The sequence below is a fragment of the Sinomonas gamaensis genome (genome assembly GCF_005876955.1).
Taxonomy (GTDB): Bacteria; Actinomycetota; Actinomycetes; order Actinomycetales; family Micrococcaceae; genus Sinomonas; species Sinomonas gamaensis.
This window is the reverse complement of the sequence record NZ_SSCL01000008.1, coordinates 57,672-173,014: the sequence shown is the minus strand read 5'-3', so window position 1 is coordinate 173,014 and position 115,343 is coordinate 57,672. Positions and strand designations below refer to the sequence as shown.

Sequence of the window (115,343 nt, the reverse complement as noted above, 5' to 3'; positions counted from 1 at the left end):
CCTCGGGCGCGGACTCGCTGCGGCGGGCTTCGTGGTCGCCACGGGCGGAGGTCCGGGGACGATGGAGGCGGCCAATCTTGGCGCATACCATTCGGCCGCGCCGGAGGATGCCCTCGACGAGGCCCTCCGTCGCCTCGCCGTCGTCCCCGGCTTCCGCCCCTCGGTCAGCGCGTGGGCTCGGGCGGCGCTCGCCGTCGTCGGCCTGCACCCCGAGGGGACGCCCAGCCTCGGCATCCCCACGTGGTTCTACGGGCACGAGCCGCCGAATCTGTTCGCGACCCACATCGCGAAGTATTTCGCGAACGCCGTCCGGGAGGCGATTCTGCTGGAGAAGGCCAACGGGGGCGTGGTCTTCCTGCCCGGCGCCGCCGGGACCGTGCAGGAGGTGTTCCAGGACGCGTGCGAGAACTATTACGCGACGCCCGAGGCCATCAATCCGATGGTCCTCGTCGGGAAACGGCACTGGACGGAGGACCTTCCCGCGTGGCCGCTGCTCGAGGGCCTGGCCGCGGGCCGGGGCATGGCCGACCGGGTCCACCTCGTGGACTCGGTCGAGGAGGCGGTGGCCGTCCTCGCCCCCTAGCTTGCGCCGTCACGTTTGCAGGGTGTGCACCCTGCAAAACGTGACGGCGCAACGGGAAGTCGGGGGAGCGGGGACGGGAAGGTCGGGGGAAGGGGAAGCTCAGTCGAGCTCGCGGCCCTTGCCCTCGGGCGTGACCCGGACGGCCACGGCGGCTGCGGCCAGGATCGCGATCCAGAAGGCCCCGATGAGCCCCACACTCCCGCCCGCGGCGAGGCTCAGCCCGGCCACGATCATGGGCGTGAACCCCGCGCCGAGCATCGACGCGCCCTGATAGGCCAGCGAGGCGCCGGTGTACCGGTTCCGCGTGGGGAACTGCTCGGCCACGTACGCCGCGATCGGGCCGTAAAGGAAGCCCTGCACGAGCCCGTTGCCGAGGACGATCGCGATGCCGAAGCCCCACAGCGTCCCATTCGTCATGAGCCAGAGCATGGGGAACGCGAGCACGGCCCCCAGGATCGAGGCGCCGATGAGCACACGGTTGCGTCCGATCCGGTCACTCAGACGGGCGGAGTAGAAGCAGACTACCAGCGTCAGGACAGCCGCGGCAGCTTTGATGTTGAGCACGCCGTTCTTGTCGGCGCCGCTTTCCACTGCCACGGACACGCCCCACACGGTCGTCATCGCCTGGCACACGTAGAAGGCGGTTGTGGCGGCGAGGCCGAGCAGCACGGACTTCTTGTTGTGGCGGAGGACGTCGAGGAGCGGTACCTTCCGCTGCGCCCCGGCTGCTTCGAGGCGCTGGAACGCCGGGGTTTCCGAGACCTTCAGCCGGATCACCAGGCCGACGGCAATGAGCAGCGCGCTGAGGAGGAACGGCACGCGCCAGCCCCACACGAGGAAGTCCTTGCCCGAGAGGGCGGCGAAGAGTGAGAGGGCGAGCGTGCCGAGCACCGCGCCCGCGGGCCCGCCGGCGTTGGCGAACGCCGCGGCGAAGCCGCGCCGCGCGGCGGGGGCGTGCTCGACCGCCATGAGCGCGGCGCCGCCCCATTCGCCGCCCACAGCGACGCCTTGGATGAGCCGCAGGACCACCAACGTGAGGGGCGCGACGATCCCGGCCTGCGCCGTCGTCGGCAGGAACCCGATCGCCACGGTCCCGAAACCCATGATGAGCATTGAGAGGACGAGCATCTTCTTGCGGCCCACGATGTCGCCGAAGTGGCCGAAGACCACGCCGCCGAGGGGCCGCGCGATGTACCCGACCGCGAGTGTCGCGAAGGAAGCGAACAGCGCGAAGCCGGGGCCGAGGTTCGCGAAGAACACCTTGTCGAACACGAGCGACGCGGCAGTCGCGTACAGCATGAAGTCGTAGTACTCGATCGCGCTGCCGATGAAGGACGAGCCGAGGATGCGGCGCATGTCCTTCGTGTTGAGCGAGCCGGTCGCTGCGGCCGCGGTGAGCTGCGTGGGGGCGGTCATGGGTTTCTCCTGTCCTATTCTCTCAGCGCTGAGAGTCGATTAGTGCTCGCGGCCGAACGGGATGGTGTCGAGGTCCCGGGGGAGGATGAAGCGCCCGGAGAAGTGCTCGGCGGCCTCCTCCCACACGCGATCCGGCGCGTGGCCGGGAACGAGGTGGTGGAGCGCGAGCTGCCGGGCACCGGCGGCTTCCGCGGCCTTCGCGGCGTCGCGCACGCTCGTGTGCGACTTGTAGTGGTGGTCCCGCGCGGCGCGGGACGCGTCGTCGGTCTTGTCGCCGTAGAGCTGCTCGACCCACTCGAAGTCGATGGCCTCATGGAGCAGGAGGCCGGTGCCCTGGGCGAGCGTCACGAGGTTCTGCGTGAAGCAGGTGTCCCCAGAGATCGTGACGGAGCCCTCGGCCGTGTCGAAGCGGAACGCGAACGCCGGCGCGACCGGCGGGTGCTCCACGAGGATCGCCGTGACCTTCACGAGCTCGTCGCGGTACACCTCGAAGGGCGCCATCTCAGGGGTTGGGTTGTCGTTCGGGTGGTAGCCGATTCCCTCGGGGAGCGCGATGTCCTCGGCTTGGAATACCTCGAGCGGGCTCGGCTTGAGGCTGTCGAGGATGCGGTCATTGAGGTCGGTGGCGTGCGCGGCCATGAGCGTCTCGAACATTTCTCGGGTGCCCGGCGTCGGGTTCGCGGGCGCGAGCGGCGAAGGGGCGACGACGGCGCGCGACGACACCGGTGGCAGCGCGCCGCGGTTGCCCGGACCCAGGATGCGCACCGGGTTCTCGACCCGGTGTTGGAGCGCGTAGAGGCCGAAGATGCCCAGCCCGGCGAGGTCGTAGACGTGGTCGGAATGGAGGTGGGTGATGAACAGCGCGCGGAGGTCCTTGAGGTCGAGACCCGCTTGGGCGATCCGTCGCCCCGCGCCCTGCCCGCAGTCCACGAGGTAGAACGCGTCGCCGACGACGACGGCTGTGGTGATCCCGGTGCGCTCGCCCGAGTCGGCGGCGGCCCACCAGCGGGGACCGCCCGCCGTGCCGAGGGTGACGATGCGGGGGGCGAGGCTGGAAGCCAAGGGAAACTCCTTCGTTCGGGGCTTGGTTTCCAGTGTGCTGTGGCCCACTCCATTTGTATAATCAATCAATTCAACAACGCTTATCTATTTTGCTGATTAGGAGGCAGGGTGGCGGAATTCACCCTCCGGCAGCTCGAGTACTTCGTCGCAGTGCTCGACGCCGGCTCGGTGACCGACGCCGCCAAGCGCAGCAGCATCTCCCAGGCGGCAGCGTCGATGGCGATTGCCCAGCTCGAGCGGGCGCTCGGCGTAGAACTCCTCTTGCGCACGCGTTCCAAACGCGTCGTGCCGACGGCGGCGGGGCAGGCGCTCGGGACGAGGGCACGTCGCATTCTCGCGGAGGCGGCCGAGGTGCCGGGGGCCGTCCGGTCGGGCTGGGAGGAGATGCGGGGACGCGTTCGCGTCGGCTGCATGATCGCGATCAGCCCGCGCCTCATGCCCCGTCTCCTGGCCGAGGTCGGGCGCCGGTGGCCCGAGGTCGATGTCGACGTTCTCGAGGGGGCCGCCGAGGATCTGCAGCGGGCTGTCGCGGCCGGCGAGCTCGATGCCGCGCTCGTCTACTCGCTCCAGGCAGTGCCCGGCGTGGACCTCCTCCCGATTGCCGAGTCTCGGCCGCACTTCATGCTCCCTGTCGGCCACTCGTTGGCTGGCCGAGCCTCGCTCCGGTTCGCGCACCTCGCGGAGGAGGACGCAGTGTTGTTCGACGTACCGCCCAGCGCTGAGCGGGTGCTGGCCATGGCGCGGTCGGCCGGCGTCGAGCCGCGAGTCCGGTGGAGGAGCGTCGTCGCGGAGACGATCCGAGGGCTCGTCTCAAGCGGCCTCGCGTACAGCGTCACAAATGTGTGGCGGGGGATGGAGCACTTGTTCGCGGCGTCCGGCGTGGTGCTCGTCCCGGTGGCCGATGACGTGCCCGCCAACGGCGTCGTGGCTGCCGTCGCCCCCGGTGCCCGGCGCCCGCCGCGCGTCGACGCCGTTATCGAGACTGCGCGCCGCCTTGCCTCAGGAGAGAATCCCTAGCCGACCACGGTCCCGAAGAGCCAGCCGAGCACGTACGTCACGCCGGCGGCGCCGAAGCCGATAAGGAGCTGCCGCATGGCGCGCCACAACGGCGAGGCGCCGGCGAGGAGCCCGACGACGGCACCCGTCCCGAGCAGCACGAGGCCCACGAGCACGGCGGCCAGAAGCAGCGCGGGCAGCCCGACCATCCCGAAGAGGAACGGCAGGATCGGCACAATCGCCCCCGAGGCGAAGAAGCAGAAGCTGCTGATGGCGGCCTGCCAGGCGGAACCGATCGCCTCGTGCTCGTCCTCCTCGTCGGCCCGCTCTGGATGGAGCGAAAGACTCGGATCGCAGTCGCATGAGAACTGGCCCAGGCGCTCCGCGGCCCGGTGCTCGGCTGCAGCCTGGCTCATGCCGCGCGCCTTGTAGACGAGGACGAGTTCGTTCTGATCCAAGTCGAGCGCCGGCGCGGCCGTGAGCGTGACCTGCGTGGGGCGCGAGGCCGAAAGCAGCTCGCGCTGCGACCGCACGGAGATGTACTCGCCCGCGCCCATCGACAGCGCGCCGGCCAAGAGCCCGGCGACACCAGAGAGCAGCACCACATGGCTCGACACGCCGGAGGCCGCCATGCCCGTGACGAGCGAGAGGTTGCTGACGAGGCCGTCATTGGCCCCGAAGACGGCCGCCCGGAACGAGCCGGAAAGGCGCGTCCGGCCGCGGATCGCGAGACCGCGCACGACCTCCTCGTGGATCCGCTCGTCGGCGGCCATGGCCGGGGTCGCGTACGGGTCGGTCGAGTAGGGGGAGCGGCTCTCGGCGCGCTGCGCCATCGCCAAGACGAACACGGACCCGAAGTGGCGCGCGAAGAACCCGAGGATCTGGCTGCGTAGCGAAGGGCTCCGGGGCCTTCCGAGCTGGTCGCCGAGGAGGGCCGTCCAGTGGGCTTCGTGCCGGCCTTCCGCGTCCGCGAGCCCCAGGAGGATCTGGCGCTCCTCGCCTTCGCGCCGCTCCGCCAGCGACCGGTAGAGCGCCGCCTCGGCTTTCTCGTCGGCGAGGTACTGCCGCCATCGGCGGTAGTCGGCGGGGGTGGGCTGCGGGCGGGGATCGGTGGACGGTGACATGGTGCTCCTGGGCGTGGGCGGCTTCTCGCGGGCCCCATTGCCCACAGCACTCTAGCCCGGATTCCCGCGGTTTTTCGGCCGGTGCGCCCCACCTTCAGACTTCGGCTCGCCGTAATTTCCTCGGCGAACGGCGACGGCGGGGAGCCGCCCGCTAGGGCCGCTCGCCGCCGTCGTCTGTTGCCTTCGCGCGTCAGGCGGCGGTGACTGCCTCCCGCTCTTCCGCCTTTCCGGCGACCCGGCGCTCCCAGGCGAGCATGACGCCGTCGTCCGTCCGCGGAGTCAGGAGGGACACCGCGATGTAGGAGACCGCCGAAGCGATGAGGCCGTAGTAGATCGGCTCGTTCGCGTAGATACCGTCGAGCGGAACCGCGGCATGGATCTCGAGCCAGGTCATGGTGCCCAGAGTGACCACCGTGCCCACGCCCATCGAGACCGCCGCGCCGAGACCGGTGCCCCGCTTCCAGACGAGGCCGCCGAGGATGGCGACGAGGAGGCCGCCGACCAGGATGTCGTACGCGATGGTCAGGGCCGCGACCACGTCCTTGACCAAGATCGCGATGATGATGGCCGCGACGCCGAGGCCGAGGACCCACCAGCGGTTCTCGCGCACGTCTTCTTCCGGGTTGCGGTCGTGCTCGACTGTGACCTTGCGGCCGAACCAGCTTGCGACAAACGGGACGACGTCAGTGCGCGCCACGGTCGCGGCGGCGATCAGGGCGCCCGAGGCGGTGGACATCATGGCCGCGACGGCTGCGGCGAGGACGAGGCCGCCGATGACGAGCGGCAGGACGTGCGTGGCGACCTCCGCGTAGACGACGTCCTTGCCGAGGGTCTTGACGTCGATGTTCGGCAGCGCGACGCGGGCCGCCATGCCGATCACGGCGCCGGCGAGGCCGTAGAGCACGCAGTAGATGCCCGCCGTCGTGCCGCCCCAGCGGGCAACGCCCGGCGTCTTCGCCGTGAACACGCGCTGCCAGATGTCCTGGCCGATGAGGAGGCCAAGGGTGTAGACCACGAAGTACGTGATGATCGTCTGGACGCCGATGCCGTCCCACTGGAAGAACGAGGCGTCCACGCGCTGGCGGATCCCGTCGAAGCCGCCCGCTGCGTTGAGGACGAACGGGAGCATGAGCAGGAACACGCCGACGGTCTTGATGACGAACTGGACCTGGTCGGCGAGGGTGATGGACCACATGCCGCCGATCGTCGAGTAGACGAGCACGATGGCGCCGCCCACGGCGATCGCGACCCAGCGCTCCCAGCCGAACAGGACCACGAAGATCGTCGCGTAGGCGCTCGTGGACGTCGCGCACAGCATGAGGGTGTAGGCCAGCATGACGATGCCCGACGTCTGCGTCGAGCGCGTGCCATACCGGAGCGTCAGCATCTGCGCGACCGTGTAGATCTTGAGGCGCTGGATCATCCCAGCGAAGAGGAGGCTCAGGAGGAGCACTCCGGAGCCGATCGCGACCACGAGCCACATGCCCGAGATGCCGAACTTGTAGCCGAGGCCCACGCCGCCGACGGTGGAGGCACCGCCGAGGACGACGGCGGCCATGGTGCCCGTGTAGAGGAGGGGGCCGAGGCGGCGGCCCGCGACGAGGTAGTCGCTGTTGTTCTTGGTGCGGCTCTTGCCCCACCAGCCGAAGGCCAGCATCGCGGCGAGATAGGCGATGACGATGGCCGAGTTGATCGCGCTAGCGTCCATGGGGGTAGGTCTCTCGGTCAGGGGGATTCCTGTGGTGCAACAGGTGTTGCCTTGTAGAGTAGATGTGATGGACGCGACAGGTCAATCCGTGACGATGGCTGCGTGGGAGACGGTCGGGGCAGGAGGCTCCGGCCGGATACGGCGTGTCGAGCGCCCGATTCCCCAGCCGGGGCCGGGGGAGGTGCTCGTCGAGGTCGAGGCCTGCGGAGTCTGCCGCACGGACCTGCACATCATCGACGGGGACCTGCCCGAGCACCTGCCGCACGTCATCCCCGGCCACGAGGTGGTCGGACGGGTTTCCGCGCTCGGCGAGGGGGCGTCGCGTTTCGCTCTGGGGGACCGCGTGGGGATCGCCTGGCTCCGGTCGACCTGCGGCTTGTGCCGCTGGTGCCGCTCCGGCCGCGAGAACCTCTGCCCGAACGCCCTCTTCACGGGGTGGGATGCGGATGGCGGGTATGCGCGCTGTGCTGTTGTGCCGTCGTCGTACGCCTACCGGATTCCCGAAGAGGTGCCCAGCGAGCAGGCGGCGCCGCTGCTCTGCGCCGGGATCATCGGCTACCGCGCTCTCCGGCGCGCCGAACTGCCTCCCGGCGGCCGGCTCGGGATCTACGGGTTCGGCGCGAGCGCCCACCTGACGGCACAGATCGCCATCGCGCAGGGCGCGGAAGTGCATGTGCTCACGCGCGGCGAGGAGGCTCAGCGGCTCGCGCTCGAGCTGGGTGCCGCCTCCGCTGGTCCCGCCGACGGAATGCCCCCGGTTCCGCTTGATGCGTCGATCCTGTTCGCGCCCGCGGGCGATCTGGTTCCGATCGCGCTGGCCGGGCTCGATCAGGGTGGGACACTCGCTGTCGCGGGAATCCACCTCAGCGACATCCCGCCGCTGAACTATCAGGACCATCTGTTCCGCGAGCGGCGACTGACCTCGGTGACGGCCAACACCCGGCAGGACGGAGAGGATCTGTTCCGGCTCGCCGCTCGCCTCCGACTGCGGGCGAGTGTGACCCGCTATCCCTTCGCCGAGGCGGACCGTGCCCTCGACGACCTTGCGCAGGGGGCGTTCAGCGGTGTGGCGGTTCTCGTCGATTGATTCATGCGGCTTGGGATTTCCTTATAGGCATCGATCGTTGTCGTAAACTCGACGCATGAAAGCCCTCCCCGTCGAGCCCAGCAATGTCGCCGTCGCCATCGGCTCGAGGATCCGCGCGGCGCGTGAAGCGCAACGCATGACGATCGAGCAGGTCGCCGAGGCTGCCGGGCTCTCGAAGGGCTTTCTGAGCCGAGTCGAGCGTGACGAATCCTCGCCCAGCGTGGCCTCGCTTGTGACACTCTGCCAAGTTCTCTCGCTCCCGATCGGCGACCTGTTCGCGACCCCGGAGACCCACCTGACCCGGTCCACCGAGGCGCCGCGCATCTCGCTCGGAGGGGAGGGGATCGTCGAGCGGCTCCTGACGGCACGCTCCGAGCGGCGGCTGCAGATCATCCAGGCCGAGATCGAGCCGCGGGGAACCGGCGAGTCCGAGCTGTATGCCGTGGACTGCGACGTGGACGTGCTTCACGTGGTCCGCGGACGAGTCGAGCTGATCATGACGAACGACCGCTACGAGCTCTCCGCCGGGGATACCCTCACGTTCCCGGGGCGCGAGCCGCACACCTGGGTCAATCCCACGGACGATCCGGCCACCGTGCTGTGGGTCCTGGTGCCCGCCGCGAGCCGATAACGCCCTCATCGACTGCTCCACAAGTGTCGTTCTGGGAGCTCAAAACGACACTTGTGGAGCACTCGATCAAGGGCGGAGGGGTCACCCCACGTGCACCCACGGCCGCTCGGTCACCCGCGGCTCGGCCTCGCGGAGCACCTCGCGCGTCACCGGGGCGATCTCGCCGACCCCGAAGAACAGGAACTTCGTGAGGTTCACGATCGGGTTTCCCTCTGTCCAGCGGAAGTAGATGTGCGGCATGAGGCCCGTGACGTTCCGGAGGTGCAGGAGGATGGCTGCGAGGGTGTTCGGCACGTTGTTGGAATGCACTTCGAGCACCTTGAAGCCGTGCCGCTTGATGCCGTGGACCTCGAGCTCCTGTTCGAACTCGGAGCTGTCGTCCACGACCACCTCGATGAACAGGATGTCCTCGCACTCGGGCAGATGGTTCGCGGCGCGCGCGTGCTCGAGCTTGGCGCGGTAGCGCTCGGAGTCAAGCCGCTTGGGCTCATGGGCGATGAGGCGGATCGGTCCTTGGTCCATCCCGGTGAGGAATTCGAGCGCCTGCTCGTCGAGCCGCACGAGGGTGGCTCGGAGCTCGAACGAGCGCCGGACGCGGGAGGCGAAGCTCACCACAATGATGCCCACGATGAAGAGGGCCGCGATCCGGATGCCATCGGGCCGTTCGAGGACGTTCGCGATCGTCGTGTAGATGAACACGGCGCTGACAACGCCGAAGAACCACGTGCGTCCCATCTGCCTCTTCCGCCGTGCCGAGAGTGTGACGGCGATGGCGGCTGAGGTCATGAGCACCAGCACGCCGGTGGCGTAGGCGCCGCCCTGGGCGTCGACGTCGGCGTTGAAGATCCAGGTGATGATGAAGCCGATCGCGGTGAAGACCAGCGTGAGCGGCCGGACGGCCCGGGTCCATGCCGGCGCCATGCCGTATCGGGGGAGGTAGCGTGGCACGAGGTTGAGGAGTCCGGCCATTGCGGAGGCACCGGCGAACCAGAGGATCGCGATCGTCGAGACGTCGTACACCGTGCCGAAGCCGTCGCCGAGGAACTGGTGGGCGAGGTACGCGAGCGCGCGGCCGTTGGCCTTCCCATCCGGCTCGAATTCGGCCGCTGGGATGAGCACGGTTGTGACGAAGCTGGACGTGATGAGGAACGCGGACATGATCACGGCCGCGGTGGTGAGCAGCTGGTGCGTGCCCTTGATGCGTCCCGCGGGGTTCTCCGCGGTGTCGCTCGGATGGCCCTTGATCTGGGGCATGACGGCCACGCCGGTCTCGAAGCCGGAGAGGCCGAGGGCGAGCTTCGGGAAGACGATGAGCGCGATCCCGATCATCAGCAGCGGATCGCTGTGCTGCGTGGTGAGCGCGCTCCACCAGTCACTGACGGCGGCGCCCTGCGTGAGCATGTGCCCGATGCCGACGACGACGACCACTGCGTTGAGCGCGAGGTACACCCCGACCAGCACGACGGCCACATTGATGGCCTCTTGGAAGCCGCGCAGGAACACGACGCCGAGGGCCGCGATGAGGACGAGCGTGATGGTCACCTGCTGCCCGTGCAGCGCCTCGGGCGCGAAGGGGTTCTCGATGAGGTGGGCGCTCGCGTCCGCGGCCGAGAGGGTCATGGTGATCATGAAGTCGGTGGCGGCGAAGCCGAGCAGCGCGAGCACGAAGAGCTTCCCGCCCCAGCGCGGCATGAGGCGTTCGAGCATCGCGATGGAGCCCTCGCCCTTGTGGCTCTCCCGTGCCACGCGGCGGTACACCGGCAAAGCGCCCGCGAGCGTCACGACGACGAGGATGATGGTCGCCATCGGTGCGAGGAGCCCGGCAGCGAGCGCGGCGATGGCGGGCTGGTAGCCGAGGGTGGAGAAGTAGTCGACGCCGGTGAGGCACATGACCTTCCACCACGCGGACGGCTTGTGCTCCTCTTTTGGAACGCCGTGGGGGCCGGGGTGGTGGCCGGAAGCCTCCGGCATTCCCTCGAGGAGCCACGTGCGGAAGCTGTGGCTGCGGCGGCGGTTGCCTCGATTCGAGGGTTCGGCCGGAGGCCTGGTCAGTGTGGTCATAGCTCCCTGCTTGTGCTGGCTCTGCAGGGGAGCGTAGGCCGTCGCATGGTGGAAGCGGCCCCTTTTTATAGATCCCTTATGCCGATGTGGCGCAGATGACGAGCTACGGGGAAGCCCGTCGGATTAGGACCAGAAGGAAACAACGGGTGCATAAAGGGAAACTTTGCTGTAGTCTGAGTCACAACAGCAACAACTCTGGAGGAACCTTGGAAGAGCTGCGCATCGAGGACAACAACCATCTCGGCCCGATCGACTCATCCCGCATTCCGCGTTTCGCCGGCGCGGCGACGTTCGCCCGCCTCCCGCGACTGGACCAGGTCGCGCACGCCGATGTCGCCGTCGTCGGTGTTCCTTTCGACACCGGCGTCTCCTACCGCCCAGGCGCCCGTTTCGGCGCCAACCACGTGCGCGAGGCGAGCCGCCTGCTCCGCCCCTACAACCCCGCGCTCGACCTCTCGCCGTTCGCAGAGGCCCAAGTCGCGGACGCGGGGGACATGGCCGTCAACCCGTTCAACATCAACGAGGCCATCGAGACGATCCAGCAGAACGCTCTTGACCTCACGGCCGAGGGCACGCGCCTCCTGACGATCGGCGGCGACCACACCATCGCCCTCCCGCTGCTCCGCGCCGCCTCCGAGCGCGCCGGCGGACCGGTCGCGCTCCTGCACTTCGACGCCCATCTCGACACGTGGGACACCTATTTCGGCGCCGAGTACACCCACGGCACGCCGTTCCGCCGGGCGGTCGAGGAAGGCATCCTCGACACGGACGCGTTGAGCCACGTCGGCACGCGCGGGCCGCTCTACGGCAAGCGCGACCTCGAGGACGACCGCCGCTTCGGCTTCGGCATCGTCACCTCGTCCGACGTCTACTACCAGGGCGTGCGGGAGACCGTGGCGAAGCTCCGCGACCGCATTGGCGACCGGCCGCTCTACGTCTCCGTGGACATCGACGTCCTCGACCCCGCCCATGCGCCGGGCACCGGGACGCCCGAGGCGGGCGGCATCACGAGCCGCGAGCTCCTCGAGATCCTGCGCGGGCTCCGCGGCCTCAACCTCGTGGGCGCCGACGTCGTCGAGGTCTCCCCGGCCTACGACCACGCTGAGATCACCGGCGTGGCTGCGAGCCACGTCGCCTACGACCTCGTCTCCCTGATGAGCGAGCTCCCGAAGGCGGGGGTCGGCGCAGAGCGCGAGGGCGCCGCGGGAGAGCGGACGACGGCGGGCGCCAAATGAGCGCCCAGTCGGCGGCTGAGCAGAGGGATCAGTACCGAAACGGCGGCGACCTGGTCGTCGAGACGCTCGAGGCGCTCGGCGCGAAGACCGTCTTCGGCATTCCGGGCCAGCATGCGCTCGGCCTGTTCGACGCAATGGGCCGCGGCAACCTCAAGTTCGTCTCGAGCCGTGTCGAGAACAACTCGGCCTTCGCCGCCGATGGCTACTCGCGGGCCACGGGGGAGGTCGGCGTCCTCTTCCTCTCGACCGGCCCCGGCGCGCTGACCTCCCTCGCCGGCCTCCAGGAGGCGTATGCGACGGGCGTGCCCATGGTCGTGATCGCGAGCCAGATCCCGCTCGAGGGGCTCGGCGCGCGGCGCAAGGGCATGCTGCATCAGCTCGACGACCAGAAGGCCTCGGCGGCCAACGTCACGAAGAGCCAGCGCCTCATCCAGCACGCCTCGGGCATCCCGTCGGCGATCCAGGATGCGTGGACCGACGCGATCTCGTCGCCGCAGGGACCGGTCTGGGTGGAGATCCCGCAGAATGTCCTCCTCGACCCGATCATGGTTCCTCCCGTCGAGGATGCCCTCGCTGTCGCGGCCGACAACCCCCCGCGCGTCGAGCTGGTCCGCGAGGCCGTCAAGTGGCTCGCTTCCGCGAAGCGCCCGGCGATCATCGCGGGCGGGGGGACGCGGCGGGGCCACGCCGAGAAGTCCCTGCTGGCGATCGCGGAGCGTCTCCGCGCCCCCGTGATCTGCACGCCGGGCGGGAACGGCGCGTTCCCCTGGACGCATCCGCTCTCGCTCCAGTCGTGGGTCGAGGACCGGTACATGACGGACGTCCTCGAGGACGCGGACGTGCTCGTTGTCGTGGGCTCGTCGCTGGGCGAGGTGACGTCCAACTACTTCACGTTCGAGCCGCGGGGCCGGATCATCCAGATCGATGCGGAGCCGCGGGTCCTTGAGTCCAACCGCCCCGGCCTCGGCATCCGCGCGGACGCTGGGCAGGCATTGGCGGCCCTCGACGCCGCGCTCGGCGCCGCGCTGGATCGGGAGCGCGGCGGCCGGGCGCTCGAGCCCGACTGGCATGGGCGCACGCCGGAGCAGCTCGTCGCGGATTCGCTCGCCAAGGTGCGGGCGCGCCTCGAGTCCCAGGATCTCGGCAAGGAGCTCCGCTTCATGGCGGACATCCGGGCCGCGGTTCCCGACGACATGCAGACGTTCTGGGACATGACCATCGCCGCCTATTGGGGCTGGAGCTGCTGGGACGCCAGGCAGGGGCAGTTCCATTCCGCGCAGGGCGCCGGCGGCCTCGGGTACGGCTTCCCCGCCGCGATTGGCGGAGCCGTCGGCCTCGCGACCATCGGCAAGCCCTCGCGCGTCCTCGCGGTCTCCGGCGACGGCTCGTCGATGTACTCCATCAGCGAGCTCGCGACCGCGAGGCAGCACAATGTCCCGGTCACGTGGCTCATCGTCGACGACGGCGGGTACGGCATCCTCCGCGAGTACATGGTCGGGGCCTTCGGCAAGGCGACCGCGACCGAGCTCGCGCGGCCCGACTTCGTGAAGCTCGCCGAGTCGTTCGGCGTCCCGGCGCGGAAGGTCGCTCCCGAGGAGGTGCGGCAGGCGCTCGAGGAGGGCTTCGCCGCGGACGGGCCGAACGTCGTCGTGGTGGAGACGCAGCTGAAGATGTTCGCGCCCACCCATCTCGAGGTGCGGTAGCCCCTCGCCCCTTTCGTTGCGCCGTCACGTCCGCAGGGTCACACCCCGCGGACGTGACGGCGCAATGTGGTTTAAGCGGCCTTGCGTTTAAGCGGCCTTCCTCACATTAGTTTGCCTAAGCAACCATCTGGATATATAGTTGCTGTAAGCAATCAATCGAGGGAAGTGACCATGCCCGTCGAACCGCAGACAGCCCGAGCGCTGATTCACACTGTCTTCGACCTCCAGCGGACCCTCCGGTGCCTCGCGCATGAGCACAAGGCACTCGAGGTCGGCGCCGCCGAGGCCGGTGTGCTCCGCATGATCAGCGAGTTCGGCGGCCGTGCTGTCGACATCGCCGAGAAGCTCAATGTGAGCGCTCCCGTGCTGAGCCGGCACATCGCCGAACTCCAGGAGCGGGGGCTCTTAGCACGACGTCCGGATCCGGAAGACCGGCGCGCCCAGCTGCTCGAGCTCACGGAGGCCGGCACGGCGAAGCTCGCCGAGGTCGAGGAGGCTCGGACAGCGCGGCTGCTCGAGTTCCTCTCCGGGTGGGAGGAATCGGAAGCGATGTCGTGCACGGATTCGATGCAGCGCCTCAACGACACCCTGCGGAAGGCCAGCCAGCCGGCGGCCCGGACCGCCTCCCTTGAGAACGACGACCAGAAGGAGGAAGCCCTTGCAGCACGCTGATGTTGCGGCTCCGCAGATGAGCCACCGTCAGATCCTTGAGGCCCTCACCGGCCTCCTCGCCGCATTCTTCACGGCGATCCTCTCGAGCACCATCGTCTCGAACGCGCTCCCGACCATCATGGCCGACCTCAAGGGCACCCAGACCGACTTCGCGTGGGTGATCACGGCCGCGCTTCTGGCGAACGCCGTCACCGTGCCGATCTGGGGCAAGCTCGCGGACCTCTTCAACAAGAAGCTCCTGACGCAGCTGAACATCGTGATCTTCGTGGTCGGCTCGGTCGTCGCGGGCTTCTCGCAGGACATTCCGTCGATGATCGGCGCCCGCGTGGTCCAGGGCATCGGCATGGGCGGCCTCACGGCTCTGGCCCAGGCCATCATCGGCACCATGATCCCACCGCGCGAGCGCGGCAAGTACTCCGGCTACATGGGCGCAGTCCTCGCCGTCGGCACCGCGGGCGGCCCGCTTCTGGGCGGGTTCATCGTGGACTCGCCGCTCGGCTGGCGCTGGACGTTCTTCGTCTGCGTGCCGCTCGCGGTGATCTCGCTGTTCCTCATCCAGGCCACGCTCAAGATCAAGCACGTCCGCCGTCCCGCCAAGATCGACTGGCTCGGCACCGTGCTCCTCACCGCTTCCGTCAGCACGCTCCTCATCTGGGTCTCGTTCGCCGGCAAGGCTGACTACTTCGACTGGTGGTCCTGGCAGACCCTCGCCATGGTGGGGGGCGCCGTCGTCGGCCTCATCCTCTTGCTCGTTGTCGAGGCAAAGGTCGCCCAGCCGATCATCCCGCTCAAGATCGTCGCCGAGCGCACCACGGCCCTCAGCATCGTCGCTTCCGCCGCTATCGGCGTGGCGATGTTCGCGTCCTCGTCCTTCATCGGCCAGTACTTCCAGGTCGCTCGCGGCGCCACGCCGACTGAGGCCGGTCTCCTGACCCTCCCGATGATCGCGGGCAACTTCATAGGCTCCGTGGCTTCGGGCCAGCTCATCACGCGCTTCGGCAAGTGGAAGCGGTTCCTCATCCTCGGGTCGGCTCTCACGGTCGTGGGCATGGTGCTCCTGGGCACGATCGACCACACGACCGAGCTCTGGCTCACCGGCATCTACATGGCCGTCCTGGGCCTGGGCCTCGGCATGACGATGCAGAACCTGGTCCTGGGCGTCCAGAACACGGTCCGCGCGGCGGACATCGGCTCTGCGAGCTCGACCGTCGCCTTCTTCCGCTCCGTCTTCGGCGCGGTTGGCGTGTCCGTCCTCGGTGCGGTCCTCAACAACCGCTCCACGGACCTCATCTCGAGCGGCCTCGCCTCGCACGGCATCAAGGTCCCGGCCGGATCAAGCACCGGAGCGAGCATGGACATCAAGGACATGCCCGGCCCCATCGCGGAGATCGTTCGCGGCGCGTTCGGCGACGCCTCCGCGCAGGCGTTCCTCATTGCCGGCATCATCGCGATCGTCTCGCTCATCGCGGTCCTCTTCATCAAGGAGGTCCCGCTGCGCCGCACCGTGGACATCAGCAAGCCGACCGAGCAGGCAGCGGAGTCGGTGGCGCAGTCGATGGTCGACGTCGGCTCCGAGCCCGCCGCCGTGCCCGCACCCGCCGTTGTTGCGGACGGACTCAAGGCAGCTGACGACGACGGCGACCTCGCCGAGCCTGCTGGCCCGCCGTCGTCGGACTCGCCCCGCATGACCCCCGCGCGCCGGGCAGCGGTGCGCGCGGCCCTCGCCCGCTCCTCTGAGGGCAGTCAGCTGGAGGAAGGCACTCAGATGGACAGCGAGCTCCAGCTCCTGCTCGCCGACGCCGAAGGGCGGCTGTCGGAGGCGGAGGCACCGCAGACTACGGCCGAGACGCTGGCCGCGCTGCAGGAGACTCAGCGTCTCCTCGCAGTGCAGCAGGCCAAGCTCGCCACCCTCATGTCGCGGATCTCCGACCAGCTCGTGGCCCAGCAGGACCTCGCCGCACAGCAGCGGGCGACGGCGGAGCGCCAGGACAACGCGGCGGGAACGCTCGCGGAGATCCAGCGTGAGCTGGACGCGGAGCGGCAGCTTCAGAAGGAAGCAGCGCTGTACATCGCGACGCGAGGACGGCATAGCGCGAGCTGATCTGGCTTGGGTTGAGGCCCGAAAATAGGCATCCGAGAGGCTGCGGACACGAGGTGTCCGCAGCCTCTCGGATTACTCCCTAGGGAGGATCCCGCGCGGCTACTGGCGGGTCTACTCTGGAGCTGCTCATGGAGTCTGCTCCACCCCGCAGCCTCCGTGTGCGTGCTGCCCGGAATCGGGCCTGACGCGAAGGAAATCGATGCTCGTCACCCTGCTCAGGCGCCATGGCGCGCGCTATTGGCCGTGGATCCTGGCCGTAGCGGTCTTCCAGCTCGCGACTACCATCGCGACCCTCTACCTCCCGAGCCTCAACGCGCAGATCATCGACCAAGGCGTGACCAAGGGGGACACGGACTACATCTGGCGACAGGGGGCCGTCATGCTGGGCGTGGCTCTCGCCCAGGTCGCCGCCGCCATCCTCGCCGTCTACTTCGGCTCCAAGACCTCGATGGCGGTAGGCCGGGACCTGCGCCGCGCAGTCTTCCGCAAGGTGTCCTCGTTCTCGTCCCAGGACGTCCAGCGCTTCGGCGCGCCGACCCTCATCACGCGGGGGACCAACGACGTCCAGCAGGTCCAGATGGTCCTCCTCATGGGGCTGAACTTCATGGTGTCCACCCCCATCATGTGCGTGGGCGGCATCATCATGGCCCTGCGCGAGGACGTCGGCCTCTCCTGGCTCGTGTGGGTCTCGGTGCCGCTGCTCTTCGTCGTGGTGGGGTACCTCGTGTACTTGCTCATGCCGCTGTTCCGCGGGATGCAGACGCGCATCGATGGCATCAACGGAGTGCTGCGCGAGCAGATCATCGGCATCCGCGTGGTGCGCGCCTTCGTGCGCGAACCGTACGAGGAGGAGCGCTTCGCCGGGGCGAACAAGGCCCTGACGGACATCTCGGTGAAGGTCGGATCGATCTTCGTGCTCATGTTCCCCGTGATCATGATGCTCCTGCACCTCGCGACCGCTGCCGTCCTCTACTTCGGCGGCCAGCGCGTGGACTCGGGGGAGATGCAGGTCGGTTCGCTCACGGCGTTCATGCAGTATCTCCTGCAGATCCTCATGGCCGTCATGATGGGCACGTTCATGGCCATGATGATCCCGCGCGCGACCGTCTGCGCCGACCGCATCGGCGAGGTGCTCGACGTCGAGCCTTCGATGAAGGAACCCGCGAACCCGGTGACGCCCGCGCGCAATGAGGGCGTCGTCGAGTTCCGGAACGTCTCCTTCGCCTACCCCGGAGCCGAGAAGCCCGTGCTGAGCGGCATCTCGTTCACGGCGCGCCCCGGCGAGACGCTCGCGATCATCGGCTCGACCGGCTCGGGCAAGACGACGCTCCTCAACCTCGTGCCGCGGCTCTACGACGCAGCTGCCGGCGAGGTCCTCATCGACGGGGTTCAGGTGAAGGACATGGACCGGCACGAGATCACCTCGCGCGTGGCCATGGTCCCGCAGCGTCCATACCTGTTCTCCGGCACGGTGGAGCACAACCTGCGCTTCGCCCGGCGGGACGCGAGCGAGGCGGAGCTCTGGGATGCGCTTGACGTCGCTCAGGCCGCGGACTTCGTTCGTGCGAAGCCGAAGGGCCTGCTTTCCGGGATCTCGCAGGGCGGCACGAACGTCTCGGGTGGCCAGCGGCAGCGCCTATGCATCGCCCGTGCGCTCGTCGCCGAGCCCAAGGTGTACCTGTTCGACGACTCGTTCTCGGCCCTCGACGTCACCACCGACGCGAGGCTGAGGCGCGCGCTGCGGGAGCGCACGAGCGACGCGACCGTCATCATCGTGGCCCAGCGAGTCTCCACGATCGTTGACGCCGACCAGATCCTGGTCCTCGACAACGGCAGGATCGTCGACCGTGGGACCCATGAGGAACTCCTCGAGACCTCGCCCACCTACCAGGAAATCGTCCAGTCCCAGATCTCGGCCGAGGAAGCCGAGAGCGCGGCCGAAACCGCTGGCGCCACGAAGGGGGAGCTCGCATGAGCGCCGAGAAGAGCAGCCCGGCCCCTGAGGGCATCCAGCCCGACGACCTCGAAGAGGAGGAGTACCGCCCCAGCGAGGCCGACGGCGGAGCTTTCGGCGCCATGCCCGCCAAGAAGGCCAAGAATTTCGGCCCGAGCGCGAAGCGGCTCATCGGCCTGCTGAAGCCGGAAGCCGGGAAGATGGCCGTCGTCGTGGCCTTCATCATCGTCTCGGTGGTCCTGACCGTCATCGCGCCGAAGATCCTCGGCAAGGCCATGGACGTGATCTTCGCCGGCGTGATCGGGAAGCAGATGCCCGCGGGCGCGTCGAAGGACCAGATCGTCGAAGGCCTGCGCGCGCAGGGGCAGAACAACTTCGCCGACATGCTCGCTGGCATGAACCTCGTGCCGGGCAAGGGCATCGACTTCAACCAGCTGACGTTCCTGATCGCCGTCATCCTGCTCATGTACTTCGTGGCAGGCCTCTTCATGTGGGCTCAGGGGTACATCCTCAACCGGCTCGTCATGCGCGTGGTCTCCGGGCTCCGCCGTGACGTCGAAGCGAAGCTCAACCGACTGCCCCTCGGGTATTTCGACACCCGCCAGCGCGGCGACGTGCTCTCCCGGGTGACGAACGACGTCGACAACATCCAGCAGGCGCTCCAGCAGGCCTTCTCGCAGCTGCTCTCGTCGCTGCTGCAGGTGCTCGGCATCGTGGTCATGATGTTCATCGTGTCGTGGCAGCTCGCGCTCATCGCCCTCATTGCACTGCCGCTCTCTGGCGTCGTCGCGGGTGTCATCGGCAGCCGGAGCCAGAAGCTGTTCCAGGCGCAGTGGAAGAACACCGGCGCGCTCAACGGCCAGATCGAGGAGTCGTTCTCGGGCCACGAGCTGGCGACCGTGTTCGGCCGGCAAGAGGACATGGTCGAGCGCTTCGACGGCAAGAACGAGGAGCTTTTCAAGGCCTCGTTCGGAGCGCAGTTCGTCTCGGGCATGATCTTCCCGATCATGAACTGGGTCAGCTATCTCGCGTACGTGGGCATCGCCGTGGTCGGCGGCCTGCGGGTGGCAGCGGGGCAGATGAGCCTCGGCGACGCCACCGCGTTCATCCAGTACTCGCGCGAGTTCACCCAGCCGCTCGGGCAGATCGCCGGCATGGCGAACATGCTCCAGTCCGGCGTCGCCTCGGCGGAGAGGACGTTCGAGCTGCTCGACGCCGACGAGCAGGAGCCGGAGACCGCGACCCAGCACCTCCCGGAGGTCACCGACGGGCACGTGACGTTCGAGCACGTCTACTTCTCGTACTCCGAGGACAAGCCGCTCATCGAGGATCTGTCCCTCACCGCAGAGCCGGGGAACACCGTGGCGATCGTCGGGCCCACGGGCGCAGGGAAGACCACGCTCGTGAACCTGATCATGAGGTTCTACGAGATCCAGTCCGGACGCATCACGCTCGACGGCGTGGACATCCGCGACCTCTCCCGCGCCGAGCTCCGCTCCAAAGTCGGCATGGTGCTCCAGGACGCGTGGCTCTTCGGCGGGACGATCTACGACAACATCCGGTACGGGAACCTCGACGCGACCGAAGACCAGATCATGGCCGCGGCCAAGGCGACGTACGTTGACCGCTTCGTCCGGGCCCTTCCCGACGGCTACAGCACGGTGATCGACGAGGAGGGCACAAACGTCTCGGCGGGCGAGAAGCAGCTCATCACGATCGCGCGGGCATTCGTCTCGAACCCGTCGCTGCTCATCCTCGACGAGGCCACCTCGTCCGTGGACACCCGCACCGAGCTGCTCGTCCAGAAGGCAATGCGCGCCCTCCGGAGCGACCGGACGTCGTTCGTCATCGCGCACCGGCTCTCCACGATCCGGGACGCGGACACCATCCTCGTCATGGAGAACGGCAAGATCGTGGAGCAGGGCAACCATGAGGATCTGCTCGACCGTGGCGGTGCGTACTACCGGCTGTACATGAGCCAGTTCGCCGGCGGCCTTGACGTGGACGCCGAGATCGCCGCGGCAACCGCGGGCCGGGAGACCACAACCTGACGTCGGGCCCGGTGGCGCCGACGTCGGGCCCGGTGGCGCCGAGGTCGGGTGGTGGGGCGCCGAGGTCGGGTGGTGTGGCGCCGAGGTCGGGGTTACAGTTCCTCAGGTTCTGGTCCGAGCTCGAAGTGGCGCCCCTCGACATGCTCGGGAGTGATCTCGACGTAGACGTCCTTGTGCGTCGGAAGCCAAGACTCGATCTTGGCCGCCTCGGCCGCCTCGATCTCCCCGCTGTGTTCAAGCACCCTGGCGCTCCCCTTGACGACGACGCTCCACGCCTCGCCTGAGAGGATCGCGTCAGCCTCGAACGCCACTTTGCCCCCAATAACCACCTCGATGAGCTTCGTCCCCGGGGTTGTCCGGATGAGCAGCCGACGCTTTACCGCTTTGACGTTGATCGGGACGACGTCCAGCTCGCCCGCCGCATACGTGACGAGCCGGCCGTAGCGAGTGTCCTCCAGCAGAAACCAGCTCTCGTCCTCGGTGAGGATCCGGACTGGGCTGTCATCGTCGTGTTCGAAGAGCATGGCTCTCTGCCTTCCTCTCGATGGCCCCTCTGATGTCGGCCGAAACAGCCGGGTAACATGAGCCGCCTAGCATCCCAGATTAGGTGCCGTCGGCCGTTTTGAGCAGGCGCGCATGCAGGCTGGCAGACAAGGAGGCGCCATGAGGCTGAGCCCGCGCGAACAGGAGAAGCTCATGATCGTCGTCGCGGCGGACCTCGCGCGGCGACGGCAGGCGCGGGGCCTCAAGCTCAACTATCCGGAGGCGGTAGCGATCCTCAGCTATGAGCTCATCGAGGGCGCGCGCGACGGTAGGTCGGTGACGGATCTCATGAGCTGGGGCACCACGATCCTGGGCCGGGACGACGTGATGGAGGGCGTGCCCGACATGATCCACGACGTGCAGATAGAGGCCACGTTCCCCGATGGAACGAAACTCGTCACCGTTCACGAGCCGATCCGCTAGGAGGCGTTGTGGAAGAACAGTTAGTCCCGGGACAGACCGTCACCGCGCAGGGTGACATTGTCCTCAACGCTGGCCGCCCGGTGACGGAGCTCGATGTTACGAATACCGGGGACCGGCCGATCCAGGTCGGTTCTCACTACCACTTTGCCGAGACGAACCGCGCCCTTGACTTCGATCGCGTCGCCGCCCGCGGCCGTCGCCTCGACATCCCCGCCGGGACGGCTGTGCGTTTCGAACCAGGTGACCGCAAGACGGTGCGGCTCGTGCCGCTCGCCGGCTCGCGGGAGGTCTACGGTCTGCGGAACCTCACCGACGGCCCGCTCGACTCGCGCGCCCCGCAAGGCGGGAATAACGACGACGGCGGGCAGCCGCCGTCGTCCGTTCCCCCGCCAGACGGGGTCCGCCAAGGGATCCCCAACCGTGCTATCCCGCGGGCCCACTATGCCCAGCTCTACGGCGCGACTACCGGTGACCGCATCCGCCTCGGTGACACCGGTCTGTTCGCGGAGGTCGAGGACGATCGGACCGTCTACGGCGACGAGGTGGTATTCGGCGGCGGCAAGGTGCTGCGCGACGGCATGGGCCAGAATGGGCGGCTGACTCGCTCCCAGGACATCCCCGATACCGTCATCACAAACGCCCTCATTGTGGACTACACCGGCATCTACAAGGCTGACGTCGCGCTCCGCGACGGGCACATCCAAGCCATCGGCAAGGCCGGGAACCCCGATCTGCAGGACGGTGTGGACATCGTGGTGGGTGCGTCGACGGAGATCATCGCGGGGGAGCGGAAGATCCTCACTGCGGGCGGGATTGACACCCATATTCATTTCATCTCCCCGGATCAGGTCCCGACGGCGCTCGCGTCGGGGATCACCACCATGATCGGCGGCGGCACAGGGCCAGCGGAGGGCACAAAGGCAACAACCGTGACGCCCGGTGCGTGGCATATTGCCCGCATGCTCGAGGCTGCGGAGGGCCTGCCGATGAACTTCGGCTTCCTCGGGAAGGGACACGCGAGCCGAACCGAGCCGCTCGAGGAGCAGATCGAGGCCGGTGCGATCGGGCTGAAGATTCACGAGGACTGGGGAGCCACGCATTCGTCCATTGACACCTCGCTCCGTGTGGCCGATGAGTACGACGTGCAAGTCGCTATCCACACCGACACCCTCAATGAGTGCGGCTTCCTCGAGGACACGATCGCCGCGATCGGGGATCGCGTCATCCACACCTTCCACACCGAGGGCGCCGGTGGCGGCCATGCACCGGACATCATTGCCATCGCCGGGCAGCCAAATGTCCTGCCTGCCTCGACGAATCCCACCATCCCCTACACGCGCAACACCGCCGAAGAGCACCTTGACATGCTCATGGTGTGCCACCACCTCAGCCCGCAGATCCCTGAGGACGTGGCTTTCGCAGACTCCCGGATCCGCCCCGAGACCATCGCCGCCGAGGATGTCCTTCACGATCTCGGCGTCTTCTCGATCATGTCGAGCGATTCCCAGGCCATGGGCCGGGTGGGTGAGGTCATTACACGTACGTGGCAACTCGCGGACAAGATGAAGGCTCAGCGGGGCAACCTCTCAGCTGACGCGGCCGCCGACAATTTCAGAATCAAGCGCTATATCGCGAAATACACCATCAATCCCGCCTTGGCACAGGGCATCGCCGACTACGTGGGTTCCGTGGAAGTTGGTAAATTCGCCGATCTCGTGCTGTGGGACCCGGCATTCTTCGGAGTGAAACCGGATCTGGTGATCAAGGGCGGAACGATCGCGAATTCGGTGATGGGCGATCCGAATGCCTCCATTCCCACACCCCAGCCCCAGACGCTGCGGATGGCCTTCGGCGCGTATGGGAGATCTGTTCAGAGTTCGTCGATCACGTTCCTTTCGCGGGCCGCGATTGACCTCGGTGTTCCCGAAAGACTGGGGCTGCGAAAGCATATCCGTGCCGTCGGTGGAATTCGCTCGCTTCGAAAGGCGGATCTCCCATTCAACGGCGAAACGCCGGAGATCGACGTGGACCCCCAGACGTACGAGGTAAGGGTCGATGGAGAACTCGCAACTTGCGATCCCGTGGAGATTCTGCCGCTCGCCCAACGCTATTTCCTCTTCTAAGGGCACCACGTGATCGTCACCGAAATTCTGGGCAATCTGTACGACGACGGCGCTGACCTTGCGTACGACGGGTTCCATCGCGAGCGGGTCGTCCTTCCGAGCGCCGACCTTGCGAAGCGGATTCAACGCGTGCGCACGGACCACGGGACCGAGCTGGGGATCCGGCTGCCTGCGGGAGCGCCCGACCTGCGCGACGGGGACATTCTCGCGGCAGACGCGAGGAGCCTCATCGTTGTCTCCGTCCAGGCCACGGATGTCCTCGTCATCGCACCCCGGACTATTGGGGAAGCGCTGTTCACCGCGCATTCGCTCGGCAACCGACACCTACAGGCGCAGTTCTTCGAGGATGTGATGGTGTGCCAGTTCGACCACACCGTCCGGGACTTCCTCGATCGGCACGGCGTTCCGTATTCCCGGGAGGAACGGGTCATGGCTGTTCCCTTCCGGCACGCGGAGCACACGCACTGATGTCGCGGCTGACGGCGTTGATGCAGCTCACCGACTCCGCGCTGCCGACCGGCGCGTTCAGCCACTCGTTCGGCCTCGAGGCGTATCTCGAGTCCGGTCAGGTGCACGACGAGCGCACCCTCCTAGTCTGGCTCGACGGCTTCCTTTCGACGCAGCTGACCTATACCGACGCCGTCGCCGTCCGCCGCGCGTGCCGCTCGGTCTGTCCTCACCCCGCCGAGGTCGGGCCTGGTGGCGCCGAGGTCGGGCTTGGTGGCGCCGAGGTCGGCGGTGGGGCACCCGATCTCGGCGGTGGGGGACCCGATCTCGGGCACACATCACGCGACGTCGGCGGGTTGGAGGCCCTCGACGCCGAGCTCACTGCCCTCCTCATCCCCGCCCAGATCAGGTCAGCAAGCCTCAAGATGGGCCGCCGGATGCTTGAGATCGCCCGTGACTCCTTCCCGTCGGACGGCGTCGACGCGTACGCCGAAGCTGTCGCGGACAACCGGTGCACCGGCCACTACACAATTGCGTTCGCAGTGGCAGGCGCGGGCCAAGGCCTCGACGAGGAGACCCTGGTCGAGGCCTACCTGTACTCGACCCTTACCGCCCTGACATACAACGCAGTCCGCGCCATCCCGCTCGGCCAGCTCGCTGGCCAGCGGATCTTGGCGACCCTCCGGACGAAGGTGCCCTCCGCCGTCGTCCGTTCCCGCATCGCCGACCCGCGGCACTTCGGCGCCGCGGCACCCGCCCTCGAAATCCATCAGATGCGGCACGAGCACCAACGCGCGCGCATGTTCATGAGCTAGGAGACCTGACATGAGTGATCCCGTGATCATCGGCATCGGCGGCCCGGTCGGAGCGGGCAAGACCCAGCTCGTCGAACGCGTCACAAGAGCGCTCATCAGTGAGCTTTCGATGGCCGCCATCACGAACGACATCTACACCATCGAGGACGCGAAGATCCTCGCGCGAAACGGCGTGCTTCCGGAGAACCGGATCGTGGGCGTCGAGACGGGTGGCTGCCCGCACACCGCGATCCGCGAGGACACCTCGATGAACACCGCCGCGATCGAAGACCTCAAGGAACGGCACCCTGACCTCGAGCTCATCTTCGTCGAGTCCGGCGGCGACAACCTTTCGGCGACTTTCAGCCCGGAGCTTGTCGACTTCTCGGTGTACATCATCGACGTCGCACAGGGCGAGAAGATTCCTCGCAAGGCCGGCCAGGGCATGATCAAGTCGGATCTACTCGTCATCAACAAGACCGACCTCGCGCCGTTCGTAGGGGCGGACCTCGCCGTCATGGAGCGCGATTCGAGGTCCTTCCGCGGCGACAAGCCGTTCTGTTTCACGAATCTCAAGACGGACGAGGGCCTCGATTACGTCCTCCACTGGATCCGGCGCGATGTTCTCATGATGGACCTCGCGTGACGACGGCGGCCGGGCTCTCGCTCAGGGAGCGGACGACGTCGGACGCTCGCCTCACGGGGGAACTCCGCCTTCGCGTCGGCCTCCGCGGGCGGCGGAGCGTGGTGGTCGATCAGTTCCACGCGGGCGCGCTGCGGATCCTTCGGGCGCACTACCCCGAAGGCTCAGGGCATCCCACGCTTACCGCCATCAACCCGGGCGGTGCCTACCTCGGCGGCGACGAGTACGCGGTCCGCGTCGAGCTCGAGCGGGGAGCGTCGGCGCTGCTCACCACACAGTCGGCCACGAAGGTGTACCGCACACCTCAGGGGCGGGCGCGGGCGGTGCAGCGCATCGACCTCGGCCCGGGCGCGCGCTTCGAGCTGGTGCCGGACCCGCTCATTGCGTATCGCGGCGCGCGGTATCTGCAGGACACCGAGGTGGACATGGCGGCCGACGCGTCGATCGCCCTTGCCGAGACCGTCACGCAGGGCTGGTCCCCGGATGGCGAGCCGTTCCAGTTCGACGAGGTCTCCCTCGTGACCCGCGTCCGGATCGAGGGGCGCCTCGGAGTCGTCGACAACCTGCTGCTCCGTCCGGGGGACGGCGGCGTCGGACCGTTGGCGTTGGGCGGCCGCTCGCACCTCGCGTCGCTGCTTGTGGTCGACAGGCGAGCGGACGACGGCGTCCTTGCCGCCCTCCGCCTGATGCTCGCCGAGGCGTTTCCCGCCGGGCACGGCGCCCCTCTGGTGGGTGTGACGCGCTTGGCCGTCCCGGGCTTCGCGCTCCGCGCACTGTGCGATTCGACGGGGCCCGCCCACGCCGTCCTCTATGCGGCCATCAACTGGCTGCGCATGGAATGGCACGCCGAGCCGGCGCTCGACCTCAGGAAGCTCTGATGACGGCCCCCACGCTCAACCGCCCACACCGCGGCGGGTTCCGCGGGGCGCGCAAGGCGCTTGCCGTCGTCGTCGTTCTCCACGCCACCGCGCTGGCGCTGCTTGTCTGGACGGCGGGGGACCACGCCGCACAGGCCCTCGGCCTCGCGATCGTCGCGTACCTCGCCGGCGTGAAGCACTCCTACGACTGGGATCACATCGCGGCGATCGACAACTCAAGCCGCCGCTTTGCGTCCCGTGGACAGCATCCGATGACGGTTGGCCTCGCGTTCAGCCTGGGGCATTGCACGGTGGTGGTCGCTGCGGCGACGCTCGTCGTGGCCGGTGCAGGATTCGTGGCTCCGGCCTTCGAAGAAGGTACGGCGGCGAACCTCGTCCTGACGTCGGTCGGAGCGGGAGCCTCGGGCGTCTTCCTGCTGGCCCTCGGAGTATTCAATCTGGGTGCATTCCGCGCGACGGCCCAGTCAGCTCGGCGTTTGCGTGCCGGCGAAAGGCTAGACCCGAGCGAATTGGAGCCGCGGGGGCTGGCGTCGCGTCTCGTCGCCCGCCCTTTGGGAGCCGTCCGCGGGCCACGGGAGCTGTACGTCGTGGGGCTGCTGTTTGGCCTCGGCTTCGATGCCGCGACGACGATCGGCCTTCTGGTGACGACCGCAACCGCCGTGCTCGCGGGCGTCCCGGCGGTGGCTCTCCTCGCCCTGCCGTTCGCCTTCTCTGCGTCGATGACGCTGTGCGACACGCTCAACGGGATCGCGATGATGCGGCTCTATCGGCAGGCGCTCGGCGCGCCCGAGCGGCGCCTCGGGTTCAACCTCGTGGTCACCGGGATGTCGGCGGCGTCTGCTTTGTTCGTCGCGGCGCTCACCCTCGGCGGGCTCGCACGCTTGGTGTTCGGGCTCACGGACCCTCTGACGTCCTTCCTCGCGGGAGTCGACCTTGGGGACGCCGGGCTCCTCCTCGTTGCGTCGTTCGGCCTCGTCTGGGGAGCCGCTGGACTTTTGGGAGTGCTTGCGCGACGCAGCGTCTGATGGCTAGCGCAACGCCCAGTCGCTGCCGATTGCCTCGTTGAGCTGGCTGCGCCTTTCGTCGCACAGCGTGCCGCGCCGGAGGTCCGCTCGTTGCGCCTCGAGCCAGCGGCCCAGCTGGGCTTCGGCGAGGGTGCCCGCGGTGGGTTCGGGCGTCCGGGCGTTGGTCCGGTGAAAGGCGGCAAGCCGCTGGAGAGTGCGATCGAACAGCTCGTTGGCGTCCTGCGGGGTATCCCATATCCCCGCGATCTGGCGAGCGAGCTCTCGCCGCGTGGTCCCGTCCATGATGACTCTCCAGATCGTTGCGCGGTGGCGGTAATTTGGCGGGTCCGCGTGCTCAACGGCACGCGGACCATCTGGCTGGTGGTTCAGGACCGACGCTCTGCCACAAGGTCTTGGTCCTGCGCCGCGAACCCGATCTGAGACGTTCAGCGCCAGACACGATCCTCTCGTGCCAAGTCCGGTTGCAGGGCCAATCTCGCCAACCATTGCGGTAGACCTGCGCAAGTCCTCGGATATCCGGCTTGGTAACCAGCATTAAACATGGGAGACACCCCGTCGCAAGCTCGCCTCCCTAAGGTGGAATCAGTGATCGCACCGGCGGAGCAGTCAGCGTTCCGGGTGGGATCCACGTCGTCGGTCGAGGCGGGTCAAGCCTGTGATAGACCGGACGGCATGACGACAGCCGAACAGACCGGCGAACGCCTTCGGGTCCAGGTCCCCATGCGCTGGGGAGACATGGACGCCTACGGGCATATCAACAATGTCCAGATCGTGCGGATGCTCGAGGAGGCCCGCGTTGCCGCTTTCGGCCCGCCTGGCGGGACCGGGGCTTCGGGGGTCGACCCGCTCGTTCCGCTCTTCTCCGATGTTCCCAACGGGACGCTTGCGCTCGTCGTCGAACACCGGGTTCGCTATCTCAAGCCGCTTGACTACCGGAACGTGCCCGCGGCCGTCGACGTCTGGGTGAGCGGTCTGAAGGCCGCCGCCCTCACGCTCGACTACGTCATTCACGACCCGGTGGACGGCCACGAATGCGTGCGCGCGACGACGGGACTCGCCTTCGTCGACGAGGCATCCGGGCGTCTCCTGCGGCTCACGGAGACCCAGCGGGAGCGGCTCGCGCCATACGTAGGAAAGGGATTGTTCGAGCGCTGACCGCCGAGTCCTGCGTGTTGGACATGTAAATCTTGCCTCCGCCATGGCAGGATTGCCGAGGCGTCCTGAGCATCTCCGGTATGGGGCCGGCGAGTTCTGACGTCCCTTTTCCATCAAGGGGGAAACATGTCTTCTTCGTCTGGCGCGCCCATTCAGGAGCAGCCGCTCTACGGTGCTCCGCAGCCGCCACGCCCGAGCGCGGCGCTCGCGATCGTCGCACTCGTCCTCGGCGCGATCGCGTTCCTGTTCAGCTTCATCCCGGTCGTGAACTTCATCGCGTTCGTGCTCGGCCTCGCAGCGTTCATCTGCGCCCTGATTGCACTCATCCGCAAGCTCGGGGGCAAGGTCATGGCGATCATCGGCCTCGTGCTCGCGGTCATCGCCTTCGTGATCGCGGTCATCGTCAACGTCGTCGTTGCCGCGGCCGTAAGCTCCGCCTCGACCGAGATCTCCAAGAGCCTGGCGACGTATTCGGCCAAGGCGAGCGCGCAGCACTCGATCCAGTACAAGGTGACCACGAGCGGTGCGGCCACCGTCCATTACTGGACTCCGGATGGCACAAGCCAGACGGACGTCACGGCGAACTGGTCGAAGGACGTTGCGTCGACTGGCTTCACCTCTGCATTGGTGAGCGTCACCTCTTCTGACTTCCAGGACAAGAGCGCTTCCGTCTCTTGCGAAATCATCGTGGATGGCAAGAGCGTAGCGAAGAACACCGGAAGCGGTGCTCTGGCGACGGCCTCCTGCAACGCGACAGCAGGCTAGGCGAGTCGACTTCAAGGGCGGCTGGGTTACGAAACTCGGTCGCCCTTGTCATTTTCAGCTCACCCTCCGCACAGCCCGATGAATGCGCCGAGCTCCTCGAGCGCGGCCGGCTTGGTGGGCAGATACGCCGTGAGGTGAGGGGAGCGGACGACGACGGCCCGCCACTTCGCGCGCGACACCGCCACATTGACGCGATTCCGATTGAGCAGGAACTCCATTCCGCGCGGAGCCTCTCCGGGGTCGGAGCAGGCCAGGGACACGATCGCCACGACGGCTTCCTGGCCTTGGAACCGGTCAACGGTCCCGACAGGCGTTGCAGCGAACCCGGCTTCGTCGAGCTTGGTCCGGATGAGATTCACCTGCGCGTTGTAGGGAGCCACCACGATGACGTCATCGGCGGCGAGCGGACGGGTCTCGTTGCCGTCGCGCCACAAGAGCCCGACGTGGGCCTCCACCTGGCGCACCACCTCGTTCGCTTCTTCCACGGACGCCGTCGCGTTCCCGGAATGCTCGACGAGCACGGTCTCGACGCCGGCGGGCACCTCGGCGAGGGCCCGCGACTTGGCCGGAGGCGCTGACTCCAGCCGCCCCTCGTAGGACAGCCGGGAGACCGCAGCGCAGAGTTCGGGCGCCATCCGCCATGACTCGGGCAGGAAGTACCCGTATTGGTCGGGCAGCACCGCCTCGCCGTTGGCGAGCCAGCCGAGCGCGGACTCGTCGACGGGCTCGGGGTGCTGCCCTTGGCTCACTTGGGGAAGCTGCTGAGGGTCGCCGAGCAGGAGGAGGCGGGAAGTGGCACGGCTCACGGCGATCGTGTTCGCGAGGGAGAACTGGCCGGCCTCGTCGACGACGAGCAGATCGAGTGACCCGGCGGGGACGGAAGAGCCTGTCATGGTCCACGCAGTTCCGCCCACGAGGCAACCGCCAGGGAGAGAGAGGATCGTCGAGACGTCCTTGTCGCCATAGTGGCACCATGGAACGACGGTCCCGGGGTCAGTCCCTTCCTTGAGCTTCTTCGCTACTTTGTCCGCGGGGACGCCGGCCTCGATCGCCCGGCACAGGAGGTTCTCGACGACGGCGTGAGAGTTGCCCACGACCCCGACCTTCCACCCCGATTCCACGAGCCGCTTCACCACCTGGCTCGCAACGTAGGTCTTTCCACTTCCGGGCGGCCCCTGCACGGCGAGGTAGGAGCGGTCCAAGAGCCTCACTGCGGCCTCGATCGTCTGCGGCAGCGCGGAGACGTCCGCTGCCGAGGGCAGGCGCTCGTCCCCGACGGTCCGGGGCGGGAGGCGGCGCAGGAGATCCACGGCAGGCTGCTCGAGCATCTCGGGCAGGGCTTCCGCGGCCCGCACAGCGAGCTCGCGTTGGGCTTCCTCGATCGACTTCGACCCTGGTGGCTGGTCCTCGGTCAGAGCGACGGGAAGCTGCCAGTACGGCTCCATGCCCGTTCGCGTCTTCTCGACGATCTCCAGCACTTCGTCCACGCCCTCTGAGCCCACGCTGAGCAGCATGGTGTTCCCGAAGCCGTTGCGGCCAAGGCCTTGGGAATCCGTGGGCTTGAGTGGCGAGGGCAGGGGCTGCGCGAATTCCCGGAACCACGTCCGGCTCGTCCTGAAATCGGAGCCAGGAGCAATCTGCCCGCGCAGCCTGAGGGTGCGGGCAAACGTCTTCTTGTCCGGCTCCCAGTCTTTGAGGACCTCCGCCTCGCGCACCACGAACGCGTCTCGAACCCCTTCGAGTTCGGTGACGGGGCGTTCCAGACGGTCGAAGTGCGCCCACCAGTACGACTTCCGTTCCCGCGGGTAATACCGCACAGCCGCTGCGAGGAGCGCTATTGCGGTATCGTCCGCCACGGCCTGGCCGTTTCGGGTGCCCGCCTCGGTGCCGTCGCTGCCGCGCCGCTCGAGGTACGCGAGGAGTGGTGCCTCGGCGGGCTCGGGCTCGTCGACGTTCGACGGCGGTGCCTCCTCGCGCTGCACGGCCTCGGCGCCGGGACGGAGGGCCCCGACGTCCCTCAGCCAGCGATCGAGCCGAAGGGTCGAGACGCAGTCGTCCTCGTTGTACTCGAGGATCAGCTTGAGCAGTCGCTCCGCCTCGGCCTGATCGCCATCGTTCCTCGCGGTGGTGAACGCGGCATAGATCTCCACGGATCCCGCCGCGCTCTGGAGCTCAGCCGTCCGGAGGTCAGCGCCCATGTACAGGGGCTCGAGCTTCTTGATCGAGTAGGACCGCTCCGAGATGCGGATGCTGTGGCGGACTGTTTCGTAGAGGTCCACGAGCAGCCCCTCGCGCAGCCACGTGTCGATCACGCCCTCGGCAGCTGCATGGCGTTGGGACAAACGTCGCAGCGCCGTCTTCTCGTAAGAGGCGTAGTGGTAGACGTGCATGCGAGGGTGACGCGCCCGCCGTTCTTCGATGTACGCGACGAAGTCGAGGAAGGCCTGCTTCTCCTCAGCGAGGGTGTGGGCGAGGAACGGTCGGAACAGGGGAGCCGCACCTTCCGCGGGAGGCTCGAGCACGCCGAAGAGGTACTCGATGCCCCAAAGTCCGGTCGCGGCGTCCTGCCACAGCGGATCCCCCTCGAAGTCGAAGTACACATCCCCGGGATCGGACGCCGGGAGAGCCGCGATCGTGTGCTCCGGAAGGACCTTGAAGCGGACCTCGTGTGCGGGTTCGTCCCCGTGCTCGGGAGCGAGCGCGCCGCCGTCGCCAGCCTCCAGCCCCAACTGGAAGCGCGCCTGGTCGCGCAGCCGGAACAGGGTTGCATCCCCGACAGGTTCGGGCAGTGCCGCGAGCTCTTCGATGGTCCGGACGCCGGCCTCGCGCAGCTTCTTCCGCCGCGCCAGATTCATTCCCGCGACGAGCAGCACGTCCCGGTGCTCGCGCACCTGCACGGCGCAGTATTCGCAGCGGCCGCACGCCGCGATCCCCGGCGTATCCCACCGCGCGGCCGTGCCCAGGGCGAGGTGATCTGCTGTGAGCTGGGTGACCCTCCGCCGTCGTTCTCGATAGGCAGGAAGCAGGTCTGGCAGGCTGAAGGAAACCTCCTCCTTCGTGCCGAGGATCAGGCTCACGCGGTCGGACGGGAGGAACCCGGCCTTCTCCAGCTGCTCCCCGTAGGCGGCGAGTTGGAGCAGTGCCTCGACCTTCGCATGGCGGGCGAGCTTCGTATCGAACACCTGATACCGGCCGTCCGGCTGGCGGACCAGGAAGTCGGAGCGACCGTGAAAGTGGCCGTCGAAGAAGCCGGCCTGATAGACGACATCGGCCCCGCTGCGCATTGCGTCCAGCGATTCCTCGTGTTTCGCCTCCAGAACGCCGCGCTCCATGGACTCCGCCTCGGAGATCTCGGCGACTCCTCTCTGGCGTCCCGGAGTCCACGGCCCGTACAGGGCGCGGAACTCGTCGAGGACCCTCAGCTCATGCCGGTCCCCGAGGCGTGCGGCGCGCTCGCGCATGGGGTCGTCGATGGTGAGCTTCGGCGCCAGGCCGAGCTTTTCGTCGAGCTGCCGGAGCAGCGCGAACTCGCACTTGGCCGCGGTGACGACGTCCGAAGCGGAGAAGACCAGCTGGCTCTGGCTGCCGAGGAAGAACATGACACCATCTCACCACCGGCCACCGACATTTCTGGGACACAGGAGGATGGGGAGCGTCGCTATCGGTATCAACTCGTTGCGTCGGCTTAATATGCTGGAAACCCAGACCGTAGAGTCTAGGAAGGCCGACTGTGCGTCACAATGGTTCGTCACAGTTGGTCACCTTGCGCCCAACCCGGCAGAAACCGGCAAGCATAGGGAGGCAAGGGTGATCCACGTAACGAGAGGGGATGGGATGGCGAAGAACGCCTCCGACAAGTTGGAAGCCCGACTCAAGGCAGTGCTCGAGGGCCTGGCCGAGGCCCGATGGGCGGGTGAATCTCCCAATGCCGGTGCCGTTCTTGCTCACGCGGTGAACCTCGTCCCGTTCGACGAGAAAGAGGCGGAGCTGCTCTCGGGCGGCATTCCGCGGGGCCACAAGGCGCTCACCACAGCCACGGCGAAGCTGGTGAAGGCCGGCTGGATGGTCAAGGGCCGCTCGGGCTGGTCGATCACGGACGACGGGCTGCGGGCACTGGTGGCCTTCCCGACCGTGGACTCGCTGGCTCAGGCGCTCACAGACGGCACCCCGATTCCCGCCGGCGTCGCGGTCCCGACCGAGTCTCCGGTCAAGAAGCCCACCAAGAAGAAGGCCGTGGCGAAGGCGGCCAAGCGCGCCGCCGCGGAGAAGGAGCCGACGGCAGTCGAGGCTGCCGAGCTCCTCGCCGAGGCAGCGGAGGCGAGCGTCGTGGAGGAAGCCTCCTCCAACGGTGTCGTCCAACCGGAAACCGTGGCGATCGCCGGTGATTTCGCGTCCCACCTCGGTGCCGACGTCGACTGGGAGCCGGGCCTCGACGAGGTGCAGATGGCGCTCAACCCGGAAAGCAAGCGTTGGACGCGAACGGTCAACCTGCCCGCCGGCACGTACACGTTCAAGATCGCCATCAACCGTTCGTGGGACGAGAACTACGGCGCATTCGGCTTCCCGAACGGCGCGAACCACGAGCTGACGCACGACGGCGGTCCCGTCACCATCGAGTACGACCACCGCACCAAGGACGTCGCCTTCTCCTGAAGGTTGTCCACATAGCGCCGCGTTGAGGGGCGCGCACAGCAGCGTTCCCATAGGGTGAATGAGTCAGATCGTCACCTTTGGGGGGAGAGTCCATGCTGCTGCGCGCGCCCCGCGCCATTGGGTTGGCGCTCGCCGCCGTCGTCCTTCTGGTCCTCTCATGGCTCGTTGGGCTCGTAGACCCTCCCGGACTCGCCTCACCGGCGCCCTGGGCAGGCTCCCAGATCGGAAGCGTGCCGGCCGATCGGCTCGCGGCGGCGAAGACCGCTCTGGCGTCGATTCAGGTTCAAGGGCGAGCGCCCAAGACGGGCTACGCGCGTGAGAGGTTCGGGGAGGCCTGGGACGACGTCGACAGGAACGGCTGCGATACGCGCAACGATGTCCTGGCGCGCGATCTCAAGGCCGTCGTCTTCGCCAGGGCCTCCGTGCACTGCATCGTGGCGTCGGGCGAGCTCGACGACCCTTACACCGCGAAGCACATCTCGTTCGTCCGGGGGCAGCGTTCCGCCGAGGTGCAGATCGACCACCTCGTGCCGCTCTCGGATGCATGGCAGAAGGGCGCCCAGCAGTGGACTGCGGACCAGCGGCGGAAGTTCGCCAATGATCCCGCCAATCTCCTGGCCGTCGACGGTCCCGCCAATCAGGAGAAGGGCGACGGGGACGTGGCCACCTGGCTTCCGCCCCAGAATTCGTTCCGCTGCGAGTACACGGTTCGGGTCGTCGAGATCAAGGGCCGGTACGGGCTCTGGATGACGGACGCCGAACACGGCAAAGCCGAGCAACTGCTCGGCCAGTGCCGTACGACGTAGGCCTCACCCCAAATCTCCCGGCCCAGGATTGGCTCAGCCGAGGTAGGGCTTCACCGCGGCGATGAGCTGGTCCCGGACCTCGACCGAGGACAGCGAGAGGTCAACCGTCGCCGCCCCCAGTCGGTGTCCTGCTGTGACGAACGATTCGGCCAGGGACGTCCCGACTGCAGGGTAGAGGAGAAGCCCGCCGGCGGAGGCGCCGAGCGGATCCGAGGATTCCTGAGCGCGCACGTAGGCGTAGAGCTGGTAGAGGTGCCCGCTGCGGAGCGTTTCCTTGGCGAAGCGTCCTGAGGAGAGCGCCGAGGTGAACTTCGTGTCGATGATCAGCCGATGTCCTCCGGGGACGTCGTCGATCCACACGTCGGTCATCATGTGGGGGAGGACAGCGGCAAGGCCCAGAGTCGTCTCGCTTGCCTTCCAATCGACTTTGCGCCCCCTCTGCACGGTCCAGCCCCGCGCGGTTCCGTGGGCCGTGTAGAACCCGCCGATGGCGCGCTCGAACAAGTGGCGGAACTGACGTTCGGAGAGGTCGCCGCGGCCATGCCCGGGCGTCATGTAGCCCGAAGGGAGCGCGAGCTCGAGGGCCAGCTTGGCCGCGAGCAGGATGGATCGGTCCTGTGCGTCGTTGCGGGTCAGGCGGACGTTTGCGTCGCGCTCGCCCGCGCGCCGATTCAGCAGGCCGACGCCGAGGCTCGCCAGCCGCTGCGACTGGGCGCGGCAGCGCCGGGACAGCTCTTCCTCGCTGCAGAGCGGGGCCACCGATTCGAGGGCGGTGCGGATCATCCGATTGCGCGGGGTGTCCACGGTGAGCTCATCGAACCGACAGGCAACGAGACCGCGCGAGAGCAGCTGATGCGACTCCGTCCGGAGAGTGTCGATGCCCCCGCGTACGCGGCTGAGGTCTCGGGAGGTCCTGGCGAACGACGGCGTGAGCGGTCGCCTCAGACGGTCCTCGGTGCTCGCCGCGAGAAGCTCCGCGAGGAGCTCGGGGAGCTTCTCGGGGTAGTCCTCCATGCCGTCGAACGCCTCAGGCCCGGATTGGTAGAGCTCCGAGGCGTACAGGAGCAGGAGCCACACGTTGCGGAGGGGGATTTCAACCCCGCCGGCGACGACGACGCCGTCGCCTCCCGCCGTCGTCGTCCATGATGCGGCCCCGTCAGGGGGATTCACCCGAGCCCTTCCAGGAGCGCCTCGGTTGCGGCGACCGCCTTGGCGGCGTCATCGAACCAGTACTCCTCGAGCGTGGGCACAATCTCGGTGTCGACGACGGCACGGAACCAGTCCGGGAAGGACGCGACGCGTTCCTCGGCGGGTGGGGTAACGAAGCTGTGGCCGAGCCGGAACTCGCCGCCCAGAGCTGGATCTTCGGCGATCCGCTCGTTGAGCGCCTCGAAGCGGCTGCGGACAAGCTCGAGGTCCTCGGCACCCACGTTGTGCCGGTTGGCCATCCACTCCTGCCACAGGTCGTTCACGTTGGGCTCCAGCGAGACGAACGCGAAGCGCCGCCGGAACGCGAGGTCCATGATCGCGAGCGAACGGTCGGCCAGGTTCATGGTGCCGATGATGTAGAGGTTGCTCGGCACGTGGACCGACTCCGACCCTGAACGCGGGTACGCGAGCTGAAGCGATTCGCGCGGGGAACGCTTCCCCGCCTCGATGAGCGTCAGGAGCTCGCCGAAGACCTGAACAGGGTTCCCGCGGTTGATCTCCTCGATCAGCATCACGTGCGGCGTGTCCGGATTCGCGTTCGCCCGTTCGACCATCTCGAGGAACGGCCCGTCCACGAGGGTGAGCTTGCCGTCCGAGCCCGGACGCCAGCCGCGGACGAAGTCCTCGTAGCTCGAGTTCGGGTGGAACTGGGTCGCCCGCAGCGCCGACTTGTTGTCCCGGGTGCCGATCAGCGCATAGGCGAGTCGACGGGCAAGCCAGGTTTTGCCCGTCCCCGGAGGGCCTTGGAGGATGAGATTCTTCTTGGACCGCCAGCGCGCCAGGTAGCCGTTGAGCGCCGCCTCGGGAATGAAGCAGCCGTCGGTCACAATGTCGCGGACCGTATAGCTCGCTTGGGGCGAAACGGGCGTCGGATCGTCATCGTCCTCGACCTCGGGAGCCTCGTCCTTCTCGGCGTGGGCTCCGCGGCCATCCCGCTCAAGGTAGGCGGTCCACGACAGCTCCGGGAACGAGTGCACCGCGAACTGCGGGTCCTCGAACTTGGAGGCGAGGGTGTCCAGGAGCTGCACGTACGCGAGGCCGTCGGCGGCGAAGAAGTCCTGGTCCAGCATGAGCTCGGTCTTGAGGTACTGCCGGGAGTGACCGTCGAGGGGCACGAAGTTCCAGGGCCGGATCCAGAACAGGCCCATCGTGAGCTTGGTGCCCACCCGGTAGATGTCCCGCGCACGGCTGTAGGCCGCCGCGAACCGGAGGCGTTCCTGGTCCTCGCTCGAATCGGCGGCGGCGAGCGCGGCCTCGAACACATCCCAGAGGCTGTCGACGTCGTCCTTGTGACGCGTGGCCGCCGTCGGGAAGAACCACGAATTCTGGCTGTTCAGCAGGGGAATGCCGTCGAAGCTCGTGGGCGCGGGGGTCTGGACCCCGAGCAGCTCGGCCCATCCGGCAGCGATCTCGGTTCTCTGGGTCGGCGTCGCGCTCCGATTGAACGTCCCCATGACCGTGAACGGGCAAATGTCCCGAAGCGGCACGGGATTGTCGCGCCGATCCCGGTCCACGAGGAAGCCGAGTTCCTCATGCCGGGCCTGGAGCTCGCGGAGGTGGGCGAGCAGCTCAGGCCGCCTGTCCCGGTAGGCGAGCAGTGCCGTCGCCATTTCTTCGTAGAACGCCGTCCACTCGAAGCGCTGCTCCGGCTTCGGGTCGGCATCGGCAAAGCGCTTGGCCCAGGCCGGGTCGTTCCGGAACCGGTCCACGTCCTGCTTCTCGTCCCAGAACGCGAAGCGGATGAGGGCCTCCCGCATCCAGTGGCTCGGCGTCACGCGCCAGATGGTGTGGCGGCCCGTGTAGAAGTACCATTCCCGCGGCTTCTTGAGGCGCTTCCAGTCGACCGCAACTTGACGGCCATCGCCGGGGTTGGCCGTCACCGTGCCGATCGCCTTGATCCCCATGACGGACACCGCGTGCCCGCGCGGGTCGAACGGAAGGTCCTTCTTCCGGACGTAGGTGGACTTGATGGCGATGCGGTCGCCGACCTTCATGGACTTGACGCTATCGAGGTACCGGTCTTCGAAACCGTTTTCCCAGATCCCCTCGGCGATGAACCGGTCCGTCTGATCCTGGGGTTCTCGGTCCGAGTAGTACGACCCGACGAACCAATACTGGCCCTCGGGAACGCTTGCGTCCGCCATGATTCCTGCTCTCTGTGCCCGTGCGGGGGTGTGGGCACCCCAGAATTAGATCACGGCAAGATGACGTAGCGACTAACGGCTGGGGAGTCCAGCCGAAGGGCACGCAGCACCGTTCAGAGCATCACTTGTGCGCCGACTTGGCCTCGATTTCGGCGAGACGGAGCTGGACGATGCGGCGGACCAGCTCGTCCGACAACGGGTGCTCCGCCGAGAATCGAAGGGTCCCCTTGGCCCAGTCGAAGCCCTCGAGCTCGGCCGCCAGCTGGGTCAGGACCTTGCCGCTGAAGGGGTAGACGGCGAGGTGCTTCTTGGTCTCGAGGGCACTCAAGAGCCCCTTGCCATCGACCAGCAGCGCAGGCATGGCGTAGCTCGTCCCCTCGACAGCCTCCGGGGCCACTTCGCGCGCGACCGTCACCACACGCTCGAGAACTTCTCGATTCGGCCCGGAGAGGCTATCCAGATACTCGGCGACCGTTCCCATGCCGCACATCATCCCACCGGAAGTCCGGGAAATCAGCCGAAGACCTTGCCGGGATTGAGGATGTTCGCGGGGTCGAAGACGGCCTTGATCTGTCGCTGAAGCTCGTACTGGTCGGGTCCGAGCTCGTCCGCGAGCCACCGCCGCTTGAGCAGGCCGATGCCGTGCTCCCCGGTGAGCGTTCCGCCGAGGGCGAGCGCTTGTGAGAAGAGGTCGCCCGCCGCCTCCCACACAGCTTGGGGGACCTCGTCGCCCTCGAAGACGAACGTGGGGTGAAGGTTGCCGTCGCCCGCGTGGCAAGCGGTGGGGATGATGAGTCCGTAACGCTCCTCGGTTTCCCTCACGAACGCGAAGGCTTCGCTCAGGCGGTTGCGGGGCACCGCGATGTCTTCGACCAGGACGGTCCCCAGAGTCTCGATGGCGGGCAGGGCTTTGCGGCGGAGATCGAGGAGGCGCTCCGACTCGACCGGGTCCATGGTGGTTTCGGGGCTGCCGCCGCCCGCACGAAGGAGGTCCGCAACGCGTTGAGCCGTCTCGATGGCGCCCTGGCCGTCGCATTGGACGAGGAGGTATGCCGAGCCGCGGCCTATCAGGTCTTCTCCCGTGAAGCGGCTGACGCACTCCAGCGTGCGGCGGTCCATGAGCTCCATGATGGCGGGAACGAAGCCCGCTCTGGTCACCGCGAGTGCTGCATCAGCGGCGGCTTCGACGGACTCGAAGAACGCGCCGATGGTCACCGTGTCGCCGACGACGACGGGCTGCAGCTTGAGCGTGCATTCGACGACGATACCGAGTGTGCCCTCGGACCCGATCATGAGGGCGCAGAGGTCGTACCCGGTGACGCCCTTGACGGTGCGATGCCCTACAGAGATCAGGCGGCCATCCGCCAGGACCACCTTGAGCGCCAGGACGGCCTCGCGGGTCACCCCGTACTTCGCACACAGGAGCCCGCCGGCGTTCATGGCGATGTTGCCCCCGACCGTCGAGATGTCCTTGCTGGACGGATCCGGCGCCCACCACAGTCCATAGGGGGCAAGTGCCCGGTTGAGGTCCCCGTTGAGGATGCCGGGCTGGACCACGGCGAGGCGGTTCTCCGGCGAGACCTCCAGGATCTGGTCCATGTCCCGTGTCGACAGGACGATCTCGCCCGGCCCCGCGACCGCCCCGCCCGCCAGCCCAGTGCCAGCGCCTCGCGTCACGATGGCCGTTCCCGTCGAGGAGGCGATGCGGCACGCCGCCTGGACATCCTCGATGCTGCGGGGGTGAACTACGGCGAGCGGCAGTCCCACGGCGCGGTGGCCCGAGCGGTCGTACGTGTAAGGCTCGAGATGCTCGGGGTCGGTCTCGACGAGCCCCGGCAGCGCCGCGACCAGATCCTCAATGACCTGCGCGGAACCCACGACGGTCAATGCCGCACCCGGTAATGGAGGTGCGCGAAACCGCTCCCGAACTGGCCGACGTGAAGCAGCTCAAGGTCCACCCTGAAGTCGGGAAGCGCCGCCGTGCCGCCGCCCACTGCCACCGGGGCAGGGAACAGGTGGACGTCGTCGACCAGGCCCGCCGCGAAGGCCGCGGCGGCCAGACCGGCCCCGCCGATCTCGATGTCCGCGCTCGCCGACTCCTTGAGCTCACGCACGGCCGCGGGGTCGAACTTGCGCTCGATGCGAGTGCGCGCAGTCGTCGTTTCCTCCAAGGTTCCGGAGAAGACGACCTTGTCCGCCTTCCGCCACAGCTGCGAGAAGTCCTGCACAGCAGGGGTGCCGCCTTCGGCGAAGCCCGGGTCGTCCCAGACCTGCATGACCTCGAACATCCGCCGGCCGTAGAGGTACGTGCCTGCCGGGCGCACCAAGTCGTTCACGAACTGGTGCAGTTCCTCGTCCGGGACCGCCCAGCCGAATTGCGCGTCGCGATCAGCGATGTAGCCGTCCACGGACGTGATCGCGGTGTAGATGAGCTTGGCCAACGGCCCTCCTTCCAGAGTGATGGGGTCAGAGTGAAGCAAGCGCCTCGGCGATGGGCGTCTCGCCCTGGTTGAAGCCGACGAACTTCCCGATCGTGTTGGGAGCCTTCAGGACCTCCGCCACCACGGCGGCCACATCGTCGCGGCTCACCTTCCCGCTCCGAGAATGGTCCGCGAGCTCGATGCGTCCTGTCCCCGGTTCCAGAGTGAGCGCGCTCGGAGCGACGATCGTCCAGTCCAGCGACGTCCCGCGCAGATACTCGTCTGCGGCCGCCTTGGCCTCTGCATAGGTGAAGAACGAGTTGTTGGGGGAGATGCCGTGGTCCAGGCGGGAGCCGAGATACGACACCATCACGTAGCGCCCGACGCCGGCCTGCGCCGCTGCATCCATCGAGCGGATCGCAGCGTCTCGGTCCACTGCATACGTCCGCGCCGGATTGCCGCCCCCGGCACCGGCCGACCACACCACGGCGTCGTGACCTTCGAACAGCTGGGCAAGCCTCTGCGTGTCGAGCTGCTCGACGTCGGCAACGACGGGATGAGCCGCGGCTGTCGTGACATCCTTGGTGTGCTCTCTGTTCCGGATGATGGCGCTTACCGCGTCTCCCCGCTGGGCAAGCAGGGGCTCGAGTCGAAGGGCCACCTTTCCGTGCCCTCCGACGATGGCAATCCGTGCCATAAGTGCGCTCCCTCCGTGCCCTTCCGGTTGATCACCGGCCCACGAGTCACGCTAGCCAGCGTTCCCGTCCACTTCTAGAGGTCCGAGAGCCGTGTCTCGCGCAACGCGCCGCGGTCCCGACCGATTGGGAACAAACAATCGGACGGGAGCGCGTCAACGTCGCTAGGCCTCGACTCGAGCCTGCTCCCACTCGTCCAGGAGCTCGGGCAGCCGGCTCATGAGGAAGCGGTAGAAGCTCGCCATCTCGTTGACCCGGGCCCGCGCCCCCGAATCCTCGGGGAGGGCGGCCGCCGTGGCGTCGGCCAGGTCCGCGAGGCGCTCGTAGACGGGGTTCTGGCGGAGCGAGGCCACGTACCACGCGTTGTCGGGGAGCGCGTAGCGGTCTCGTCGGCTGCCCGGCTGCGAGACGCGGTGCACGAACCCGACGGTCTGCAGGTACCGCACCGCGCCCGAGACGGCTGCCGGGCTCGCGCCGAGCACCTCGCCGAGCTGGGCGGCGGTGAGCCAGCCTTCCTCCGAGACGACCAGCGCCATGAGCGCGCGGGCTGGCATCTTGGGGAACCCGGCAGCCGCGAGGACGGCGGCCGAGGTCTCGGCGGGGGCCGGCATCGCCTCGCTCACGCGTTCCCCACCTCCCTCCGCGGCACCGCCGCGAGCGTGAGTGCTGCGAGCGCGGCGGCAATCCCGAGCATCCAGAAGCCGCCGCTCCAGTCCGTGCCCCCGCCTGTGACGACGGGCGTGTGGGTGAACGGCGAGAGGTCAACGATCTTCCGGTCGAGGCCGAGCATCCCCCCGTAGATCCCGAGCACCACGCCGACTCCCAGCAACGCCCAGCCCAACGGGATCGTGGCCCGCGGCCAGATGACGAAGACCACGGCCGGGAGCGCCAAGTAGATGAGGGCGGCCGGAAGCTGCGCGAGCGCCGTGGCCCAGACATCCCCGACGGCGCTCGAAGTGTCGCCCGAGGCCACCAGCGACAGCCACGCGCCCAGCGCCGTGAACGCCATGACAAGCACTACCGAAACGGCGCCCAGGCCCATGAAGCTCCCGATCCAGCGGACGCGGCCCAACGGTTCGGAGAGGACCAGCTCTGCCGTCCCGGCTGCCTCCTCCTGCCGAAGCCGCAGGACGGCTTGGACGCCGCACGCCGCGGCGAGCACGCCGCCGACCTCGAAGAGTGCCGCGATGAGGAGCTGCGTCATCGAGGTGCCCTGCGCCTGGACCATCTGGCGGAGGGCGGCGGTGACTGAGGCATTGTTCGTGAACGTGGACTGGATTGCCGAGCCGAGTGAGCCTGTGATGAGGCCCGTCGCGAACCCGCCCGCGCACCAGCCGATGATCGCCCCTTCCTGAAGCCGGAGCGCGAGGGCGAACGGACCGCGGAGCCACGACCGGGCGTCTGCGCGCCCCGAGCGCCCAGCGAGTACGCTGGCGCCGACGTCCCGACGCGCCATGATGAGGACGACGACGGCCACGCACGCCGCCGCGAGCCCCATCGCGAGCAGGAGCGGCCAGAGGCGGTCGCCGGTGAAGGCGAAGGTCTGCTGCCCCCAGCCAATAGGCGAGAACCAGCTGGGCCACGCGGCGGTCATGGTCATGCCGTCAGGACTCACGTGCCCGGTGGCGTCGCCGAAGCCGCGCAGGAGGTAGGCCACCATCAGCAGTGCAGAGGAGATGCCGTTCGCAGCCCGCGACGTGCTGAAGAATTCCGAGGCAAGGAGTCCGACACCGAGGAACGCCAGGCCAACGGCGCCCGTCGCCAGGCCTGCCACGACCGAGCCCGCCGGGTTGAGGCCGCCGCCCATGAACCCGAGCGCCACAGCAGCCGAGAGGACGATGTTGGCGACCAGACCGTGCAGCACTGTCGCGCTGAGGGGTGCCCACCGGCCGGCTGCGGTGGCGGTCACGAGCTCCGCCCGGCCCGACTCCTCCTCCGCCCTGGTGTGCCGCACCGCCATGAACGTGTTCATGAACCCTGCGAGCAGCGCGAGGAATGCGTAGATCTCGAAGAACGTGAAGGCGTCCTGCGCGGGCCCGCGGGCTAGGCCGCGCAGCACGAGGATCGCGGGCGTGGCCGTTGCGAGCTGCAGAACCTGCGCGCGCGAGGCCTCGTCGCCGAACGTCTTCGTGATGGCCTCCACAGCGAACCACGCGAGCACGGCTATCGAGAGGACCCAGCTGAGCAGCTGCCAGCGATCCCGCCGCAGCCGCTGGCGGTACAAGATCCAGACCGTGGTCATCTCAGGCTCCCGTCTTGGCCACGGTGCGATGACGACGGCGGTGCGGGGCGCCGTCGTGCGTCGGCTCACCGGGCGCTGGGGCGACTTGATCGCCATAGTGCCGCAGGAACAGTTCCTCGAGCGACGGCGGCGCGACCAGGAGGCCTTTGACGCCGAGGCTGCCGAGGAGGGGGAGGACCTCGTGCACGCGGTCGGAGTCTGCGCCGAACTTGATCCTGCCTTCGGTGACGGTGAGGTCGTGGACCTGGTCCAGAGCGGCGAGGGCGCTCGTGTCCACGCTGTCTTGGGCAAACGAGATCTCCGTGCGGGTGAGGTGGCGCAGGGAGTCGAGCGTGCCGCCGTCGACGATCCTGCCCGACCGGATGATGCTCACGCGGTCGGCAAGCTGCTCGACCTCGGAGAGGATGTGGCTCGAGAGGAGCACCGTGGCGCCATCCTCCCGTGAGAGGCGGTGAATTTCGCGGGTGAATACCGCCTCCATCAAAGGGTCGAGGCCGCTCGTCGGCTCGTCCAGGAGGTACAGCTCGGCGGGCGTGACGAGGGCAGCGATGAGCGCAACCTTCTGGCGGTTGCCCTTTGAATAGGCCCGGCCCTTTTTCGTCGGGTCGAAATCGAAGAGTTCGCACAGGTGCTGCTTGCGTTGGCGATATGCCCCGTTGACGTCGCCGCCGCGGAGCCGCGAAATGAGGTCTATCGCTTCGCCGCCGGAGAGATTGGGCCAAATGCTGACATCGCCGGGGACGCTCGCCACACGGCGATGGAGTTCGACGGCGTCCGCCCAGGGGTCCTTCCCGAGGACGCTTGCGCCGCCGGAGGACGCGCGCGCGAGTCCGAGGAGGATGCGCAGCGTCGTGGACTTTCCCGCGCCGTTCGGGCCGAGGAAGCCGTGGATCTCGCCTTGACGGACCTCGAGATCGAGGCCGTCGAGTGCTTTGACCTGACCGAAGCTCTTGTGCAGATCGGTCGTCTGGATGACGGTACCCATAGCGATCAGTGTGCGCTTGTTTCAGAAATTTGTGAAGGTTCCGAAGACCGTTGCAGAGCGACCGCAGGGGAGTTGTGGACAGCTTTCGACAAAACCGTCATTGAACCGAGAGTGTCAGACATGTATTCACAAGCGCAGAGACAAGTTATGTTCCTGACATTGCTACTTTTCGGCCTCCGTGAAGAGGCTTGATGGGGGAGGAAAGTTCATGACAATCGGGGATAATGCTGTCATTTTTCGCGCCGCGCTTTCGCTTCTGATTGCTGGCGCCGTCGTGGGAGCAGCGGGCTGCGCTGTTCCTGCATCTTCGAGCAAGGCTCCTGCCGCTGTGGCTGCAACGGCTTCGCCGACTCCCACGCTGAGCTGTCCGTCGCCGGCTCCAACGGTCACGGCGACGGTCAAGGCATCCGCCTCCGCCGATGCCGCTAAGGCTGGGTCCACGGCGCCAGCGAGCACGTCATCGACTCCGTGCCCCACGACCACGAAAACGGTTGTCGTGGCGCTGTATGCCGACGGCGACTCGTGCACTGCGGTGGGAGGTCGCTACACCTTCGGCAGCGTTGATCTGACGTGCATCGACAATTCGGACGGCAAACGCGTCTGGATGACGAAGGCCGCCGCCGACCAGCTGCAGGCCCAGCGTGACGCGGCAGCGGCGGAGGCAAAGCGCCAGGCCGACGCCGCAGCGCAACAAGCGGAAGCGGCGCGACAGGCCGAGGCGGCCCGCGTCGCCCAGCAGCAGGCACAGCAGCAGGCGGCGCAACAGCAGGCAGCCCAGCAGCAAGCGCAGCAACAAGCGCCGCAACAGCAGGCGCCGGCGAGCGTGTACTACGCCAACTGCACCGCGGCTCGGGCCGCCGGTGCTGCGCCCCTGTACGCAGGGCAGCCCGGTTACCGCTCAGGCCTTGACGCCGACCACGACGGCGTTGCGTGCGAACGCTAACGGCGGTTCACTCCTGAGCTATTTCGGCGGCAGCGAGCTCGCGTAGTCGACGCCGACCTGGACCCACCGCTCGAGTTCCTCCTCGGAGGCGATGGCGTCGTCGGCTACGCGCAGCCAGCCGTCCATTTCGCGGCCCCGCATCACTGCGCGTTCCACCCCGGCATGCGAGCACAGCTCGTCGCTCTGCTCGGGGTCGGCGCGCAGCAGCATCCCTCCGTGGCCGCTCGCACTCACGGCCATGTTCCCGCCGACCAGGAAGGCGAGGCCGCCGAACATCTTCTTCTCGGTGAAATCTGTCTTCCCGGTCAGGATGTCGCGAATTCTGGAGGCGAGTTCTTCATCGAAGGCCATGGTCCACATCGTTGCATGGGCACTGGCTTCTTGGCGTGGGAAGTTTGGGCGCGGCTGGCGAGGGGAGGAGCTTCCGTGGGTCGTATCAGAGATTCGGAGGTACGAAATGAGCAGCACCATCACCGTCCTCGGAACCGGGATCATGGGCAGCGGGATGGCCCGGAATCTCATCAAGGCCGGCTTTGACGTGACGGTTTGGAATCGCCACCACGAGAAGGCCGAGCCCCTCGCTGAGGCGGGCGCGACGGTAGCGGACGATGTCACCTCGGCGGTGTCGTCGTCGGACGTGGTCCTCACCATGCTCTTCGACGGCGATGCCGTCGAGGCGGTCATGGAGGAAGCATTGCCAGCGATGCGCAGCGACGCCGTGTGGATTCAGAGCAGCACCGTCGGCTTGGCGGCAGGCGCTCGCCTTACAGAGCGGGCGGGAAAGCACGGCATCGCACTGGTGGACGCGCCCGTGCTGGGGACAAGGCAGCCCGCGGAGCAGGGCGCCTTGACGGTGCTCGCGGCTGGCCCTGACGAGCTGCGCGACAGAGTGACCCCCGTGTTCGACGCCGTCGGCTCGAGGACCATCTGGGTGAGCGACATGCCTGGCGACGGCCAGCGGCTCAAGCTCGTGGCGAATTCCTTCGTGCTCTCGCTCGTCGGCGCCACAGCCCAAGCGATCGATTTGACCCAGCGGCTCGGCCTTGACCCGCAGCTCTTCCTCGACACCATCAAGGGCGGCGCGCTCGACGTGCCCTACGTGCAGCTGAAGGGCAAATCGATGGTGGCCGGCGAGTTCCCGCCGGCCTTCCCGCTAGCGGGCGCAACGAAGGACGGCCATCTCATCCTCGAGGCGATGGAACACGCGGGGGCGCGGCCGGAGATCATGGAGGCTTTGGTCGGCCGTTATCAAGAGGCGGTCGACGGCGACCACGGCACCGAGGACTTGGCCGCCGTCGTCCGGGCTTTCCTCCCGTAAGGATCTAGCGGCGCGCGAGCCGATACGAGTGCTCGCGGAGCCGGCGAGTCCACGGGTAGGTGCCGGCGGTCGGGAGAATGTTGAGCAGCGGGTCGAAGCGCGCCCGCGTGTCCTCGACTCGGCCTTCGGCGTCGAGCTCCGGGACAAGCCGGAGGGATCCGAACTTTCTCCAGGGCCCGAGCGGCCGCGCCCAATAGAGGTCGAGCTGCCAAACCGTGTCAGGCCGGAAGCGGCCCGGAGCCCCGGGATCCGCGCTCGTCGTCCGGGCGCCGAGGATCACCGGGCCGCGGGGGCTGCGGTACGGCATGAGGGAGGTGAACCGAGCGACCCCGGCCGTCGCGTGCGCCGTCAGGGCAAACCTGGCCGGGACGCGCCAGCCGGTGGATGCCAGCAGGACGTCCGCGTCGCCGTCGTCCGTTCGCAGGCGCAAGGCGAGGCCGATGATGTCCGGCCAGGAAATCGGCAGCCCGAGCGAGCGCGAGAGCCGCGCCGATACGGGGGTGGTGCCCGGCGTGTCGAGGAACGCGATCGCAGAGGGCTCACCGCTTCCCAGCCGTTCGAGGGTCCCCGACAGCAGGACGCCTTGGGTGTGGATGGGCCGGCGGGGCCGGAAGGTCTTGAGGACGTCGAAGGCGGCGGCGAACAGCTGTCCGAAGAGGTCGGTCGGATGCGTCACGCTTGCGAGTCTTCCATGCGAGACTGCGCGAGGGAACGATAGGTGCGTCTAAGGAGGATCCTTGCCGGACTCGACCCGAACTATCCGCGGCGCCGTCCTGAACGTCTCGGGAGCCGAGCCGCCGTACGCCACGAGCCGTCCGATTACGATCGACGAGCTCGAGCTCGCCGGCCCGGGCCCGGGCGAACTCCTCGTCCGCATCGAGGCCGCGGGGCTCTGCCACTCGGACCTCTCGGTGGTCAACGGCTCGCGCCCGCGCCCCCTGCCCATGCTGCTGGGTCACGAGGCTGCCGGGATCGTCGAGGAGGTGGGGCCGGACGTCGAGTCGGTGGGCACGGGGCAGAGGGTGGTCATGACCTTCTTGCCGCGCTGCGGCGAGTGCCCCGCATGCCAGACGGATGGGCGCCTGCCGTGTTCGGCGGGCAGCGCTTCGAATGCGGCGGGGACCCTCCTCACCGGGTCGCGTCACCTCAGGCGAGCCACGGACGACGTCGCCCATCACCTCGGCGTGTCCGGCTTTGCCACCTACGCCGTCGTCGACGAGCGGTCCGTCGTACCCGTGGGCGACGACGTCCCGCCTGCTATCGCCGCGCTGCTCGGCTGCGCTGTGCTCACCGGGGGCGGCGCGCTCCTCAACGCCGGGAGGATCACGCCAGAGTCGACGGTCGCCGTCGTCGGCCTCGGGGGAGTGGGCATGGCGGGACTGCTGACGGCGCTCGCGGTGGGAAGTCGCGTCGTGGCGGTGGATGCGCAGGAGTCCAAGCTGGCGACGGCACGCGAGTGGGGCGTGGACGAGGCATGGACTCCGGAGGAGGCAGCGCAGCATGGGGTTGAGGCCGACGTGGTGCTCGAGGCGGTCGGGCACCCGCGGGCCTTCGAGACGGCGTTCGCACTCGTGGGTCTCGGCGGCACCCTGGTGACCGTGGGGCTGCCCGCACCGGGTGCCACCGCCGCCATCGAGCCCCTCCAGCTGACGTCCCGGGCACAGACCATCGTGGGCAGCTACCTCGGTTCGGCCCTGCCCAAGCGAGACATCCCCGTGTTCGAGCAACTCTGGCGGGACGGCCGGCTGCCGCTCGAGCGGCTCGTCTCCCGCGAGATCGTGCTCGAGGAGATCAACGAGGGGATGGATGCGCTGGCCTCGGGGCAGGTGATCCGGCAGGTCGTCAGGTTCGGTGGCGGGGCGAACTGAGACGGCTGCTCCGTAGCCGAGCACAGCGGGACGGCATAGGATCGAAGCCGTTGCCGACGTTTCGAACAGGTGGTCTCAGTGCAGAAGCTCGATCCGCAGGACCTGATTCTTGAGTGCCGTATGGTCTCCGCGGGTGTCCCTGACGAAGCCCCCGAGGATTACCCTCAGCTGTGGGAGGTCAACGTCACCACGGCGATGGTCGACGGCGATCTGGCTGACGGCGATGTCGATGCGCAAGTAGGGCAGGTGGTCGCCTACATCCTGCCGGAACCTGGCCGCGTCGACCTGCTCGAGGCGTTCAGCAAAGAGCTGCAGGACGTGGCCGAGATGCTCGTGCAGAGGCGCCCTGATCTTCTCCAGGCGCTCGAACAGAGTGCCGGCCGTGACGTGATGTTCGTTTCCACTCTGGATATTGCTCCCGAATTCCGTGGGGAACACATTGGGCACGACGTGCTGCGTGCCGTCCTCGGAGCGATCGGCCGTTCCGTTGGGCTGGTGATCCAGCAGGCCAAGCCCCTCCAAGTCGACGGCGAGCCGGCTCCCGGCAGCCCTGAATACGAAGCGGCGAAGACCGCCCTGACAAAGTACGGCTTGGAATTCGGTTTCGAAGTGGCCGACGGCGATTACCTCGCCTATGTCGTTCCTGCCCCGGTCAGCTAAGCGGTGAAGAGGTCTGGATCGGGTTCGATCCAGACCGCCCGGCGCGGGTGAGGACGTCGATGACACGCTTGCTGCTGTGGGCGAGCCGTTCGGACGTGACGCAGACGTAGGGCTCGATGCCCTGCATTTTGGTGAACAGGAAGGTCGCCATCAGCATGACGTCATTCCGCACGCGCTCGAAGAAGTCCGAGCCGAATTTCAGGTCCGCGTCGTATTTGAATGCCGACCCTTCCAAGAGCTGCCCGTAGCCCTCGGGATCCCCGAATAGCTCTCCGAGCGGAGGACGCATTCCTCCGTGGCCGATGAATTTGTTCCGGACTTCCTTCATTCGGTACGCCAAGTCCAGCGTCTCCTCGTCGAGGACCTTGTGCACCCTGAGGCTGTCCTTGACCCGCTTCGAGAAGATGATCTTGTCGACGAGGACATTCTTCGCGGCCCCGGGGTCGAGGGCGCCCGTCCATGCGAGGTGCTTGATGTACAGCTCGATGAGCTTGTAGAACTCGACGATGGCGCTCTCCGGGTCAGCGACGAGGGCCAGGGCGCGCGAAAGTGTGAAGCAAGCCTGAATTTGGTACGGGCCATTGGCCTGCTCGAGCTTGGTGATCACTGCTTCGACGTGCACCGAATAGCGGTGTTCCTGCAATTCTCCGGCGGAGGGGCTTGCGGCGAAATCGCCAAAGCCGGCTTCGCCCTCGAGCAACCCGACCCCCGCGAAGACGCCGCGCACCGCCAGTGCGACCGAGAGCCGCTTCAGCGTCGCCTTCCGGTCCAGCTCCTCTCCGCTGCGCAGATGGTCACCCATCCCGCAATTGTGGAGGATCGGAGGCCCCGGCACCTCTCCTGGGGATGTGCCCGCGCCTTATTGCACATCTCCCGACGCGTCGTTGAGGAGGCGTCCGAGGGCGTCCTGGGTGAGGGGGCTGCCGGGGAAGGCGGCGAGGCGTTTGAGGGGGAAGTTTCCGATGAGGGCGCGGCCTTCGGGGTCGGTGAGCATGGCTGCGAGCTGGTTCCCTGAGGCCGCGGCGTCCTCGAGGATGGCACTGAGTGCTGGGCCGCCGGTGGGGTGGGCGAGCCATTCTTCGAGGGTGGAGCCGGGGCCGAGGGGGAGGGTGAGGTCGTCTCCGTCGAGGCCGACGACGGCGGTCTGGCGGAGGTCGCGGGAGGAGGCCCCGACCTCAACGGTGTACTCCCCGCCCTCCAGGACCCATTTCTCGAGGACGGGGTGCCAGACGGCCAGGTCCTCGCGGGGGATCCGGATCTCGACGGTCTCGGTTTCGCCCGGGTCGAGGTGGACGGCGGCGAAGCCCTTGAGCTCCCGAAGGGGCCGCACGAACGCCGACCCGGGGAGGGAGGTGTAGGCCTGGACGATCTCGTGCCCGGCCCGGTCCCCGGTGTTGGTCACCTCGACGCGGAGGGTGATGCCGCCGCCGTCGTCCGCCGTCGCCAGGAGGTTCGCATAGGAGAAGGCGGTGTAGGAGAGGCCGTGGCCGAAGGGGTAGGCGGGCTCGATGTCGCGGGCGTCGTAGTGCCGGTACCCGACGTAGAGGCCCTCGCCGTAGCGGACGTGGGAGAACTCGCCGGGGAAGTCCAGATACGAGGGGGTGTCCTGCAGGCGTGCCGGGATGGTCTCGGCGAGCCGGCCGGAGGGGTTGGCGAGCCCGAAGAGGACTTCGGCGGTGGCGGGGCCGCCGGCCTGCCCCAGCAGCCAGCCCTCCAGGATGGCCGGGACCCTGTGGTCCCAGCCGGCGGTCTGGACCACGCCGCCGTTGGAGAGGACGACGGCGGTGGACGGGTTCGCCTCCAGCACCGCGTCCAGGAGGGCCCGGTGCGCGGCGGGCAGGTCGATGCCGGTGCGGTCGTAGCCCTCGGACTCCAGCTCGGAGCCGATGAACAGGATGACGGTGTCGGCGGCGCGGGCGGCGTCGACGGCCTCGGCGATGAGCGCGTTGTCGGGGGCGTCTTGGGCGGCGGTGTAGCCGGGGGCGAAGACCACCTCCCCGGACGCGATCTCGGTGATGGCGTCGAGGGCGTTCTCCAGCCTGGTGGGGTTCACCAGAGAGCTGCCCCCGCCCTGATAGCGGGGGGTGCGGGCGTATTCGCCGATGACCGCGACCCGGCCCGCGGCCTGCGGGTCGAGGGGCAGGAAGCTGTTCTCGTTCTTCAGCAGCACGATGCTGCGCCGGGCCGCCTCCAGCGCCAGGGCATGGTGCGCGTCGGCGCCATACGACCCGCCGGCCCGCCGGGCGGCCTCGGTGCGGTCAGCCAGCTCCAGCACCCGCCGGGCCGCGGTGTCCAGCACCGCCTCGTCGAGGGCGCCGTTCTTGACGGCCTCGACGATCTGGGCGTCCGTGGCGCCGCCGCTGGAGGGCATCTCCAGGTCCAGCCCCGCGGCCAGGCCCTTCACCCGGTCGTTGACCGCGCCCCAGTCCGAGACCACCAGGCCGGTGTGGCTCCACTCGGCGCGCAGGACGTCGGTGAGCAGCCAGGGGTCCTCGGAGGCGTAGACGCCGTTGATCCTGTTGTAGGAGCACATCACCGTCCAGGGCTGGGCCTTGGTGACGACCTTCTGGAACCCCCGCAGGTAGATCTCCCGCAGGGGCCGGGGGTCCACGTCGGCGCTGACCCGCACCCGGTCGGCCTCCTGGTTGTTCACCGCGAAGTGCTTCAGCGACGCCCCCACGCCCTTCGACTGGATGCCGGCCACGAGGGCGGTCCCGAGCTCCCCGGTCAGGACGGGGTCCTCGGAGAGGTACTCGAAGTTCCGCCCGCCCAGCGGTGAGCGCTTGATGTTGATCCCGGGCCCCAGCAGCACCGACACCCCGCCCGCACGGGCCTCCTCCCCGAGCGCGGCCCCGATCCGCTGGAGCAGCTCCGGGTCCCAGGTCGAGCCCAGGGCCACCGCGGGCGGGAAGCACGTGGCCGGCACGCTCGCGTTCAGGCCCACATGGTCATCGCCCTCGGCCTGGCGGCGCACCCCGTGCGGCCCGTCCGTGAGCAGCATCCCCGGCACCCCGGCCCCCGGGACCGCCTTCGTGTTCCAGAAGTCGGCCCCCGAAGTCAGGGACGCCTTCTCCTCCAACGACAGGGAAGCGAGCTTATCGGCATGGGAGTCGGGCGAAGCATTCATGGGCCGTCCTTAGCGAGGAATTCTCTGCTTGCGCCGTCATGTTTGCAGGGTGCGCCCACCCTGTAAACCTGACGGCGCAAGCGATGGGGGAGGAACAGAAGTTGTTAGAGCCCGAGGGCTTCCTGGCGCCGGGCCTCGAGGGTGTCGGTGACACGCGCGACGTCGCGGGGGTACGTCACGTACAGGCCGGTGAGCACTACGGCGTTGATGACCATGAGGATCACGAGCGTCCCCAGGAACACGGCCTGGATGCCGAGGCTCGCAGCGAGCGCGCCGGCACCGAGCGAGAAGATGGCCCAGCCGATGGTCTCGAAGATCGCGAGGAAGATCGCGAACGCCTGACCCCGAAGCTCGGGAAGGATGACGGCCGCGACAATGGACCGGTTCACGGACGGGTTGAGCCCTTGGCCGAAGCCCATGAGGCCCCAGAAGATCGCGTAGATGCCGATCCCGTCATAGTGGAACTGCGTCCCGAAGAAGGCGACGGCCGCGAAGAAGAGCTGCGCGCCCTGAATGTAGGCAACTCGTCCGTGGTGCGGCACGGCGCGGTCCAAGAGGGCGAGGAACCACCCGCCGCCCACGGTTCCGGCGAAGTAGGCGAGACCGAACGGGATGAGGACGGTCGCTGCGACGGCGTTGGTGAAGTGCCGCTCGGTGACCAGGAACTGGATGCCGAAGATCGCGATGAGCAGGTGGCCTGAGAGGAGGCGGGAGAGCATCATGATCGCGAACGTGGGCACCTTCATGATCGAGAGCACGGACTTGACCGTGACGCGTGAGAGGTGGCGCTTGCTCTCCGAGAGGTCGGCGAGCTGCCGTTCCGCGGCACCGATGCCCGGGTCCCGGTACAGGGCCGCGACGAGGAAGCCAGCGAGGACGCAGATCCCGCCGATTGTCCACATGCCGTAGCGCCAGCCATTCGAGAGACCGGTGAACAGTGCCAGCACGGGTCCGACAAACGAGCTCACCAGGCTGATGAACCCGTAGAAGTAGCCCACGGCCTTGCCGCGATTGGCGTCGTCGAACGAGTCGGCGAGGATCGCGTTGGCGATCGGGCCGCCGCCCACCATCGCCGCGGACATGAGCCCGTTGAAAATCAGGAGCTGTGTGAAGTCCTGGGCGAAGCCGGCTGCCGCACCGAACAGGCCGCCGGTCAGTGTGATCGCGATGAGGGTGTTGCGCCGGCCGATCTTCCCTGCTAGCCAGGTCCAGGCCGGTCCTGCGGGCACGCCGATGATCTTGCCGAGCGCGGCGAGCAGGCCGAGATGGCTGCTCTGCAGCTTCAGGGCCGCGGCGATCGAGGGGAAGATCGTGGAGGTGAGGCCGGCCTCGGTGTTGTCGACGATGCTCACGCCGGTGAGCACCGCGAGGTTCCGCCAGCGGTGGGGCACGTGGCGGGCTTTCGCCTCGCCTTCGGCGGGAGCGGCTGGCGGCACGTTGGTCTGAAGGTCCATGGTGTGGTCCTGTCTGCGTTGGCAGGGATGTGAGGTTTCGCGGGGTGGGTCAGAGAGCAGCGGGGGTCGGAACGGGGGCGAGTTCTTCAGCGAGGGCGCGGAGCGTCACGAGCGGGATCGGGGTGACGCGGGCCATTTGGTAGAGCGTGAGCTGGGCGGGGATGTTGACCAGCTCGGTGGCCACGAGGTGCGGGAGGTGCCGCTCGAGGACGGTGCGGCGGTCGGGGTCCTGGAGGAGTTCGAGGATCGGGATCTCCAGGACCGAGCCGTCGGCGTGGAAGTGGGCCAGCGGCGGCAGCAGCTCGAGGGCTGCCGAGGCGCGCTCGGCCTGACGGCGCACCAGAAGGTGGTCTTCGGTGGGCGGCGTGTCGAAGGGGAGTCCCAGTCGCGCGAACTGGCTGGCCGGGGCATCCGAGGTGTGCATCAGCTCGGCGAGCAGGCGCACCATGCGGAGTTCGACGTCGTCGTCCTCCAAGGGGTGCTCCTGCTGCGGGTCTGTCTCGAGGTCGAAAAGCAAGGTGCCGTGGGACCACGGGTTCATGAGCGACTTGGTGTGCACCTTCATGGTGCGGAGGCCCTTGGTGAACGTGAACGGTTCGGCGGGCTCCCAGGCCTCGAGCTCCTTGACGGTGAAGCGGGAGCGCATGTGGGTGGGCATGAGGGTGAAGTCCTCGAGCGGGGTGTTCGAGGCGTCGGCGGCCGCGCGCATGTACACGTAGCGTCCGTCGGTGACGTTCACGTGCCCGCCGTGGATACCGAAGAGGGCGGCTTCCCTGACTTTGGTGTCGTCTTCGAGGACGACGGCGAGATCCCGGCCCTGCATGTCGGGCGTCGGCTCGAGCCCGAAGTACTTGAGCATCGTCGGGGCGATGTCGATCGTCTGGGCGAGGGCGCCGCGGCGGGTGTCCCGGCCCCCGGTGCGGGGGTCCCAGAGGAACATCGGCAGGTGGACGAGCTCGTTGAACCACGGCTGGACGGACTTGGCCCACCAGCCGTGCTCGCCGAGGAGGAAGCCGTGGTCGGTGTTGACGAGGAGGAGGGTGTCCTTCCACATGTCGTGCTCGTCCATGGCGTCGAGGACGCGGCCGAGGGACTTGTCGCACATCGAGACCAGCGCGGCGTACTCATAGCGGGCGTGCTCGACCTGCTCCTCGGGCTCGGTCACACGCTGGTAGCCGGGCCAGTCGAACTCGGGACCGCTGTACTCGTGCGGGTACAGCGCCTTGTAGCTGTCGTGGGTGAAGAACGGCTCGTGCGGGTCGAAGAGCTCGATCTGCAGCATCCACTGGTCGGCGGCCTGGTTGGTGTCGATGAAGTGGATTCCGGCGTCGACGGTGAGGGTCTGTGAGTGCTCGGCCTCGGTCGGCATGTAGGAGCGGTTGACGAGGTCCTGGCGTTTCATGCCCGCGCGCCAGTCGCCGCCGCCCTCGACCTGGGGTTGGACGACGCCCTTCCATGGATCGCCCTCCTGGCCGCGGAAGAACTCCCAGGTCGTGTAGCGCGGGTGATAGGTTGCGCCGCCGTCCTCCCAGTAGTGCGGGTGGTCGGAGACCAAGTGCGTGTGGATACCGGCCTGCTTGAGCATCTCCGGCATCGAGTCGTCGAACGGCTCCAGCGGGCCCCAGGAGCGGTGGAGGAAGTTGTAGCGGCCGGTGTGCATCTCGCGCCGGGCGGGCATGCACGGCATCGAGCCCGCGTAGAAGTTCTCGAACGTCACGGCTTTGGACGCGAGCCGTGCGAAGTTCGGCGCGTTCACAAGCGTGTCCGCGTAGGGCGACAGCATGTGACGGTTCAGGCTGTCGAACATCAGGATGATGGCCCGCATGAGGGTCCTTCCGGGGGAGTGGGGTCAGTGGGTCTCGTCTGTGACGAGACTGTCGGGGAGGGCTGTCAGCGAGCGGGAGGAAAGCTTGCCGTCCAGGAGGTCTTTGCGGAGTTCGATGAGCGCGGCGACGTGCGCGTCGATCGCAGCGGCACCCATGAAGTGCAGCCGCTCGCCAATCGATTCCGCGAGTTCGACGTCGAACGGGATGGTCGGCGCCCAATTCTCGCGACGGTCGCGGTAGCGGTACCGGGCGATCTCTGCCTGACGCGTCTCGATCTCGACGTCGAGGAGGCGCAGCACCTGCTCGGCGCTCATGAACCCGGCGAAGCTCAAGCGAGCCCCGAGTTCCGGGTCCTGAAAGCGCGACGGCGGTTGGTACGGCCCCGTGAGCCAGTCGAGGAAGACCGTGGCGCCTTCTTCGGTGACCCGATAGGTCTTCGCGTCCTGTGCACCCGGCCGCGGGTCGACAGTGTGGGTGATCCAGCCCTGCTTCTCCATGGTCGCGAGCGATCGGTAGACCTGGCTCATCTGCGTGTTGGACCGCAGGAAGCGGCCGTGGGTGTCGAGGTACTTCTTGAGGTCGTAACCCGTGCTCGGGTGGGCCGACAGGACGCCCAAGAGAAGGTGTTCCAGCTTCATCGCTCTCTCGCTTCAGTCGCTGCTGTGAGGTGCATCACGAATAGGATGACACAAGTGGAATGCTCGGTCAATGGCACTTGTGGCATGACTCTCGTGGGAGGCTGACGACGGCGCACCACTGACTCGCGGGTCCGCTCACCACTGAGATTCCTGCCTCGGCAGCACTGAGGCGAGCTTCCCCCCCCCGGTTGACTTGAGGGGGCGAGCCGTCGGGGGCGGCTCATCGCTCAAGGAGGGGACCGCTTGATCTGGCTTGATGTCTTCGAGGCTGCAGGGAGCGCGGCGACGGCGGGTGCCCTGTTCTTCATTGCCGCCTCCACGGCGCATGCAAAGAAGGCTGCTATCGCCGCGGAACAGCAGTTGAGCGTCGAAAGAGCCCGGGACGACGAGAGGTGCCGAGAGCGGGCCCGAGCGCAGGCCCATCAGATATCCACGTGGCCGGCCATCAGGCACCTCGGCCGAGGGCAGCAGGAATGGGGCATCGTCATCGCCAACGCTTCCGATGATCCGATCTACGACGTCACGGTCGCTCGGCGGCCTGGCATCGCCCAAGGCGGCTCGGACATCGCCGCGATCCGGGCGAATCTGAAAGTGGTTCCCCCTGGGCTGTATTTCTTGAAGGCGAATTCCAAGCCAGGCGAAATGCCGCGTGCGCTGCCGCGGGTCGATTTAGAGCCGATTTTCAAGAATCTCGACTATTGCGCGGAGCTGACCTTCCGGGACAGCTCCTCTGCAACCTGGCGGCGCTCGCGAAGTGGCGTGCTCACTGCTCTCGACACGGAGATTGGCTCATGACCGAAGGCGATCTTCCCGCTCGGCGCCCGGAGTGTATCGGGTGAAACGGGATGCGAGTCGGTTGCAGGGCTTCTCCACCAAGGTCCACGATGCCCAAGCGAGCGGTAGGGTCAGGACGGCCGCAAGGACAGCACTGAGCTCTGGGCCGGCAATCGGCGTGATCCCTGACACGACCAAGAGCTGCTGAACGGGGAACGCATAGATGTACACGCCATATGAGAGGTCATTGCGGCTTCCCATTCTCAAAGGGAGACGCGCTCCAAGCCACAGAAGCGTGACCGCGAGGAAAATCTGACCCAGCCATTCGGCGATCCCAAGGGTGAAAGTAAGGCAGAGAAGGCCTGCTGAAGCGATCACGATGGGAGGCCGAGTGGAGAGACGATCACGGAGGGCGTAGACGAGCACTCCTGCGGCGAAGAAGGACCAGAGGCGGGAAGCCGGGCCGGCTTGGCTGAGGAATCCGGGGAGCGTGTGCCCGAACCCGCTTGCCACAGCCGCCGAGAGGAGCACGACGGCAGTGAGGGCTGCAAAAGCAATGTGTTTCCGGACCAACGCGAGTGAGAGCACCCCGCCCGCGACAAGGTATGCGCCGAACTCGTGGAAGAGGGTCCAAAGGGATCCATTCCACGAGTTAGCATGCGGTACCCCCGACAGGGTGCTGCCGACGGCAAGTTCTCCCAACCAAAGGAGGAAGTTCTGGCTGACGTAATTCACGCCCTCGAAGAAAGAATAGGGGCTACCAGTGAAGAGCGTCGAAAATGGTGCAAGCACAAAAGCTGTGACGACTAACACGACCCAGAAGGCGGGAAATACTCGGGCAGCCCTACGAATGAGGTAATGCGAAAAGTTGAGGCGGAGCCGCGAGCCTGCGACTAGGAATCCACTAATGGCAAAGAATGAATTTACGGCCCAGGATCCGACCGTCGAGGCCGGCCAAGAAGGGTTCGTCCCACTAATTGGGTAGGTGTGCCAGAAGATGACAGCCACCGCCAACAGAAGGCGAATGGAGTTCAGCGCATTGTCGCGCCCATTGAGTGCGTCCCCCAAAGTGCGATTCACCCGGGGATCGTAACCAGAGGCCGCGGCTACTTAGACGGGCCGCACGCACGGCCGGACACCTCTGTTCTACTGCAGCAAGGTGGGCGTTGCACTCTCCTTGAGTGCAGAGAGTCCCCGAAGGAGGGCGGGAGCCGCGATTCCCAGATCATCTGCGATCACTTTGAGCCGATGCCTCCAGTCCAAGAGTCTTCGGGCTTCGGCGCGATTCAATTCGGCTGACTCGGGGGTCCACGCAGCTACCGCATCTTCCACGCGAGAAAGCCCCTCAGCACGCGTCGTTCCGGACAGATCGAGGGTCGCGCCAGGCCAAAGCAGAACATCTGCGGACGGGGATCGAGGCGCTATTCCGGCGACCACGGCCCCGTGTGCCAGGCTGTCGATCCAGCGCGCGGTGAGGTATTCGCGTTCGGGGTGTGTATATCCAGTGTTGTGCACACGGTTTGAGAAGGCCAGGACGAATTTTGCCTGCGAAAGCGCAAGATCAACATGAATCTGCGATTCCAAGTCCGTTGCTTCGAATGGCGGACGTCCTTCGAACACCAAGCCCCGCCTGGCAGCATCTACGGCAGTGATTTCATCGTCATCCCAGTCCTCTGGCTGGCGTCCGAGGCGCTGGAGATCCACAGTCTTGGACTGTGGCCTCAGGCGCAAGGTGTCCGTTCCCCAGGGCAAGACTCCAACATCGATCCCTGTCACCTCGGACCAGTGGTCGCGGTCGCCTTCATCCGTGACGTAGAGGAAGTCGAAGCGTCCGTGATTCCTTGCAATTCGTGGCACTCGCTCCCACCAGAACGAGTCGATCACCCAAGCAGCCACCGCCTCATACTGCGAGAGCAACGGCGTGATCTCGAGCATCGCGTTGAGGTGCGCGGGGGAGGGGGCGATGACGAGAGCGTGCCGTCCGGTTCTCTTGATCCGTGGCAGCAGCCCCCGAGCCATTAGGGGTCTCGTGTAGCCGGTGTCGGTGTATTCGAGGAGCCGTGCATCGAAGACTTGAGAGGCCAGTCGGGCAAGCCTCGCAACAGGTGCCCATCCCCGCCCGCCCGAGTGCGTGAAAATAACGTCTACCTTGCTCATCGCGTCGCCCTTCCCATCCGTCCGAGTGGAGGACTACCCATTCGGCATTGAATGCGTGGTCGTTGTTTGTGGCAACGATGTGCGTCGTCACCTTCGCGAAGATCCCAGTCCAAACGATGAGTGATCTCCATCCCGTCCATGCTTCAGCCCTTCGCTCCACTGCTGTCGGGGATGTATGAACGTTAGCGACTTGCCCCTGCCCCTGCGAATGTAGATCGCGTTTCTACGAGTCCATTCGGCCCCCGCTCAGTGTTTTCCGGTCGGACCCTGCAAACCACTGAGAAGCCCACGCCACAGCTGTCTCCGTGGGACCGAAGGCTGGAAGTCTGGCGTGAGTACGGTCCGGCTTCTGAGAGGTGAAGGATGGACGGCAATACCCGAACGGAGCCTTTGAGCATGCTCATCCTGCAGCAGTGCTCGATGGTGCTAGTGGCTGCGTCATTGATTCTCAGACCCGACCTTCCGAGCTGGTCTTGGGTCGTCTGGGGAGGAATCGGAGTCTTCGAAGTCCTCTGGCTTTGGTCGCTCATCCCGGGTGTTTGCAGCAGGAAGCCGAAACCATGAAACTCCTCCACCTCCTGCGCGAGTGGCGGGACGCACGAAACGCGACGCTCCCGCGCAGGGTCTACGGCTATGCCTCGGCGCTCTGCCTCCTCGGCCTCCTTGCCTTGACCTCGCTCGCTGGCGTGCCCCTGTGGCTCTTCTGGACGGTTCTGCTCGCAGACCTCGTTCTTGATACAGCCCTGGTGCGCCGATGGATGACCCGAGATCTCGCACGTCAGGCAGCGGAGGAGCAGTAACCTCTGTCCGATGCTGCCGAAGGGCCTTTACTCGCACCTCCGACTGGTCAATACTCCGAAGGGTGCGCCAGCCCCAGCGGCACCTATGGAGCCCGCCCCAGGCGAGGACCGTCGTCGTCCGTCTGCCCTCCAACCAAAGACCAGCACAGCCGAACAGCCGAAGCCTCCCCACATCGGAACTCGAACTCGGGATAGGAGAACACGGAGATGTCTGAGCACGGCAGTGAAAGCGAGAACCCGGTCATCCCGCCGCCGACGGTGAAGGCGAGTAGGCCGAGGACCAACCAGGACTGGTGGCCCAACCAGCTCAACCTGAGGGTTCTGAACCAGCCCTCGCCGAAGGCCAACCCGATGGGGGAGGACTACAACTACGCCGAAGAATTCAAGACCCTCGATCTCGAGGCACTCAAGCGGGACCTCATCGAGGTGATGACGACGTCGCAGCCGTGGTGGCCCGCCGACTACGGCCACTACGGACCGCTGTTCATTCGCATGTCGTGGCACGCCGCCGGGACCTATCGGATCGAGGACGGCCGGGGCGGCGGCGGCAGCGGCGCACAACGCTTCGCGCCGCTCAACAGCTGGCCGGACAACGCGAGTCTCGACAAGGCACGGCGCCTGCTATGGCCGATCAAGCAGAAGTACGGGCGGAAGATCTCGATGGCGGATCTCATCGTCTACGCGGGCAACGTGGCCATGGAGTCGATGGGCTTCAAGACGTTCGGCTTCGGCTTTGGTCGCGAGGACATCTGGGAGCCCGAGGAGATCTTCTGGGGTCCCGAGGACACGTGGTTGGGCGACGAGCGGTACACCGCGCCCGGGGATTTCGAAAGTCCACTCGCGTCGGTGCAGATGGGACTCATCTACGTGAATCCGGAGGGGCCGCAAGGCAATCCGGATCCGCTGGCCGCCGCCCACGACATCCGCGAAACCTTCCGACGGATGGCGATGAACGACGAGGAGACGGTCGCGCTCATTGCCGGCGGGCACACCTTCGGCAAGACCCACGGCGCTGTGAAAGCCGAGAACCTGGGCCCCGAGCCGGAGGCGGCACCCATCGAGCAGATGGGCCTCGGTTGGAAGAACTTCGCCGGCACGGGCAACGGCGAGTACACGCTCACGAGCGGTCTCGAGGGCGCGTGGACCAAGGAGCCGACCAAATGGGACAACGGCTTCTACGAGAACCTGTTCGAGTACGAATGGGAGCTCACGGAGAGCCCAGCCGGCGCCAAGCAGTACAAGCCGACGAACCCCGAGGCCCAGAACACCGTGCCCGACGCCCACGATCCGTCGAAGCGGCACGCGCCGATGATGCTCACCACGGATCTGGCCCTGCGGCAGGATCCGATCTATGGCCCGATTTCTCGGCGCTATTACGAGCATCCGGAAGAACTTGCCGAGGCGTTTGCCAAAGCTTGGTACAAGCTCCTGCATCGCGACATGGGACCCGTCACCCGCTACCTCGGGCCTTGGGTTCCGGAGCCCCAGATCTGGCAGGATCCTGTTCCCGCCGTCGACCATGAGCTGATCGGTGAGCAGGACATTGCCGAGCTCAAGGCGAGACTCCTCGATTCGGGATTGTCGATGTCGCAGCTGGTCTCAACAGCGTGGGCGTCAGCCTCCAGCTTCCGGGGGACCGACAAGCGGGGCGGGGCGAACGGGGCCCGGATCCGGCTCGCGCCGCAGAAGGACTGGGAGGTCAACCAGCCCGCTGAGCTGGCCACGGTGCTCCGGACTCTCGAACAGGTCCAGCAGGACTTCAACGGATCGCTCTCCGATGGGAAGAAAGTCTCGCTCGCGGACGTGATCGTCCTCGGCGGGTGCGCCGCCGTCGAGAAGGCGGCGCAGAACGCCGGGGTCGACGTGAAGGTCCCGTTTGCCCCAGGTCGCACGGACGCTTTGCAGGAGCAGACTGATGTGGAGTCGTTCTCCGTGCTCGAGCCGAAGGCGGACGGCTTCCGCAACTACCTGCGGGCAGGTCAGAAGCTGCCGCCCGAAACGCTGCTGGTGGACCGGGCCTACATGCTGAACCTGACCGCGCCCGAGATGACAGTCTTGGTCGGCGGGATGCGGGCGCTGGGCGGGAACTTCGGGCAGTCGCGGCTGGGGGTGTTGACCGATCGGACCGAGACCCTGACCAACGACTTCTTCGTGAACCTGCTGGACATGGGCACTGAATGGAAGGCATCCGAGTCCGAGGATAACGTCTACGAGGGGCACGACCGGGCTTCGGGAGAACTCAAGTGGACGGCCACCGCGGTCGACCTAGTCTTCGGCGCCAACTCGCAGCTGCGGGCGATCGCCGAGGTCTATGCGTGCGACGACGCGAAGGAGAAGTTCGTCCGCGACTTCGTCAAGGCGTGGGACAAGGTGATGAACCTGGATCGATTCGACCTCGCCTGAGGTCACAGGCAAGGGGCCGCGCCTATCCCTGATAGGCGCGGCCCTCGTCCTAGGAACCTCGTCTTAGGAGAGGCGGAGGAGGGTCTTGATGGCGGCCTTTGCGCGGTCAGTGCCCCGATAGGCCCGTCGGTAGGCGGCAAGGGCCGACCTGGTCGTGGTGAGCTGATCGACGAGCAGATCGAAGTTCTGCCGATACAGTTCCGTGTGCTCGCGGAGAATGAGGTTCTGCGCCTCCACAACCCGGACCGGATTGGGGCTGTGGGTGGCCTGCTGGGGCGACGAGCGATAGTCGAAGAAGACCTCAGGACGTACGACCACCTCGCGCCCCAGCGAGAGCACGCGCATCCAGAATGCCCAGTCTTCCCCCATGCGAAGGCTCTCTGGGTAGCCGCCGACCGTTTCCCAGTCTTCACGGCGGAACATCGCGGTGTTGAGAATGGAGTTCTTCGGAAGCATGGATTGCATTCCGTCAAAGGCGCACGGGATGACCTCGGGCTTGCCCATGACGCGTGTTGCACCAGCGACGATGCCCACGTTCGGCTGGGCATCAAGCACCTCCGCTCCGAGCTTCGCGATGCCTGCGCTCAGGGTGTCGTCGGCGTCCAGAGGCAAGACGTACCGGCCCCTCGCACTCCTGATGCCGGCATTCCTTGCGGCCGAAGGTCCGGCATTGGCTTGGCGCAGCACTCGAACCCGCTCATGGGAGATGCTGTCGATCACTGCGCGTGTGCGTCGCCCGGAACCATCGTCCACGACAAACACTTCAACCGAGGCCCCGCGTTGGGTCACCGCGGACTCGACCGCTTCCCGGAGCGTGTCTCCGCGGTTGTAGCAGGGCACGATGATGGATACGTCGACGGATCGGTCGTGGGCCGCGGCGGTGCCATCGGGAATTCGGGTCACTTGCGAAAGGCTAATTGCCTGCCCTGACCACGCAGGGCCTTCCACGGATTCTGGGCTAGCTGATGAGGTCGCCCTTGAGGCTGCTCTTGGATGCCGGCTTCACCTGATGACCCTTGCCTTCGCCCACCAGATGATCCTTGAGGCCGGTCAGGGAGGGGCCGCCGTAGCCGTACTCGTCCAGGTCCTTGCCGTCACTGAAGACGGTGCGTGCCGGGACATCGGCGTGCACGATCGGCCAGTCGTTCGCGGCCGCGTCGTCACGCATCGCGTGCTGCCGCGCGTAGTCCTTTGAGAGCGTGATCCAGTCGCCGGTGTTGATCTGGCCGAGGCCAGGCGGCAGCGCGCGATAGATCCGCACGAGCGCATCCGGGAACTCGCGGACCTGACGAAGCTGTCGCATCGTCTCAGCATCACACTCTCCGTACCCGTGCTCTTCCGGGTGTTCGTAGGCCTCCTCGCCGAGGTCTGCCGCGAGCTCTGTGATGGGACGTGCAGGCCCCTCGTCCCAAGGGGCATGAGGCGAGCTCCTGTAGTCCATCTCTCAACGGTACCGCCGTCCACCTAGGCTCTGTCTCAATCCGTTTCTGCACCGTGTAGACTGGTTGGAACGCCGTCAGCCCAATCGCTGTCCGGCCGAGGCTCACCGTCGAAGGCCTCCTGCATTCCCGCCGCCGTCTATCTCACAGATCTCCTGTCGTTGTCACAGAGCGGCGTGCGCTGATCACCTCCCGACTTTCGCCCCTGCCGACGCCCACACGTCGGCACCCTGAGCCTCCTCATCCAACTAGCTCCCGCACCCGAACGTTGGGCGCGGAATCCATGGTCTTCAACGGCCAACTCAACAGAAGGAAAAACGACAATGGCCACTGGCACTGTCAAATGGTTCAACTCCGAAAAGGGCTTCGGCTTCATCGAGCCCGACGACGGCGCTCCGGACGTCTTCGCTCACTACAGCGCGATTGCTGCCCAGGGCTTCCGCTCGCTCGACGAGGGCCAGAAGGTCGAGTTCGACTCCGAGCGCGGCCCGAAGGGTCCTCAAGCGGCGAACATCCGCCCGCTCTGATTCACAACCGTGGGGGTGGATCGCGGCCAGCGATCCACCCCCATGGGCCCACATCCCCCCGACTGCGACACTCACCCTGAAGAAGGCACTCTGATCACTACGGTCTCCAGCCCCGCTCTCAATCTCACTCCCGGCCGTCAGGCCTACGCGGGCACGGAGTCGTTCCCTCCGCTGACCAAGGCCTACCTCCAGCTATCCCAGACAGTGCGAGAGGGCGGCCTGCTGCGTCGCACTCCATGGTTCTATGCGCTCATCGGCGGAATCCTCGTGGTCGCGCTCGCCGGCTGCATCACCGGATCACTGCTCATTGGCCACAGCTGGTTCCAGCTCCTGATCGCCGCCGCGCTCGGCATCCTGTTCACTCAGGTCGCCTTCCTGGCTCACGAGGCGGCGCACCGCCAGATCCTGTCTGGGGGACGAGCGAATGATGTTCTTGGCAGAATTCTGGGTGCCGCCGTCGGCATGAGCTACTCGTGGTGGGACTCCAAGCACTCTCGCCATCACGCGAACCCGAACAGGGTAGGCCGCGACCCCGACATCGAGGTCGATACGGTGTCCTTCCTCCAAGAAGACGCAGCGAAGGCCACTGGCATGCGCCGTCTGATCGCGCGTCGCCAAGGATGGTTGTTCTTCCCGCTGCTCACGCTCGAGGGCCTCAACCTGCACTACCTCAGCTTCCGCCACCTGTTTTCACGCGGCCCCGTCAAGGGCCGCTGGGCCGAGCTCGGCCTGCTCGCGGTGCGCTTTGTCGTTGTACTTCTCCCGCTCTTCCTGCTGCTCCCGCCAGGAATTGCGTTCGCGTTTCTCGGCGTCCAACTGGCAGTCTTCGGCCTTTATATGGGGGCGACATTTGCCCCCAACCATAAAGGAATGCCGGTGATCGCTCAGGATGCGAAGCTCGACTTCTTCTCGAAGCAGGTTCGCACGTCGCGCAACATCTCCGGGGGTTGGTGGGCCACGTGGCTCATGGGCGGTTTGAATTACCAGGTTGAGCATCACCTCTTCCCGAGCATGCCGCGCCCTCATCTGGCCAAGGCCAGGAGGATTGTGCGCGAGCAATGCACACGCCTCGCCGTTCCCTACACCGAAACCAGTCTTTGGCGGTCTTACGGCATCGTTATCGCCTACCTCAACAGCGTCGGGCTGGCGGCCCGTGACCCCTTCGAGTGCCCCATTGCCGCCCGATATGGGCGAGCGTAATGTTCGGCAGCCCGCACTTCATCGCGGTGCTGAACATCATTGCCGCCCGGCGGAGCGCTCGGGCGTAGTCTGAGTTTCGAGGAGGCTGGCGATGAATGAATTCGAAGCTTCGCTGATCATTAGGGCCGGGGCCGAACTGCTCTCAATGGAATCTGCAGATCCGCGTTCCGAGGAAGGGTACGCCGCGGTGAAGGGGAACCTTTCCATGGCCTTGGACTCTATTGCGGACGCGCTGGTCAACTTCGAGGCTGGATCAGCCGGGACAAGCCGCTCAGCGGGCTGGGCTCAGGATCTTCGCCGCGTGGCCGACGACCTGGTAGATCGATAGCCGTCGGGGCATCGTCATGAAACGCGCCAAGGCCGCGGTCATCTTTGAGATGGCCGCGGCCTGTCTGCTTTTGGCTGGCTGCGGCAGCGGAGTCGCCTCCGACCAACGGACGACGACGGCGGCAAGCGGTTCGGCGAGCCCGTCGCCCTCGTCGTCCATCACCTCGGGCGTGTATGGCTTCGTCACGGCCGGACCGACGTGTCCCGTGGAGAGGCTGGATCAGCCGTGCCCGCCACGGCCGGTGCCGACCGTTATTGAAGCTCGTGGTGTTGGCGGAGCGGTGGCCTCAACCCAGAGCGACGGGAGCGGTCGATACGAGTTCCATCTCGCGCCGGGGAGCTATGTGATTGTGGTTGGTGGCTCGGCTACTTGGCCGCGCTGCCCCGAGACGCCGGTTTCGCTTATGGCGGGCGTAACGACTCGTGCTGACATCTCCTGCGACACCGGGATTCGCTGACGGCTGCGCTGCGGAGGTCCGCCAGTCTGCACGGAGAAGTAGGGATTGCAAGGCTTCGCATAAGAATCCGCAAGAACAGCGACTGCCGGTGTCACGCGGTCTTAGCGTGGTGATGTCCCGGTTGATGTGCGCCCGACGCGCCCGTGCTACCAAGAACCGAGACGAAGACGTCCAAGAAGCAGGGAGAGCGGTGGCGACGATCGGAGAACCTCATTCTCTTCCAAAGCAGCGTCCAGAGGAAAAGACTCTTCGCGATCAGTTGCGCGGCATCCTGCGCGAGGCCCTCGAAGGGCCGGGTCTGTCAGAGGAGTCGAGGGATCGGCTTCGTCGACTTATTGCTGAACACGTCGACCGTCCAGAGGCAGCGTTTGTCGAGCACCTGCGGTCCCTCCGCGCGGCCGAAAGCGAAGATGAACTTCTTGCCGGCTAACTGCACTGTGTCATTTCAACATCGACCCATCGGAGCTGCGCCGGACATCTCTCGGCATGCTGCTTTCCAGCGCTTCGGTCAGACTGAAGTTCCCGGCCTACGAAGGGACGCTTTCCGATGAAAAAGATGAAACTCCGGTACGCAGGGAGTTGCCGCGAATGCGGGGCTTCTCTGCCCGCCGGGACGGAAGCGGATTACGAGAGCGAAACGAAGGCCGTTCGCTGCCTCGACTGCGGAGATCGCCTGGGGGAACTTGCGGTCCCGGAGGTCGAGTCATCGAACGGACTACCACTCAATGAATCCGGCAGTGCCGGCGCCTCCGCACGCAGGGAATATGAGCGCCGCAAGGCCAAGGATGAGGAGCGGCTCCGCGAACGATGGGGTCGATTCGGCAACCTCGCAGTAGCTCTTTCAGAGGAGCGTCAAAGCACCAAGGCGTGGGAGCGAGGGGCGGTAGGTGAGGAACGGCTCGGAGCACGGCTCGATTCCCTCGTCGAACACGGAATCGCCGTGCTCCACGACCGAAGAATTCCTGGCTCGAAAGCGAACATCGACCACATCGTCATCACCCCTGACAGGATCTGGGTAGTTGACGCCAAACGGTACAAGGGCCAGCCCGAACTGAAGGTCGAGGGCGGCCTCTTTCGGCCGCGGGTCGAGAAGCTCCTCGTGGGTCGTCGAGACTGCTCCAAGCTCGTCGATGGCGTGCTGAAGCAGGTCCAGGTCGTCCGTAACCTCGTGCCGGATGTGCCGGTCACCGGAGTGCTCTGCTTTGTCGAGGCTGACTGGCCCCTCATCGGAGCCTTCTTCTCGACCCGAGGAGTTCACGTGCTTTCGCCGCGACGGCTGGCGAAGAAGCTTGCAGGGGAGACCGCCGGAGATATCAGCGTTGCAGAAGTGCAAGCGGTGGTGGCCCCACGATTCAGACCGGCGTGACGCTACCAACTGTGGCTAGCCATCCGCTGCGGCGGCACGCCGCACCTCAAAGGCTTTGCGGGCGGGTGCTGAACCGGTGCTCACGACGTCCTCGGCCGCGTCGCCCCACTGGTTGAGCGACGATGTCTAGACCTTGGGTGCTGCCGGTCAAAGAGGGTTGCCCGGCTGTGCCAAGCTGTTGTTAGGCATGTACATGCGGTCGGATTGCAGAGATTTTGGGGGGAGCATGCAGGTTAATCCGCGCACTATCCGTGGGCTCCCAGATCACTTATCAGGGGTGCCGACCAACCAGGGCGCTCGGGAGACGAGCGATGCTTGATCCCAAAGCCGAAGCCGTCCTCATAAAGTCGTCGGAACAGGGGTATTGGGAGGACAAGACGTCCGAGATCGCGTCCTACCGTGTCGATGCAGACGCGACCTTGGTGAGATTCATCCGGGGTAGCAAGACATACAGGTACAGAACGGGAAGAATCCAGACGCTGCGTCGCCCAGAGATGATCCAGCTGACGGACGACGTCTGGGTAGAAATTCGTGGCCGACGTTCTAGCGGCGCGGTTGCCGCTTGCCGGTTCAGTGGGCCTGCCGGAGCACGGATTCGAGTCTTCTCCGCGGGCGGAGCTGGGGTGCGCCACGAACTGCATCCCGAATGCGACGTGCGTATTGTCCGCGGCGCTACGAGCTCGCCACGGGCGGCACAGGTGCTGGCGTACTGGCGGCAGATAGTCGGGGCGATGCCCGCAGGGCGGGATGGCCCGAATCCGCTGAAGCGAGCGTACGAGCAACTCACACACGTGCATCCCGACAGCGTCTTGGGACGCTACCTCAACGGGCGGCCGATCGGAGAGGGCGAAGGCCTCGATGTTGTTCCGATCTTCCCCTTTTCTTCAAACGTGAGCCAACGCGCGGCAGTGAAGAACGCGTTGCGGTTCCCCATCTCGGTGATTGAAGGTCCGCCAGGAACGGGGAAGACACAGACCATCCTGAACTTGATTGCAACGTTGATTGCCACCCCCCGCGTGAACGTCGGAGTGGTCTCGTTCAACAATGCCGCCGTGGACAACGTGTTAGAGAAGCTCACCGCACAGGGATTCGGGCACGTTGTGGCGAACCTGGGAAACCGCGATAAAAAGAGAAGAGTTCTTTCGCGGCCAGGCTGCCCGGAACTCCGCCGTTGAAAGAATGATGGCCGTATCAGAAATGAGGGACGCAGACCGCGGAGAACTCACTGCCCTCGCGGCCCGATTGGACGCCGTTCAAAGTACAGAGCTGGAACTAGCGCAGCTCACCCGTGAGGCCGATGCGTACCGTCTCGAGCGGGAACACTTCAGGCATTTTCTCAGGGCCCAGGAGGTCCCCCATCTCGAAGGCCTGCCGCTGCTGCGAAGATCCTCGCACAAGCTTCTAGAGTTTCTCGCTGACGCGGAACTGGAGAACCGCAGAACTCCGGCCATGAGGTGGGTGCGAACTCTTCGCCGTCTTTTCAAGTACGGTCCTCTACGAGGTTTCGACCTCAACGACACCGACCTCATCCTCAACGTTCAGCGTGCCTACTACGACCGGCGCATCGTTGAACTTGACCGGACTATCGCGGACTGCGAGATGCGTCTCAGGAAGGACGATCTTCCAACGCTCCTGAAACAACATAGGCGCCTCTCCGAGGAGATGTTGCGCGTGGCCCTTCGCCAACGTTACGCAGGGCAGCACCGCACCGAGTACGATTCGCGAAGTTCCCGCCAGCAGTTCGGTACCTTCAGCCGTGACTATCCGGTAATCCTCAGCACCTGTCACTCACTACGCAGCAGCATCGGCGAGGACCAATTGCTGGACTATGTCATCATCGACGAGGCTTCCCAGGTGGACCTCCTTACAGCGGCGCTTGCGTTGGCGTCCTGCCGACGAGTCGTTGTGGTGGGCGATCAGCGCCAACTTCCGCACATCGTTGATGAGTCCGCGGCTCGAGGAGCGGTGCCGCCAGCAGCAGAGTACGACTATCGCGCACACAGTATTCTGACTTCGCTGCGGCAGCTGTACGGGGAAGGCCTTCCTGCCACGCTGCTGCGGGAGCACTATCGGTGCGATCCGGCAATCATCGGGTTCTGCAACGACAAGTACTACAGAGGGCAACTAATCCCGCTAACGAAAAGCACCCCGGGATCGGAGCCAATGACGATCGTGCGCACGGCAGAGGGAAACCACATGCGTCAACACGGGGATGGGGGCCGCACCAACCGCCGCGAGGTCGACGTCATCGTCAACGAGGTGATACCGCGATACTGCTCAGGCATTCCTGCAGATCAGATCGGCATCACGACTCCATATCGGAAGCAGGTTCAAAGGGTTGGAGAGAGGCTCGCCGCTGGTTCCAGACTGACTGGTCTGGAGTCCGATACCGTCCACCGCTATCAGGGGCGTGAGAAGCAAATCGTCATCATGAGCACTGTCCTCGACGACACTGTGGGTGGTCGTCGAGGAATACGCTTTGCCGATGATCCACGACTCGTGAATGTTGCTGTGTCTCGAGCCACAAAGCGATTCATCCTCGTCACCGACCACCGAATGCTGCCCACCAGCAGGAACCTTCGAGACCTCATGGGGTACATCCGCTATCAGGACCCTGATCGCGAGATCTTCGAAAGCTCTATCGTTTCGGTGTTCGATCTGCTCTATCGAAATTACTCGGATCGCCTTCGTCCGCTGGCTTCGAAGTTGCACGGCAGACTTTCCCAGAAGTCGGAGGACATCGTCTGGACCGTCCTTCAAGACTTGCTTAGCGAGGAGGCTTACAACGGCCTGAGTGCCGTTCCACAAGTGCTGCTGCGGAGCCTCGTCCCAAATCTCTCCACCCTGCCGGGGCCGCACGCCGTGTTCGTCCAGCGCCGCTCATCACTCGATATCGTGGTGTACAACCGGATCACCCGAGCCCCAGTTCTTGCGATCGAGGTTGACGGATTCAAGTATCACGAGAACAACCCCACTCAGCTCGCTCGTGACAGGCTCAAGGACGACGTTCTAGAGATACTGGCCTTGCCGTTGCTCCGGCTCTCAACTACTGGCAGCGGCGAACCTGAACGCATCAGACGTGCTCTCGACTCAGCGTTGGCAGCCGGATCGCGAGATCCTCACCGGCGAGATTCTTAGCAATGACGTCTGACACTCAGACGTGGCCAAGATATTCGTTTGGTCGCCACGTCGGCGGCACAGGGAACGAACTGTTGCGATCGAGGCCGGCCGCCCAGCCAATTCCAAGAGCATCTCGCCGGATTCCCTTGGTGAGTGCTCCCAGCGGTTCGATCAGCCCAAGCGCCCACGATTCGCCCGTGGATGTCGGATCGTTCCCGACTGCATGAGGCGGGTACGACACTCGATACCCTATTGGCCCCAGATCCTCGCCTGCGCGTTCAAACACGACACAAGCACTTGTGTGGGAGTCTGCCCACACTTCGTGGATCAAGACATCACGGCCAGGCGGCGAGCGTCTGTAGGAGGGTCCGCATTACGATCGACGTCTCCTCCATAGTTCAGGTCCTTTATCTGTTTCCCAAGCAGCCTCAAAGCGGGATGAGAGGTCAGCGAGGCGGGCGATCTTTATCGGCGAGAGGCAGCGAAGGGGCCATGGCCAGGTGGTCGCTGAGCCAGTGGATTGCGATGCCGATGGCGATCAAGGACGCTCCGAGCGCAGCGGCGCCGTATCGTATAGCGCCGACGACAGGCTGTGCGATCCACGCAATTCGTACGGCATTGGGGTCAAACGTGCCCATGATCATATCCAGAGCCCAAGAGCTCAGAGCCTCAAAAAGGATCCCCCCCAAGCAAATGAGGATGCCCGCAGTGATGAGGCGCTTCTTCGTCTGTAGCATTTGCCTTCCTCCCTGAAGAGATACGACGGGGGAGTCGTCCCCGGAACGCCACTGGCGTGGCTGACCGTCAGAGCCTATGGCGGGTCGACATTCGGAGGACCGTCAAACGCTGGGGTTCAGTGTCTGTCGAGGGGAACTCAGTGGTGGATCGAGCCCATCTACGTGTTCTTGGCGCCGTGAGCTGCGTGCTGCTGCTTCGAGCGATTGACAAGTGTCGCTAGGGCGAAGGCGATGATGGACAACTAGTCGCCAGGGACCGGTTCGGCTGCCCCGCCAATCCGATTCCCGCGTGCCTGCACGACTCCCAGAACCGCCCACACGGCCAACGCCGCTGTCGCGACCCAGAGACTGAGCAGCCCTGAATACTGGTAGGCAGTCGCCCCGACCAGAGCGCCAACGCTGATCATGGTCCACAAACTCAGGTATTTCAGCCACCTTGTGTGGCTCCCGCCCGTGAGCGCGGCGGCGAAGTTCTGCCCTATCTTGACCAAGGTTCCGGTCATGTACGTGAGCCCGATACTGACCTCGCCGTTCTTCGTATACGAGGTGTTCACGACCCCCATTGCCATCGCCAGCAGGGGAGGCACCACACGCTCGGCGCCCAAGTCGGGCAGCAGAGCCCCTGCGGCGAGGAGGAAGCTTGCAAGGGCCAACACGAGGGGGAGCCTAAACGTCTCCAGTCGTCGGAACGCCAGCGTGCTGGTTATAACCCCGAGGACGAAGAAGGCCACCAAGCCGAGGGCAAGTCCCGCTCCGATAAGGGAGCCGTGAACAACGTCCGAGCTCGCTCGCGTGGTATTGCCGCTCATGAACGATACGAAATAGCCACCGAGGTGGATGTAGGCGACGGCGTCGACGTAGCCAGCGGTGGCCGAGAGGCCGCCGGCGTAGAGAATTCCGCGCCATGACAGGGACGCAGCCATGCTTCGTGACCTTCCGTCCCGATTGTTCCCGAGTGCCTTCCTAGTCTATCGGCGACCTTCAGGACACCTGAATCGGAATTGCCGCCAAACTGATGCCGGGTAAGTTCGAGCTGCATCTTGAACGCGTCCAACTCTGGGATGGATCCTTTGGGAATCGAGAAGTAAGGGCGGAGTAGACGCCCCGGGACCGAGGAGGAGCGATGGCGCTGCTGGACCTGCGGTGGAAGGACCGGGACCCACAGGACGTAGTGTGGGGCCTCGTCGTCGGGTCGGGACTCGCCGGGTTCGCGATGGTGTTCCTGACAATCTGGACTAACGAGCAACGATGGGGAGCCTCCGCCTTGTGGATGTTCGCCGTGTGCTTCTTCTTCTATTGCTGTCTGAGGTACATCAGGAACGGAAAGAAGTAAGCCACCAGAAAGCTCGCCTTGCTCACGTCTTCCGCGTGACTCCCGAATGCGGTCCGGCGAGTCCGTTCCATCTTCGACCCGTCGTGGGATTCAAGCGATTGTCATGACCGGGCAGAAAACGCGAGTTTCGCCCTGCCGGAATTCCTCCGCAGCCGCACAGGCAGGGCATACGTTCCTTGGACAGGGTGGGTAGTGCTGGTGTGCTTTTCACACCCGCAGGTGCAGCGAGGGCAGGGACGCGTTCGAACTTGGCGGGCAACTCAGTAACAGGGAGGAGCATCGCGTCCTTTCCCTGGCCCACCCACGAATGCTGTCCTTCCAATGCGATCAGTCCTGTGAGTGCACCCAGCGCGGCATCGACCTGATCGCCGTCCACGAGTTTTGACGCGTCGATGCCTTGCTCTTCCAAGAGCTGCCGACGGAACTGTAACTTGTCGTCGAAGTCTCCGATCTGCCCCCTCAGGGCGACAGCAGAGGCGTGCGGGTAGTACTCCGCCGCTGTTCCACGGACGTCGCCTCCCGTGTACCGCGGGTAGGCGGGAGCGAGAGCGTCGAAGACGCGGAATCCGTCCTGCATCCACCGGTGGAACGGGCCCGCCCGGTCTTCTGAGGGTGTGGTGTACAGGTTGATTCCGCGACGTGTGAGTTCCACCTCGGCCGGGCGACGCGTGCCTGGATAGGCCCACTGTGACGGCGAATCGATGCAGACGACGTCGGGGGCCAGAGCTTCCACGATCCGAATAAGGGTCTGGAGGCTGCGAATGCGTCGAGCGTACTCGAGGATTTGACGTGAGGAGTCGAGGGCCACGACGTCGAGACCTCTGCGCTCGAGGAGGCCAACGTCGATTCCCACCGCTGATGGCGTCATGCCCGGATCCTTGTCCGCCTGCGGCCCTCCACGCAACCATCGGCCAACAAATTCGTACCGTATGCGGGGAATGAGCAGGCGGTGGGTTGTGGGAGGAATGCCTATAGTCGTGAGGAAGATGAAGCTTTGGCACACCTGGAAGTGCCGGGAAGTGCCGGGAATGCGGGATGACGTTCCCCGCGGAGACCGGTACAAGGGCTGGCCCGAGTTGAAGATCGAGGAAGGCCTCCCGCGGCCGAGCGTAGAAAAGCTCCTCGTCGGTCGGCGAGGCTGCACGAAGCCCGTTGATGACGTGCTGAAGCTGGTCGAGGTCGTCCGCAACCTTGTACCGGATGTGTCGGTCACGGGGGGCGCTCTGCTTCGTAGAGGCGGATTCGCCCTTGATCGGTGCCTTCTTCTCGACGCTTGGGGTTCAGGTGCCCCCACCAAGACGGCAGGTTAAGCGGCTCGCTGAGGAGCCAGTTGGTGAAATCGACGTCGCCGAAGTGCGAGCCAAGGCGGCCTCCCGGTTCAAACCCGCCTGAGCAACTGCACCGACAGTGAGCCCGTCCCGCGGTTCTGAGGGGAAGGTCTCGGCTACGTTGAACTCTGCGAAGCGAACGACGGCGGCAATCGCCCGAGCGTTCGGCCGCGGCCTTTTGAACAGGCCGCAATGATGCCAGTGCTCTGCCTATTCTTGGCCCCTCCGAGAGCAAATCGGCGCCTTAATTCGAGGCGGAGAATCTCATTCTCTGTGGCGAGGGCGAGTGCAGTCCTGGCTTGATGGCTGGCGATAGAGCCGGCACTGAGTTCTGGTCCCGCCAACACTGAGAGATGCCCGCACCCGGTACGGAGATTTCCAAACGAGCACGCACGGATCACCCATTCCGCGTCTCGAAACCACTGAGGCGGCTCGGGGGTCTCCTTGACTGGGATGAGGAGTCGCAGGGTTCGGACTCCACCAGATCAAATTCTTGAAATCCAGGAGCCCCAAATGACCGACTATCAGTTTGACCCAATCCTCGTCATTGACCCGGTAACCCATCAACGTGCGTCGAATGCGACGGTCACCGTCTATGCCATCACCGATACCGCCAATGCGAGTCCACTCGGGCTCAAGGACGTCAACGGAGATCCCCTGCCAAACCCTCTCTCGTCGAACGACGAAGCCATCATCCCGGCTTTCAGCACCACCTCGTCACACGTCAAGTTAGTGGCGGGAACTCTCGCCGTCGTTCAGGCCTCTTATGACGCGATTCTGGACGAAGCGCGCGCCGCGAAGGAGTTCGTTGAGGGCATTGGCGTCAAGGAAACGCTGACGGGTCCTGCTGGTTCCGAGGCTGTAGTCTCTATCGATTCAGCAGGGCAATTCAGCTTCATGATCCCTAAGGGGGAGGCAGGTGCCAAGGGTGACAAGGGGGAACCAGGAGTTTGGAGTTCAGAGTTTCAGGCACGGGGACAGGGTTTTTGGCCCATATACTCAGAGACGCCGCCCTCAAACACGACGATGTATGGGATGCCTGTGCTCTGGTTCAAGCCCAGCGGCTTGCTCACCGACATTCCTCAGATCCCACCCCAGCCCCTCTGGGACAACACCAAGCGAGAGTTCACCATCCCGGCTGGAGTTGTTGGCGTTGTCTATAAGAATTCGGCTACCGGCCAGGTCCTCACCCAAGGGACTGTCGTCCCCGCTCCGACGACGCTTCCTGCCGCCGTCGATGTAGTAGCCATCGCTCAACCCGGTTACACCGCCTCCGCGCCATTTAGCTGGAAGCACTGGTTCCCGAACCCAGCGCTGTCTACGCTCATTGCATCCGACGGGTTTACGGGTCCTGACGGTTCTGGTCTGAACGGGCGAAACGTGGACAACGCGCTCGGAGGCACCAGCCCACTCAAATGGGTCAGGTACGGTACCGGTGGCGATGCTATCCATGTCGTAGGTAATCAAGCCAAGAATCTTACGCTCAGCCCCGTTCGCTACGACCTCGACACGGGAGCGCGCAATCACCGGATCGAATTCGACATGGTTGGCTTTGGGTGGTCAGGATCAGACCAAGACGCGCCCTTGAGCGTCATGGTAGGCAGTTCCGTAGGCCTACTGCTCGGGCAGAACCGGCTACGCCTGATTTGCAGCAATGAAAGTGGAGGCTCCCAGAGTCTTGTCATGTTCCTCGGCCGGAGAGGACGCCTCTCGGAACATATCGACTTGAGATCTTCGAGAACCAGGTGGGGCTCGGGATTCCGGACGAGCCGGGCACGCGCTACTTCGACATTTCTTACGTGGACAAGTCCACAGGGGTTCCCCCGGGCAAGCGCGGAAGCCAGGTCTACCTCTGGAACACCATGTCGTCAGACACGAGGGCCTGGACGATCGACAACTTCAAGATCTACAGCATCGGAGGCGTTTAGATGCCCGTTTTCGCTCCTGGTTCCGGCAGCCAGAGATGGCGCTGGACTGAGACATACAGCTTTCACGAAAGCAGGGGCCGATGGGCAAGCAATCAGCTCCCCGCGTCCGCGAGTGCGTTCCGCGGCTCTCTCTTCTGGCCGAAATATGTCGCGGAGGGAACGGTTCTGACGCGCGATGTACGTGGATCCGCGATGCCGCTGGCATCCAACAGCGCCGATTGCGCGAGATGGATGGACGCCAACGCGCTGCATATTGCAGGCGGGGCGTGGGGTGCTAAGACCTCCCTGAATACATCGGTATTTGGGACAGAGCCCATTGCGGTGTATGTGGTGGATTCGACCGCCCCAGCCTGTGATTGGCAATATGTTGATTCCGTTGCAGCAGGCGCGGGCCACAACCAAGCAGAAATTGACCTTTTCTGCAAAGGTCCGATCCCCCTCCCGATTTGGGTTACGCCACCGCCCCAAGGCGACAAAGGGCTCGCGCTGTATGACCTCGGGACCGGGATCATGCGAGAATATTTCTTGTTTCAGCCCGTGGTGGGCAATCCCGGTCACTGGACGGCTAAGACAGGCGGCTACTCCGTGGCGAAGCCAAGCCTCATGGACCTTTCTGAGACGAATCCCGGGGTTCAGCTACGTACAGGCACCAACGCCGCCGTAGGCATGCACAATGCCCTTGGGTTCCTGGGGATCGCCGAACTCATTGCCGGCCATGTGAACCATGCGGTCGCCTTCACATGCTCCAACATGGGCATTGGTCAGTCGTGGCCAGCCCGCGCTGCTGATGGCCTATCTACGGATGCCAATGCCCCATTAGAAGGCCAGTGGTTCAGGTTGCCAGCGAGCGTGGATATCAAGAAAAACCCAAGAACCGGGAAGCCCTACAACCCGCTTACCCAGGTGATCATCGAGGCGGTCCAGCGGTACGGAGGATTCGCTTCGGACAAGAATCTCTGGTGTCATGCCTTCAATGGCGAGAACGGCCGGACTTGGAAACAGCTCTACGGCAAGGATCCTTGGTATCGCGACGCGACTGACGGCACGGGCAAGTCGGATGGAATCCTCGTCCAGCAGTACGGCCATCCCGTCACGCGAGCTATTGAAGTCGATGATTTCCCCTGGCACCTGACTGAATGGGCACCCGTAGACTGGGGCCGACCGATCCCGGACTTCTGGCTGCGGCCTTGGCAGGGAACTCCTTGGACTTCACAGACGTAGCTTCCAGCTTCCGACCTTTCATTCAAAGGGTGAGGAGCCATTCACTATTACTGCAGAGAGGCTGACTCCGACTCGTCATCGAGTTCAGCCAGCTCCCGTTCGAGGGTGGGAGCCTCAAGCCCGAGATCGTGTGAAATCACCTTGAGGCGATGCCGCCAATCCAGCCGCTTTTGGGCCTCGATCCGATTCCGCTCAGCGATTGAGGGCGTCCAAACGGCCACAGCTTCTGCCAGTCGGGCAAGTCCTTCAGTGCGGTTTGTCCCGCCCAGATCCAGCGTTGCCGCATCCCAAAGTAGGCTCTTGGCAGCGGCGCTTCGCGGAGCAACCCCGGCGACGACCGCCCCATGAGCCAAACTGTCAACCCATCGTGCGGTCAGGTACTCGCGCTCAGGATGCGTGTACCCGGTGTCATGTACTCGATTGCTGAAGGCCAGGACGAATTTCGCACGGGCAAGAGCAAGATCAACATGGATCTGCGATTCCAAATCCGTGGCCTCAAATGGTGGCCGACCTTCGAACACAAGACCGCGCACGAGGCTTTCTGACTTCGTGGCAAGATCATCCTCCCAATCTTCGGGCTGGCGTCCGAGTCTCTGTAGATCGACGGTCTTAGGCCGGGGCCTCACAGACAGAGTGTCCGTTCCCCAAGGCAGCACTTTGACTATGTCGCCTGCCACCCCAGACCAGTGACCTTGATCGCCATCGTCGGTTACGTACACGTAGTCGAAACGGCCGCGTTTCTTTGCGATTCTTGGAATGCGCTCCCACCAAAATGAGTCGATCACCCAAGCAGAAACAGCTTCGTAGCGTGACCTGAGGGGCATGGCCTCGAGGATCACGTTGAGGTGTGCAGGAGACGGCGCAATGACGACCGCGCGACGGGCGCCCCCGCGAAGCCGAGGCAGCAGGCCGCGGCCTACCAGTGCCGCTGAATATCCAGTGTCCTTGTACTCAAGGAGTCGCCCCTCCAAGACCCGGGATGCTAAGCGGGCCAGCCTTGCTACTGGCGCCCAACCCCGGCCACCCGGATGCGTGAAAAGGATGTCGACATTGTTCATTGCATCGCTTTCTTTCCGGAGACCGCTGATGCTCCGCGTCGTTGGAGAATCTCGAGTACTTGTGTTTAATTCGAGCTGAGCGGCATAAGATGAATGATATTCTCCCTAGGCAACATCAAGTTCTCGTATTCTTTGCGCCGGAACGCCAGCGTATATGCCGTTCGGCTCCGTGTCTTTCGTGACAACGGCTCCACTCGCGACGATGCAGCCGGAAGCCACATCCACGCCGGGCATGATGATGGCGCCAGCTCCGATCCAGCAGCCGTCGCCGATCGTGACCGCCTTGTTCCACGGGTCGCCGCCACGAACCTGCGCGGTCCCAATCCGGTGCGTCGCGGTAAGAACCATTGCAGGCGGGCCGATCTGGACATGGGAACCCATTGTCACTTGGGCGCTGGCATCGATAAAAACGCCTCGATTGAAGTAGCAGCCTTCCCCGGTCTTCAGCTTGTGCCCGTTTATGAAGCATCCGGGCTTGATGTGAGCGTGCCCAAGTTCGCTCCAACCTAAAGCACGGAGTAATCGCCAGCGGATCGTCATCGCTATCAGCGGAGAAAACGCTGCATGTTCGGCGATTTCGATCAGACGTGTCTTAACGCCTAGCCCCATTAGGCCCCCAAGTGATTTCGTTACCCATGAACGTGCCGCGGGCGTCCGTTGTGCGCCCCGGCGAACGCTTTCAGATGCTATCTCTTCGTTCGCACCACTTAGCCGCTGTTCGTGGCGCCGCATCAGTACTGCAGGAGCTGGTCTGTGAACGCCAGATTCAGCGCCTTGTTGACGAGCGGCCTATAGACGGCTCCTAGTCTCGGATCGAACCCGAGGTCGGGCAGGGTGCTGATGTGCGTGCGCAACGCCCTCGAGCCTGTGGGCCAGGACGGACCGGATCCCCAGTCAGTGCCGGGCATGAAGTGCTCGATGCCGATCTCCCCGATTTGCTTCGCTCAAACGGATGGAACGTCCAGGTCGGAGACGGCCGCTTCCTTGAGCAGGCCGGAACGCGTGGGCAACGACGATCTTCTTGATTCCGAAAATGGATGGCCAGGTCAACTTGACGGCTAGCCTCCCTCGACTGGGACGTGGCCAATGTTCAGGTGGGCGTCGGGACGTCGGCGATGAGTTTGAGAATCTGCTCCGAGATTCTCAGGGACCGGTCCGTTCAGTGGAACCTGAATGGCGCGAGGCGGCTCGGTCGGGCGAACTTTGGATACTGGTCGACGACGCGGACGGGCAACCATCCACGAAGCGTCTCCGTGGCTCATCATGTAATGCCTGCAATGGGCGCCGAAGTGCACAAACTTTGCCTCGGGTGGGTAGTGCAGAGCGGTCTTCAAGGCCCACTACCGAGGACGCTTGTCAGAATGATCCCGCCATAGATCTCGATCCCGGGGGCCCGGACGACTCTTCGTCTGGGCGGCGGTGCCCGCGCTGATGCCGAGCGTGTGGTCGTAGAACATGAGCGACCTCGTGCCCGCGGCCTTCGCTTGATCGGCCATCTTAAGGGGATCGAGCCTGCCCGAGCAGGATGGATGGGTGTCTCCTCGACTGTGGCTTTGGCGCGAAATGCCGCCGATAACCTCACCCCGGTCCGGCCGATCGCGTAATGACCTCGACAGTTGGGCAATCGGCTGGCTCCATCGGTGCCTTATTGAGTGCGTCGAAATGCTATAGGGAGCATAGCCGGTCAGCCGGATTTGAGAGTCGGGAAGCCCGAGCCGCTCAATTCTCTGATTCGGGGCGTGCGTTTCGAAGGTACTCGAGGACGGGGTGCAATTCGACGTCGTAGAGGTCGTGGATTGCGATGATTCTGCGTTTTGTGGCGTGTTTGAGCTCCAGCATCCTTTCTTCCTCGCCAGCCAGATTTAGAGCTTGCAGAGCGTCGAGCACTTGCTGGCAGCCTTGGGGAGTGAGATGCCTCCGAATAGGTTGCCATTTTGTCGTGGCCGGTATCGAAGACCTCGTATCCGTCGGCCATGTTGACCTCCTGTAGTGTCAGGGAAATGCCTTCGCTCCCTTGATGGGCGTGCGGACAAAGATCGACAAATGAACAGCTGACGAGAATGGTCACTGGGGATGCCGACCGTTCAGACAGCATCGCAGAGTGCGGATGCTTGTAACCACACTTGCCTGTACTCGAATTCTGCCACCGGAGCTTCTCGTTCTCCGCAAGTGGTCACCATCTGACGCACCTCTTTCCATCGGTATCTGTGGGGCATATTCTCGCTTTCAGCTCTACAAACCAGTCTTGGAGGGCAGATGGGGCAGAGGATTCTCGTTCGGAGTAGCGACGGTTCCTGGCAAGAGCCGTCGGCTGAGGCGTATCTGCTCGAACAGGAGCTTCAGGATCTGCTCCTCGAGCACCCCCAGCTCGTGCCGGGCGTCGGCGACGGTTCGGCGGCGTGCCGCGAACTTCAGCTTGACCCGGGGCCAGCCGATCTCGTGGTCCTCGGTTCCGACGCCGCGATCGCGATCGTCGAGTGCAAGCTGGCGAGAAACCCTCAAGTTCGGCGCGAGATCGTAGGCCAACTCTTTGATTACGCCTCGGCATTGTGGCGAATGCAGGTTGGCAGGTTTGATGAACTTTGGGCTCGTCGCGTGGGCCGATCGGCCATCGCCGACTTTGAATCTCAGACGCCAGGGTACCGTCAAGCGCTCCAGCAAACTCTTGATGCTGGTTCCTTTAGACTCGTAATCGCTGTCGACGCAATCAATCCAGCTCTCCAGCGGATGATGGAGTACTTGAACAGCATCAGCGGGAACGCGTCGGTGATCGCCGTGGAGTATTCCCGGCTCCGTCACGGATCAGTCGAGTTGCTCCTCCCGACGGTGTACGGTGAGGAACTCGCCACGGCGAAGGAATCCATCAGGGCGTCGGTCGACGGACGCGAGCGGAAACTGTGGACGTCAGATGTCATCAGGTCTGATCTTGAGGCGAGAGATGCAGGATCGGTCCCCGTATTTGACGCCTTTGTTCGAACGATTGCGAAGTCAGGGTTGGAATTTGAGGGGAAGTCGGCGCTCGACCCTGCTGGGGGTGTGATTATCAAAGATCCGGAAGTCGGGAAAGTAGGCGAACTTACCGTTATCTTTTACCCGCCAGCGACCACGAAACTCGAGTTGAACTTCATCCCGTCTGCAAAGTTCCGTGACGATTCAGTCACAACGAGGGTCGCGGGCCTCTTGGAGCGGATCAGTCTCTTACCGAGTTTCACCGGAGCTATTGCGGAGATCCAGCAGAAGGGCATCGGGCATAGGCGACCCAACCTGTTCCTCAATGACCTGACTCCTGACGATGTGGCATCCCTTGTGACGCTCGTCGCGCAGTTCAATGGGAACTAGGCGGGCGATGAACGTCCAGTCCCACCCGCAGCGCCTCGCCCCAGGTTCAAAAGGACATTCCGGATCGATGAGACCGAAGGTCTAGTTCGTCCGGCTTGTGCTTCAAGCACAATACAGTTGTGGTGAGCCTGAGCCGTCCACCATGTGCCGCGAGAAACTATGTACTCGCAGTGGCCGCGGCATTTTCACGGGCGGCGATGCGCGGGCGCAGGAAACTCTTCCGCAGATCGCCCCGCCAAGCTTTGCGACAATCTGCCGCCCTTCCCTGGTCACGCCGTAGCTTGAGCCAATTGTTTCAAGCGTCTCGCCGGACGCCTATCGTTCCATCATCTGCTCGTTGCACTCCTGAGCAGTGAGCTCGGTTCTGATCGTCATGGCACTAACAAGTGGATCTGACATTCTTCTGGCAAGCGGCCAGCGCACGCCAACGCGGACGCTGGTCGCCGTGCGGCTTATGCCGTCACTCCCCGCAGCACGTCCATGAAGGCCCGATTGGGCCGTGCCACAGGTGGCACGGCCCGCACCTTGTCGAGCGCCTCGACTCCCGAGACGGCGCGGACCTTAGCCCCGTACAAAGCGGCGACGGTCGGGGTCCGACTTTCCATCCGCACGCAGTGCAGGAGCACACGCTTGCCTTCGGCGGAAGGCGGCGACGGCGTCGGCCCCGTCCTGGAGGACGAACTCGAGGTGCGCGTTGTCCTGTGACAGCGCGGAGTCGATCAGCCAGAAGAGAGCGTGGTCTTCCGGTGGGGACATGGGCAGGCGGTGCCCATGCGGCCGAGGCTGACGACGGCGTCATAGTCGTCGCGCAAGGCCGCGGGTGCGGCGCCGAGGAGCACGCCCGGGTCGGCCGGGTGAGACACCACACGCACCTCGGACTCCGCCACGTGTTCCGAGTGGTCGAACTTCTCCGCAGCGTCATGCACATCGCGAACTCCTTCGAGCCGCTGGGCGAGATCGACGACGAGGATCTGGTGCGGTAGGTCCTGCTCGGAGAGCACGACGGGGCGGGGCAAAGAAGTTTCTCTTAGGCTCAAGTCACACGTTCGATCGCTTAAGTTACTACACCGCTCGTGAACGCTCGGATCTGCGCCGCAGTTGGCGCAGGCGCTCCTTCCCCCGCACTATGAGGAATGCGAGGGCGCCGATCAATGGAGCAATAACCACGATGAGCGCCCAAGAATAGCGAGCCCACATCGCCTGCCCACGGTCCGTCAGCGCCAGGACCACGACCGCGAGCTCCAAAACCACCACTAGAAAGGTGGGCGCCGCGGCGAGTCCCATGAGCCAGTAGTTCGGCTCCAGCGCGGCCTCCTGAACGGGGAAGCCCGCTACGAACTCGTGGCCCATGCACCGCTCCCACTCACGTTCAACTGCACCCAAACGTCCCACGATCCCCACGGCGAGTGTATCCAGCTGTGCGCTCTGGCCGTACCCGGCCCCCAACCGTCCGAGCCGGACTTGATCGGCTCGAACCAGGGCTGGTCGCAGCTCCATCCCCAGCCCCAACACCCAGCCGTCTGGTTCCCGACCCCATCGATCTGACCGTAACCTGGCCACACTTCGTAGTCTGCATTGAAGCCCAGGTAGATGTTGCCCCACTGGTTCTCCACCCTGCAGCCGCGATACACGGCGTAACCGCTGCCGGTGAAGACTCGGCAACCCGAGACACTGGCGTAAGGAGTAGTGCCGTCTCCGCCGCCTCCGCCGACTGCTTGGATTGGCTTTTCGAGACTGCTCACCTTCACCGAACCGTCGGGATACCTGCTGATACTGACTGTCGCGTCCGCCCGGTCTTGCATTTCGATGCTCGCGGGCTGCCCTCCCTTTACCGAATCCCATGGCTTTCCGCGTTCCCACTCCTTGATGAGGGGTCCCCACCGGGATGGTGGCACGGAATATTCTCGGAAGAACTCGAGGACATGCTGGCGATCGCTCGAAGAGATTTTCGTCCCCGACGAAGCTTGGGCCGGTACGGATAGCCCAACCAAAATCAGGGCAACGGCTGAAACGGTGATTGAAAACACGCGAAAGCATTTCATTCTTGATCTCCCCCCACACATTGCACGTGAGGGCGCATCACATCTTCATCAGCACGCACCCCACGGGACTGGGCATCGCCTCAATTGGCTCCGACGAGCAAACTCTTCCCTTGACGGGCCCGCAGGTCAATATACTTAGTCCCGATGGGCTGCGAGTCGGTTGAAAATTCAGTGGTGCCCTTGGGCCTAACTCCGTGGAAATGATGTCGATATTCCGCCTCATCTACGTATTGCGCTGCGACCACGCAGCACCATCTTCGTGTTCCACGCAGATACGCCCTTCAAGTCTCAGGCTCCGGTCGATCCAGTCCGACTCGCGGCATCTTGCTTGCGGCTCCTCGCCTTAGGAGGAAGCGGCGGCGAGCGCCTGCCCCCAACGCAGGCGCTTGCCGTCGCGCGGTTTATGCCGACATCTTCCGCAGAACCTCCATGAAGGCCTGATTCGGCCGGGCCGCGGGGAGCACCTCCCGCATCTCGTCGAGCGCCTCGGCTCCCGAAACCCCGCGGACCTTCGCCCCATACAGGGCAGCCACTGTCGGCGTCCGGCTTTCCATGCGCACGCAGTGCAGGAGCACGCGCTTGCCTTCGGCGCGGAAGGTGGCGATGGCGTCGGCTGCGTCGTGGAGGACGAACTCGAGGTGGGCATTGTCTGCCGCGAGCGCCGAGTCGATGAGCCAGAAGCGCGCGTGGTCTTCGGAGGGCACGTTGGCGTCGGCGGTGCCCATCCGGCAGAGGCTGACGACGGCGTCGTAGTCGTCGTGCGACGTGGCCGGTGCGGCGCCGAGGAGCACGCCGGAGTCGGCCGGGTGAGCAACCGCCTCCCCGGCGGAAGCAGACACATATCCGAGTGGTCGAACTTCTCCACCGAGGGCCACTCGCCAACCCGCGGCCCATCACCGCGGCCGAGCTCCATGCCAAGCCGCTGAAGGTCGAGGGCCGTCAGCCCGGGCCAGCCGTGCAGGCGCCGCCGCCATTCAAACGGCACCGCCGAGATGCCGTAGGCAGCGCCTAGGAGGCCGCCGGCGATGGCGGCTACGGTGTCGGTGTCATGTCCGCCGCGCACCGCGTCTTCAAGCGCCGCCCGCAGCTGGGCCGGTCCCTTGTTCCCCGACGCGGTCGAGACGATTGCGCTCCACGCTCCCTGGAGGGCTTCGACCACCCAGCCGTTGTTCGTGAAGTCCTTGGGCCGCGACGCCTCCGCCGCGGCAATCCGCTCCTCCCAGAGCCCCACGCGATCGGCATCGACAAGACCAAGCCCAATACGAACATCTAGCCGACCGGTCAGGACCGCGTGGCGAATGGCGAGGCGCCAGAGGGCGCAGGCGTCAACGGCATCGGGGTCGGCGTGCGTGAGCGCCGAGGCTTCGGCGGCGGCGCGGGCGAGTTCAGTCTCGGGCCGCGAGAGGAATGCGAGCGCCACTGACGCGGTGCGCATGAGTGAGCCATTTCCGGCGCCCCGGCCGGTCCGCTCGAGGTGAGCCGCAGAAGCGGCGACGAAGTGGGCAGCGGTGAGTTCGCCGTCGTCCGTTCCTCGGGCGAGGCCCCGCGCAGCCGAGATGACCGCGCGCGTCTGGGAGCCGACGTCCTTCGCCTCACGCGCCCAAGAAGCCCAAGCACGAGCGGCGATCCTCCAGTCGACGGACTTGCCCGCGTCGATGGCGCCGGCTTGGGCGAGGAGGCATTCGGCGAGGGGGATGGCCATGGAGGTGTCGTCGGTCCATTCAGCGGGGGCGAAGCCGAAGGGACCGCCACCAACCATGGCGACGGGCGTGCCGTCCGGCAGGGGAGCGCCGAACTCGTAGCCGGCGCCGAGGGCGTCGCCGGCGGCCATCGTGACGAGGGTGCCTGCGGCGCGGTCGTTCTGGAGCGGGGAAAGCCTCATGGGGACTCCTTTGGTGGCGGATGGAAGGGTGGACGGGATGGGAGTCAGACGGTGGCCAGCGGGTGCGCAGCGTCCCAGACGCTCATGTGGGCGAACTGCGGTTCGGCACCCGGCCGCTGGACGGCGAGGCCGCTGTAGGCGAAGCGGCGGACGGCGGCGCGCACAGGAGTGCTGGCGACGTTGCCATGGGAGCGGGTCGGCCCCGCGGCGAGCCGGCGCGGGTCGGTGGCGAGCGCGGCGGCGAAGTCGCGAGTCGCCTGTCGGGCGGTGGGGCCGAACAAGTGGGGAGCGGGGTGCCGAACAGCTCGAGCACGAGGGCACGGGCCCCATGAGGCCTACGATGACGCCGCGCTCCCCCTCGAGCGGGGCTCTAGGTGGGGTGCGGTGTCGTAGGCCTCGCGAACGACATTTAGACCCGGCAGATGCGGTCAGCTAGGGAGCGAAGTTTCCTCGTCGCCCAGTCCGAATGCCTTCGAGACCTCGTCGATAGTGAATTGATTTCTGAGTTTGCACGCGCTGTTCTGATTAGCAAACAATCCTTGACGCCAAAACGCGTCCTCCAGCGACACAGTTTTGATCCAAACCACCGGAACGACGTATTCGGCTGTGTCGTCTCGTTCCTCGCTCGATGGGTCGAAGTACCTTCCAGCAAGTTCCAGAGACCGGAAGGGCTGGGCGACGCCGTCATGAGTCAACACAGCCTCATCAGTTGGGCGCGCTGGTCCTGCCGCGATCCCAACTCCTACATAACCGTGCTTGGGGACATGAACGAATACGCGAGCCCCTTCGGGAAGGCTCTTCAGGGACCTGGAGTACCACTCACCGCCCCCAGCCGAGATGAAGCCATATTTTCGGGCGTCGTCCCAGTTGCGGCCTCCAGCCGGAACATGCCCAAAGGCTGCGTACCAGTCTCGACCATTCCAGACTGCCCTTGTCGAAGCCGATCGGCCGGTTACTGTCGATGCAGTCGGAAGGGCCTCGTCCACGACCCATGTTCGGGCCAGATACTCGTGACCATTGTCTTGAAAGTACTGGAACTTCATGACGTTGATCGGAACGCCGTGGAACTTGTTGAGGTAGGTGACTATGCGTTCAGTCGCAGGGTCAGGGTCACTCGCGACGATCGTGAGTCGATGGGCCGAGTTGAGTTCGTCCGGGACGGGTGCACCGTCGAACCGTTCAGCGAACCTTTCGTCTAGGCTCGCGCCGGGATGATTTGCGTCGAAAATGTCACGGACATCAGCGTTGCCTAGCTCTTGGATCCACGAGGCATAGTCGAGGATCTGCCCAACGACGTCACGCGGGGTTCGATCTCGCTTGAGTTCTAGGACGTGGAGGCTTCCTTCGGCATCAAGTCCAAGGATGTCAATGAACTTGCCATATCTTGTCGGCACTTGGCTGCCCAGAAGGAGTAGCTTCGCTTCCAGGATTTCCGGATCGTCGAGGATCAGCTGTTCAAGTTTGGATTCGAATGGCATCTGTCGCTGGTGCACGCGCTCGGCGCGTTCGTCAATGCGCCAGAGTCCTACCTCCACAGGCATTGTCCCCTCCTACTGACTAAGCGGATGTAGCGCACTTCTCGACCGTATCGTGATCTGCTGAGATCCGCTCCACTTCTCCCAAACGTATTTGCGAGGCTTCACAGGGAATTCGCCCTGCTCGTGTTGAGTCTGCCTCGACGATGGCGGACTCGGCGCACAGTTCGGCGGGGGCGCTGAGCTGGAAGACAGTAGGCATCGCGACGAGGATTGCCGGCGGTGCCGTCACTTGGGAGGAAAGGTTCATTGGTCTTCTCCGGAGGGTAGTGATCGGGGTGAACGAGCGTCGCACAGGTAGGTCTCGTCACACCGGGTGTAGCAGTCGCGCTGAGATCTCCTAATGGAGCATCCAGCGTCACTGCCGTGGTCGGTGAGTTCTCGATGCTACGGTGAGAAGATCGTTCGGACCATCAGTCTCGGCCAAAACTGGGATGTTCTCCTCCTCCAGACTGGGCTGCTGTGCCGCTATCCGCAGTCATTGATTGATAAGACCACTACAGCTCGAGGATGGTGCAAATATGCCTGTTGGCGAGGCGCAAGCCTCATTTCAAGCGGCTGCCGCTCGGGATGGCGTCTTGCTAGATCAGGCAAAGGTGCCTTGGATCAATCAGCGAGGCCACTTCGGGCTGCCCCCTGAAGCCGCTGACGCCTGGGACGCACTCGATGTCATCTTTCGGGAGCTCGGAGGAGATCCGAGCGTTCAGGCGGCGAAGAAGTTAACGCCGCTTCCGGGGGACTTCATTCATAGGCCAACTGGAACGTTCATCGAGACGGATGAAATGCAGCACTTCACCTCGTTTCGTTTGAAGACTCTTGAGCTCTATCCCGACGGGATTCCCCTTGCCTTCGATCTAGGGGCATACTCAGTTCACTGCCAAGAATTGGCGTCCCAGGCCGACAAGTACCGTGCGACGAAGGAGGCCTCTGGCTTCGGCCGCGGTGGACGACAGCGGCAGCGCGCCTATTATGACGCCCTTCGCGACTTAGCCGTTCCGGCTATGGGCCACCCACCGTTGATCCGCATCCCGATTTTCGACGGTGACGGGCGGGCAGCATGGTTCAGACATCGCGATTACATACTCGCAGCGCTCATCGAGTGAATTCGTTCGCTCGTCAAAGAGATCCGGCACCGTACGGTGTGAGGGGCGGCGCCCGGTCGGTTTGGCGACGCAGTCCTCAAACACCTCAACCCCCGCGGTGGCCGTCGCACGTGCCGACTACACTCCCCACTCAGAAGAACCTCTTCTCTGCCAACCCTTTAGGAGCCGTCGATGGATAACAAGATTCAGCTGATCAGTGACGGCGATGGACTGGCGGTCATTGGAGACGCCGCCGCCGTCGATCGCTTTCTCGCCTCCGAGGGGCTGCCGTCGAGGGCTCTCGGGCTGCAACGGCTCGGACCCGCCCTCAATACCGCTGCTGGCGCCGTACAGGCACATTCCGAGATTGCAGCCAACTCAGGTCGGTGGGTGAAACTGACCAAGGAGTCGGCGGAGCGGGTCAAAGCGTTCGGATTGAGGGAAAGCTCGAAGTCGGGCCTCAGTACCGGAGTGCTAAAGGGGAGCGACGGCCAGATCAGGGGATTTGTCGAATTCGTGAAGGGACCGGCCTCGCTGGCGACCAATCCGGCGATTCTTGCTGGTGCCGCCGGAATCATGGCGCAGGTAGCCATGGAGCAGACCATGGATGAGATCCTCGACTATCTCGCCACAATCGATGAGAAGGTCGACGACGTGCTGCGCGCCCAGAAGGACGCCGTGCTCGCAGACATGATCGGGGTGGACTTCGTCATCGAGGAGGCCATGACCATCCGAGAACAGGTTGGGCGGGTTTCCGAGGTCACCTGGTCGAAGGTGCAGGGCACGACTGCGACGATCGCAAGAACGCAGGGGTACGCGTTGCGTCAGCTCGACGCTCTTGCGGAGAAGCTCGAGCACAAGGCCAAGATCGGTGATCTCGCCAAGGCTTCCAAGGAAGCCGAGTCCAAAGTTCAGGAGTGGCTCGCCGTGTTGGCTCGTTGCTTCCAACTGCAAGATGCGATTTCTGTGCTGGAACTCGACCGCGTTCTGGACGCGTCTCCCGAGGACCTGGACCAGCATCGCCTCGCACTCCGGGCCGCCCGGCAGAACCGGCGCGAGCTGATTGCGCGGAGCACTGAGCATTTGTTGTCCCGCATCGATGCGGCCGCCAAGTGGGCCAACACGAAGGTGCTCCTACACCCCACTTCATCCCGCAGCGTCGTGGATTCCAGCAATCACGTGGCGACGGGCGTCATCGACTTCCAGGGGAGGCTCGGGATCGAGTCTGGGAGGCAGTCGCTCGAGGCGCAACGGTGGGTGGACGCGGTTGTGGAGGTGAAGGACAAGGTGCTCGTGACGGGAGCAGAGGGCGTCGACGCCGCGAGGAATCTCGGCAACGAGGGCCTGGGCCGCATGAGGTCGACGAAGGACAGGTTCTCCAACGGGGTCGCAGCGTTCCGTCAGGCCATCAAGGAGGAGGAACGCGTCGAGGAGGGCTGACTGAGGGGCGGGACATCGTCACCAACGCTCAGCCTTCGCCAGCGCCCTCGCGAGTTCGGGGCCACCTGCTTCGGCGATGAGCTCAGGGTCACCCACAACAACCAGCAGGCTCCGTGCCCTCGACAGACCCACGTACAGCTGTTCCGCGGCCCGGGTCATTTCCTTGAACCCGTTGACGCAGAGAATCACGACTGATCGCTCAAGGCCCTTGAATCCGAGGACGTGACCATAGAACTCGCTGACGTCGTCGTGGAATTCGCGCCAATAGTCAGCGGTTGCGTCGGGGCCGGCGTCGAACGCTTCCTGATGCACTGGGTGCCGGCTCTTGGTGGTGAGGAGCGCGATCTGGTTGTTCGCCCAGCCCTCGGCAATGAGGGCGTCGACGCAGTCTGAGGCGTAGTCCAGCGCCTCCTCTGTTGTGCAGGGAACAATCCGCACGGGCAGCCCAGTGGAGGTGCGCGGCGTGAAGTGTTCGCCGGCGAAGCAGCGAAACGTCTCGGCGATCTTCCGCGTGTTCCGCAGATTGTCATCCACATGAATCGGCTCGAGCTGGATACCGCTACCGTTCGCCCCGACCGTTCCCTGTCCGTCCCAGCGTCGATAGACGTCTTGTTGACCGTCCATGAATGCGTACACGACGGCCTCGCTGGGATTGTTCACGCAGGCGAGAAGAGCGTCCCACCATTCCGGAGCGAAGTCTTGTGCCTCGTCTACGACGATGGCATCGAACTTCTCTTCGGGCGGAAGCTGCTTCCCGATGCCGGCGAGCTGCCGTGGCATCTCCCGGTCGTAGTAGTCCTGCCCCTCCCCGGCAGGCACGCCCATGGCGAGTGCGTATTCGTGAAACTCGCCCGTGAATTCGGGCTTGCGCTGCCGCCACTTATCTACGCGGCGTTTGAGGTGCATTCCAAGGCCCTTGTTGTAGCAGAACAGGCCAACCCGCTTGCCTTCGCGGCAGAGCCGTTTGGCCTTCTCGACGGCGAGCCATGTCTTGCCGCTCCCCGCACCTCCGATGAAACGTACGTGCTTCAGTGAGCGGGTCGCACCGAGGAGCACCGCTTGCTTCTCGGTCAGAGTGTCCTGCGCGTCCTCGACTTCGAGGCTAGCGGATGCATCTCTGTTATCCACCTCGAGCTTGGCTGCCACGAACCGTTCGATCCGCGCGGCGTACTCGGGGCTCAAATTGCTCACCCCTCGGGCTTCCATCAGGATCGCGGCGCGCAGGCGCTCAACCAGCTGGAGGCTGGCGGCGACGTCGTCCTTGTCCAGGATCAGGCTGCGCGGGATGCCCGCCATAGCCCAGTCCTTCGGGACGCTGGTGTAGGGGAGTGCTGCGATGTAGATCGTGCGGCTCGTCAGGGGAGTTCCGAGCTGGTCTCCGGTCATCTCGATGAAGCCGTGCATCGCGGACTGGGCCTGCGCGACTGGGCTCTTGATCTTGTGCCGCCCACCCTTATCCGACTGGTACCACTGGGCCCCGTCGACGCTGACGAGCCCACCCTTGACCTCGACACAAGCAATACCGATTCCGGGCCATAGGACGAGCAGGTCAATTTCGTGCTCTGCGGTGCCGTGGCGTACTTGAACGGAGTGACAGACGACGACGTCGTCCGGCAGCGCTGCGACGAGGACTTCCCAAACGACTCTTTCGGCTTCGTGGCCTGGTCCGAAATCGGGATCTTCCGGAAGCGATCTCGCCATTGCTGTCCCCTTTTGCATGCGTGGTTCAGCGCAGTTCTACCACGAAGGTTGCACGGTTTTGTCGGATGTGCGGGGTAGGTTGGCGAACAGTGCGAATTTCTATCAAGGGGAGGAATTATGACGACGACGTCTCTTGGTTCGGGAGCACAGGTCACCGCTGCTTTCGGGAGTATCTCCGATGACGACGCGCGGGAGCACCTCGAGAAGTATTTCGGGCTCGGGGCGTGGGAGGGCAAGGAGTACGAGGGCGCCCACTTCGAGCGGTTGGGACGACGGGTTCCGGACGAGCTGACTGCCGATGACATCGTGGCCGTCTCGTGCCTGTCCATTCACATACCGGCTAAAGGAGCTTTAGGCATCCTCGGTGAGCATGCAGCCGAGATCACCGAGCTGCTCTCGGAGATTCCCGTCGACCTTGCTCTGGAAGAACTCCCCCTGGACGACCACGAGAAGTACTTCGGCGACGCCAGCGCGGCCATTCGCCTTTGGCGGCTGTTGCGTGCCCATGGACGCGAACGTTGGGGCGTCGGTCCCACGGCCACGAGCAAGCTGATGGCGCGGAAGCGGCCGGCGCTCTTCCCAATCTATGACTCTGTGGTCGGGAGAGTAACTGGGTTCAGGGACAGCCTGGGCATCTGGCGCGCCTGGCACGAAGCGTTCGCCTTGGACTCGGCGTTCGTCGAAAGAATTCGTTCGCTGCAGTCCGCGACGGGCCTACACGATATTTCGCTCTTGCGCATCCTCGATGTAGTGCTGTGGATGTACGGGAGTCAGGGCGTTCGTGGACCTGAAATCGTTGACCTTGAAGAGGAAGGCTGAGCATTTTGTATGAACCGACCTAGATATGTGCGCAGAGCCGGGTCGCAGACGTACACGTAAGTCCCGAGCATTCCGCGAGTGAGAAGCACCCCATAGATGTTGATGATGTATTCGAGGAGCTGCTCATCTGAATAGCTGATGCCCAGGCGCGAGTTGTTCTCTTTGCCCTTCTTGTCGTGGTAGCGTTCGCGGTCGACTACGATACGCTGCAGGTCAGGGTCGTATTTCAGCTCAGGTCCGATAATGACGCCCGCGTAGTTAAGGTCATAGCCTTGAACCGTGTGGATCGATCCGACTTCGTCAATTGACTTCGGCGAGTTGATCCAGTCGCGGTCTGTCGAGTTCCATCGGAGCTTGCAGCCGTCGAGTTCGATGTCGTAAACCTTGGAGTTCTTTTTGCTAACCCAAGGCCAGGCGTAGCCTGCGACAATTCTTGCGAGCCCAGACTCGCGCTCTCTCTTGCGGATTGCCGCCAGCAGGTCCTTGAGATTATCGTAGAGCGTGAAGTCGTAGTCTCCGAAGGTTCGCCGTTCTGGTGGCGAGGAGCTGAGCATCGCCCTGGTGTAGCCGACATAGTCTTCGCCGGAGGCGAGCCGCATCTGGGTCATCAGCCGGTACAGCCGGTGGTCATCCTTTGCTTCCGAGACTAGCGATGTCACTACCTCCCGGGGTAGATCGGCCGGGCGAACACTTTGAGCAGCATCGATAAGGAAGATCTGATGTCTGCTCTGTTTCTTGATCCAATCGAGCTGGGTCCGGGAATCGTCGTCTTTCCCGAAAAGGCGCCTGTTGATCTCTTCAAAATGCTTGTTCCGGATACCCGACGATTGATTCGCGCGCTGCGAGAGTCTATGGGCTTCGTCGACGATCAGCAGATCGTACGGTTCTTCGGCGAAGCCGACATCGAATTGAGTCACCACCATGTCCCTCGTGAGTCCAGGCGTTTTCGCGAAGACATTCTGAATGGACTGGCGAAGAGATTGCTGAGGAACCACGAGCGCTACTCGGAAGTTTCGAAGCATCTCGGGGTAGCCTTCCAGGAAGTACTCGGCGAAGATTGAATCGCTCTCAACGATATCCTCGTTATGGTGGGACCGAATATCGCTGAGAAGCTTCATGAGATAGATGGCGACAATTGTCTTCCCGGTTCCGGGATCTCCTTGGATGACGATTGTGCTCGAACTCCCGTGTTCGAGATCATCGAAGAAGCCTTCCAGAATGTCATTGACTGCGGCTGCTTGGTCTTGCGTGAGGGCCTTGAACGGCGAGAGCTTGAAGAGATCGCTATTGACGATCTGAGGGATCGTCTGAGTGAACATCCCTTCCTTGCGGAGGGCCTCGAAGACGGCATCGAACGCCTTCTGATAGTGAGGTCTATCGAAGTAGTCAGCGTCTGTGATGCCCTCATTGCGGTTCTCGACCGTGAACCTACCATCGCCTGCGAAGAACCGAATCAGGTACGACTCGAGGTCGAGGCATACCGACTTATTGAACCGTTCATCCACGATAACTCGAACCGCGTGCAGGTTCTCGCGGCCACTTGAGATGTGCTGGTGCATCCGCGTTGCCGCGTTCAAGGACTCTCCAACATAGATGCTGCGCTCGTTGTTGAGGGTGTAGACCACGGGCCAATTGCGGTGCCGGACATCTCCCGCGGCCCACACCTTGACCGACTCGCTATCAAGCGTCAGGCGTTCGATCCTAAAACTGGTCATGCTTAGTACTCCGACCGTGTGAGAGCTCGATCGGGTACTTGGCCCGGGTGATGTCTAGCTTCTCAAGCACGATGTCGTGGGGATCGAGCCCCAGTTTGTCGGCGAGGAGAAGGCAGTAGGTGATTACATCAGCGAGCTCGTGGCGTACGGCAGAGTTGTCTTCTGGCGGTCCCCACTGAAAGCATTCGAGCAGTTCAGCAGCTTCGATCGAAATGCTCTTCGCTAGGTTCTCAGGCGAGTGGAATTGTCCCCAGTTCCTCTCTTGAACAAGCTCTCTGAGGGCCTTCAATGTGTGGCCGGTTCGATCCGCAGTCATGTGTTGCACGGTATCAACCGCCTCCTACATCCTCCGATGGTCGCGACGTCAGTAGCGGAGGATTGGGTCCCAACTTCAGTCCCAGGCGAGGTGACTTCGTTCTCATCCTTCGCAGTTGAATGTCCCCTTGGTTCTCCTAGTTGTCATATCTCCCAGCGGTGCACCCCCTCCGACGAGGTTCAATCAATTCTGTCGTGGTCCACCGAGCTTGCCATCTCGGAGGGCCCAGAGACATCTCGGTGCCCACCTTCCGCTGAACGCCGGTCTCGAGATGTCAGCGCTCAATCGAGGGAGTCAAACCAGAGAGAACCGATGCGAAGGCGCCGAACAGCCCATTGTCGCGGCTGCCCGGGGTTCCGAAGAGGAGCCCCCTGTCCAGCCCGCCGTTGAAGCCTTCACAGCTGGTCTCGGGCAGGTAGACGCAGTTGTGACAAGCTGCTAGATTGCGTCCGTCGGTGCCCGTGCCGGTGGATTCGATGCAGACGGGGTCGGCCGAGCACCAGGAAAGGCGCCGGAGGCCTTCGCGGAAGACGCTGGCCAGAGCGGCGGTGTCCGCCTGCGCAGCCAGGCCGCCGAGGCTTCCTGCCGAATCGGCTGAGGCTGTGAAGAGCAGGATTCCGGCGGAGTCGTCGTCGACATACAGTCGCTCTCGAATCGATGATGTGGGGTAGCCGGCATCCATGGAGAGCTGGTCGATCAGAACGTGGGCGAGGGTGTGCACCGCGACCTTGATGATGTCGACGGGTGCCGGCTGCTGCTTTCGCTGGGCGGCCGCCGTCTTCGCGTTTGCTGTGAGCTGCGCGAGGCGTCGCTGGACGAATTCTCGGCGGGACCATTCCTCCAGGCGGTCTCGGTCGAGTGCGATGAAGATTCCCTCTCCGATGTTCTCAACGGCAGGAAGCCAGGGAACTTTGTGGTCCTCGGGGCTGAGGGTGCACGTCTTGACATCAGGGTTGTCCTCTGAGGGGGCGGTTAGCCGGCTGAAGCCGAATAGCGCCCTGACCTCCCGGAGTCGGGTGACTCGTCGGACGCCGGTCACCAGAGGGTAGAGGCTCGGATCGACGTCGACCGGCAGGCAGACGAAGTCACGGCCGGGGCCGTCCTCACGCCCTTCTACAAGTGCTGCGAACTCCTGCTTCTTGAGTTGGGCTGTGTTGGCCGTCCCCGAGTCGTCGTTGTGGAAGAGGCGTTTGATCTCGGCGATGATCTCCTCCTCCGAGTACTTGCCCCCGTACTTCTTGGCTGCTGTCGTGATGAGGACTCGCCCTTCAGGAGTGAGGGCCTCGGGATCGGCCAGAAAGCCAGCGTCGGCAGCAACGGCCTTGGACAGCGCCTCTGAATAGGGAGGAATGGAGATGACGGAGGCGATTGAAGGGAACCATACGTTGGAAGCACCGCGTTGTGTGGCGCGCGGCTTCTTGTCGCAGCTCTTCTCCGTGAACGCCGCCCCCCCGAGCCAGGGCCGCCGGCCGTTGCAGCGCATTGGGCCGAAGGCGTTGGGGAAGAAGGCATCCGCGAGACTGCGTTTCCGTCCGCAGGAGCAGGAGACGACCATGTCACCGAGTGAGGAGGTGCGACCCTGGGCTTTGAGCTCCAGAAGGTGGGCTCCGGGATCTGGGGAGTAGTACTCCGAATGAACCCAGTAATGATAGGGAAAGTCATCTATGTGTCCGTCTTGGCAGATGACGATCAGGCGGGAGGGAGTGAGTGTAGGAGACTTGCAGAACCCGCACTTCGGTTCGTTCCACGCCGATTTGAGTCGCGCGAGGTCTCCGAGACGTCCGCATTTGCTGCATGACTGGATGAAGGGGAAACGGATGACGGATACAGACCCGGTCTTTTTGCTGGCGGACGGCAGGTAGAGCGCTGCGACGTTCAGGGCCCGGGCCAGTCGGGGCTCCGGGACGGGGGTCAGGTGTCCCTGGTCCCACTGGTCGAGACTGGCGACCATGAAGCTGGCGTTCTCGTCCGGCAGCAGGCCGCCCACGCCGTAGGTTGAGAGCAACTGGGACCTGCGGACCTTCAGTTCTGCCATGTCAGGCGTCCTTCCGTAAGAAGATCTGTTTAAGGGGCGTCTCCGCATCGACGTCGCGCATGCTCTCCGGGGTTGCCCAGGGCGCGTGGTCGAGAGAGAACTCGAAGTCCTCCTTTTCCAAAGCCTGGCTGTACCGAATCAGGAGGGAATTGGCAGAGTTCTTCTCGTCCTTGTACCGCAAGGATGACTTTCCTGCCGCTTCGATGGCCCATACCGACAGCAGCGCCTCGAGCTGGGCGTCTGTAGCCTCCGCCTCGGGAGGGGCGACGCGGGACACGCGTTCCACCAGGTGACTCTTGATTTCCTCAACAATTGCCGCGTGGTCCTCGAGTGTTGCTGCCGCGCCGTCCACTGCCATTGCGGGGGAGAGCATTCGCACGGCGGAGACGAGGGCTCCGTGCAGGGCGCGATCCCGGGACCGTGCGGCAAAGGGGGTGGCGCTTGTGGCTTCGACGGCGCGGTACATGGCCTGATGGAACGGGACGAATCCTTCGAAGTGCGAGCGGTCCCTGGACTTGGCCGCGTTGAAGATGGTGACCACGAGCCCCGGCCAGCGGCGCCCGACGCGGCTGGTTGCCTGGATGTATTCGGCGCTGGACTGGGGCTGGCCCATGACGGCCATGAGCCCGAGGCGGTCGACGTCGAGCCCGACGGAGATCATGTTCGTGGCCAGGACCACGCTGTCGACTCCAGGTTCTCCGAACCAGGTCTCGAGATTCTTCAGACGGACCGGGATGAGGTTGTTGGCGACCCGGCTGGTCAGCTCGCTCGGGTTCACGTCGCGCACCTGGTTGCGCTGGCCGTCCCGGGCTGCGAGGAGCCCGAGCCGGACTCGGACATCGTCGCTGACCTGTAGGTACGCGCTGCCAAGCACGCGAAGGCTGTTGAAGTAGCCTATGAGCGTCCAGTAGGGATCGCGGTCCTCGTCGCTGCCCTCAATCCGCAGGCTGGAATTCAGCAGGGAGGCGTAGACGCGGACCATCAGGGTGGCGTGGCTTGTGCCGGAGGCCATAACGCCCACGTACTCGCGGGTGCCGAATTTTTCTCGCGGGGCCTTTTCGGCGAAGAACGAATCGTCGGGGAGTAGCCCGGGGGGCGGGAAGAGGCGCGATTTGCGGTCGAAGACTGCGGAAATTTGTGCCGCAGCGCGGCGGATTGTCGCGGTCGAGGCGATGACTTTGGGCTTGCGGGCAGCTTCCTCCGGGGATCGGAAGGCGTCGCTGGCTGCCATGTCGAACGCGGATTCGTATAGTCCGACGGTCGACCCGAGTGGTCCGGAGATGAGATGCAATTCGTCCTGGATGATCAGGTCGGGGCCGTGATCGCCAGAATTGGCGCGTCCGAAGATATTGGCGATGGCGCCGTTCCACGCCATTTGGGCGAATTTATCGACTGTCGCGATGACGAGCTCGGGGCGCTCCCGGTAGATGTCGGAGTCGACCAGATGGACCGGCAAGCCTGAATGATAGTCGCAGGACGAGCTCGGGCACTCGATGACCATCCGTTCGTAGGGCAGTCTGCGGACGTCGTAGTTCGCCTCGCTGAGGACACGTCCGCACCAGGGGCAGGCTTTGAGCTGCACCGGATTGCCTTCCATCACGTCCTCGCCCCGGGAGAGTCTGCCGAGGTTCCTCTTTGCGGTCTTGGCATCGTTCGGTGTGGCTCCGGCTCCTACCCACAAGCCGATGCCGAAGGCCTCCCCTCCCAGGTCGGCATCTGCCCTCCGAAGGTGCTCGAGGGAGCAGATGAGCATGGCGGCGCGCTCGAACTGCTGGATCGTCAGGAGGCGGAGGGTGTATCGCATGATCACGGCAACGCCCTTGGCGCTGTTGTCTCGGAGCCTGCGCAGAAGGATGGTGTAGGCGATCAGGCCGAGGTACGCCTCCGTCTTGCCGCCACCGGTCGGGAACCAGAGGAGGTCCGCGATGTCGCGTTCGGAGTGGTCTGGCTGTGTCAACGAAGGGAGATTGAGCAGGATGAAGGCGATCTGGAAAGGCCGCCACTCCTGGTCCTGGTCAAGGGTGAAGGCCGCGGTTGACTTCGAACGCACCCAATCCTGACGCGATCTCTGAAGGTGCATCGCCCGGTTGGCCAGCTGGAAGGCTTTGAACGCCTGGGGGTCTGCGGCGATCAAGTCGATGCCGGCTTGGATGCGGTCGGCGGCCACGGATGCGGATTCGAGATGGCGTTCTGCGGTTGCCCGCAGGTGCTCTGGGATGTCCTCGCCGGAGTTCCCTGCGATGAGGCTCTCGCGTTTGCTGGCTATCCAGCTTCGGTATTCGTTGACCAGGAGGGCGAGCTCTTCGGCGATTCGTGCGGCGTCTGCCTGACTGAGGAAGCCGAGGCGGAGGTCCGCCGACACTTCACCGGTCATGGCTCGGGGAACTTCCTGGCGGGGAACGAACGTCGTGGCGACGCGCTGGCAGAGAGCCCCCTGGACATCGTCGTCCCCCCACGTGGTGGCACAGCCGTGTCCGGCCGCGAATATGCGGGCGTTCCTGTAGAGGAGCTGCGCGCTGGCCAGGTCTTCTTCCGCCGAGGCTTCTGTGTGGAGGGACTGGCGGTCCACGAGAGCGGGCAATGGTGTTTCCACGGTCAGTCCCACTTGGAACCAGCAGTTGAGGTCCCTATCACCTTCGGCTGGCTTGGGCAGACGGTTCCGCAGAGCAACGGTGACAGTGACCAGGTCGGCCTGAGGCGGGCGTGCAAGGACGTACAGCTCCAGTTCGCCGTGGACGGGATGCGCGACTTCCCCAGCGGTGTTCGAGACGTCGACCGTCAAGGGCGGCAGGTCCTGGGCATGACGTGCCCAACGTCCGGACGGCGACCCGTTCTGGGTCTGGCCGTCAGGGGCAGCTGGGACGTATCGCGCCGCCTGTGGGCGGACAGTGAACAGAGGGGTGACGCGGGTGTCGATCGTGAATGTCATGCCGATGCTCGAGGGGTAGGTCATGCGGGAAGCCGCGACTGGGCTGTCTTGGACCTCGTCGTCTGAGGCGGTTCCCGCGTCGGGGTCGTCGGCGACGGCGTCGAGGGATTCGCCGGACAATGGCCAGAGGACGCCTGTCAGATAGCGGTCGAGGGGCCGTTCGTCGAGGACCTCGTCGATTCCGCCGGGGCCGTAGAGGTCCGTGACGAGACGGTCCACCATTTCGGATCGGAAGGCGTATTTCGATGCAAGACTCATGGCTAAGGTCAACTCACTTCCAACTCGCGCGGGCCAGGCCTGAGAACCTCGGGACGAGCCAGAGCCCTGATCTCCCGAGTCCAACTTCGTCTGTCTGCTCGGGACTGCCTGCTGCACTTTCGACCGAGGAGAGACGTAGACATGTAAAGCTCACGGGCCACTTGAAGTCTCCACCTCTGTAGAAGACCCTTCGGACATCGCGGCCGAATTTCTCGCTGGAAATGCCGAGTGCTCGGCCCTCCAGGGTCTGGAACTCGTAGAATGCCGGATTGGCCTCATCGGCGTCGACGATCCGGATGGCCTGCGCCTGGGTGCCGATCGACGAGTCGAGTATCGCCAACTGGACCGGCAGGGCATCGCGCGATCGGCTGGCGTATGGGAACGTCGAGCGGACATCCGAGGATTCGACGGCCATCCTGGAGGCGTAGTCCCTGGGCTTCCCGAACCGGCGTTCGGTCCACCGTCCTGTGGCCGCGTGCTTCTGTGCGAAGGTTCCTCCGGGCCGTTCGAGGCGAGCTGAGAAGATGGATTCGCGTGCGCGGCTGAGGGCCACATAGGTGCGGCGGACTAGGCTGGCGAAGTCGGGCTGGGAGTCGCTGCGCTCGTCCGGCTCGATGTAGAGCACATGGTCGTACTCGAGTCCCTTGGCCCTGTAGATGGTCGAGACGGTCAGCGGGAGCGAGTCGCTGGCTGTCAGCGGCAGGGGCAGGGAGCCTCGCGCGATCTTTCGGGCGAGTTCGGCCAGGTCGAGGGACCAGGGATCGCGCCAGTTGGCTTCGCATTGCTTCAGCAGGAACCAGTCCCCGGCTGGGTCCCGCCGCCCTGCAGAGTCGAGCCCTTCAAGCACGGTCGCTTCTGGGTGCTTTGTGGGGGCCAGCTCGTGGAGCGCTTGCCATATCCACTTCGCGGCGCCCATGTCCTGAGCTCTTCGACGTACGCCGTGTTCTATTCTCTGCTGGTCGAGTGCCTCGCTGATCAGCAGCACCTCGTAGTTCGTCGCACAGAGGATCGCGGCTGTTTCGGGGTCGGGGCGCAGGACCGCCCCGACGTCGAGGAACGAGGTGCTTGTCGCGTCTTCGGCTCGGTAGGCCTCGAGGGCCTCGTATGCGCCAGCGGCGGCCCGCGGATCCCCGAGGTCGGTGTCGCGGAGGGCCTTCCCGACCTCGATCAGCTGCCTTGCGCGCTCGCTCTGGGCCCTGTAGTTGCGCTCGAGGGCTCGGGGTTTGGCGCCATAGTCGCTGACGAGAGTGTCGAAGAGCTGCTGCGCAGTCGTCTCTGCGGCGGATGCCTGGAGCTGGAAGTCGTAGACGCCTTGGAGCGGGTCGCCGAGGAAAGTGAACCCGAGCTCCTCTGGCGCGTTCTCGAGGATGACAGTCGCCAGGCGGGCGCGGTCGCCGACCAGGTCCTGGGCTTCGTCGACGCACAGGTGCCGGAGACCCAAGAGGAAGCTCGGCAGCCCGTGCTCCTCGACCAAGGCTGTGGCCTGGCGTATCCGCTGTTCGAAGGATCCGCCTTCGGCACCGCCGTCCGGCCCGAGGAGATCGAGGATGATTGCGCTGGCCAGCGAGTCGAAGGTTCGGATCATGACTTGATCGACATCAGCGGAGAGAGCCCGTTTCCGCGCGGCTTCGACGGCAGCGCGAGAGAAGCTGAGCACAAGGATCTCATCGGCAGGGTTCAGGCCTTCCGCCTCTGCGAGGTGGAGGATCCGGGATACGAGCACCTCGGTCTTTCCCTGGCCCGCTCCGGCAATCACGTACTGCCGGTCCTCGGCAGGGGCCGTGGCCACTTCGGTCTGGCTGCGGTCGAGTTCGAAGGCGTTCACGATTCGCGGTTCCAGAGATACTCGAAGTGATTGAACGCGAGCCGCTGTCCGAATTGGTCGATGTTGTCCTTGACGTTGACGATCAGGACTTCCTCGCTGCCGCCGTTCTTCGGACCCCGCAGCCCGCGCCCGATCATCTGCAGGTACTTGTTCGGGGTGAATGTCGGCCTGCAGACATAGACAGCACCCACCTTTGGTGCATCGAAACCCTGCGAGAGCACATCGAAGTTGGTCAGGACCCGGATCTTGCCCGAACGGAAGTCCTCGATCTCGCGCCTCCTGTCGGAGGGGTTAGTCTTCGACGAGATCGCGGCTGCTCGGATGCCCTCCGCGGTGAGCGTCGCGGCCAGCGCCTCTGCGTGGTCGACTGATGCCGCGAAAACCAGCGCCGTCTCTTTGGGCGCGACAGAATGCAGATGGTCCAGGATGGTATCGTTCCGCGTCTTGCTCTTGGCCACGACATCCAGATCGATCCGGGTTTCCAGCATGGCACTGTCTCCGCGGTCCGGGCGCTGGACGCCCTTGGTCAGTTGGAGCTCGATCCCGTCCAGCGCCTCGTGCCGCACCCGGGCCAGCACTCCCATGGACTGAAGATATGCATGGGCATTGTCGGTCGTGAAAAGCGATGGCATCAGGAGATGCCCATCGAAGCGCCTCACAAGACGTGTTGTCTCGGCTTCGTTGGTTCCCTTGTAAGGAGTTGCTGAGAGGCCGATGAGAGGTTTGCCCCTCTGGGAGTTGCCTCTGCCGAAGGCCCGGAATACGTCTGTGTAGGTAGGGGCGATGGCTCCGTGCGCCTCATCGACGATGAGTATGTCGGCGCCGAAGAGCCAGGCGTATTCTTCGCGCTCACCCGCGTCCTGCACGATACTGCTCAGGGTTTGGATGGTGGCAACGACGACGTGCAGCCGGGTCTCTTCGGGCTTGGGTCGTCTTCCGTCCCAGAGGCGGCCTACAGCCATCCGCTGCTCCGGGACCCCGGCCCCTTGCCACACGTAGAGCCATGCTTCCACCGCCTGTTCGCAGAGCTCTTCGGTCTGGGCCACCCAGACGACAAGCTTCTGACCCTCTGAACGGCCGACGTGCTGAATGACCGATTCGACGGCGACTCGGGTCTTGCCTGCCCCCGTCGGAAGCTGGACGATAGCCCGGTTCTCGGTTTCGCGTTCGAGGACGGCCAGAATCTGCTTGCTGACATCCACCTGGTAGTCGTGCATGGCGCTGAGACGTACGGGGCCCATCACTTCTTCACGGACAGGCTTGCGGATCTCGCTGGAACCGGCAAAGTCCTCCGAGATCCCCAGCTTGCGCACGAAACTGCGGGCGGCGGAGCTGCCCTTGAACTGGCTGGGGGTCTCGATCCCCTGTTCTTCCAAGAAGGGTCGAATCTTCTGGAGAAGGCTTGCCCCATGGAGTGTGCTTGCGAGCCGCACGAGAGCTGTGCCCGAGATCTCCTCGTCACTTCTGCTGTTCAGCAGTGCAAAGACGTGGTTGGGAATCAGCGACCGTATGGTGGATTCGCCTACCAGCTCCAGCAGCTTCTCTTCATCAGTCTGCTTTGCCTGGATCTTCCGCAGCCTTTCGGCCTGATCGTGCTCCTTCTTGGCCTGTTGGGCGTTGTCGAGGGCTATTCTTGAGTCGACCTTCTTGCCCGTGCTGTCCAGCAGTGCCTGCAGCCAAATTCGGGGAGTCATGGTTTCGAGGTAGTAGAAGGTGTCTCCCTCGAGATATGCCTGTCTCGTTACGACAGCGGGCGGGTCGCCGGCATCGTTCGTGGTTTCGATTCGAATGTTCTCGCACGGAACGGTGATGAGTTTCGAAATCCCTGATACGGCCTTGTGGATGAACGGAATCCGCTTCATCAACGGCAGGGGGTCTCCCTGCCCTTCGGCCACGAGCTTGGATTCGAACCTGACTTCCAGCGCTGGGAGGTTCCATTGATCTACCAAGGCCAGGCGGAGCTCGTCTGATTCGACGAACAGCACTGCGGCTTCGCGGTTCTGGGCGAAGTGCTCGTAGGTTCGGCGGTCGGTCGCCACCTGTGCGTCTTCGAAAGGAAGCTCGGCACGTCCATGCTTCGTCATCACCGACACATGCTCTGGCTTCCGGAACCCGTGCAGTGCGGCGATGCCGTAGAGCTGGTGGAGTTCTGAAAGTCCCAGGGACCGATTGGCCAAGGTGTAGATGTAGGGCCAGCTGTAGGTGGCGGGATCGGCGGGAAGCGCGAGGAGATCGGCGGCGCGCTGATCCAGGGCGACAGGCAAGAATCCGTCGGGGATGTCAGGAGATCCAGCGACGGCGTTGCGCGCTTCAACGAGACCGAGGGGCGTCTTGAGCGTTCCGTGATTCCGGGCCCACCAGATGTCGGGGTCGAATACTTTACGGTCGCTCACGTATTGGTTGTTGATCTTGACTCGCACTTCATAGTGCGGCTGATCGAGGATGCGCTCGGTCGCGCGCCGTCTGACTTCGGCGCTCGCGTCCGACAGCAGTTCGAGTCCTGGGGTGGCGAAGGGCTGCCCGAATGCGAGATGGATTCCCGATACGGGGGTGGGACTGTTTCGGAAGTGCGCTTCGATCGTCTCCGAGATGGCATCCTTCCATAGCTGGTGCAATCTCCCCGAGCTGATCTGCACAGGGTCGCCGAGATCGGAGTGCACCTTGAGCGCTTTGAGGACGCGCATGTCTTGAGCATGAAACGAACTGTCGACGACAAGGGATGCATCGTCCATGCTTCCCTGGGGGAACAGGTCGCCGCGAAGCCAGACCTCGCCGATGGGCCGCCACTGGCCGTCCTCGCAGCGGACAGGCAGGGAAGTGTTGGCGAGCCCTTGGAGGAGCTGCAGGACGGAGGGGAGATCGACTGACCGCGACAGAGCCCAGAACGCCTCCAGTGATGCGCGGTCTGCCGGGTTCGATCTGATTGCGGCAATCGCCTTCTTGAGGCGTCCCTGCGCGTCGAGGAGTCCGATGTCGAGCTTCCGGAGAAGCTCACGCGCATTCCGGTGCCGAACGAATTCGAGGGACACGAGGTTCGGGGCGTTGTCGTCGTCGTCGATGGGTACGAACAGTGCGCTGCCGATGGGTGCTTGGAGGGATCCGTCACCCGCTGGAACGATCCGGGCGGAGCGCATTTCGCTTGCAAGTTCTGAGAAGCGCTGGTTGATCTCAACCGCGATCTCCAATGCGGCAAGGAAGCTCTCGGCCGTCCGCGGATGCACCACTTCTTCAAGCCACGCTCTGACCCCGGCTCGCTCTTTGTTGGCCATCGAGAGAAGGCGATTGAGGGTGTGATTCCGGGCTGCGTTGCTGGTCAGGCTTCGATGCGCCCACGGCCTTTCACGTCCGACGGCGGCATCCCACATGGATTCGAGTCGCTCGGCCTGGTCGAGTTCGGGTTCGATCTGCAGCTCGTTCGCCGCGCGCAGGACTCCCATCCGGTCGGGGACGAACGTCATGGCGGCGACTGTCGCCATGACGGGCTTGTTGAGGACCTCGTCTGCCCAGGATCGAGCTTCACGGCCACGGGCAGGGAGGATGTCCAGGATGCTGCCGGGATCCTGAGGGTCGACCAGGTCGGGCAGGGCGAATGCGACAACCCGGGGCAGGCTCTTGGTGAGGATCTCCTCGTTGTACAGCCCGGCCAGCATGTTCTCGCGGTCTTCGTTGAGCTTGAAGGCAGCATTGATGATGCCGCTGAGGGTCGTGTACGACTGCGTCGGGAAGTAATTCCAGACCCTGCCTAGCCCGCGGCCGCGGCTCTTGAGCGGAACGGCCCAGGTGAGCTTCAGCTCGGAGCGGGCAGCAACGCTGCCGGCGTCCTTGGCGGCCTCGGGGGAGGGTTGGTGGGGCACCCGGAAGACGTCCCAAGACTCAGCTTGGCCATCGGCCTGCAGCACGACGCGTTCCCCCAGCCCATGGGGATAGGGCCTGCGATCTGCCGTCCACGTCTTGCGCTTGCCGGTGCGGCGATTGTCGAGATCGAGGGTGTCGATATGGTCTGCGAACAGGATGAATTCGTGGGGGAACCGCTCGAGCTCTTCGTCAAGCCATGGAGTTCGGTCCTTGAGCGGAATTCGGACGATGGTAGTAGCCCAGTCCATGAGTTCGGAGAGCACCTGGTCGGTGGCGGCAGCGACGACCGGGTCGAAAGGCTCAGCGAGCCGCAGGGCCGGATACCGTTCTCTGCCCCCGACGACTCCGGAGATCACTGCAGCCGAGCGAGCCCGATCCCATTTGACGGAGACAGTGCGACTGATGATCTGCGGGGCGTCCGTCAACTGCAACACTGATTTGAAGCCGAGTCCGAATCGGCCGATCTCGTCGTCACGCTTCTGGGACGAGTGGGACATGAGCAGAGCTTCAAGGCCTCCCTGCGTCAGCGGATCGCCCTCATTGGCGCAGTAGAGCGAGCTTTCGGTCAGCACGAAGGCCAGCCGGCCGGACATGCCCCTCATGGCGTCGGCAGCGTTCTGAGCCAGCTCGTTGAGCTGCTTTCGCCCGTAGCCGCTTTCCACAGTGCTGCGTTCGAGAGCGTCGTGCTCCTTGACGAGTTCCGGCCTGACCCTGTAGGCCTCCAACGCGGCTCGTCCATCTGCAACGAGCCATCGGCCCAGGTTTCCCTCTGGTCCTTGCCACTTCGCCGCGTTCAACATTGAAGCTCCCCTCATAGCCTCGGCGATGATGATCGCCGTGGCCAACTTTCATCGTTATTCGGTTGTATCAGTGGTCCCCGTCGTCTTGGGCCGAGGATCAGGTTGGTCGGACTACGCGAGGTTTTTTGCCAAAAGCCGTCCGATGGCAGCGCCGAGTTCGATAGGCACAGCGTTTCCGATTTGACGAGCGATGGACGTCTTAGAGCCGAGCCACAGCCGGTCCAAAGGAAAACCTTGTAGGAGCGCCGCCTCGAGGGGCGTGATCGCCCGGTGCTCTTCGGGGTGCAGGTACCGTCCCTTTTCCGGCTTGAAGAATTCGGTGCGTATCGTGACAGACGGGCTATCCCAGCGGAGACGGCCCATCACGTCTCCCGATCCGGACTTATGGCTGACCCAGCAAGGAGCCAGGAGATCCTCGGGAAGATCAAATCGGTTGCCGCCCGGAGGAATAGCTTGAAAGCGTTGCAGAGAGATCTCGCGGTACTCACGGTCGACATGCAATTCGGCAGTGGTGTATGGGCCCCGCAACCTCGTCCCGTTGAATTCCGTCATGCGGTCTGCGAGGACGGTCCCCGTAGGATCTTTTGAGACCGCGGCGAGCGCCCTTCTTACTGAAACGTGTCTACCTACATGAGTAGGAGCGGGAAACCCAGGGGAGGGGACCGAGCGATGATGGCCAATCAAGATCGCTCGCTTGCGAGCCTGGGGAGCACCGTAATCGGCGGCGTTGAGCACATGCCAGTCGAAGGCATAGTCGCTCAACATTCCATAGCGTCCAGTGGCTGCTTTGAAATCGGCAAGCTGTTCGGACTTGCTGAAGGCCGGGACGTTCTCCACTACGAAGTAGGTGGGCTTTGCCTGAACAATTGTCTCCGCGTACGCCTGCCACAGCTGGTTCCGCAGGTCCCTGGGGTCTCGTTTCCCCAGCAGAGAGAAACCCTGGCAGGGTGGGCCGCCGACTACGACGTCGGCTTTCGGCACCGCTCCTAGCTCAAGCCACTGCTCGATAGAGCCTGCGAAGATCTTCTTCCGGCCGAAAGTAGCCGCGAAGCTGGCAGCGGCCGCCAGATCGATCTCAACTGCTTGTTCGGTCACGAAACGCGGCGATGCTGCATAGAGTCCCTGCGTTAGCCCGCCCGCGCCCGCGAAGAGGTCGAGGACGCGGATGGAGTCCGAGGCGGGCGTGCGTTCGTAGGGGGCTCGATGCCCTAGGGTCTTGCTCATGGTGCCTCAACCATAAGGCCTGGGTATTGCGAGCAGCCGTTACGGCTCGAAACTCGCATCAAGATTGTGCCATTTAAGACCCACGTAGTGGCGACCCGTACGCTGAGTAGACCAGCTTGAGACTGCACGGACGGATGCAGCCACAGCCGAACACAGGGGAGAGCCCCCTTGCGCGGGCTACTAATCGAAATCATCCGAGCTGGGGTTGCCTCCAGCGAACGATGTCGCGCAGTCAGGTGGGGGCATCCCCGAGATGGCCCGGAACCGCTGCTCAGGTCGAGGTGCCTCTGTTCTTTGAGTCTGAGGATCCGAATCACTCGTGCGGATGCCAGATTACGTCGATCGCCTTAAGGCGATGGTTCGATCAGGAGGCTAGCCCTAGCAGCTTTTACCACGTATCTGTGATACGTATTTGGTGGAGCCCGATGGGTTTCCATATTCGGACTGAGCCGAGGGAACAGATTGAAGCGCAAGCTCATCGAGGTGTCGCTACCGCTGAAGGCAAGCGAGTTTAGAGGCGTCGAATGATTGCGAGTTCGAGCGACGTTGTCGACCGGATCAAACTGGCTCCAGATGCGGGTCTCGTCAAGAGCCTCGGTGCTAACCATACATTGGAGTCAGCGATAGCCGATGTGGTGGACAACAGTGTTGACGCTGGCGCATCGCGCGTGTCGATCAGGCTTCTGACTCGGAACGACCGTCTTGCCCAGGTGGAGGTACTCGACAACGGCAGAGGCATGGACGCCAGCGCCGCGAATGCAGCCATGACTATCGGACATCAGCGCACATACGCCGAAGAGGACTTGGGCCACTTCGGCATGGGTTTGAAGGCGGCATCGTTCGGCCACAGCGATGTCCTGACCGTGTGGTCCGCGCGCTACGGTGCAACTCCGGTCGGACGCCGCATTCGTCGCGCGGACTTCTCGAAGGACTTCACGTGTGAAGTGCTGTCGTCCGATGTTGCCGCCGAGCATGCCGCCGACCGGCAGGTCGTTCTGGGCTCGCCCGAGGGGACATCAATCGTCTGGACGGAAGTCCGCAACGCGTATCGAGGCCGCAACCAAGCTGAGGCACGAAGTTGGCTCTCTAAGCGCAACGAAGCGCTTAGATCGCATCTTGGCGTCACGTTCCACAGGCTTATCGCCGCCAAGCGTCTCCAGATCGACGTACTAATTGACGAACTCGGGGACGCCCTGGCTGGTCTTGGTATTCCGATCTTGCCGATTGATCCCTTCGGATACAAGACATCGGGCCATCCCGAGTACCCCAAGGACTTGGTTGCGAAGGTTGGCGAGACTCGAGTGAAGCTGACGTGCCACATTTGGCCGGCGAAGTCGGACGTCACAGGATTCCGCATTGGAGCCAAGAGCGGCGATCAGTTCCAAGGGTTCTACATCTACCGGAACGATCGCCTACTTCAGATCGGCGGCTGGTCCGACACGGCCACGCCGAGCACTGCGCGTCAGCTCGCTAGAGTGGTGCTGGAGGACAACGGCGCAATCGGCCCCTTCGTGACGATGAACCCCGAGAAGAGCGGCCTGAAGTTCGAACCGGTCTTCCACGATGCCCTCAACAAGGCTGAGGCAATCGACGGCACGACCTTTCTGACCTTTCTTCAAGATGCAGAGTCAATTTACACCGACGCCAACAGGCGGAAGCGTGAGCGCAAACCGGTCATCCGACCGGATAAGGGCATCGCCCCTGCTGTCCGCAAGCGCATCGGCACCGAGCTGTCCTTCATTGACGGGGACCCAGTCAACGTCAAGTGGAAGCGCATGCTGGCTAGCGAGTTCCTCGACGTCGACTACCCGGCCAAGACCCTGTGGCTCAACAGTCGCTACCGCGGGTTGTTTGCGCCCGATGGCGGGAGTTTGAACGACGCCCCGGTGCTCAAGGCGTTGATCTATCTGCTGACCCACCACGTCTTCGAAGGTCAGCACCTCGGGTCGCGAGACAAGGATGAAATCGCCCTTTGGAAAAGTGTCCTTGGTACGGCTGCGGCCGCCGAGGACCATATGCGTGGCGGGCAAGGAACGAAGCAATGACCATTTCCCCTGATGATGCGCGCCATCTGACATTCAGCACCCTCGACGAGTTGTGGGACAACGGCGCACCCATGGTGCTTCCGATCAAGGGTAAGCCGGCCTGCCGTCTGCAACTCGACCCCAAGAACAGCGTTATCACCCTCGTGACGCCGTATGAAACGCCTGAACCTGACGTTGCCAAGCTTAGGAACGTCCGCTTCAGCGCGGTTTCGTCCGGCGATGACGAACTCGCCGAGCTCGCGGTTAGAGTTGAGGGCAGCGCGCACGGTGCCTACGGATTGCTCGCCACCATCGCCGATGAGCTCCAGATCGAGAAGATGCCCTTGGCGGCCGCTGTTGCGGCGGGCATAGCTCGCCACAGGAACGTGTTTGCGAACCGTGGAGCGATGACCCCTGAAAAGGAAGTCGGGCTCATCGGGGAGTTGCTTTTCCTGGAGTTCCTCATGCATCAGATCGGCGCGGGACCGGCGACTGTCGCTTGGCAGGGGCCGTTGTCAGAAGAGCACGACTTCACTTTCGATTCGATTCACATCGAGGTGAAGACGACCAGCAGCGAGCGTCGCCACCACATCATCCATGGGCTCAACCAGCTCGTGCCGTTGCGGGGTGTTTCGCTCAGCGTGTTGTCGATTCAGCTCACTCGAACTGCCCCAGAGGGGGGACGAACCCTTCCGCAGGTTATCGCTCACGTCCGGAAGATCGCCGGTGGACATCGGGTCGCGACCGATGCGATGCTAGCGAGCTTCGGCTGGCAGGACGACGATGCGGACCTGTATCCGACGTTCTGGGCGCTTCGTTCTCAGCCACGCGCCTACGACGTGAAGAACGGCTTTCCTGCGATGACCACCGATCTTGTGGCTCCAGTCGTCCCTAACTTCGCACTCGTGTCGGAAGTCTCTTACAGAGTGGACCTGACGGACCTGCACCCTGACCCACTTCCCGAACCCATCTCCGGATTCGTAGAGTCGAAAGAGAGTTGAACGAACGTGACCGAACAACGCCCCGCCTGGGCAGACGCCCTGACCAACGTCTTCGTCGCCCTGAAGAACCAGCAACCCACGCCGCTGGGGCCCCTGCTTGCGGCGCTGGCGGGGACGGACGTCAGTGAAGAAGATCTCGCTGCGTTCATCCGGGAGGCGGACGAGAACGAGCCGGCTTTGACTCAAGCCCGGATGGCGCTGGCGAAGTGGGACAACCAAGACGAGGATCTCGAAGGCCTCGCCACGGCGCCGCGAACCAAGGAGCGTCGCGCAGCAATCTATGCTGGCCTCAGCCTCTCCACAGAAGTGGCCGCCGCGTTTACGGCACGGGTTGAAGTCTTCGAGATCCCCGCCGTCGTCATCTCGAAGGTGTTCGAACCGTGGTATCCGGCCGAGCGGAACTTACGCACCAGCGTTTACTGGGACGACTATGAGGCCTACCTCCGCGACGTCAAGAAGTGGCCAGCCTCGTCTATCTCGTCGCTCGATGGGACGACGACGGAGGTCATCGAGCGTCTGAGTCGCCCAACACGACCTGAAGCCAAGCAGACCAAGGGCTTAGTCGTGGGCTACGTGCAGAGCGGGAAGACTGCAAACTTCACGGGCGTCATAGCGAAGGCAATCGACGCTGGCTACCGACTGATCATCGTCCTTACAGGGACGATCGAGATCCTACGCGCCCAGACTCAGCGTCGAATGGACATGGAGCTCATGGGTGTCGAGAACATCTTGGCGGGCCAGGATCCGACCGATCCCGCGGTGGCCAAGGAACTCGACTATCAGCAAGACGAGGAATGGAAGGCAGAGCGCTTCGTCAAGCACGGTGACGCGCTCACGCTGCCTGGTGTAGTCGAGATCGCTCGCGTGACAAGCCACCGCAGCGACTATAAGCGTCTTCCCCAGGCAATGACCAAACTCAAGTTTGCGCGAAAGAACAAGCAAAAGCCGCTCAATGACGAAGAGAATCTCTTCCACTCGGGCGCATACGTCGCGGTCATCAAGAAGAATCCCGCGCCGCTGAAGAAGCTGATCCAGGACTTGAAGCCGCTCAAGAACGATCTCGCCGAGTTGCCCGTCCTGATCATCGACGACGAGTCCGATCAGGCCTCGGTGGACACCACCAACCCCGCGAAGTGGAAGAAGGGCTCAACCGAGAATCGCAAGCGGACGACGATTAACCAGCTCATCACCGAGATCCTCGAGATCTGCCCACGGGCCCAGTACGTCGGGTACACGGCGACGCCGTTCGCAAACGTATTCGTCGATCCCGACGATGAGCGCGATCTATTCCCGGCGGACTTCGTCCTCTCGCTGCACCGACCGCCAGGCTACATGGGGGTCCAGGAGTTCCACGACGTCGGCAAGCGCTGGGATGACGAGGAGAAGACTGTCGCCAACTCGAACGAGCTGGCCCACATCCGGCCCCTCGTCGGCGATGTGGGCAATGATCCGGATCGTCGAATCGAAGAGCTCCGGGAAGCACTCGACGCATGGGTCCTGTCAGGTGCCATCAAAAAGTACCGCGAGGCTAACTCGGACATCACCTACCGGCATCACACCATGCTGGTGCATGAGTCGGTTAAGAAGGACGAGCACGCGGACACCGCCGCCGATGTCCGCTCCCTCTGGAGCAAGACGCAGTTCACCTCGTCCGAAGGCTTTGCTCGTCTTCAGAAGCTCTATGACAATGATTTTCTGCCGGTCATGAAAGCGCGGGCCGCCAGCGGTGCTCCAATCCCAACTTCGTTCGACGAGCTCAAGCCATTCATCGGAGTAGCACTCGCAGAGATCACAATCGACGGGGACCCGCTACTCATCGTGAACTCCGACAAGGAGATCCAGGCCCAGCAGAAGAAGCTCGACTTCGAGGCGGACAAGGTCTGGCGCATTCTGATCGGCGGAACGCAGTTGAGCCGAGGGTTCACCGTCGAGGGGCTCACAATTTCCTACTTCCGGCGGAAGGCTGGCCAAGCCGACACGCTGATGCAGGCTGGCCGCTGGTTCGGCTTCAGGCCGGGGTACCAGGACCTCGTTCGGCTCTACATTCGGCGCGATGCCCAAGTCGATCTTTTTGAGGCCTTCGAGGCGTTGCTCATGGACGAGGAGGCCTTCCGTGATGAGCTCAGTCAGTACGCTGGCTTCGACGAGAACGGCATGCCCTTGCTCGAGCCGCGGCAGATTCCGCCCCTCGTCAGCCAGCACCTCCCGTGGCTCAAGCCAACGGCTCGCAACAAGATGTGGAATGCCGTCATTGCCAATAAGGCCCCGACGGACATCCAAGACCTCTACGGGCTGCCAGAACGCGGCAGCGAGAAGAACCGCAAGAACTTCGACGATGTTGTCGTGCCACTCCTCACGCATGCCAAAACTGAGGTCATGCTTCCCTACGAGCTCGACGGCAAGTCGGGGTTGCAGCAGCGAGCACGGGTCGGCCTTATCGGCGCCGACGAATTTCTTCAGCTGTTTGGCAAGCTCGCCTGGCATCCCGAGTATGAGGCCAACATCAAGGCGTTCCGAGGGTTCATTAAGAAGGCGACGGATGACAAGAAGATTACGGACTGGGCCGTTGTGTGGACCTGGCCGAACATGGAAGGACGCCAGTTCTACCTTGCGGAGCTCGGTGGCGAGATCTCAATCGTCAAAAGGAAGCGGCGGGCAGGGCGCATCGACTTCGTCGGGTCCGACCGCAAACACCGGGCTGCCGCAAGGCCCATCGCTCTCGGCCAGCCAGTCGCTCCGCTCGGCGAATCGTCGACGCGTGGCGTTGTCCTTATCTCCGTGGTTCCCGACCGAGATCCAGACGACGCGACGAAGCCGGTCGATCGCGGGGAACTCGCTGGACTCATCTCCATTGCCGTGCCTGCAAAGGCGGTACCCCGGAGCAACCTCATCCAGTGGACCGTAATCAACTCTGCCAAACCAGATGAGGTGGTAGTGGATCAGCCTGCTCAATAGCTCGGGCTAGCGTTGACCAGCTCCATCGCCCTCTGCGACGGTGGCACCGCTGCCCGTCAACCGCCCCGGCCTAAACCCCTTTAGGTGAACGGCATGCGCCCGAGGCCACCCATGGCTCTTCGCGATTCGCTGAGGCCGGACAAGCGCCTCTTCGTGACTTCTTTGAGCAGAGGCGTTAAGGGGGATGACGGCATAATTCTGTCCTTCGCCCTTGATCTCTTATCTTGTCGACGGCAGCAACTAGGGGCAACTCGTCGTGCTGTCGGCCGTATGGAAATTCCAACTTGTGACTAGGGCGAACGATTGTGCATTTGCTGGTTTGAAGCTCACCCTTGCCCTCCGCTGTGACCTATGCCATACTCATCCTCGATACGCATCGACGATGCGGTTCGACGAGCACGAGGAGGTGACCGATGCCGACCAGCAAAGACGTGGCCCGTCTCGCGGGCGTCTCCCAGAGCACCGTCTCCTACGTGATGAGCGGCCGTCGGCCGATCTCCGAGAAGACCCGCAAGCGCGTCGAGGACGCCATGGCGCAGCTCGCGTTCCAGCCGAACGCCGGTGCGAGGGCCCTTGCCAGCCGGCGGAGCCAGGTCATCGGGCTCGCGATCCCGTTCGTTTTCGACCTTCACAGGGGCTCGATCATGGAGTTCATCTCCGTCATCGCAGCCACAGCGAGGCAGAGCGACTATGACATCCTCCTCGTCACCGACGACGAAGGCCCCCAGGGCCTCGAGCGTGTGGTCGGCCAGCAGTTGGTCGACGGACTCATCATCATGCAGGTCGAGGGCGACGACGCCCGCGTCCCAGTCATCCGCAACCTCCCCGTCCCGAGCGTGCTCATCGGCATCCCCGAGAAGCACGAGGGCCTCGAGTGCATCGACGCAGACTTCGAGCTCGCCGGCCAGATGTGCGTCGAGGAGCTCGCGAAGCTCGGCCACGAGACGGTGACGCTCGTGGACTGGCAGGACGAGGTCATCCGGCGGCACGTGAACTACGTCAAGCGGTTCCACCGCGGCGTCGACAAGGCGAGCGCCGCCGTCGGCGTCAAGGTCCTCCACGCCCCGGGACGGGTGACCATCGCCGGGATGGAGAAAGCGGTGGCCAAGGCACTCGAACGGACGAAGGGCATTCCGGCCTTCATCGCCCCCGAAGCCGCCAATGCGGATCTCCTCGTCGAAGCCCTCGCCAACCTGGGCCTCGTCCCGGGGCGCGATGTTTCCGTCGTCGCCAATTGCTCGGACGGCCTCGCCGAGCGGCAGCGGATCCCGCTGACCACCATCGGCTTCGAGCCCGACGAGGTCTCGCGCCGGGCCGTTCACATGATCGTCCGTGACCTCACCGATCCCGCGTCCAGGCCTCCCGAGGCCCTGGAGCTCATCCGTCCCGTCTTCAAGCACCGGAAGAGCACTATTCGTCCGCGCCCCAAGCGCTGACAGCCACCCACCACAACCAAGGAAACAGCACCAATCGATGCGCATCGTCGATACGTATCGACAAATCGACAAGGAGCCCCAATGAAGCGAAACTCCCTTACCGTCCGCGCTGGCCTCGCGCTTGCGGCGATCGCGCTCCCGGCGGTCCTGACCGGCTGCGGCAACAGCACGAGCGCGTCGTCGAATGGGGACGTGAAGACCCTCTCCGTGCTCGACTACTACACGAACGAGCCGGACAAGACGGTGATCGGCGACGCCCTGAACCAGTGCGCCCAGAAGGCGGGCGTCACGATCGACCGCCAGACCATCACCGGCGCTTCCCTCATCCAGAAGGTCCTCCAGCAGGCGTCGTCGAAGACCCTCCCGGACGTCCTCATGCTCGACAACCCCGACCTCCAGCAGATCGCGTCGACCGGTGCCCTCGCCCCGCTGAGCGATTTCAAGATCCCCACCGACGGCTTCGCGGACGGCGTGCTCCAAGCCGGCACGTACAACGGCAAGGTTTACGGCTTGGCCCCGACGGTCAACACGATCGCCCTCTTCTACAACAAGGACCTCCTCGCCAAGGCCGGCGTCCAGCCGCCCACCACGTGGGACGAGCTCAAGGCCGCCGCGGCGAAGCTCACCTCGGGCGGCCAGTACGGCATCGCGTTCGACGCCAACGCCACCTACGAGGGCTCGTGGCAGTTCCTGCCGTTCATGTGGAGCAACGGCGGCGACGAGAAGAACATCGCCACCCCTCAGACGGCCGAGGCCCTCCAGCTCTGGACCGACCTCGTGAAGTCG

At 64.7% G+C, this 115,343-nt stretch carries 94 protein-coding genes and 1 pseudogene (2 of these 95 cut by a window edge); 46 read left to right on the top strand and 49 right to left on the bottom strand.

Annotated elements, in window-relative coordinates:
• Positions 1-583 carry the 3' portion of an LOG family protein gene (locus E5679_RS12545; protein ID WP_138416324.1) on the top strand. It extends 545 nt beyond the left edge of the window, so 583 of the gene's 1,128 nt are visible here — the last part of the coding sequence; its start codon lies beyond the left edge, outside the window; the stop codon is at positions 581-583.
• A 99-nt stretch (positions 584-682) separates the two neighbouring features.
• Here E5679_RS12545 and E5679_RS12540 read toward each other — a convergent pair whose 3' ends face one another.
• Both E5679_RS12540 and E5679_RS12535 read right to left on the bottom strand, forming a co-directional pair.
• Positions 683-1,999: an MFS transporter gene (locus E5679_RS12540; protein ID WP_138416322.1), complete on the bottom strand. Its 1,317-nt coding sequence runs from the start codon at positions 1,997-1,999 to the stop codon at positions 683-685.
• A 39-nt stretch (positions 2,000-2,038) separates the two neighbouring features.
• The gene (locus tag E5679_RS12535; RefSeq protein WP_138416320.1) at positions 2,039-3,061 is read right to left on the bottom strand and encodes an MBL fold metallo-hydrolase; all 1,023 of its coding nucleotides are present in this window, start codon (positions 3,059-3,061) and stop codon (positions 2,039-2,041) included.
• A gap of 108 nt (positions 3,062-3,169) precedes the next feature.
• Here E5679_RS12535 and E5679_RS12530 point away from each other — a divergent pair, with 108 nt between their 5' ends.
• Positions 3,170-4,078, top strand: coding sequence for a LysR family transcriptional regulator (locus E5679_RS12530; protein WP_138416318.1), 909 nt, complete (start codon positions 3,170-3,172; stop codon positions 4,076-4,078).
• Here E5679_RS12530 and E5679_RS12525 read toward each other — a convergent pair.
• Positions 4,075-5,181, bottom strand: a complete 1,107-nt coding sequence (locus E5679_RS12525) for a VIT1/CCC1 transporter family protein (protein ID WP_138416316.1) — start codon at positions 5,179-5,181, stop codon at positions 4,075-4,077. The genes E5679_RS12530 and E5679_RS12525 overlap by 4 nt on opposite strands.
• A gap of 190 nt (positions 5,182-5,371) precedes the next feature.
• A complete protein-coding gene (locus tag E5679_RS12520) occupies positions 5,372-6,889 on the bottom strand; it encodes a sodium:solute symporter family protein (RefSeq protein WP_138416314.1) in 1,518 nt (505 codons plus the stop codon).
• Between the two features lie 67 nt (positions 6,890-6,956).
• Here E5679_RS12520 and E5679_RS12515 point away from each other — a divergent pair, with 67 nt between their 5' ends.
• On the top strand, positions 6,957-7,976 hold the full coding sequence (locus E5679_RS12515; RefSeq protein ID WP_249336106.1) for a zinc-dependent alcohol dehydrogenase family protein: 1,020 nt from the start codon (positions 6,957-6,959) through the stop codon (positions 7,974-7,976).
• Between the two features lie 55 nt (positions 7,977-8,031).
• A complete protein-coding gene (locus E5679_RS12510) occupies positions 8,032-8,607 on the top strand; it encodes a helix-turn-helix domain-containing protein (RefSeq protein ID WP_138416312.1) in 576 nt (191 codons plus the stop codon).
• Between the two features lie 81 nt (positions 8,608-8,688).
• Here E5679_RS12510 and E5679_RS12505 read toward each other — a convergent pair whose 3' ends face one another.
• Positions 8,689-10,668, bottom strand: a complete 1,980-nt coding sequence (locus E5679_RS12505) for an APC family permease (protein WP_171042364.1) — start codon at positions 10,666-10,668, stop codon at positions 8,689-8,691.
• A gap of 206 nt (positions 10,669-10,874) precedes the next feature.
• Between E5679_RS12505 and speB the strand changes: the two genes are divergently transcribed.
• The 6 genes from speB (at position 10,875) to E5679_RS12475 (ending at position 20,384) form a co-directional block, all read left to right on the top strand.
• On the top strand, positions 10,875-11,903 hold the full coding sequence (speB, locus tag E5679_RS12500) for an agmatinase (protein WP_138416310.1): 1,029 nt from the start codon (positions 10,875-10,877) through the stop codon (positions 11,901-11,903).
• The gene (locus E5679_RS12495) at positions 11,900-13,606 is read left to right on the top strand and encodes a thiamine pyrophosphate-binding protein (RefSeq protein WP_138416308.1); all 1,707 of its coding nucleotides are present in this window, start codon (positions 11,900-11,902) and stop codon (positions 13,604-13,606) included. The genes speB and E5679_RS12495 overlap by 4 nt, the downstream gene beginning before the upstream one ends.
• 171 nt (positions 13,607-13,777) lie before the next feature.
• Complete coding sequence (locus tag E5679_RS12490) at positions 13,778-14,278, top strand: MarR family winged helix-turn-helix transcriptional regulator (RefSeq protein ID WP_138416306.1); 501 nt, start codon at positions 13,778-13,780, stop codon at positions 14,276-14,278.
• Positions 14,279-14,294: 16 nt separating this feature from the next.
• Positions 14,295-16,379 (top strand): MDR family MFS transporter, encoded by a 2,085-nt coding sequence (locus E5679_RS12485; protein WP_138416402.1) that lies wholly within the window; start codon positions 14,295-14,297, stop codon positions 16,377-16,379.
• 199 nt (positions 16,380-16,578) lie between these two features.
• A complete protein-coding gene (locus E5679_RS12480; protein ID WP_138416305.1) occupies positions 16,579-18,354 on the top strand; it encodes an ABC transporter ATP-binding protein in 1,776 nt (591 codons plus the stop codon).
• Positions 18,351-20,384 (top strand): ABC transporter ATP-binding protein, encoded by a 2,034-nt coding sequence (locus tag E5679_RS12475; protein ID WP_171042363.1) that lies wholly within the window; start codon positions 18,351-18,353, stop codon positions 20,382-20,384. Before E5679_RS12480 ends, E5679_RS12475 begins: the two co-directional genes overlap by 4 nt.
• A 92-nt stretch (positions 20,385-20,476) precedes the next feature.
• On the opposite strand, the gene E5679_RS12470 is transcribed toward E5679_RS12475, so the two are convergent.
• Positions 20,477-20,908, bottom strand: coding sequence for a pyridoxamine 5'-phosphate oxidase family protein (locus E5679_RS12470; RefSeq protein WP_138416303.1), 432 nt, complete (start codon positions 20,906-20,908; stop codon positions 20,477-20,479).
• A 139-nt stretch (positions 20,909-21,047) separates the two neighbouring features.
• Between E5679_RS12470 and E5679_RS12465 the strand changes: the two genes are divergently transcribed.
• Genes E5679_RS12465 through E5679_RS12435 form a run of 7 tightly spaced genes read left to right on the top strand, consistent with a single transcriptional unit; the run spans position 21,048 to position 27,260 of the window.
• Positions 21,048-21,350 (top strand): urease subunit gamma, encoded by a 303-nt coding sequence (locus tag E5679_RS12465; protein WP_138416301.1) that lies wholly within the window; start codon positions 21,048-21,050, stop codon positions 21,348-21,350.
• An 8-nt stretch (positions 21,351-21,358) separates the two neighbouring features.
• A complete protein-coding gene (ureC, locus tag E5679_RS12460; protein WP_138416299.1) occupies positions 21,359-23,473 on the top strand; it encodes an urease subunit alpha in 2,115 nt (704 codons plus the stop codon).
• A 9-nt stretch (positions 23,474-23,482) separates the two neighbouring features.
• Entirely contained in the window at positions 23,483-23,941 is a 459-nt protein-coding gene (gene ureE, locus E5679_RS12455) for an urease accessory protein UreE (RefSeq protein WP_138416297.1), read from the top strand.
• On the top strand, positions 23,941-24,735 hold the full coding sequence (locus E5679_RS12450; RefSeq protein ID WP_138416295.1) for an urease accessory protein UreF: 795 nt from the start codon (positions 23,941-23,943) through the stop codon (positions 24,733-24,735). Before ureE ends, E5679_RS12450 begins: the two co-directional genes overlap by 1 nt.
• A 10-nt stretch (positions 24,736-24,745) precedes the next feature.
• The gene (gene ureG, locus E5679_RS12445) at positions 24,746-25,360 is read left to right on the top strand and encodes an urease accessory protein UreG (RefSeq protein ID WP_138416293.1); all 615 of its coding nucleotides are present in this window, start codon (positions 24,746-24,748) and stop codon (positions 25,358-25,360) included.
• Positions 25,357-26,235: an urease accessory protein UreD gene (locus E5679_RS12440; protein ID WP_138416291.1), complete on the top strand. Its 879-nt coding sequence runs from the start codon at positions 25,357-25,359 to the stop codon at positions 26,233-26,235. Before ureG ends, E5679_RS12440 begins: the two co-directional genes overlap by 4 nt.
• Complete coding sequence (locus E5679_RS12435; RefSeq protein WP_138416288.1) at positions 26,235-27,260, top strand: HoxN/HupN/NixA family nickel/cobalt transporter; 1,026 nt, start codon at positions 26,235-26,237, stop codon at positions 27,258-27,260. Before E5679_RS12440 ends, E5679_RS12435 begins: the two co-directional genes overlap by 1 nt.
• A gap of 3 nt (positions 27,261-27,263) precedes the next feature.
• On the opposite strand, the gene E5679_RS20870 is transcribed toward E5679_RS12435, so the two are convergent.
• Complete coding sequence (locus E5679_RS20870; protein WP_171042362.1) at positions 27,264-27,542, bottom strand: helicase associated domain-containing protein; 279 nt, start codon at positions 27,540-27,542, stop codon at positions 27,264-27,266.
• Positions 27,543-27,932: 390 nt separating this feature from the next.
• Between E5679_RS20870 and E5679_RS12425 the strand changes: the two genes are divergently transcribed.
• Both E5679_RS12425 and E5679_RS12420 read left to right on the top strand, forming a co-directional pair.
• On the top strand, positions 27,933-28,415 hold the full coding sequence (locus E5679_RS12425) for an acyl-CoA thioesterase (protein WP_249336105.1): 483 nt from the start codon (positions 27,933-27,935) through the stop codon (positions 28,413-28,415).
• 126 nt (positions 28,416-28,541) lie between these two features.
• Complete coding sequence (locus E5679_RS12420; RefSeq protein ID WP_138416284.1) at positions 28,542-29,180, top strand: MmpS family transport accessory protein; 639 nt, start codon at positions 28,542-28,544, stop codon at positions 29,178-29,180.
• A 59-nt stretch (positions 29,181-29,239) separates the two neighbouring features.
• Here E5679_RS12420 and E5679_RS12415 read toward each other — a convergent pair whose 3' ends face one another.
• Positions 29,240-32,779: a TM0106 family RecB-like putative nuclease gene (locus E5679_RS12415; protein WP_138416282.1), complete on the bottom strand. Its 3,540-nt coding sequence runs from the start codon at positions 32,777-32,779 to the stop codon at positions 29,240-29,242.
• A 235-nt stretch (positions 32,780-33,014) separates the two neighbouring features.
• On the opposite strand from E5679_RS12415, the gene E5679_RS12410 reads away from it, so the two are divergent.
• Positions 33,015-33,833: a pullulanase X25 domain-containing protein gene (locus tag E5679_RS12410; RefSeq protein WP_138416280.1), complete on the top strand. Its 819-nt coding sequence runs from the start codon at positions 33,015-33,017 to the stop codon at positions 33,831-33,833.
• A gap of 92 nt (positions 33,834-33,925) precedes the next feature.
• Positions 33,926-34,639, top strand: coding sequence for an HNH endonuclease family protein (locus E5679_RS12405; protein WP_138416278.1), 714 nt, complete (start codon positions 33,926-33,928; stop codon positions 34,637-34,639).
• 33 nt (positions 34,640-34,672) lie between these two features.
• Here E5679_RS12405 and E5679_RS12400 read toward each other — a convergent pair whose 3' ends face one another.
• The 9 genes from E5679_RS12400 to E5679_RS12360 form a co-directional block, all read right to left on the bottom strand.
• Positions 34,673-35,809: a 5-methylcytosine restriction system specificity protein McrC gene (locus E5679_RS12400; protein WP_138416277.1), complete on the bottom strand. Its 1,137-nt coding sequence runs from the start codon at positions 35,807-35,809 to the stop codon at positions 34,673-34,675.
• Positions 35,806-37,992 (bottom strand): McrB family protein, encoded by a 2,187-nt coding sequence (locus E5679_RS12395; protein ID WP_138416275.1) that lies wholly within the window; start codon positions 37,990-37,992, stop codon positions 35,806-35,808. The genes E5679_RS12400 and E5679_RS12395 overlap by 4 nt, the downstream gene beginning before the upstream one ends.
• Positions 37,993-38,113: 121 nt before the next feature.
• The gene (locus tag E5679_RS12390) at positions 38,114-38,473 is read right to left on the bottom strand and encodes an iron chaperone (RefSeq protein ID WP_138416273.1); all 360 of its coding nucleotides are present in this window, start codon (positions 38,471-38,473) and stop codon (positions 38,114-38,116) included.
• A gap of 32 nt (positions 38,474-38,505) precedes the next feature.
• Complete coding sequence (locus E5679_RS12385) at positions 38,506-39,879, bottom strand: FAD-binding oxidoreductase (protein ID WP_249336104.1); 1,374 nt, start codon at positions 39,877-39,879, stop codon at positions 38,506-38,508.
• The gene (locus E5679_RS12380) at positions 39,876-40,433 is read right to left on the bottom strand and encodes a dihydrofolate reductase family protein (protein WP_138416271.1); all 558 of its coding nucleotides are present in this window, start codon (positions 40,431-40,433) and stop codon (positions 39,876-39,878) included. Before E5679_RS12380 ends, E5679_RS12385 begins: the two co-directional genes overlap by 4 nt.
• 25 nt (positions 40,434-40,458) lie before the next feature.
• The gene (locus tag E5679_RS12375) at positions 40,459-41,109 is read right to left on the bottom strand and encodes an SDR family oxidoreductase (protein ID WP_138416269.1); all 651 of its coding nucleotides are present in this window, start codon (positions 41,107-41,109) and stop codon (positions 40,459-40,461) included.
• A 162-nt stretch (positions 41,110-41,271) separates the two neighbouring features.
• Complete coding sequence (locus E5679_RS12370; RefSeq protein WP_249336103.1) at positions 41,272-41,730, bottom strand: GbsR/MarR family transcriptional regulator; 459 nt, start codon at positions 41,728-41,730, stop codon at positions 41,272-41,274.
• The gene (locus E5679_RS12365) at positions 41,727-43,349 is read right to left on the bottom strand and encodes an ABC transporter permease (protein ID WP_249336102.1); all 1,623 of its coding nucleotides are present in this window, start codon (positions 43,347-43,349) and stop codon (positions 41,727-41,729) included. Before E5679_RS12365 ends, E5679_RS12370 begins: the two co-directional genes overlap by 4 nt.
• 1 nt (position 43,350) lies before the next feature.
• Complete coding sequence (locus E5679_RS12360) at positions 43,351-44,334, bottom strand: ABC transporter ATP-binding protein (RefSeq protein ID WP_138416267.1); 984 nt, start codon at positions 44,332-44,334, stop codon at positions 43,351-43,353.
• 328 nt (positions 44,335-44,662) lie between these two features.
• On the opposite strand from E5679_RS12360, the gene E5679_RS21280 reads away from it, so the two are divergent.
• The gene (locus E5679_RS21280; protein ID WP_249336101.1) at positions 44,663-45,277 is read left to right on the top strand and encodes an excalibur calcium-binding domain-containing protein; all 615 of its coding nucleotides are present in this window, start codon (positions 44,663-44,665) and stop codon (positions 45,275-45,277) included.
• An 18-nt stretch (positions 45,278-45,295) separates the two neighbouring features.
• Here the strand turns inward: E5679_RS21280 and E5679_RS12350 are convergent, their stop codons facing one another.
• The gene (locus E5679_RS12350; protein ID WP_138416265.1) at positions 45,296-45,628 is read right to left on the bottom strand and encodes a TfoX/Sxy family protein; all 333 of its coding nucleotides are present in this window, start codon (positions 45,626-45,628) and stop codon (positions 45,296-45,298) included.
• A 106-nt stretch (positions 45,629-45,734) separates the two neighbouring features.
• Here E5679_RS12350 and E5679_RS12345 point away from each other — a divergent pair, with 106 nt between their 5' ends.
• Positions 45,735-46,595 (top strand): NAD(P)-dependent oxidoreductase, encoded by an 861-nt coding sequence (locus E5679_RS12345; protein ID WP_138416263.1) that lies wholly within the window; start codon positions 45,735-45,737, stop codon positions 46,593-46,595.
• Between the two features lie 4 nt (positions 46,596-46,599).
• On the opposite strand, the gene E5679_RS12340 is transcribed toward E5679_RS12345, so the two are convergent.
• Positions 46,600-47,271 carry a catalase family protein gene (locus E5679_RS12340; RefSeq protein WP_138416262.1) on the bottom strand — a complete coding sequence of 224 codons (672 nt, stop codon included), beginning with the start codon at positions 47,269-47,271 and terminating at the stop codon, positions 46,600-46,602.
• A 61-nt stretch (positions 47,272-47,332) separates the two neighbouring features.
• Here E5679_RS12340 and E5679_RS12335 point away from each other — a divergent pair, with 61 nt between their 5' ends.
• Positions 47,333-48,463 carry an alcohol dehydrogenase catalytic domain-containing protein gene (locus E5679_RS12335; RefSeq protein ID WP_138416260.1) on the top strand — a complete coding sequence of 377 codons (1,131 nt, stop codon included), beginning with the start codon at positions 47,333-47,335 and terminating at the stop codon, positions 48,461-48,463.
• Between the two features lie 78 nt (positions 48,464-48,541).
• Positions 48,542-49,123 carry a hypothetical protein gene (locus tag E5679_RS12330; protein ID WP_138416258.1) on the top strand — a complete coding sequence of 194 codons (582 nt, stop codon included), beginning with the start codon at positions 48,542-48,544 and terminating at the stop codon, positions 49,121-49,123.
• Here E5679_RS12330 and E5679_RS12325 read toward each other — a convergent pair.
• The 5 genes from E5679_RS12325 to E5679_RS12305 form a co-directional block, all read right to left on the bottom strand.
• On the bottom strand, positions 49,116-49,925 hold the full coding sequence (locus E5679_RS12325; protein WP_138416256.1) for a hypothetical protein: 810 nt from the start codon (positions 49,923-49,925) through the stop codon (positions 49,116-49,118). The two genes, E5679_RS12330 and E5679_RS12325, sit on opposite strands and share 8 nt — an antisense overlap.
• A 57-nt stretch (positions 49,926-49,982) precedes the next feature.
• Complete coding sequence (locus E5679_RS12320) at positions 49,983-52,250, bottom strand: beta-glucosidase family protein (RefSeq protein WP_138416254.1); 2,268 nt, start codon at positions 52,248-52,250, stop codon at positions 49,983-49,985.
• 104 nt (positions 52,251-52,354) lie between these two features.
• Positions 52,355-53,704: an MFS transporter gene (locus tag E5679_RS12315; RefSeq protein ID WP_138416252.1), complete on the bottom strand. Its 1,350-nt coding sequence runs from the start codon at positions 53,702-53,704 to the stop codon at positions 52,355-52,357.
• Between the two features lie 49 nt (positions 53,705-53,753).
• A complete protein-coding gene (locus E5679_RS12310) occupies positions 53,754-55,529 on the bottom strand; it encodes a sulfatase (protein WP_138416250.1) in 1,776 nt (591 codons plus the stop codon).
• Between the two features lie 24 nt (positions 55,530-55,553).
• On the bottom strand, positions 55,554-56,168 hold the full coding sequence (locus E5679_RS12305; RefSeq protein ID WP_138416248.1) for a PadR family transcriptional regulator: 615 nt from the start codon (positions 56,166-56,168) through the stop codon (positions 55,554-55,556).
• Positions 56,169-56,411: 243 nt separating this feature from the next.
• Here E5679_RS12305 and E5679_RS12300 point away from each other — a divergent pair, with 243 nt between their 5' ends.
• On the top strand, positions 56,412-56,963 hold the full coding sequence (locus tag E5679_RS12300) for a hypothetical protein (RefSeq protein ID WP_138416246.1): 552 nt from the start codon (positions 56,412-56,414) through the stop codon (positions 56,961-56,963).
• Here E5679_RS12300 and E5679_RS12295 read toward each other — a convergent pair.
• Both E5679_RS12295 and E5679_RS12290 read right to left on the bottom strand, forming a co-directional pair.
• The gene (locus tag E5679_RS12295; RefSeq protein WP_138416244.1) at positions 56,958-58,022 is read right to left on the bottom strand and encodes an acyltransferase family protein; all 1,065 of its coding nucleotides are present in this window, start codon (positions 58,020-58,022) and stop codon (positions 56,958-56,960) included. The two genes, E5679_RS12300 and E5679_RS12295, sit on opposite strands and share 6 nt — an antisense overlap.
• Positions 58,023-58,088: 66 nt before the next feature.
• The gene (locus E5679_RS12290) at positions 58,089-59,099 is read right to left on the bottom strand and encodes a glycosyltransferase family 1 protein (protein WP_138416242.1); all 1,011 of its coding nucleotides are present in this window, start codon (positions 59,097-59,099) and stop codon (positions 58,089-58,091) included.
• A gap of 560 nt (positions 59,100-59,659) precedes the next feature.
• Between E5679_RS12290 and E5679_RS12285 the strand changes: the two genes are divergently transcribed.
• The gene (locus E5679_RS12285) at positions 59,660-59,899 is read left to right on the top strand and encodes a hypothetical protein (protein ID WP_138416240.1); all 240 of its coding nucleotides are present in this window, start codon (positions 59,660-59,662) and stop codon (positions 59,897-59,899) included.
• Positions 59,900-60,106: 207 nt separating this feature from the next.
• A complete protein-coding gene (gene katG, locus E5679_RS12280) occupies positions 60,107-62,302 on the top strand; it encodes a catalase/peroxidase HPI (RefSeq protein WP_138416238.1) in 2,196 nt (731 codons plus the stop codon).
• 63 nt (positions 62,303-62,365) lie between these two features.
• Here katG and E5679_RS12275 read toward each other — a convergent pair whose 3' ends face one another.
• Together E5679_RS12275 and E5679_RS12270 are read right to left on the bottom strand one after the other, a co-directional pair.
• Complete coding sequence (locus tag E5679_RS12275; protein WP_171042361.1) at positions 62,366-63,205, bottom strand: glycosyltransferase family A protein; 840 nt, start codon at positions 63,203-63,205, stop codon at positions 62,366-62,368.
• 55 nt (positions 63,206-63,260) lie between these two features.
• Positions 63,261-63,605 (bottom strand): hypothetical protein, encoded by a 345-nt coding sequence (locus E5679_RS12270; RefSeq protein WP_171042360.1) that lies wholly within the window; start codon positions 63,603-63,605, stop codon positions 63,261-63,263.
• A 459-nt stretch (positions 63,606-64,064) separates the two neighbouring features.
• Between E5679_RS12270 and E5679_RS12265 the strand changes: the two genes are divergently transcribed.
• Both E5679_RS12265 and E5679_RS12260 read left to right on the top strand, forming a co-directional pair.
• Positions 64,065-64,268 (top strand): cold-shock protein, encoded by a 204-nt coding sequence (locus tag E5679_RS12265; protein ID WP_138416232.1) that lies wholly within the window; start codon positions 64,065-64,067, stop codon positions 64,266-64,268.
• Positions 64,269-64,310: 42 nt separating this feature from the next.
• Positions 64,311-65,468, top strand: a complete 1,158-nt coding sequence (locus E5679_RS12260) for a fatty acid desaturase family protein (RefSeq protein ID WP_138416230.1) — start codon at positions 64,311-64,313, stop codon at positions 65,466-65,468.
• Positions 65,469-65,739: 271 nt separating this feature from the next.
• Here E5679_RS12260 and E5679_RS12250 read toward each other — a convergent pair whose 3' ends face one another.
• A complete protein-coding gene (locus tag E5679_RS12250; protein ID WP_138416228.1) occupies positions 65,740-65,982 on the bottom strand; it encodes a hypothetical protein in 243 nt (80 codons plus the stop codon).
• A gap of 827 nt (positions 65,983-66,809) precedes the next feature.
• Here E5679_RS12250 and E5679_RS12245 point away from each other — a divergent pair.
• From E5679_RS12245 to E5679_RS12235, 3 genes are all read left to right on the top strand, one after another.
• Positions 66,810-67,619, top strand: coding sequence for a nuclease-related domain-containing protein (locus tag E5679_RS12245; protein ID WP_138416387.1), 810 nt, complete (start codon positions 66,810-66,812; stop codon positions 67,617-67,619).
• Between the two features lie 311 nt (positions 67,620-67,930).
• Complete coding sequence (locus E5679_RS12240) at positions 67,931-68,794, top strand: AAA domain-containing protein (protein WP_138416226.1); 864 nt, start codon at positions 67,931-67,933, stop codon at positions 68,792-68,794.
• 22 nt (positions 68,795-68,816) lie between these two features.
• Positions 68,817-70,757 (top strand): AAA domain-containing protein, encoded by a 1,941-nt coding sequence (locus E5679_RS12235; protein ID WP_171042359.1) that lies wholly within the window; start codon positions 68,817-68,819, stop codon positions 70,755-70,757.
• A 961-nt stretch (positions 70,758-71,718) separates the two neighbouring features.
• Here the strand turns inward: E5679_RS12235 and E5679_RS12225 are convergent.
• Positions 71,719-72,399, bottom strand: a complete 681-nt coding sequence (locus E5679_RS12225) for a YoaK family protein (protein WP_138416220.1) — start codon at positions 72,397-72,399, stop codon at positions 71,719-71,721.
• Between the two features lie 200 nt (positions 72,400-72,599).
• On the opposite strand from E5679_RS12225, the gene E5679_RS12220 reads away from it, so the two are divergent.
• Positions 72,600-72,809 carry a hypothetical protein gene (locus E5679_RS12220; protein ID WP_138416218.1) on the top strand — a complete coding sequence of 70 codons (210 nt, stop codon included), beginning with the start codon at positions 72,600-72,602 and terminating at the stop codon, positions 72,807-72,809.
• A 22-nt stretch (positions 72,810-72,831) separates the two neighbouring features.
• Here the strand turns inward: E5679_RS12220 and E5679_RS12215 are convergent, their stop codons facing one another.
• A complete protein-coding gene (locus E5679_RS12215) occupies positions 72,832-73,677 on the bottom strand; it encodes a DUF429 domain-containing protein (RefSeq protein ID WP_138416216.1) in 846 nt (281 codons plus the stop codon).
• Positions 73,678-73,786: 109 nt separating this feature from the next.
• Between E5679_RS12215 and E5679_RS12210 the strand changes: the two genes are divergently transcribed.
• From E5679_RS12210 to E5679_RS12200, 3 genes are all read left to right on the top strand, one after another.
• Positions 73,787-74,119 (top strand): hypothetical protein, encoded by a 333-nt coding sequence (locus E5679_RS12210; RefSeq protein WP_138416214.1) that lies wholly within the window; start codon positions 73,787-73,789, stop codon positions 74,117-74,119.
• Between the two features lie 1,763 nt (positions 74,120-75,882).
• Positions 75,883-76,065 (top strand): hypothetical protein, encoded by a 183-nt coding sequence (locus E5679_RS12205; RefSeq protein WP_138416212.1) that lies wholly within the window; start codon positions 75,883-75,885, stop codon positions 76,063-76,065.
• 192 nt (positions 76,066-76,257) lie between these two features.
• Positions 76,258-77,286, top strand: a complete 1,029-nt coding sequence (locus E5679_RS12200; RefSeq protein WP_138416210.1) for a hypothetical protein — start codon at positions 76,258-76,260, stop codon at positions 77,284-77,286.
• Between the two features lie 47 nt (positions 77,287-77,333).
• Here E5679_RS12200 and E5679_RS12195 read toward each other — a convergent pair whose 3' ends face one another.
• From E5679_RS12195 to E5679_RS20860, 4 genes are all read right to left on the bottom strand, one after another.
• Positions 77,334-78,344 carry a glycosyltransferase family 1 protein gene (locus E5679_RS12195; RefSeq protein ID WP_138416208.1) on the bottom strand — a complete coding sequence of 337 codons (1,011 nt, stop codon included), beginning with the start codon at positions 78,342-78,344 and terminating at the stop codon, positions 77,334-77,336.
• Between the two features lie 105 nt (positions 78,345-78,449).
• Entirely contained in the window at positions 78,450-78,953 is a 504-nt protein-coding gene (locus tag E5679_RS12190) for an acyltransferase (protein ID WP_171042358.1), read from the bottom strand.
• Positions 78,954-79,075: 122 nt separating this feature from the next.
• Entirely contained in the window at positions 79,076-79,252 is a 177-nt protein-coding gene (locus tag E5679_RS20865; protein WP_171042357.1) for a hypothetical protein, read from the bottom strand.
• An 811-nt stretch (positions 79,253-80,063) separates the two neighbouring features.
• The gene (locus tag E5679_RS20860) at positions 80,064-80,231 is read right to left on the bottom strand and encodes a hypothetical protein (RefSeq protein WP_171042356.1); all 168 of its coding nucleotides are present in this window, start codon (positions 80,229-80,231) and stop codon (positions 80,064-80,066) included.
• 369 nt (positions 80,232-80,600) lie between these two features.
• Here E5679_RS20860 and E5679_RS12185 point away from each other — a divergent pair, with 369 nt between their 5' ends.
• Positions 80,601-81,683, top strand: coding sequence for a hypothetical protein (locus E5679_RS12185; protein WP_138416204.1), 1,083 nt, complete (start codon positions 80,601-80,603; stop codon positions 81,681-81,683).
• Positions 81,684-82,402: 719 nt separating this feature from the next.
• On the opposite strand, the gene E5679_RS12175 is transcribed toward E5679_RS12185, so the two are convergent.
• The 6 genes and pseudogenes from E5679_RS12175 to E5679_RS12155 form a co-directional block, all read right to left on the bottom strand.
• On the bottom strand, positions 82,403-82,699 hold the full coding sequence (locus E5679_RS12175; protein ID WP_138416200.1) for a hypothetical protein: 297 nt from the start codon (positions 82,697-82,699) through the stop codon (positions 82,403-82,405).
• A gap of 46 nt (positions 82,700-82,745) precedes the next feature.
• Positions 82,746-83,033: a hypothetical protein gene (locus E5679_RS12170; RefSeq protein ID WP_138416199.1), complete on the bottom strand. Its 288-nt coding sequence runs from the start codon at positions 83,031-83,033 to the stop codon at positions 82,746-82,748.
• 1,093 nt (positions 83,034-84,126) lie between these two features.
• Positions 84,127-84,564 carry a protein-tyrosine phosphatase family protein gene (locus E5679_RS21275; protein ID WP_249336099.1) on the bottom strand — a complete coding sequence of 146 codons (438 nt, stop codon included), beginning with the start codon at positions 84,562-84,564 and terminating at the stop codon, positions 84,127-84,129.
• A gap of 200 nt (positions 84,565-84,764) precedes the next feature.
• Positions 84,765-85,556, bottom strand: a pseudogene (locus E5679_RS21270) (ADP-ribosylglycohydrolase family protein); the annotation flags it as partial.
• A gap of 95 nt (positions 85,557-85,651) precedes the next feature.
• Positions 85,652-85,888: a hypothetical protein gene (locus tag E5679_RS12160; protein ID WP_138416197.1), complete on the bottom strand. Its 237-nt coding sequence runs from the start codon at positions 85,886-85,888 to the stop codon at positions 85,652-85,654.
• 147 nt (positions 85,889-86,035) lie between these two features.
• The gene (locus E5679_RS12155; RefSeq protein ID WP_138416195.1) at positions 86,036-87,148 is read right to left on the bottom strand and encodes an endonuclease NucS domain-containing protein; all 1,113 of its coding nucleotides are present in this window, start codon (positions 87,146-87,148) and stop codon (positions 86,036-86,038) included.
• Positions 87,149-87,663: 515 nt separating this feature from the next.
• Between E5679_RS12155 and E5679_RS12150 the strand changes: the two genes are divergently transcribed.
• Together E5679_RS12150 and E5679_RS12145 are read left to right on the top strand one after the other, a co-directional pair.
• Positions 87,664-88,245 (top strand): DUF7255 family protein, encoded by a 582-nt coding sequence (locus tag E5679_RS12150; protein WP_138416193.1) that lies wholly within the window; start codon positions 87,664-87,666, stop codon positions 88,243-88,245.
• Positions 88,246-88,416: 171 nt separating this feature from the next.
• Complete coding sequence (locus tag E5679_RS12145) at positions 88,417-89,664, top strand: hypothetical protein (protein ID WP_138416191.1); 1,248 nt, start codon at positions 88,417-88,419, stop codon at positions 89,662-89,664.
• Positions 89,665-89,682: 18 nt separating this feature from the next.
• Here E5679_RS12145 and E5679_RS12140 read toward each other — a convergent pair whose 3' ends face one another.
• Complete coding sequence (locus E5679_RS12140) at positions 89,683-91,365, bottom strand: NERD domain-containing protein (protein WP_138416189.1); 1,683 nt, start codon at positions 91,363-91,365, stop codon at positions 89,683-89,685.
• 117 nt (positions 91,366-91,482) lie between these two features.
• Between E5679_RS12140 and E5679_RS12135 the strand changes: the two genes are divergently transcribed.
• Positions 91,483-92,184, top strand: coding sequence for a DUF6308 family protein (locus tag E5679_RS12135; protein ID WP_138416187.1), 702 nt, complete (start codon positions 91,483-91,485; stop codon positions 92,182-92,184).
• On the opposite strand, the gene E5679_RS12130 is transcribed toward E5679_RS12135, so the two are convergent.
• The 7 genes from E5679_RS12130 to E5679_RS12100 form a co-directional block, all read right to left on the bottom strand.
• Complete coding sequence (locus E5679_RS12130) at positions 92,136-93,809, bottom strand: DNA/RNA helicase domain-containing protein (protein WP_338055909.1); 1,674 nt, start codon at positions 93,807-93,809, stop codon at positions 92,136-92,138. The genes E5679_RS12135 and E5679_RS12130 overlap by 49 nt on opposite strands.
• A gap of 76 nt (positions 93,810-93,885) precedes the next feature.
• Positions 93,886-94,215 (bottom strand): nucleotide pyrophosphohydrolase, encoded by a 330-nt coding sequence (locus E5679_RS12125; protein WP_138416183.1) that lies wholly within the window; start codon positions 94,213-94,215, stop codon positions 93,886-93,888.
• A 274-nt stretch (positions 94,216-94,489) separates the two neighbouring features.
• Entirely contained in the window at positions 94,490-96,250 is a 1,761-nt protein-coding gene (gene drmB, locus E5679_RS12120) for a DUF1998 domain-containing protein (RefSeq protein WP_138416181.1), read from the bottom strand.
• 1 nt (position 96,251) lies between these two features.
• Positions 96,252-99,437 carry a helicase-related protein gene (locus E5679_RS12115; protein ID WP_138416179.1) on the bottom strand — a complete coding sequence of 1,062 codons (3,186 nt, stop codon included), beginning with the start codon at positions 99,435-99,437 and terminating at the stop codon, positions 96,252-96,254.
• Positions 99,438-99,450: 13 nt separating this feature from the next.
• Entirely contained in the window at positions 99,451-101,262 is a 1,812-nt protein-coding gene (locus E5679_RS12110) for a UvrD-helicase domain-containing protein (protein ID WP_138416177.1), read from the bottom strand.
• Positions 101,259-105,842 carry a DEAD/DEAH box helicase gene (locus tag E5679_RS12105; RefSeq protein ID WP_171042355.1) on the bottom strand — a complete coding sequence of 1,528 codons (4,584 nt, stop codon included), beginning with the start codon at positions 105,840-105,842 and terminating at the stop codon, positions 101,259-101,261. Before E5679_RS12105 ends, E5679_RS12110 begins: the two co-directional genes overlap by 4 nt.
• Before the next feature lie 186 nt (positions 105,843-106,028).
• On the bottom strand, positions 106,029-107,141 hold the full coding sequence (locus tag E5679_RS12100; RefSeq protein ID WP_138416173.1) for a DNA cytosine methyltransferase: 1,113 nt from the start codon (positions 107,139-107,141) through the stop codon (positions 106,029-106,031).
• 524 nt (positions 107,142-107,665) lie between these two features.
• On the opposite strand from E5679_RS12100, the gene E5679_RS12095 reads away from it, so the two are divergent.
• The 5 genes from E5679_RS12095 to E5679_RS12075 form a co-directional block, all read left to right on the top strand.
• On the top strand, positions 107,666-109,186 hold the full coding sequence (locus E5679_RS12095) for an ATP-binding protein (RefSeq protein WP_138416171.1): 1,521 nt from the start codon (positions 107,666-107,668) through the stop codon (positions 109,184-109,186).
• Positions 109,183-110,166: a PD-(D/E)XK motif protein gene (locus E5679_RS12090; protein WP_212746944.1), complete on the top strand. Its 984-nt coding sequence runs from the start codon at positions 109,183-109,185 to the stop codon at positions 110,164-110,166. The genes E5679_RS12095 and E5679_RS12090 overlap by 4 nt, the downstream gene beginning before the upstream one ends.
• A gap of 6 nt (positions 110,167-110,172) precedes the next feature.
• Complete coding sequence (locus tag E5679_RS12085) at positions 110,173-113,121, top strand: Z1 domain-containing protein (protein WP_138416169.1); 2,949 nt, start codon at positions 110,173-110,175, stop codon at positions 113,119-113,121.
• 413 nt (positions 113,122-113,534) lie between these two features.
• Positions 113,535-114,557, top strand: coding sequence for a LacI family DNA-binding transcriptional regulator (locus E5679_RS12080; protein ID WP_138416167.1), 1,023 nt, complete (start codon positions 113,535-113,537; stop codon positions 114,555-114,557).
• Between the two features lie 81 nt (positions 114,558-114,638).
• Positions 114,639-115,343 carry the 5' portion of a sugar ABC transporter substrate-binding protein gene (locus E5679_RS12075; RefSeq protein ID WP_138416165.1) on the top strand. It continues 528 nt past the right edge of the window, so the window shows 705 of its 1,233 coding nt (coding positions 1-705); the start codon lies at positions 114,639-114,641; the stop codon falls past the right edge of the window.

What these genes read in the sequence shown, in the direction of transcription:
- E5679_RS12235 (WP_171042359.1), top strand. Translation starts at nt 68,817, where the DNA reads ATGAGGGACGCAGACCGCGGAGAACTCACTGCCCTCGCGGCCCGATTG.
- E5679_RS12150 (WP_138416193.1), top strand. Translation starts at nt 87,664, where the DNA reads ATGCCTGTTGGCGAGGCGCAAGCCTCATTTCAAGCGGCTGCCGCTCGG.
- E5679_RS12125 (WP_138416183.1), bottom strand. Translation starts at nt 94,215, where the DNA reads ATGACTGCGGATCGAACCGGCCACACATTGAAGGCCCTCAGAGAGCTT.
- E5679_RS12265 (WP_138416232.1), top strand. Translation starts at nt 64,065, where the DNA reads ATGGCCACTGGCACTGTCAAATGGTTCAACTCCGAAAAGGGCTTCGGC.
- E5679_RS12425 (WP_249336105.1), top strand. Translation starts at nt 27,933, where the DNA reads ATGACGACAGCCGAACAGACCGGCGAACGCCTTCGGGTCCAGGTCCCC.
- E5679_RS20865 (WP_171042357.1), bottom strand. Translation starts at nt 79,252, where the DNA reads ATGCCCGGCACTGACTGGGGATCCGGTCCGTCCTGGCCCACAGGCTCG.
- E5679_RS12390 (WP_138416273.1), bottom strand. Translation starts at nt 38,473, where the DNA reads ATGGGAACGGTCGCCGAGTATCTGGATAGCCTCTCCGGGCCGAATCGA.
- E5679_RS12375 (WP_138416269.1), bottom strand. Translation starts at nt 41,109, where the DNA reads ATGGCACGGATTGCCATCGTCGGAGGGCACGGAAAGGTGGCCCTTCGA.
- E5679_RS12155 (WP_138416195.1), bottom strand. Translation starts at nt 87,148, where the DNA reads ATGCCTGTGGAGGTAGGACTCTGGCGCATTGACGAACGCGCCGAGCGC.
- E5679_RS12495 (WP_138416308.1), top strand. Translation starts at nt 11,900, where the DNA reads ATGAGCGCCCAGTCGGCGGCTGAGCAGAGGGATCAGTACCGAAACGGC.
- E5679_RS12325 (WP_138416256.1), bottom strand. Translation starts at nt 49,925, where the DNA reads ATGGGTGACCATCTGCGCAGCGGAGAGGAGCTGGACCGGAAGGCGACG.
- katG (WP_138416238.1), top strand. Translation starts at nt 60,107, where the DNA reads ATGTCTGAGCACGGCAGTGAAAGCGAGAACCCGGTCATCCCGCCGCCG.
- ureG (WP_138416293.1), top strand. Translation starts at nt 24,746, where the DNA reads ATGAGTGATCCCGTGATCATCGGCATCGGCGGCCCGGTCGGAGCGGGC.
- drmB (WP_138416181.1), bottom strand. Translation starts at nt 96,250, where the DNA reads ATGGCAGAACTGAAGGTCCGCAGGTCCCAGTTGCTCTCAACCTACGGC.
- E5679_RS12365 (WP_249336102.1), bottom strand. Translation starts at nt 43,349, where the DNA reads ATGACCACGGTCTGGATCTTGTACCGCCAGCGGCTGCGGCGGGATCGC.
- E5679_RS12360 (WP_138416267.1), bottom strand. Translation starts at nt 44,334, where the DNA reads ATGGGTACCGTCATCCAGACGACCGATCTGCACAAGAGCTTCGGTCAG.
- E5679_RS12310 (WP_138416250.1), bottom strand. Translation starts at nt 55,529, where the DNA reads ATGCGGGCCATCATCCTGATGTTCGACAGCCTGAACCGTCACATGCTG.
- E5679_RS12480 (WP_138416305.1), top strand. Translation starts at nt 16,579, where the DNA reads ATGCTCGTCACCCTGCTCAGGCGCCATGGCGCGCGCTATTGGCCGTGG.
- E5679_RS12510 (WP_138416312.1), top strand. Translation starts at nt 8,032, where the DNA reads ATGAAAGCCCTCCCCGTCGAGCCCAGCAATGTCGCCGTCGCCATCGGC.
- E5679_RS12270 (WP_171042360.1), bottom strand. Translation starts at nt 63,605, where the DNA reads ATGCGACAGCTTCGTCAGGTCCGCGAGTTCCCGGATGCGCTCGTGCGG.
- E5679_RS12170 (WP_138416199.1), bottom strand. Translation starts at nt 83,033, where the DNA reads ATGGGCCACGAGTTCGTAGCGGGCTTCCCCGTTCAGGAGGCCGCGCTG.
- E5679_RS12520 (WP_138416314.1), bottom strand. Translation starts at nt 6,889, where the DNA reads ATGGACGCTAGCGCGATCAACTCGGCCATCGTCATCGCCTATCTCGCC.
- E5679_RS12475 (WP_171042363.1), top strand. Translation starts at nt 18,351, where the DNA reads ATGAGCGCCGAGAAGAGCAGCCCGGCCCCTGAGGGCATCCAGCCCGAC.
- E5679_RS12540 (WP_138416322.1), bottom strand. Translation starts at nt 1,999, where the DNA reads ATGACCGCCCCCACGCAGCTCACCGCGGCCGCAGCGACCGGCTCGCTC.
- E5679_RS12185 (WP_138416204.1), top strand. Translation starts at nt 80,601, where the DNA reads ATGGGGCAGAGGATTCTCGTTCGGAGTAGCGACGGTTCCTGGCAAGAG.
- E5679_RS12470 (WP_138416303.1), bottom strand. Translation starts at nt 20,908, where the DNA reads ATGCTCTTCGAACACGACGATGACAGCCCAGTCCGGATCCTCACCGAG.
- E5679_RS12345 (WP_138416263.1), top strand. Translation starts at nt 45,735, where the DNA reads ATGAGCAGCACCATCACCGTCCTCGGAACCGGGATCATGGGCAGCGGG.
- E5679_RS12465 (WP_138416301.1), top strand. Translation starts at nt 21,048, where the DNA reads ATGAGGCTGAGCCCGCGCGAACAGGAGAAGCTCATGATCGTCGTCGCG.
- E5679_RS12435 (WP_138416288.1), top strand. Translation starts at nt 26,235, where the DNA reads ATGACGGCCCCCACGCTCAACCGCCCACACCGCGGCGGGTTCCGCGGG.
- E5679_RS12410 (WP_138416280.1), top strand. Translation starts at nt 33,015, where the DNA reads ATGGCGAAGAACGCCTCCGACAAGTTGGAAGCCCGACTCAAGGCAGTG.
- E5679_RS12290 (WP_138416242.1), bottom strand. Translation starts at nt 59,099, where the DNA reads ATGAGCAAGGTAGACGTTATTTTCACGCACTCGGGCGGGCGGGGATGG.
- E5679_RS12420 (WP_138416284.1), top strand. Translation starts at nt 28,542, where the DNA reads ATGTCTTCTTCGTCTGGCGCGCCCATTCAGGAGCAGCCGCTCTACGGT.
- E5679_RS12260 (WP_138416230.1), top strand. Translation starts at nt 64,311, where the DNA reads ATGGGCCCACATCCCCCCGACTGCGACACTCACCCTGAAGAAGGCACT.
- E5679_RS12115 (WP_138416179.1), bottom strand. Translation starts at nt 99,437, where the DNA reads ATGAGTCTTGCATCGAAATACGCCTTCCGATCCGAAATGGTGGACCGT.
- E5679_RS12225 (WP_138416220.1), bottom strand. Translation starts at nt 72,399, where the DNA reads ATGGCTGCGTCCCTGTCATGGCGCGGAATTCTCTACGCCGGCGGCCTC.
- E5679_RS12215 (WP_138416216.1), bottom strand. Translation starts at nt 73,677, where the DNA reads ATGACGCCATCAGCGGTGGGAATCGACGTTGGCCTCCTCGAGCGCAGA.
- E5679_RS12350 (WP_138416265.1), bottom strand. Translation starts at nt 45,628, where the DNA reads ATGGCCTTCGATGAAGAACTCGCCTCCAGAATTCGCGACATCCTGACC.
- E5679_RS12505 (WP_171042364.1), bottom strand. Translation starts at nt 10,668, where the DNA reads ATGACCACACTGACCAGGCCTCCGGCCGAACCCTCGAATCGAGGCAAC.
- E5679_RS12490 (WP_138416306.1), top strand. Translation starts at nt 13,778, where the DNA reads ATGCCCGTCGAACCGCAGACAGCCCGAGCGCTGATTCACACTGTCTTC.
- E5679_RS12450 (WP_138416295.1), top strand. Translation starts at nt 23,941, where the DNA reads ATGTCGCGGCTGACGGCGTTGATGCAGCTCACCGACTCCGCGCTGCCG.
- E5679_RS12200 (WP_138416210.1), top strand. Translation starts at nt 76,258, where the DNA reads ATGCCGCTGGCATCCAACAGCGCCGATTGCGCGAGATGGATGGACGCC.
- E5679_RS12095 (WP_138416171.1), top strand. Translation starts at nt 107,666, where the DNA reads ATGATTGCGAGTTCGAGCGACGTTGTCGACCGGATCAAACTGGCTCCA.
- E5679_RS12195 (WP_138416208.1), bottom strand. Translation starts at nt 78,344, where the DNA reads ATGAACAATGTCGACATCCTTTTCACGCATCCGGGTGGCCGGGGTTGG.
- E5679_RS12190 (WP_171042358.1), bottom strand. Translation starts at nt 78,953, where the DNA reads ATGGGGCTAGGCGTTAAGACACGTCTGATCGAAATCGCCGAACATGCA.
- E5679_RS12320 (WP_138416254.1), bottom strand. Translation starts at nt 52,250, where the DNA reads ATGAATGCTTCGCCCGACTCCCATGCCGATAAGCTCGCTTCCCTGTCG.
- E5679_RS12515 (WP_249336106.1), top strand. Translation starts at nt 6,957, where the DNA reads ATGGACGCGACAGGTCAATCCGTGACGATGGCTGCGTGGGAGACGGTC.
- E5679_RS12305 (WP_138416248.1), bottom strand. Translation starts at nt 56,168, where the DNA reads ATGAAGCTGGAACACCTTCTCTTGGGCGTCCTGTCGGCCCACCCGAGC.
- E5679_RS12525 (WP_138416316.1), bottom strand. Translation starts at nt 5,181, where the DNA reads ATGTCACCGTCCACCGATCCCCGCCCGCAGCCCACCCCCGCCGACTAC.
- E5679_RS12220 (WP_138416218.1), top strand. Translation starts at nt 72,600, where the DNA reads ATGGCGCTGCTGGACCTGCGGTGGAAGGACCGGGACCCACAGGACGTA.
- E5679_RS12315 (WP_138416252.1), bottom strand. Translation starts at nt 53,704, where the DNA reads ATGGACCTTCAGACCAACGTGCCGCCAGCCGCTCCCGCCGAAGGCGAG.
- E5679_RS12140 (WP_138416189.1), bottom strand. Translation starts at nt 91,365, where the DNA reads ATGGCGAGATCGCTTCCGGAAGATCCCGATTTCGGACCAGGCCACGAA.
- E5679_RS12090 (WP_212746944.1), top strand. Translation starts at nt 109,183, where the DNA reads ATGACCATTTCCCCTGATGATGCGCGCCATCTGACATTCAGCACCCTC.
- E5679_RS12415 (WP_138416282.1), bottom strand. Translation starts at nt 32,779, where the DNA reads ATGTTCTTCCTCGGCAGCCAGAGCCAGCTGGTCTTCTCCGCTTCGGAC.
- E5679_RS12145 (WP_138416191.1), top strand. Translation starts at nt 88,417, where the DNA reads ATGGATAACAAGATTCAGCTGATCAGTGACGGCGATGGACTGGCGGTC.
- E5679_RS12485 (WP_138416402.1), top strand. Translation starts at nt 14,295, where the DNA reads ATGAGCCACCGTCAGATCCTTGAGGCCCTCACCGGCCTCCTCGCCGCA.
- E5679_RS12135 (WP_138416187.1), top strand. Translation starts at nt 91,483, where the DNA reads ATGACGACGACGTCTCTTGGTTCGGGAGCACAGGTCACCGCTGCTTTC.
- E5679_RS12240 (WP_138416226.1), top strand. Translation starts at nt 67,931, where the DNA reads ATGCTTGATCCCAAAGCCGAAGCCGTCCTCATAAAGTCGTCGGAACAG.
- E5679_RS20870 (WP_171042362.1), bottom strand. Translation starts at nt 27,542, where the DNA reads ATGGACGGGACCACGCGGCGAGAGCTCGCTCGCCAGATCGCGGGGATA.
- E5679_RS12395 (WP_138416275.1), bottom strand. Translation starts at nt 37,992, where the DNA reads ATGGCGGACGCAAGCGTTCCCGAGGGCCAGTATTGGTTCGTCGGGTCG.
- E5679_RS12405 (WP_138416278.1), top strand. Translation starts at nt 33,926, where the DNA reads ATGCTGCTGCGCGCGCCCCGCGCCATTGGGTTGGCGCTCGCCGCCGTC.
- E5679_RS12245 (WP_138416387.1), top strand. Translation starts at nt 66,810, where the DNA reads ATGAAACTCCGGTACGCAGGGAGTTGCCGCGAATGCGGGGCTTCTCTG.
- E5679_RS12285 (WP_138416240.1), top strand. Translation starts at nt 59,660, where the DNA reads ATGAAACTCCTCCACCTCCTGCGCGAGTGGCGGGACGCACGAAACGCG.
- E5679_RS12100 (WP_138416173.1), bottom strand. Translation starts at nt 107,141, where the DNA reads ATGAGCAAGACCCTAGGGCATCGAGCCCCCTACGAACGCACGCCCGCC.
- E5679_RS12080 (WP_138416167.1), top strand. Translation starts at nt 113,535, where the DNA reads ATGCCGACCAGCAAAGACGTGGCCCGTCTCGCGGGCGTCTCCCAGAGC.